Consider the following 115,343-nt stretch of genomic DNA (forward strand, 5'->3'; position numbering starts at 1 on the left):
CCAGCGTCAACACCAGCGGCAGCTACACGTCGCTGTCGAACCAGGCGAGCATCACCGCTACCGGCGCGCTGGGCATTTCGGCCGGGCGCGACGTCACCGACACCGGCGGCACCATCGTCGCCGCCAGCGCGGCGATCCAGGCCGGACGCGACATCGCCTTCAACACGCTGCAGACCGGCAGCGCCTATGTCGCCGACGTCAACGGCAACCGGCAGAACGACAGCAGCGTCACCTACAAGGTCGGCCAGATCTCCACCACCGGCGACCTGTCGCTCAAGGCGGGCCAGGACATCAAGCTGAGCGGTACGCAAGTGAACCTGGGCGCGACCGGCAACGGCAGCATGCTGGCCGGACGCGACGTTGCGATCGCCGCCGTCGTCGACGAGGTCAAGACGCACCAGGAAAACGACCCGGCCAGCAAGAGCTACAACAAGATCATCCACGAAGACCAGACGGTCGTGGGCGCCACGGTCGCCGTCGGCGGCAACCTGGCGATCAAGGCGGGCGACGCGGGCGCGGGCGGATTGGCGATAGCCGGCAGCAACATCGCCGCCGGCGGCGCCGTCTCGCTGGCCGCCAGTGGCGACGTCAGCATCACGCAGGTGCAGGAAAACCACCTGTCCGACGTGGCGGAACACCGCGAATCGAAGAGCACGTTCAAGAAGAGCAGCGACACGACCGCCGACTACAGCAGCGTGAGCAACGTGGTCGGCAGCAATGTGAGCGGCGGCGCGGTCACGGTCAAGTCCGGCAACGACATCGTCGTCACCGGCAGCCAGCTGACGGCGCAGGACGCGCTGACCTTGAACGCCGGTCGCGACCTGCTGGTATCGAGCGCCGCGCAGACGGGCAGCGAAAACCATACCGCCGAGCACAAGAAGAGCGGCTTCTCGCTCGACATCACCGAGGGCGTTGGCTACAGCAAGAGCCAGGACAACAAGAGCGGCCGCAGCGACACGGTCACGCAGGTGGGCAGCGTGCTCAGCGGCGGCAGCGTCAACGCCACGAGCGGGCGCGACACGATCATCACCGGCAGCACGGTGGTGGCCGACAAGGATATCGTCATCGACGCCAAGCGCGACCTGAGCATCGTCAGCGCCGAGGACAGCGTCGACAGCGAATCGACCAGCAGCAGCAAGAAGTCCGGCTCGATCGGCACGCGCTTCCAGGCGGCGGTCGGCACCGTCAAGACCACCAACGACGGCACCGCCGACAGCGTGACGCAGGTGGGCAGCCAGATCGCCAGCCTGGGCGGTGATGTGACGTTGAAGGCGGGCGGCAAGTACACGCAGACGTCGAGCGAAGTGAAAACGCCGGAAGGCGACATCGCCATCGTCGCCAAGGATGTGCTGATCAACGCGGCCAATAACATCAACAACAGCACCGATCACACGACCTACAGCAAGACGGCGATCGGCGGCACCATCACCTCGCCTGTGCTGGAGGCGGCCAAGAGCGTGGGCAGCATGGTCAAGGCGGCGCAGGGCACAAGCAATAGCCGCATGCAGGCGCTGGCGGCGCTGAACGCGGCGGCCGGCTTGAAGGATACGGCCAGTTCACTGATGAATGCGACGAACGCCGGTCTGCGCGTGAGCATCAGCCTTGGCAACTCCAAGAGCGAGAACAACGTCGTCTCGACCAGCAGCACCGTGGCCGGTTCGACCATCGCGGCCGGCGGCAACGTCAGCATCACGGCAACCGGCGCCGGCAAGGACAGCAACCTGACGGCGATCGGCAGCGACATCACGGCCGGAGGCAACGTATTGCTGTCGGCGGACAACGACGTCAGCTTGTTGGCGGCGGAAAACACCGTCAGTCAGCACAGCACCAACAAGTCGAGCGGCGCGAGCATCGGCATCGGGTTCGGCATCGGCGGCACCTCCAACGGCTTCACCATCGACCTGGCCGTCAGCCAGGCGCGTGGCAAGGCGGATGGAGACGACATCGGCTACACCAATACACACGTGAAGGCGGGCAACAACGTGACGGTGATTAGCGGTGGCGACACGACGTTGAAAGGCGGCGTGATCGCGGCCAACAGCGTGGTCGCCGACATCGGCGGCGATCTGAACATCGAAAGCCTGCAGGACAGCAGCAAGTTCGACAGCAAGCAAAGCAGTTCGGGCCTGAATGCCAGCCTGTGCATACCGCCGTTCTGCTACGGCGCCAGCACGGTGGGCGGCAGCGTCAGCAAATCGAAGGTGACCGGCGACTTCCTGTCGGTGCTGGAGCAAAGCGGCATCAAGGCGGGCGATGGCGGGTTCCAGGTGACGGTAGCGGGGAACACGGACCTGAAGGGCGGGTTAATGAGCAGCAGCCAAGTGGCCGTCGACCAGGGCAATAACGTGCTGATGACCGGCAGCCTGACGGCCAGCGATTTGCAGAACAAGGATGAGTATAGCGCCAGCGGATATTCGTTATCCGGTTCGGTCAGCGGACAGTTGGGAAATCAGACCGATTACAACAAGAGCTTGAGGGATAAGGGGTACACAGAAGAGCAGATGAAAGCTGTGCAGGGGCAGCCGACAGCTAGCGGGGGCTTCGGCTCGGCTAGCGGCAGCCAGAACAGCATCACACATAGCGGCATCAGCGGGGGCTTGGTTGTGATCACTGACCAGGTTAAACAGCTCTCGACCGGCAAGGATGGCGCTGGTGTGTTGGCAACTATCGACCAGACTGTAACGACGGAGAGCGCCGCGGCGAACGCAAGTTCACTCACCAAAGGCTGGGACGCCCAGCAATTGCAGAAAGAGGTGGACGCCCAAGTTGCGATTACAAAGGAGTTCAGCAAGCAGGCACCGAAGGCAATTGCTGATTTTGCGCAATCGCAAATAAAAGCGCTTGAGAAGGCGGGCGCAAGCGATGAAGAAATTGCCAAATGGCGCGAAGGTGGGGTGTATCGGATAGCGCTCCATACCGTGAGCGGTGGCCTGACTGGTGGACTTGGCGGGGCACTTGGATCAGCAACGGTAGCTGGCTCGGCTGACTATTTAGAAAAATTGCAGTCGATGACGATGAGCGCGCTGGTCGAACAGGGGCTGAGTTCCGGCACGGCGCAAATGTTTGCTCAGGGATTGGCTGAGGCGACGTCGCTTGCGATCGGGACGGGGGTTGGCGGCATCGGCGGCGGTGCGTCTGCTTTGGGAACAGATACCAACAATCGTCAATTACATTTGCAGGAAATCGCAAAGATTGAAACTCTCGCAAAGGAGCAAGCGAAAAAGACGTGCCGCGGCGACGCCGATTGTGAGGCAAAGGCTTATATTATGTGGGCAGATGCGCTGGAACGTACGGCGAAAGGGTTGGTCGATGAGAAAGAGAGCGCAAAAAACCTGGCATACATCCAGACATTAGCAGCAGCCTCGAACGATCCCAATAGCGAAGGGGCACGGGGTAGATTTGCCGAATATATGGATGTGCTGCGCATCGCGCAATCCCTCTTGACCTCAGATATGGGGAAAGTGATTGTGGTCAATGGGCAGACAGCGTCCGCGAATGGCAGCGTTCAAACCTACTTCAGCGCTACGCAAGCACAGTTTTTAGACAAATATGTCAATACACTCTTCAGCAGGGCGCCGGATTCTATTGTTGTGGGGGAGCAGGCGCGGGATAATACTCGTATCGAAGTCTTCGGAGCACAAAATGGGTCGGCCACACCTATGTATGTGGCTGAAGAGTTGCTGTTGGGAGGTGCTGTCGCCAATAAAGCCGTCGCCTCGTTAGGACGTTATTTTGCGTCCCTTGACGTTGGATTAGCTGGGACGGTCGGCACCTCTGCCGGCGGTAATATTAGCGCGCTAAAGATGACAGAAGAAAGCATGTCGTTAGGCGTTTCCGCAGGCCAGAGATCGGTTCTCGCCCAACTGGAAGGCCTGGCCAATAATAATGTTAGCGGAGATTTACGCGAGTTTGTGGCTAATAACTATTTTTCGAGTAACGGGTTTAAATCTTTGCAAGGGAAGTGTGGTAGCAACTGTTTTGATGGCGTGTATATAAAAGGCGATAGCGTTTATATTAACGAAGTAAAGCCATTGACTGCCGAAGGGTCAATTCAATTAAGTGGGCCTTCTGCTACTGGGCTTCCTGCTCAAATGAGCGATGATTGGATAAAGAACGTGTTGGGTCGATTGAAATTGTCGACAGATCCAGCCACCTTGGAAACTGCAAAAATAGTTCAAAAAGCTATTGATGATGGAAAGTTGATAAAAATGGTTACCGGAGTCAATAGTAAAGAAATGCGGGTTATCAAGATAAAATAAAAGGTGCGAAGAAATGGATTCAATGAGTCGCGAACAAAAACTTGTAGCACTAATAAAATTTGACGAACAATTCTTGCCTAGGTGGACTGATTCATTTAATAATAGGCGCGATAAGGTTCATCTCGGTTCTATCTTGCTTTCCATGAGTAATTATTGGCGGGCAAAAGCGATGTATGCATGGTTTGTTCAAGGCGATACGAACGCTTTCAGACAGCATTGTTACCTTGCTAGCAAGCTGACCTTGGCTAGTGTAGGGGAAAGTGGCGGGGCCACTTTCGAGCTAAGCGGAGATATCATGTTTGCTTTATTGTCGGATAACTCAGAGGTAGTCAAGTCAATGTCTGAAGTAGAGACGCCTCAACTTAAGGAAGAACGTAATAACCCGGAAAGTATACGGTCGCTTTTTTATATGCTCCAACTGGCAATTCGTGGAAGCGATGAAAAACTTGAAGAAATGATTGATAGTATCGCGAAAAAAGGAAAACGACATGCTCGCGAGGAAGCGTCAGCGGGAAAGGACTTCTTCTCGCTTTTACTTAAACGAGACCAAAGTGGGTTGGAGGATCTAATTCAAAAACATGCCCGTATGAAAAATCATGATGTCATTACCGACGGCTTTATGGCCTATCTTGGTACAGTAGAGGCAAAACTATGTTGGTATAAAAAAATTCCAGTGAAAATCGAAAGTCCCATGATTCCAGCGGAATTGATGCCTGTTGTGCCTCTTGATAATTATGACGATGTCTATGAATTTCTGAAGCCGGGTTGGATACCGCCGCAGCAAGGTCTAATCGGGAAAATTTCTCGTTGGTTTACATAAGAATGAATGCGTCGGAGTAGGTTGTCGAAACTTTTTTGCGGTCACGATTATGCTTGGAAGGGAGCAATCTCTATTTTTGGAGGTGGTTTAAAATGAAGAGGATTCTTTCCTGTCGTGACGTTTTCACTGGCGTTTTATCCGGCTTTCAGTCAGGAGACTATTGCACCGAGCGAGCTTCCTGGTGAAACGGAGCCGGACGCCAGAAGCTGGCTCTTCGATAATTTGGGGCGTTTCATTCTTAAAAAATCTACTGAGTGAGGCCGGTTGCGCTATCTATACCCATGTCCTTATACACAAGTCCAGCCTGCGCATCGCCGAGCCTGAAATCAACTTAGCTTGCCAATTTTCGCTTCTGCCCTTGTAAACTGCCGATTTTTCGCGCTTACTCTCGTCTTTTGGGTGACGCGTTGACAATGGAATCGGCAGACTGGGCTGCAACGGAATTTGCACAGCTGGACTTGGCGACGCGCGCCTCAACAGGCGAGTGAGGATATTGATGGAGCGGTTTGCAGCGGATCCGGCGGCGAGAATTCCCGAGGCGTGCGACGGTTGGGGTGAAACCATTGCGGCGTATCGCTTCCTTGGCAACGAGTCGGTCGACTGGCGCGACATCATGGGGCCACACTGGCAGCGGACGCAGTTGCGGATGCAACACGAGGCTGTGGTGCTGTGCTTGCAGGATACGACTGAACTCAATTTCAACGGTCAGCAGATCGAGGGGCTCGGCCCGTTGAGCTATGAAAGCCAACGGGGCATGTATTTGCATCCGACCTACGCAGTGACGCCTGCGCGCGTACCGCTGGGCGTGGTTGACGCTTGGATGTGGGCGCGTGAAAAGAGAAATGAAGATGGCCAGCGAAATGGGCCGAAGGAAAGCGCGCGCTGGGTGGAGGGCTACGACCGTATCGCCGAGATGGCGCTGGAGATGCCGGGAACGCGCCTGGTGTATGTGGCTGGCCGCGAGGCCGATTTGATGCCCTTATGCAGCGTGCAAAACACCTGGGCCATCCCGCCGATTGGTTGGTTCGTGCCGCGCACAATCGCTGCGTGCCCGATCACGGCAAGCTGTTCGATGTGACGACCCGTGAAGCGCCAATGGGCGAGATCAGCTTTACGATGGCCTCACGCCATGGCGTCAAAGAGCGGGTGGTACGACAGCAGTTATGGGCCCGGCGCGTGGAACTGGGCGCCGGCAAAGGCGGTGCCGTCACCGTTACCTGCATCGTGGCGCGGGAGGTGGGCGCGCCGGCAAGAACCAAGGCAGTTGAATGGCGCTTGCTGACCAATCGCCATGCCGGCTCGCTCGATGAGGTCAATGAATTGATCGATTGGTACAGGGCGCGCTGGGAAATCGAGATGCTGTTCGACATTCTGAAAAATGCCTGCCGAGTCGAAGCCTTGCAACTGTCCGGCGTTGACCGTTTGGAGCGTGCCCTGGCCATGTTCATGGTCGTGGGATGGCGGGTTGCATATCTGATGCGCCTGGGACGAACCAGTCAGGATTTGGACGCCGGGCGCTACTTCGATTGGGCCGAAATTAAGGCCGCCTACGTGCTGGCCAAGAAGCCCCAACCGGCCAGGCCAGACTTGAACGAAGTGATCAGGCTATTGCACAGCGAGCCGGCTTCCTGGCAAGGAAAGGCGATGGTGAACCAGGTGTGAAAGCGATCTGGAAGGGACTGACCAAGATACGACTCGTCGCTGAAGCGCTACGAGAAATGAACTCGGCGTACGACTAACGCCGAGTTGTGTATAAAGGCATGGGTAAGACCGAATTGGCGCGGTGTGCGGCGCGCAGTGGTATCGCGCTGACGGCCGACCAGATCAGCCACCTGACCAGCGACATCGTCTGGATGGAGACCGAAACCGTCATGCTGCCGGACGGCACCGTCGAGAAGGTGCTCGTGCCCAAGGTTTATCTGGCGCACGCCGGCAGCGACGCCGTCAAGGCCGGCGGCGCGCTCGTCACCGGCGCCGGGGTCACCATCGACACCAGCGAGGGCATCGTCAACCGTGGCGGCGTCATCGACGGCGGCAATGGCCGCACCGTGCTCATCGCCGGGCAGGACATCGTCAACCAGGGCGGCGCCATCAAGGGTGGCGATGTCGGCCTGAAGGCGGGGCGCGACGTCATCAATCAATCGCTCAGCGTCAAGCAGGAATACGCCAGCGTCAACACCAGCGGCAGCTACACGTCGCTGTCGAACCAGGCGAGCATCACCGCTACCGGCGCGCTGGGCATTTCGGCCGGGCGCGACGTCGCCGACACCGGCGGCACCATCGTCGCCGCCAGCGCGGCGATCCAGGCCGGGCGCGACATCGCCTTCAGCGCCCTGCAGACCGGCAGCGCCTATGTCGCCGACGTCAACGGCAACCGGCAGAACGACAGCAGCGTCACCAACAAGGTCGGCCAGATCTCCACCACCGGCGACCTGTCGCTCAAGGCGGGCCAGGATATCAAGCTCAGCGGCACGCAAGTGAACCTGGGCGCGACCGGCAACGGCAGCATGCTGGCGGGACGCGACATTGCGATCGCCGCCGTCGTCGACGAGGTCAAGACGCATCAGGAAAACGATCCGGCGAGCAAGAGCTACAACAAGATCATCCACGAAAACCAGACGGTCGTGGGCGCCACGGTCGCCGCCGGCGGCAACCTGGCGATCAAGGCGGGCGACGCGGGCGCGGGCGGATTGGCTATAGCCGGCAGCAACATCGCCGCCGGCGGCGCCGTCTCGCTGGCCGCCAGTGGCGACGTTAGCATCACGCAGGTGCAGGAAAACCACCTGTCCGACGTGGCGGAGCACCGCGAATCGAAGAGCGCGTTCAAGAAGAGCAGCGACACGACGGCCGACTACAGCAGCGTGAGCAACGTGATCGGCAGCAATGTGAGCGGCGGCGCGGTCACGGTCAAGTCGGGCAACGACATCGTCGTCACTGGCAGCCAGCTGGCGGCGCAGGACGCGCTGACCTTGAACGCCGGTCGCGACCTGCTGGTGTCGAGCGCGGCCCAGAGCGGCAGCGAAAACCACAGCGCCGAGCACAAGAAGAGCGGCTTCTCGCTCGACATCACCGAGGGCGTTGGCTACAGCAAGAGCCAGGACAACAAGAGCGGCCGCAGCGACACGGTCACGCAGGTGGGCAGCGTGCTCAGCGGCGGCAGCGTGAGCGCCACGAGCGGGCGCGACACGGTTATCACCGGCAGCACGGTGGTGGCCGACAAGGACATCAGCATCGACGCCAAGCGCGACCTGAGCATCGTCAGCGCCGAGAACAGCGTCGACAGCGAATCGGCCAGCAGCAGCAAGAAGTCCGGCTCGATCGGCACGCGTTTCCAGGCGGCGGTGGGCACCGTCAAGACCACCAACGACGGCACCGCCGACAGCGTGACGCAGGTGGGCAGCCAGATCGCCAGCCTGGGCGGTGATGTGACGTTGAAGGCGGGCGGCAAGTACACGCAGACGTCGAGCGAAGTGAAAACGCCGGAAGGCGACATCGCCATCGTCGCCAAGGATGTGCTGATCAACGCGGCCAACAATATCAACAACAGCACCGATCACACGACCTACAGCAAGACGGCGATCGGCGGCACCATCACCTCGCCTGTGCTGGAGGCGGCCAAGAGCGTGGGCGGCATGGTCAAGGCCGCGCAAGGTACCAGCGACAGCCGCATGCAGGCGCTTGCGGCGCTGAACGCGGCGGCCAGCCTGAAGGATACGGCCAGTTCACTGATGAATGCGACGAACGCCGGCCTGCGCGTCAGCATCAGCCTGGGCAATTCCAAAAGCGAGAGCAACGTCGTCTCGACCAGCAGCACCGTGGCCGGCTCGACCATCGCGGCCGGCGGCAACGTGAGCATCACGGCAACCGGCGCCGGCAAGGACAGCAACCTGACGGCGATCGGCAGCGACATCACGGCCGGCGGCAACGTATTGCTGTCGGCGGACAACGACGTCAGCCTGTTGGCGGCGGAAAACACTGTCAGCCAGCACAGCACCAACAAGTCCAGCGGCGCGAGCATCGGCATTGGGTTCGGCATCGGCGGCACCTCCAACGGCTTCACGATCGATCTGGCCGTCAGCCAGGCGCGCGGCAAGGCGGACGGGGACGACATCGGCTACACCAACACGCATGTCAACGCCGGCAACAACGTGACGGTGATTAGCGGTGGCGACACGACGCTGAAAGGCGGCGTGATCGCGGCCGACAGCGTGGTCGCCGACATCGGCGGCGATCTGAACATCGAAAGCCTGCAGGACAGCAGCAAGTTCGACAGCAAGCAAAGCAGTTCGGGCCTGAATGCCAGCCTGTGCATACCGCCGTTCTGCTACGGCGCCAGCACGGTGGGCGGCAGCGTCAGCAAATCGAAGGTGACCGGCGACTTCCTGTCGGTGCTGGAGCAAAGCGGCATCAAGGCGGGCGATGGCGGGTTCCAGGTGACGGTAGCGGGGAACACGGACCTGAAGGGCGGGTTAATGAGCAGCAGCCAAGTGGCCGTCGACCAGGGCAATAACGTGCTGATGACCGGCAGCCTGACGGCCAGCGATTTGCAGAACAAGGACGAGTTCAGCGCTAGTGGATTCTCGCTGTCGGGATCGGTAAGTGGATCGCTTGGTGACCAGAAGCCGCCGCCGGGGAAATTATCGGAAGATCAGCAAAAGGCTGCGGCGGCGGGCGGCAAGCCCACGGCCAGCGCCGGCGTTGGTTCGGCCAGTGGCAGCCAGAGCAGCACCACGTTTAGTGGTATTAGCGGCGGTTTGGTTGTTATTACAGATCAAACCAAACAACTTGCGACCGGGAAGAATGCAGAGGCTGCGGCTGCGAGTGTCAGCCGCGAAGTAACGACCGAGACTGCCGATGCAAGTACCCTGGCGAAAGGCTGGGATGCATCTCGGCTTCAGAAAGATATCGATTCGCAGGTCGCCATCACACAGGAATTCAGCAAACAGGCACCAAAGGCTATTGCTGATTTCGCCGATAAGCAAATAGAGGCACTGGTCAAGCGAGGTGCGACTTCGGAAGAAATTGAGAAGTGGAAAGATGGAGGGATATACCGCGTTGCATTGCACACGATCAGTGGCGCGTTATCGGGGGGGATTGGTGGGGCTGCAGGTGCTGCGACGGTTGCTGAGTCTGCGAAATTACTGAACGAACTGCAAACTAGTGCGATATCGCAACTTGCTGGGGCGGGCATGGGGGATGAAGCAGCGAAAGCAGTGGTGCAAGGATTAGGCGAGTTGATGTCTGCGGGCGTTGGAATGCTGGTCGGCGGCACAACTGGTGCAGCGAGTGCTCTCGGCACCGATACGAACAACCGGCAGATGCATTGGCAAAATTATTTGAAGGCGTCAGAAAATTGCCGTAGCAACACTGCGGCAGCAGGTTGTGGGACTATATTAAAGATGTCCGGTGTGGGCTCTCAAGTCTTAGGATTCATGGCGACTCCTAGTGCAAACGTAGCTGTCAACACGGATGCGCAAGGCACTGTCGTTAGTTATACGTTGTTGGATAAAATATCCAATCAACCTCTGGCGATCATGGAATCTCTGGATTTTGAAGCTTTCAGGAATGCTCCAGCCGGATTTCAAGCACTCATGTTGAGAGTGTCGCCCCAGTACTCGTTAGATATGGCATCAGCGATGCTGGAGGCTGCCTCGGGAAATACGGATAAGGCTGTTGTCGCGGGCATGGCCGTCATTACCTCTCCTGAGTATTGGCGTGATGTCGCCCTTGGCGTAGGCGGCGAAATTGTCGTCGGTGGGTCCCTAGGCAAATCAGTGGGTGCCAATGGAACAGCGAATGCCGCGACATCGTTGGCATTGAAGGAACAGCTAGCAGCAGAAAATCTCGCGAATATTGCCGCACAAGATAGTCGGCTAGCTAATGCGATAAACGGTAGTGGGACTAAAAATCCCAATTTCTCAATTGGAAATGGTACTGTAGCAGAGGCTGAGCAGTTGGGGAAAACTTGGGTCGGGGACGGTGCGAAACCCACAAGTGATGGCAGCGGTTGGATAAGTGCTGATGGGACTAGAGTCTATCGAACTCCCGTGGCAAAGTCTTCGGAATTTGCGACAACCGGAATTCAAGCTAATTTTGAGGTTTATCGTATAAACCCTGTTACTGGGGTGAAAGAGAAGATCTCGAATGGGCATTTAAATGTAAAAAAGGAGTAGCCATGAAGGCGGCGTTAAAAGGTTTGGCATGTGATGAAGTGAATGTTGAGAACTATATGCCTGATGAATCCGATTGCTTCAATATTAGGTTGGTAGCCCGAATTGGCCCTAGTGGGCAAGAGAGTAGTGATTATTTTGAGTTTTATGTTTGCACCCCTGAATGGATTAAGCGGAATAATTATTGTCCTTTTTGGGGAAGAAATCATCTTGTGGTCAACGAGTTTGATATTGTGACGATCCGCAATATGATTGAACTACTTATAAGTAATGCCGAGGCTGAAAATTGGGGCGATTTGGCTAAACAATTGGCTGCATATATGTCATGGGAATATGATGGGTATAAATCGTGATTTTTCGTAGTGGCGAAGCTGATTTTTGAAGGAGATTGCGGACAGCTTAAATTTTCACGGCGTCTATGCATACGAAGTCAAATCATTGTCCACGGAATTTTAATTTAATTAAGCGAGTCTTCTCCTGCCGGGCTTCCTACTCAAAAAGTTTGTGACCGGTGTGAATGAACCACCCAGATTGTCGAGGGGCCGTCAGCCGCAGCACCCTGATATCCGCCCTGATTCTGGCCGGTGCTGGAGGCAGACGGTTATGGACCTCCGAAAATATGCTGAAATGAACAAATGTACGTCTATGTATCCCTGTTGGTTTGGGTTTGTTCCAACGAATTTGGAACCCGTTAAAGCTAATTTGGAATATTGGGAAAAGATAGGCATGACGAGTGCAAAACGTTTGGCGGATAGTGCGCAATGCGGCGGCTATACCCGCCATACCGGCTTTCGCCCCGAAACTATCAAGGCAGCGCAAGGTGCAGATTCCGGGCGTTGAACTGTTCTCATCAGTTCGTCTGCGGGGCCGATTGCTCGTCCTCCGGCATTTAAGAAAGGGCATGAGTCCAGATACACTATGGTTTTCCACGCATGCCGCAGGAGGCCACAAATGAAAACGGTGAATTTTCCACCCGACCGTGCTCTGCCCGCACTCGGACAAGGCACTTGGGCCATGGGCGAGGACCCAACCCGCAAGCAACATGAGGTCCGCGCGCTGCAGATGGGCCTCGATTTGGGCATGTCCCTGATCGACACCGCCGAAATGTATGGTGAGGGTGGCGCGGAGCTGGTTGTCGGCGAGGCGATCGCCGGCCGCCGGTCCGAAGTCTACCTGGTCACCAAAGTCTATCCGCACAACGCCAACCTGGAAGGCACGCAAGCGGCCTGCGAGCGCAGCCTCAAGCGTCTGAAGGTCGATTGCATCGATCTCTATTTGCTCCATTGGCCCGGTTGCTTCGCCCTCGACGAGACCTTCGACGCCTTCGAGGCGCTGAAGAAGGCCGGTAAGATCAAGGAGTACGGCGTCAGTAACTTCGATCTGGAGGGCATGCAGGACGCCGCCGATTGCGGCGCCGTGGCGACCGACCAGGTGCTGTATAACCTGATGAAGCGAGGGATCGAGTTCGACCTGCTGCCGTGGTGCCGCCAACAGGGCATGCCGGTGATGGCCTACTCGCCGCTCGAATCGACCGGTCGCGAACAGGCTGCGCTGCTCGGCAATCCCGGCTTGCGTGCCGTCGCCGAGGCGCATGGCGTCACCCCTGCGCAGATCGCGTTGGCGTGGGTGCTGCATCAGGAGGGCGTGATCGCCATCCCCAAGGCCGTCGATCCTGTACACTTGCGCGCTAATCGCGCCGCCGCCGATATCCGCCTCTCCGCGGAAGACCTGGCGGCGCTGGACCGAGCGTTTCCACCGCCGCGCCGCCGCCGCGCGCTGGATATGCGTTAAACGACGAATCATTTATGCTAAACCGACTGAAACAACTGTTCTCGCCAAAAGACCTCAGTAAACACATCCTGCTCAACGCCTATTGCACGGTGGCCGACGCTCCCATGTCCGGCTTCCCGCACGTGTTGAATGTACGTCGCGACCTGTCCGATCCGGAATTGCAGCCGCATCTCAATGGCTTCATGAACCATCTGGCCGACGCCGGCCAAGGCAGCATGACGCGTGTGCGATACCACGTGATCCGCCATCTCCAACGCGTGCGCCAGCATGTCAGCCTGGCCGTGGAGGAGGGCGCGATGGACGGCTTCTCCGAATGGGCGCGGACGGCCAACGCGGTCGTGTTCATGGTCGATGGCAGCGTGCGCGATCCTCAGGGACGCATACTCTTGCCCGCCGCCGGGGACGATGGCGATCCGCAGGCCGTGATTCCGTACCCGCCTCAGGCCTGGCAGCGCAAGGCGCGCACCGACGAACTGCTCGCCGCCCGCAAGGTCGCGGTGCCGGCGGATCTGCCACCCTTAGTCTCCGAGCCGGAACTGCGTTTGCGCGCGCCGGAGGATGTTCTCAGAAGGATGCTGGCCTTGTTCGTGGTGGCGATACGCGCGGAGTCGCTGACGGGCGATACGCCTATCACCGCCGCCGATCTTCAACAACGGTTTCCACCCGCGTTTGCCGGCTTGTCCGATGCGGAACGTGCGTTTCTGGCGCAGGAAGCTCCCACGCAGCAGGAAATCACGCAATTCCTGTGGCGTTACGAGGCTATCTTGGTGCTGCAGTGGGCGTTGGGCCTGCAGGATGCCTTGCCGTTCCCGGATGCGATCTGTGACGTGTCGACGATCTCGCGTACCGCCATCGAGCGGGGAACCGAAGGTTTGCGCAAGCAGCCCGCGATGCGTTCCGCCGGTGAGCTGCTGGACGCGCTGGACCTGCACTATCGGCTGCATTGGGCCACGCGCCAGGCGTTGCTGAAGAAGTATCCGGCGCCTGCGGGCTTGAACGACGGCGTGCTGCAGGAGCGCCACCATGCCCTGAACTGGCTGGTGCGCTTCGAGGACCGCGACTGGGATGATGTCGATACACCGACATGATGGTTTAAAAAGTGCCCACGTCTGCTAGCATGAACGTTTTTCAAACGGATGAGGCCCGGGATGATCAACAAACGCTGGCTTGCACTGCTGGCCACCACCGCCGTGGCGGTTCCCAGCGTGCCCGCGCGGGCCGCCGTCGAACGTATCGAGGTAATCGAACGCACGCCTTTCGCCGCGGGCATGAGTTTTGGCGACGCCGGCACGTATGAAAAGATACGTGGCGTCGCCTACTACGCGCTCGATCCCCGGCTCAGGGCCAACGCCGTCATCGCCGATTTGAAGCACGCGCCACGCGACGCGCGCGGCCGGGTGGTCTTTTCCAGCGAGTTCATACTGTTGCGCCCAACCGGCGCGCAGCCCTCCAGTTTGATCTATGACGTCAACAACCGTGGCGGCATCGCGATCATGGGGCAGGTCAATGGCAGGAGTCCCGTCAACAACGATCCCACCACCGCAGCCGATGCGGGCGATGGCTTCCTCATGCGCCATGGTTTTTCGCTGCTGTTCTCCGCCTGGACGTGGGACGTGGCGCCCCAGGCGCCCGGTGCGCGGCCGCTGGTGTTCGCGCCGCCGGTGGCCCGGGGTATCAAGGGCAAGGTACAGAATGAATTCACGGTCAACGCGCCGGTGGATGTCGCTGTCTACGCCGGCCAGCGCGGCCTGACTTATGAGCCGGCCAAGCCGGACGACCCTCACGCGCAGTTGACCGGGCGCGCCCGGCCGGCCGACCAGCGTAAGGTTATCCCGCGCAGCAGTTGGCATTTCGTCGCGCCGGAGCGGAAGGGCGGCCCTGGCCGCGTGCAGCTGGATGGCGGCTTCCAGCCCGATACGATCTATGAGCTGACCTATGTGGCGAAGGATCCCTACGTCACCGGCGCCGGGTTGGCGGGCATACGCGATCTGCTGGCCTACTTCCGCGATACGCCGTTTGCGGGCGCGCCGGTGCCGAAGGCGGTGCTGATGTTTGGCATCAGCCAGTCCGGCCGCGTGATCGGCCGCATGCTGCACGACGGCTTGAATGTGGACGAATCCGGGCGCCTGGCGTTTGGCGGCGCCTACCTGCAAGTGCCTGGGGCGGGTGGGTCGGCGGGCTTCAATAGCCGCTTCGTACAGCCGACGCGTCATCCATCGATGATGGAAGAGCATGAGTATCCGGCGGACGCGTTCCCGTTCACCACCGCGCCGTCCCGTGATCCGGTGAGCGGCAAAACGGCATCCACGCTCGATTTGGCGCGTGACAGGCAGGGTAATTTGCCCAAGCTGATCTACGCGAATACGTCGACCGAGTATTGGAACCGCGGCGCGTCGCTGATCACCACCACGCCCGATGGCGCGCGTGACGTGGCGCCGGCGGACAACGCCCGGGTGTATGGATTCATGGGCGCGCAGCACTATGTCGGCCGCTCGCGCGTGCGCGCTCCGTTCACCGCTTGTGTATCCACCAGCAATCACTATTTGCCGATGCGGGCGTTGATCGTGGGGTTGGAGCAGTGGGTGGTCGACGGCAAGCAGCCGCCGGCCAGCGCCTATCCGCAGCTGGCCGATGGTTCGTTGACGACGGTGGCGGATTATCGCGCGATCTTCCCGAAAGGATTGGGGCTGACGCCGCCGGCGCAGAATCTGCGCGAGCCGAGGTTGATCGGCAATGGTGTTCCCGTCAAGCGTGGCGATGATTTTGAGACCCGCGTGCCGACGCCGGACGCCGACGGTAATGACAGGGGTGGTGTACGCTTGGTCGAGTTGCAGGCGCCGCTGGGTACGCATACGGGCTGGAATCTGCGCGCGCCGGAGACGGGGTTCGCATGGGCGACGTCGCGTTTCGATGGCAGCTTCGTGCCGTTTGCGCGGACGGAGGTGGAGCGCCTCGCGGCGGGCGATCCGCGGCCTAGTCTTGAGGTGCGCTATCCGACGCGCGATGATTTTGTCGCCGCTGTCCGGACCGCGGCGGAGCGGCAGGTGGCGGCGGGATTGCTGCTGCCTGAGGACGTGGCGCGCACGCTGGCCGATAACGTTGGCCTGTATGACCGGATCTTGGCGCGTGATCCTGCTGATCAGGACTGCTCTTACTTGTATCCACGTAGGGCGGATTAGGCGGAACGCCGTAATCCGCCAATGCATGCGCCCTCGAGACGCATGCATTGGCGGATTACGCTTCGCTAATCCGCCCTACGTGTTTCCGTGGTTTTTGGTCGCAGTGGAACCACTGCATCTTGCAGCACTTGCCGCATGTGCTGGTCATGTTTTGCCTGGTCTTCGTCGACGCGCGCCGTGCCGTCGCGGCGCTGATCCAATTCTTCCAGCGCTTGCGTGAGATAGGCTTCCTCGGTACCGAACCATTCCTGCGAGACCTTCTCGCCCAGCATGCGGTCGCGCAGTTGCTGCCGTTGCCGCTGCCAGCCGATCAGGCGATGGAGGTCCGGCATGGCACCGAAGTTTTGTGCCGCCAGCAGCTCGTCATGGGCGCTCAAATATGCGTGGTAGCTGGTCGCCAGCCTTCCGGCCTCGCGCGCCGCGTTGGCGGGCAGGTGCCGATTCAGATAGTCCAGCAGCGCCTGGAGACCGCCCCTGTCGCCAGCTCCAAGCAAATACGAATCCATCACCTTGCGTAGTGCGCTGTCGGCGATCAGTTCCTGGTTGTCGGTCAGCGCTATCTCCGACGACTGATCGACGCCGTTGGCGCGGCCATCCGCCATTGACGTGCGCCGTGGCGGCGCGGAGTCCGCCGCCACGGGCGCCGCCATCGCCTGCGGCGGCGGGGAGACGGCCGTCGGCTCGTCGCCCGATGACCGTCCCCAGAACAGCGCTGTCGCGCCGAGGATGCCGCCGGCCGCAGCCGACAGCATCACCGGCCAGCGCTTGTTGTCCGCCGCGTATGCCATCAGAACGTCGGCCAGCCGTTGGTAAAGAACAGGTCGCTGATGAACAGCACGCCGTTGTAGTTGGCTTGGCTGTCGAGGCGGTGGCGAACCATCGCGCCATTGCTGATCGATTCGCCGCCGGGGGCGATGAAGCGCGAGCCGCCCGAATCGAGCACGGTGCCGCCGCCGTTGCGCATGTCGACGCCATTCTTGTCCAGGTAAGGCCCGGTGATGCTGGTGGAGCGGCCGTAGGAGATGTGATAAGTGCTGTTTGCGCCGGCGCAGCACGAGCCTTTCGAGACGAACAGGTAGTAGTAAGAGCCGTTGGCGATGATGAACGGGTTTTCGATGCCGGTGCTGTCGTCGGCCAGGCGGTATTTCGTGCCGATGGGCTTGAGCGTGTTGGCGTCGACACGGGTGAGGAAGATGCCGTCCCAGAAGGAGCCATAGCTAAGCCACGGCTGGCCGGCTTTGTCGACGACGAAGTTGGGATCGATCGCATTGAAATTATCGCCGGGCGCCGACGTGATGACCGTGCCCTTGTCGGCCCAGTCGCCCTTGGCGATGCTGGTGGCGGTGGCCAGGCCGATCGCCGATTTCTGGTTGCCGAAGCTCGACACGGCGTAATACATGATCGCCTTGCCGTTCCAGACGTGGATATCCGGTGCCCAGACGGTTTTGGTGTTGCCGTTGTACTGGCCCCACCACGACAGGCCACCACCGAAGATGCTGACGCCTTGCGTCCACGCGCGGCCGTCCGGCGAGAATTTGACGCCGATGCCGGTGTCGCTGGTCTCGGTGATCCACCAGGTATTGCCCTCCTTGTAGATGCTCGGATCGTGCGTGACGACCGAGCCGGTGAGCGTCCAGGTGGCGGCGCCGGCGTTGAAGGACGAGGCCAGCGCCAGGCAGCCGAGCGCCGCCCACTTTTTCAGGTGGGTGAATTTATTCATGTTGTCTCCGGTTTTTATAGGTGTGTACTGCCGTCCCATGCTGTGCCAGCGGCGGCCCGCCGTCTAATGACTTTTTTCACATGGTTGATATTCCAATCTGTATCCCGACTACATATATATTTGTAGTCGTCTTACAGTATCAAGCCGCGTAAGAATAAAAAAGTTCAAATTCCAGTTGATGTTTACTGTAGTTCTGCTACATTTTGCATGGGAGACAGCATTTCCCTAAACATAACGATAAGGACACATGATGATCAATTCGACACAACGCAGTCTGATGAAATCCCTTTGCGCGGCAGGTTTGTTGAGCGCCCTGATGGCCGTGCCCGCGCATGCCGCGCTGAACGCGCCCGATACCTCGGTACAGATGTTCCGCTGGAAGTGGAACGACATCGCCAAGGAATGCACCAACTGGCTAGGTCCGCAGGGGTATGGCGCGGTGCAGGTGTCGCCGCCGACGGCGGCCGCCAGCCTTGGCACCTGGTGGGATGTCTACCAGCCGGTCAACTTCAATTCGCTCAAGAGTAATATGGGTACCGAGGCGGAGTTCCAGGCCATGGTCAACACCTGCCACGCGGCCAAGGTGCGCATCTACGCGGACGTGGTGGTGAACCATCTGGCGGCGGGCGCCGGCACCGCCACCGACGGTTCGACATGGAATTCGACCTCGCTGACGTATCCCTTCTTCAGCGGCAGCGATTTTCATCCGGCGTGCGACATCGCCAGCGGCGACTACGGCTCGCCGGGTAACCGCAACAATGTGATGTTCTGCCGCCTGAGCGGCCTGCCGGACCTGAAGACCGAGGGCGCGTACGTGCAAGGCCAGGTGAAGACCTATCTGAACAAGTTGGTGGCGATGGGCGTGGACGGTCTGCGCTTCGACGCGGCCAAGCATATGCAGCCGTCCGATATCCAGGCCATCATGAGCGGCGTGACGCAGACCACCACGTCCGGCGAGCCGCTGTGGGTCACGCAGGAGGTCATCCCGGACAGCAATGTGGTCCGATCGAGCTACTTCCCGAGCGGTACGCTGAACGAGTTCCAGTACACGTACGCGATCAAGGCCGTCTTCCGCAACGAGAATGGCGCCAGCCTGTCGCAGATCCGCACCATCATGGGCACGCCGGGCAACTGGGGCGGCACCTGGGGCTTTGTGCCGAGCGAGAAGGCGACGGTCTTCGTCAACAACTGGGATACGGAGCGCAATGGCAGCTCGCTGGTGGCCAGTAATTACGTCTCCGGCGGCACCAACGACACGCAAGGCACCAAGCGCTACGACCTGGCCAATATCTTCATGCTGGCGTGGCCATACGGGGCGGCGCAGCTGCATTCGGGCTTCCGCTTCACCAGCTACGATCAGGGGCCGCCGAGCGCCAGCCCGTTCGACGCCAACGGCGCGCCGCTGATCAACCAGCAGTGGGACTTCATCCACCGCTGGAGCGACATCTCGAACATGGTCGCCTTCCGCTCGGTGACGTCGGGCCAGGGCGTCGACAACTTCACCAACGGCAGCGGCAACCAGATCGCCTTTGGCCGTGGCGCCAAAGGCTATGTCGCCATCAATAACGACAGCGCGGCGTGGAACGCGTCGCTGCAGACGCAGCTGCCCGCCGGGACTTACTGCAACGTCGTGCACGGGCTGCTGAACGCCGCCGGTACCGCCTGCACCAGCGACAGCGTGACCGTCGGCACCAATGGCGTGATCAGCGTGAGCATTCCCGGCAATGGCGGTTCGGTCGTGCCGGCGGTGGCGCTGCACATCAATCAAAAGGTGGGCGGTGGCGGTGGCGGCGGCACGTGCACCACGGTGCCGGTGACCTTCCGCGTGGCGAATGCGAACACGGTGGTCGGGCAGAACGTCTACGTGGTCGGCAACCGCGCGGAGTTGGGCAATTGGGTGCAGGGCGCCAGCAACCAGCTGACCATCGAAGGCAGCGGCGCCAACGTGCCGTGGTCGCGCACCTTCCAGCTGCCGCCGGCCACGGCGATCCAGTACAAGTTCATGAAGTACGGCGTGAGCACCGTGTGGGAGAGTAACCAGTCCACCGCCAGCGGCAACCGCGAGGCGACCACGCCGGCGTGCGGCGGTTCGCTGACCCTGGACGCGGGCAGCTTCAAGTTCTAAGCGCTTAGTGCACGCTGGCTGGAACCGCTTTTTCCTGCTGTACCAGGACGAACGGGCTGACGACGACCGCCCACAGGTCGGCGTTGGCTTCCAGCCAGGCCTGCGCCTGCTCGTCGCTGACCCGGGCGAGCAGGCCGGCGTTCATCCACTGGCTGATGTTGGCCTTGTCGTCGTGCGAGATGCGCACGGCGACATCGACCAGATCGAGCGAGTTGGCGATCCACACCACGTTGCCGGCGGCGAAATGCTTGAGCAGTTCGGTCCACGGCAGGCGCGCGGTTTCGCGGTTGACTTTGAGGCGCAGTTCGGTGTCGTTCTCAGGTTTGGTTTGCATAATCTAGATAATCTCGATGGTCGGTTCGGGGCTGCCTTGCCACGTCAGCCGATAGGCCGCGCCTTTGCGCACGTTGCCCACCAGCGCGGGACGGAAGCAGGCCAGGTTGGTGCCGCCCGGGCGCCGCACGCTCGGGTAGATGATGCCCAGCGAGCCGCCGTCGAGCAGGCGTTCGGCCAGTATCTGCGAGTCGATATAGCTGTCCGGCGACAGGCAGCTGTCGTAGCGCGGCTGGCCGCGCAGATCGTGGAAGGTGGCGGTGAAGTCGGCCAGCATGCATTGATACTGCACGCTGTCGTCGAAGCGGTTGATCTCGGCGTATTCCACCGCCTTGTGGAAGCTCACTTCGGCCAGCGCGGTCTCGGCGTCGAAGGCGCAGTACCACGCGCCACGGCGGCTGTCGTTAAAGCGGCTGCCTTGCGGATGGGCGTAGGTGAAGGCGGCGTTGACGATGCGGAAGTTCGGCACGCCGAACACCAGTTCGTCGACGTTGATGCCGGCCGAGCCGCCGTTCTGCGTGCGCAGGCGCGCGTTGGTGGCGTTGTCAAGGTCGAACAGGTCGCGCAGCATGTCGTCGCTGTCGGCCAGCGGCGACAGCACGGAATCCTCCACGTCGGCGAACCGGGAAGGCAGCAAACGGCAAGTGTCGAACTGGCGCAGCGTGGTAAGGGGTGGAATCAGGCTGACCGGCACTTACAGTCCTCCGCGGCGCGCATCTAATAACTGACGCACGGTTTGCATCGCCAGCAGGCCGCCGCCCAGCATGTACGCCAGCGGCGTGCGGCCTTCAAAAATCTGGTTGTTGTTGGGCAGGTTGACCCATTCGTCGGCGAGTTTGTCGCCGTAGATGATGTGCAGCGCCTTGTAGATGCCCAGCAGGTAGGAGATGCGGGTGATGCAGTCCACCTCCAGCGTGCGTTCCGGGTTCTTTTTCCATTCGTATAAGGCGCTGCTCGATAGCCCGCCCAATAGCTGGCGGGCGTCCTCGTCGCGCACGTGCCACGTGCCGACGAGCTTGAAAAAGCCTTTGAGGGCCGACTTGGACAACCGCTCGCGCTCGGCCTTGGCATTCAGGTCCACCAAGACGGTCGGCTCGAAGCGGCTGCGAGGGTAAGCATAGGTCAGATTCATAGATCCTCCGGTAATGGAGTACTTATACTCCTTTTTCGGATGAATAGCAATCGGGGAGTGAATCGCGGGCCGCTCCCATCCGAGCGCGTTCGACCCGGACATCCTTACCAATCCGTAATGTATGCACGAAAGAAAACTATATTTTCAATACTAGACACGTAGCGATATAAGATATGAAATTAACGGAATAAGCGGAATTATATTTGATGGTGTTGCAGCAATTTACAAGCGATACACTATGATGCAAAAAACAAGAGGGGGTGTGAGAATTTGAGAGAATTGCGATAAGTTCAGCTCGATAGTATGCCCTTCGGCGGGTCAGCGGACGCGCCGCGACGCCGACAGGGAGGAAAAATTGCGAGATTTGAATCTGGAAGAATTGGAGTTGATTGTGGGTACCGGTGATACCACGGGGATTGTTTCCATCCCCGTCACCGGCCATGCGCCGACCCCGCCATCCCCTCCACCGATCACGATTCCACCGTGGGGGCCGCCGCCAGCGGTCCCTGAACCGCCGCCGCCACCACCACCGGAGCAGTGCGAAACCGCCCAGGCGGCACAGGATCGTGTCGACCAGAACAAGATCAAGACCGACGAAGGCTATACCAATCACGGTGTGCAGCCCACCAGCAAATCGGGCCTGACGATTGGCAATGGAATCGACCTGCAATCGAAGGACGCCACATGGCTGGCCAACGCCAATATTTCAGATGCCTCGCAAAAGGTGCTGGCGCCGTTTGCCGGCGCCGCTCCGGCGGATGTGCCCGGCTTGCTAAGCAAGTACGGCTCGCCCGTGGTGCCGGACGCCGATCTGGCGCTGATGTACAACAAGGCGTACTCCGAGATCTATCAGCATGTCACCGCCTCCTATAACGCGGCCTCCACCGCCTCCGGATTCGGCATTCCATTCACCCAGCTGCCCGCGGCGGCGCAGACGGCCATCATGGACCTGGGGTATCAGACGCCCAACCTGGCCAAGTATCCGAACTTCTGGAGCGATATCACCAGCGGCCAGTGGGATGCGGCGATCAACGAGTTGCGGAACTGGAGCGGTCCCGGCAACACCTCGCCCCGTAAATCGGAATTGGCGGATCTGCTGCAACAGGCCGTGAACGGGGGCTTGCTGCCCGGCGCGGCTTCCGGCAAATGCAACTAAAGGAAAATCCAAATGAAAAAAGTTAGTTTTGCCAGCCTGGCCACGGCCGCACTGATCGTGGCGTCCGCTCCCGCGACCGCCCAGACGGCCCCGGCGACGGAACCGGTAACCCAGGCCACCTACGTGCGTGACTGGACGGTCGACGGCACACGGGACCACCTGCTGTCGGCCGCCCAGCAGTTCTTCGGCCACGATAGCGCTTTTTATATTTCGCTGCCCCGCGAGGAAGCCAACAGCGAGCTGGTCGGCACACAGTTCGCCTATGCCTTCCACGGCATCCCGGAACCGGAAATCGATCTGGAAAGCGGGCATAAGCTGTTTGTCGGCGCCGATCCGGAATCGATCCGGGAAAAGGCGCTGGTGCTGACCGACGCCGATCGCTCAACCGTGCGCGCGCTGGCCATTTTGCATCGCAGTTGCGGCGGCAAGAAGCGCATGGATCCGCAAACCAGGAAAGCGACCACCTGCCCACGCGCGACCACGCTGACCTTTTTCGTGCACGACGGCGAGCGGCTGGAAGCGGCCGAACGCAAGGAGGTGACGAAATGGGTGCGTGCCGATGCGCGCCGCCACAACGAGAAGGTGAAAAAGCAGGCGCAGATCACCGACAGCAACCTGGTCCAGGCGATCCACGTCGAAATCAGAAAAGTTCACAATCAATAAATACCTCAAAAGGTTGATGCATGCACATAGTTAATTCGCTGTTCTCGAAAGAATACGATTTCGCAGCATCGACCGCTCCGCGCCTGGAGCTGATGATCGCCACGCTGCCGCGCGCCGGAAGCACCTACTTCTGTATCGAATTGTGGAAGACGGGGCTGCTGGGCGCGCCGCTGGAATACGCGAATTTCGGACTGGCCAAGGTCATGCGCGAGCGGTTGCCGGGCATCGAAGACCCGGTGGAATACTGGCGGCAGGTGCAGCGCTTGCGCACCGGCGGCAACGGCGTCTTCAGCTACAAGATGTTCATGAATATGTACCTGGACCATGGACGCCAATCGCCCGCCATGCTCAAGCGCTTCGCGCCGGACAAGGTGGTCTATCTGACGCGGCGCGACAAGGTGGCGCAGGCCATTTCCTATTCCAGGGCGATCAAGAGCAAGTCCTGGTTCGCCGGCACGGCGACCAAGGTCGCGCCCGAGTACGATCCGGCGCATGTGCGCATGAGCGAGCGCAGCATCCATCGCCAGGAGCGCTTCTGGGAGAAGGTGTTTCAATTAACGGAGACCACGGTGCTGCCCGTCGTCTATGAAGATTTCCTGGAGAACCCGGACGCGGTCAAGGCCAGGATCTGCGAATGGACCGGGCAGGCCATCGATCCGGGAAAATACCTGGATATTCCCAATCTGAGCCGGCAGGCCGACGAAACCAGCGCCGCCTGGACCCGCCGCTATCTGCAGGACCGCCAGCCATGACGCAGGCGGCGGCGCTGACGGTCAAGCAATTAAAGCCGATGACCTTGCCGGACGTGGCGCAGCTCTGCGCCACCAGCCGGGCGGCCACGCGGGCGATGGAGTCGGCCTACGCCGGCGCGTCGCCATCGCAGGACGCAGCCATCCTGCAATGGCTGGAAACGGACCCGGCCAACACGGGTAATTACGGTTGCCTCGACAGTCAAAGCCTGGTGCACGAACTGTCGGCCCATGCCATGCTGCGGCGCTGGCCCAGAAGCTACGACCGCCGCGGCATCGTCGAGCGGGAACTGTTTGCGCGGGCGCCGGCCGGGACGGCGCAGGCCTTGTTGGTCGACGGCTTGGACGGCTTCAAGGCCCTGCTATGCCGGCTCAGCGCCGACGCCGGCGGCGCCGCCGCCTTCCGCCGGCACCCGGTCAACAATGGCGTCGATGTGGCCGGCGCCATGGTGGTCTACCCGGATTACCGCGTGATCGATGAACAGCTGTCCCGCATCCTCGCCTTCCTGCGCACGCATGCGGACCGCCATCCCGCCTTCGCCGCCATCGTCGCCTATGCCAGCCTGTGCAATCTGCATCCGCTGCCGGATGGAAACGGGCGGCTGGCGCGCATGCTGTACAACCTGGTCATCCGCCGCGCGTTCCCGAACGCGTTCTACCTGCCGATCTACGAGCTCTCGGCGCTGTCGCAGATGGGGCTGATCATCCGCCTGCGGCAGGCCGACTACCACGGTAAATGGCTGCCGCTGATCGCGATGCTGTCGGGCGCGGTGTGCCGATTCGCCGCGCAACAGCCCCGCCCGCGCTGAATCATGGACAAAATAGACACCACGCTGAACACCGCTCGCGACGAACTGTTCCGCATCCAGGCGGCGCAGGCCGCGCAGCGTTTCCAGCAGCAATTCCTGGCAAGGCAGACGTTTCGCCGCGTGGACCTGCTCATCATCGCCGCGCTGGCGCTGATCGGCGTCCTGGTGGCGATGGCCTGCCTGGTCCGCGTGCCGCGGCACCATGCCCTCCACGGCGTGATCCGTCCCGCCGCCGAGCCTTTGCTGGTCAGCCTGAGCGCGGCCGGCACGGCCAATTCGCGCCTGGTCCTGCGCGTGGTGGAGGGGCAGCAGGTGGCGCAGGGCGCCTTGCTGGGCGCCGTGGTCACGGATCGCGACGGCGAGGTGGCGACCGCCCGCGCGCCGGTGGCGGGCACCGTCGCCCGCATCGACTGGGCCGAGGGCCACGCCAGCGCGGCGGCCGCGCGCATCACGCTCGAGCCGCTGTCGCCCGATTACGTGGCGCGCTACGAGCTGCCGCCCGAGCTCGGCCGTTTCGTCAGCCTCCATCAGAAGCTGCCGTTGGCGGCCGAGGCCGACGCGCGCGCGCTGTCCGGTGAAGTCGTCCGTGAATGGACGGCGCCGGGACACGGCGGCCAGCCGGAGGTGCTCAACATCGCCGTCAAGATCCTGCCGGACGGCCAGCCCCTGCATCTGAGAAACGGCGCCGGGATCACCGCCGTCGTCGATGAAACCAGGCTGCCGCTGATACGCATGCTGATGCCGGGCGCGGCCAGATAACGGGACAAGCCGATGAATTATTCGTTTTGGAAGCGCGCCGGACCGCCGGTGATCCGCCAGCATGACCAGTCGGAGTGCGCGTTGGCGTGCGTCGCCATGGTGGGGCAGCATCTGGGCCTGTCGTTGTCGCTCGACAGCCTGCGCCTGCGCTTTCCCGCCTCGGTGTTCGGTACCAAGCTGTCGGCGGTGGTCAACCTGTGCGCGGAAAGCGGCATGATGGCGCGCGCCGTCAAGCTGGAGGTCGACGAGTTGCCGCAACTGCGCACGCCGTGCATCCTGCATTGGAAGATGGGGCATTATGTGGTGCTGGTCGGGACTTCGGCGGACGGGGCGTGGGTGCACGATCCGGCGCTCGGGCGCAGCTTCGTCCCGTTGGCCGGGCTGCAAACGTTGTTTACCGGAATCGCGCTGGAATTGAGCGTGCGATCCAACTTCACGGTGCACAAGGAGGCCGACGGCGGCGCCAGGATCAACTGGATCAAGTTCGCCACCGCGGTGCAAGGTTTCCATGGCACGCTGGGACGCTCGTTGGCGCTGGCGGTGCTGCTGGAGTTGCTGTCGCTGGCGCAACCCATCGCCAGCCAGTTCATCATCGACCAGTCGGTCACCGGATCGGACCTGTCGCTCATCGCGGCGCTGGCCGGCGCGCTGGCGCTGCTCAGCGTCAGCGCCCTGGTGCTGGGGGCCGTGCGCACCTGGATCATCAGCGTGATCCAGGGACGGCTGTTCCTGTCGTCGACGTCAAACGTGTTCGCCCACCTGCTGCAGCTGCCCTCGACGTTTTTCGAGCGGCGCCGCCTGGGCGATGTGATATCGCGCTTCAACACCATCGGCAGCATCCAGAAAATACTGTCCACGCGCCTGGTCGAAGTGGTCCTGGACGGCACGGTCAGCATCCTCACGCTGGCGATATTGTTTGCCTACAGCGGCGTGTTGGGCGGGATCGTGCTGGTCAGCCTGCTGCTGCGGATCGGGGTCAAGCTGGCGTCCTATCCGGGCCTGGCGGAACTGAGCGCCAAAACGCTGATGATCAACGCCAAACAGCAGAACCGGGTGGTGGAAAGCATCCGCCTGGTGCACACCATCCGCACCGCCAACGCCCAGTCGCGGATGCTGTCGCGCTACCTCGACCTCGGCGTCAGCGGCCTGCGCGCCGACATGGCCGTGCAGCGGTACGAGATATGGGTCAATTTCGCCTCGTCGATGATTTCCTCGCTGGAAAAAATCACCGTCGTCGCGGTCGGCGCGCTGCTCGTCGGCCGCCACGTGTTCACCGTCGGCGCGCTGGTGTCCACCAGTTATCTGGCGCTGCAGTTTTCCGGCCGCTCCCACAATCTGATGGAATACCTGTTTCAGTTGCGCATGCTCAAATTGCAGCAGGGACGGCTGGCCGACATCGTGCAGGCCAAGCCCGAGGCGCATTTCACCAGCGGCTACGTCGGCCATCCCGGCCATCACGACCTGCGGTTGAAGAATGTTCATTTCCGCTATAACCCCAACGACCGCTGGATCCTCAAAAACATCTCGATGGAGATCCGCGACGGCGAATTCGTGGCCATTGTCGGGCCGTCGGGCGCGGGCAAGTCGACCCTGATCAATCTGCTCACCGGGGTGCTGTCGCCCACCAGCGGCGACATCGCGCTGGGCGGCGTCGACCTCGACAAACTGGGCAAGTCGCGTTTTCGCGAGTTGCTGGGCGTGGCGTTGCAGGATGCCGGTGTGTTTTCCGGTACCATCGCGGACAATATCTCCATGTTCGACGAGACCGCGGCCTACGAGGACATCGAAGCGGCCGCCAAACTGGCCTGCGTGCATGCCGATATCCTGGCGACGCCGATGGGATACAACACCCAGCTGGGCAGCATCGAATCCCACCTGTCCGCCGGCCAGCGCCAGAAAATCATCCTGGCGCGGGCGCTGTACCGCCGTCCGAGAATTCTGATATTGGACGAGGCCACCTGCCATCTGGACGTGCAGGCCGAGAGCGAGGTTCTGAGCAACATCGCCGCGTTGAAGATGATCCGCATCATGGTGACGCATCGTCACGGCGCCGCGCTGTTCGCCGACAGGATTTACGACGTGGCTCGCGGCGCCTTCGTTGCGGGCGCGCCATCGCCGCGCAGCGCCGCCGAATTAATGACCGTCAAATGAAAGGATGAGACGATGAAAGCACGGAACATGGGAACGGTGGTCTGGCTGACCGGCCTCTCGGGCGCGGGTAAGTCGACGGTGGCGGCGTCGCTGGAGCGGTATTTGACCGGTCTGGGTCTGCGCGCGTACGTGTTGGACGGCGACAAGTTGCGCGCCGGCCTGTGTTCGGATCTGGGCTTTTCGGATAGCGATCGCCAGGAGAACATACGTCGGGCCGGCGAGGCGGCGCGGATGTTGGTCGACGCCGGCGTGATCGTGATCGCCGCGCTGATTTCGCCGTTTTCCAGCGACCGCGCCGGCGTCCGCCAACGCTTCGGCGCGGGCGAGTTCCATGAAGTGTATTGCGCCTGTCCGCTCGCGGTGTGCGAGCGGCGTGACGTCAAAGGACTGTACCGGGCGGCGCGCGCCGGCCGCATTCCGCTGTTTACCGGCATCACGTCGCCTTACGAGGCGCCGACCGACGCGGATCTGGTGCTGCACACCGCCGTGGAGACGGCGGAGGAATCGACCGCCCGCCTGATCGCGTTCCTGCGGGCGCGCGGCGCGCTGCCGATGGCCATCGACGCTGCCGCGCTTGCGGGCTGACGGCGGCACCTCACTCTTTCATACGGGGCCATTCTGATGGAATACCAACAGCGACTGAACGGCAAGGTGCGCGCGCTGCACGCGTCCGGCAAAAACTATACGCAGATCGTGATCGCGATCGCGGTCACCTACGGCTACTCGCTGCCGATTGCGCATCGGATCGTCGACGCGGCGCTATGCCGACCCGAAAATGACGGGCTGTTGCGCCACCGCGCCGCCGAAGAGGGCGCCGATTTTCCGGATATCGCGGTCGGCGCCGACAATGCGCTCGATCTTGGCGATACCCGCGCCACGGTCGTCTTCGAGCAACTGGCGCCGCGCATCGTCCTGGTGGACGGCTTCATGAGCCCCGAAGAATGCGAGTTGATGTGTGAAATCGCCGAGCCGCGCATGCGGACTGCGCGGGTGATGTCCAAAACGACCTTGTCGGGCAACCTGCTGACGTCGGTGCGGGACGCGAACACCGCCTTTGTCCACGAGGAATCTCATCCGCTGGTCGGCACGATCGAGCGGCGCATCGCGACCATGACCGGCTGGGCCGGCGCGCGCGGCGAGACCTTACAAGTCCAGCGCTACCGCCAGGACGGGAAATACGTTCCGCATTACGACTTCTTCAGCAATAAATCCGTGAGCGAGACCCATGCCTTGTCGGTTGCCGGCCAGCGGCTGGCGACCTTGATCGTGTATTTACGCTCGCCGCGTTCGGGCGGGGCCACGTATATGGCCAATCTCGGCATCAAGATCGCGCCCCGGCGCGGCGCGGCGCTGTTCTTCAGCTACCCCGACGCGAGCGAGCGTAGTGGCACTTTGCACGGAGGCGATCCGGTGCGCGAAGGCGAGAAATGGATACTCACCAAATGGTTCCGCCAACGCCACCGGGCGTTGACGACGTCCGACGCGCACCCGGTCGCGGAGGAGGCTTAAACCGCCTCGGCATGCTCCACCAGCAATTGCACTTTTGTGACGCCGTTGTATTCGTTGGCGTCGAGGCGGAAGGCGACCTTGGCGCGCTCGCCCAGCGCGTCGACGTGGCCGAACCAGATGGCGTCGTAGCGCGAACCGTTCTTTTCCAGCAGCAGTTTGAGGTGGCGCTCTTTTAATATGCGCTGGCTGACGACGCGGAATTCGTCGCAGAACACCGGCGGGGCGAAGCCCTGTCCCCACACCTGGCCGGCCATCAGGTCGATGAAGGCGGTGGTGTAGTAGGCATCCTCCAGCGGGCCGTCGGTTTCGACGATGCGCTCGAGCTGCTGCTTGCTCAGCCACGCCTGGCCGACTTCCTCGAAGGCGGCGGCGAAGGCATCGAAGGCGTCGGCGCGCAAGGTCAGCCCGGCCGCCATCGCGTGGCCGCCGAATTTGTCGATCAGGCTGGGGGCCTTCTTGTAGACCAGGTCGAGCGCGTCGCGCAGGTGGAAGCCCGGGATGGAGCGACCCGACCCCTTGATCCAGCCGTCGGCGCCGGGCGCGAAGGTGATCGTCGGCCGGAAGAACTTTTCCTTGAGGCGCGAGGCGACGATGCCGATCACGCCCTGGTGCCACGATTCGTCGAACACGCAGATGGTGCTACTGTTGGCCGGCTCGTAGGCGTCCAGGTGCAGCAGTGCGGTGTCCTGCATCTCGGCCTCGATCTCGCGCCGTTTCAGGTTGATCTCGTTGAGCCGCTGCGCCAGTTCCCAGGCGCGGCCCTCGTCGTCGGTGATCAGGCATTCGATCCCGAGCGACATGTCCTCCAGCCGCCCGGCGGCGTTCAGGCGCGGTCCGAGCGCGAAACCGAGGTCGAACGGGCTGGCGGTGCGCGGCTCGCGCCCGGCGACGCGGAACAGCGCGGCCACGCCGGCGTGCATGCGGCCGGCGCGCATGCGCTTGAGCCCCTGCGCCACCAGGATGCGGTTGTTGGGGTCGAGCCGCACCACGTCGGCGACGGTGCCCAGCGCCACCAGGTCGAGCAGGTTGTCCAGCTTCGGCTGCGGTTTGTCCTCGTACGCGCCGCGCTTGCGCAGTTCGGCGCGCAACGCCAGCAGCACATAGAACACCACGCCCACGCCGGCGATATGCTTGCTCGGGAAGCCGCATTCGGGCTGGTTCGGGTTGACGATCACGCGCGCGGCCGGCAGCGTGTCGGCCGGCAGGTGGTGGTCGGTGACCACCACCTCGATGCCGCGCCGGTTGGCTTCGGCCACGCCGTCGATGCTGGCGATGCCGTTGTCGACGGTGATGATGATGTCCGGCCGCTTTTCGCGCGCCGTCAGTTCGACGATCTCCGGCGTCAGGCCGTAGCCGTATTCGAAGCGGTTGGGGACGATGAAGTCGATATTGGCGCCCATCGCGCGCAGGCCGCGCAGCGCCACGGCGCAGGCGGTGGCGCCGTCGCAGTCGTAGTCGGCGACGATCACCATGCGCTTGCCGGCGGCGATGGCGTCGGCCAGGAAGACGGCGGCGGCGTCGATGTGCAGCAGGCCCGATGGCGGGATCATCGCCGCCAGCTCGCTCGATAAATCCTTGATGTCGGTCAGGCCGCGCGCCGCGTACAGGCGCGCCAGCACCGGGTGGATGCCTCCCTGGCGCAGCATTTCGGATTCGCGGTAGGGGTAGGGGCGGGTGGCGATACGGGTCATGTGCGGACGGTGCTTAATAAAATGTTCAGGTTTTGCTTGCGCCAGAATTTGCGCTGCGCCAGTTTGGAGCCCGATACCGTCATCCACTCGTGGCGGTGGCTCATCACCAAGGTCACGCGGCCGACGCGGCCCTCCTTGAGCGCGGCCAGCAGCGGCGCGAACCACTCCAGTTCCAGGCGCTGCAGGCGTGCCAGCCAGTCGGCCCAGTCGCCGGTTTGCGCCGGCGGAATCAGTTCCGCCAGCACGACGGTGGCGTTGTTGGCCGGAGCGGCGAGCAAGCGCGCGACATCGGGCGCGCGCCGCTCGGGCGCGGCCAGCGCCTGCATCCAGGACGGCGCGCCATCGGCGGCGACCCACAGCGGCACCGCCGCCGGCGGGGTGGCCAGCGCGGAGCCGCCCCACAGCCAGAACGAATTGACCTGTTGCAGACCACGCGCGTGGCGCGCCTCGTTGACCGGGTGTTCGTGCCACAGCATCTGGATTTCGTTTTGCAGCTTGCGGTAGTCGCGCGCGCGCTCGCCCTCCGGCACCCAGTCGCTGATGTATTGGGTGGTGGCGGCGTCCGGCGACGCGGTGCGCAGGCCGGACCAGTCGTCGGCGCGGACGAACCACAGTCCCGGCGCCGCGTACAGCAGCGGCTTGCCCAGCTCCTCGAAGTAGGGGCGGGCGATGTCGTACAGGCTGCGCGATTCGGCCTCGGTCAATTGCAGCGCGCGCGGGTCCGACAGCAGCGAATGCGTACGCGAGATCTGGATGTTCGCCGGCTGGACGATGAACCAGTGGCCGGCGGCCGCCGCGGCGGCCAGTTCGGGGCCGCAACCGCGCATGGCGGCGGTGGCGACCGGCGCGCCGGTGTCGGGATGGTCGGGCGCCGGCGCCAGGCCCAGCGCGTGGCTCAGCCACGCCTCATGGGGCAGCACGCGGCTGTTGTTGTCGAATTTGGTGGTGCGCGCATCGCTGTGGCGCGATAGCAGCGCCGCCAGGGCGGGTGTTTGCAGGGCGCGGATCAGATCGCGCGCCATTTCCGGCGGGGGAAGCGCGTACGGCAGAACAAGGGTGATTTCAGTCATGCCGAGATTGTAGGGCATTGCGGCGGAGGCCGAAAAAATCTTTCGATTTCAGGTGGACCGAAAGTTGTCAAGAAAAAAATACAACATTCCTAATGGATATTGTAAATAAAATTAGACTCATGGATAAAAATCAATTGTCTAAAATAAAATTGATATGTATTATCTGCAACTTCGATGATATGCGGGCATCACTTCACACCGTGATGGCCTCCCCCGAGTCGGCGCCACCAACCACCCAACCCGCGTGGATGGCCGCCCTCCAGACCCATAACACCAAAAAGATTCTGAAGGCTTAACGACATGAGTTCGATCAACCTTGCTACCTCTATTCACATTTGCGAAGATACCGAAGGTACTTTCGATGTGCGCGACATCCTGGCCGGGGCCGGCTACACGGCAGGCGCCACGCTCAACGTGAGCGCGATGTATGTGGTGCTGCCGGACGGCACCACCTCGACCAAGAACACGCCACTGTTCGGCAAGGTTGACGCCGACACCATCTATGTCCGTCCCGGCCAGTGGGCCGCCGACTACAACGGCAAGTTCACCACCGTCGAGTTCGTTGTGGACCAGGGCGCCGGCAACACCGTGACCATGACCTTGCAAGTGATCGTCGACCCGGTCAATGACGCCCCCACCGGCGCCAACAAGACTTTCAACCTGGACAACGGCAACGCCGTGGCGCTGTCGCAGAGCGACTTCGGCTTCGTCGACAAGGTCGAGCACGACGCCTTCCAGTCCGTCATCATCACCTCGCTGCCGACCGCCGGCAAGTTGCTGCTCAACGGCGTGGCCGTGGCCGTCGACGCGGAGGTGTCGGCCGCCGACATCGCCGCCGGCAAGCTGGCCTTCGAGCCGAGCCAGAGCACCTCGGGCAGCTTCGACATCGGGTTCAAGGTCCGCGACGCGGGTGGCCTGGTCGGTTGCGGCGCGGCCGACACCAGCGCCACGCCGAACTACCTGACGTTCAAGGTGCCGCCGGCCCACCTGGGCGACTTCGTTTGGGAGGACGGCAACGGCAACGGCGTGCAGGACGCCGGCGAGGCGGGCATCGGCAACGTCGTGGTGCAACTGGTGGACGGCGCCGGCAAGGTCGTCGCCAGCACCACCACCGACGCCACCGGCAAATACCACTTCGATGTTGCCGCCGGCACCTACTCGGTGTCGGTGCAGGCGCCGGCCGGCTTCAAGCCCGTCGGCCAGCATCAGGGCGGCGACGACGCCACCGACAGCGACATCGACGCCGCCGGCAACACCGGGCCGATCGTGCTGACCCCGGGCGAGACCAACAACAAGGCCGACGCCGGCCTGTATCGTCCGGCCTCGCTGGGCGACACCGTCTGGTACGACACCAACCGCAACGGCACGCAGGACGCCGGCGAGGCGGGCGTGGCCGGCGTGAAGGTCACCTTGCTCGACGCCGCCGGCAACCCTGCCGGCGCCGCCGTCAGCACCGATGCCAACGGCCACTATCAGTTCAGCGACCTCAAGCCGGGCAGCTACAGCGTGCAGTTCGACAAGACCAGCCTGCCCGCGCACCACCTGTTCACCGCGCAGGGCCAGGGCGGCGACGCCACCATCGACTCGGACGCCGACGCCGCCACCGGCCAGACCGCGCAGGTGACCCTGGCCTCGGGCGACAACAACGCCGACCTCGACGCCGGCGTGGTGGCGGTCCAGGCCAAGCTGGGCGATACCGTGTGGGAAGACAAGAACGCCAACGGCGTGCAGGACAGCGGCGAGGCGGGCATCGGCAACGTGACCGTGGAGCTCAAGGACGGCGCCGGCCAGGTGGTGCAGACCACCGTCACCGACGCGGCCGGCCACTACAACTTCACCGCCGATCCGGGCAGCTACACGGTGTCGGTCAAGGCGCCGGCGGGCTATCTGTTCAGCGGCAAGGACGCCGGCACCGACGACGCGCAGGACAGCGATGTCGGCGCCACCGGCCAGAGCGACGCCATCGTCTTGAACGCGGGCGACGTCAACAACACCGTCGACGCCGGCTTGTACCGGAACGCCGCCGTGGGCGACCGCGTCTGGCTCGACGCCAACAAAAACGGCGTGCAGGACAGCGGCGAGGCCGGCGTGTGCAACGTCAAGGTCAGCCTGTTCGACGCCGATGGCAAGCAGGTCGGCGCCAGCGTCGCCACCGACGCCAACGGCAACTACCAGTTCACCAACCTCAAGCCGGGCAGCTACAGCGTGGTGTTCGACAAGGCGACCTTGCCGGAAGGCATGGCTTTCACGGCCGCCAACCAAGGCGCCAACGATGGCGTCGATTCCGACGTCGACGCCGCCGGCCAGTCGCACACCTTCACCCTGACCTCCGGCCAGGTCGACAAGAGCGTCGACGCCGGCGTGCTGGCGGCCGCCACCATCGGCGACCGCGTCTGGCTCGACAACAACGGCAACGGCCTGCAGGATAGCGGTGAAACCGGAAAATCCGGCGTGACCGTCGAATTGCGCGACAGCGCCGGCAAGGTGCTCAAGACCACCACCACCGACAACAGCGGCAACTACAAGTTCAGTGTCGAGGCCGGCACCTATGTGGTCGCCATCAAGACGCCGGACGGCTACACCGTCACCACGCAGAAGGTCGGCCTCAACAACGCCATCGACAGCGACGCCGACGCCGGCGGCAATCTCGGCAGCGTGACCGTCGCGGCCGGCCAGAACGTCACCACCATGGACGCCGGCCTCTACCAGAAGGGCAGCATCGGCGACAAGGTGTGGTTCGATACCAACGGCGACGGCGTCCAGCAAAGCGGCGAGGGCGCGGCCAAGGGCGTGGGCGTGACCTTGCTCAACGAAAAAGGCGTGGCCATCGCCAGCACCACCACCGACGCCGCCGGCCTGTATGCGTTCCGCGACCTCGGTCCGGGCAAGTATTCGGTCAAGTTCGCCGCCGTGGACGGCTATTTGTTCACCAAACAGGACCAGGGCGGCAACGACGCGCTGGACTCGGACGTCGACGCCAGCGGCAAGACCGCGCAATTCTCGCTCGCCTCGGGCGTCAACGACACCAGCCGGGACGCCGGCCTGGTCAAGGTCTCGAGCATCGGCGACACCGTGTGGGAGGATGTCAACTACAACGGCGTCAAGGACAGCGGCGAGGGCGGCGTCGATGGCGTGACCGTCAAGCTGTACGACGCCAACAACGTGCTCAAGGGCACCACCGTCACCCACGACGGCGGCCAATATGTGTTCGGCGGCCTGGCGGCGGGCAACTACAAGGTGGAAGTGGTCAACAGCACCGGCTGGTTCTTCACGAAGGCCAATGTCGGCAGCAACGCCACCGACTCGGACATCACCACCGTCTCCGGCAGCACCGGCCGCACCGACACGATCACGCTGGGCGCCGGCCAGAACCTCACCACCGAGGACGCCGGCATCTACCGCAAGGCCAGCATCGGCGACAAGGTCTGGCGCGACAGCAACCACAACGGCGTGCAGGACAGCGGCGAGGAGGGCATCGGCGGCATCAGCGTGTCGCTGTACGACAGCGCCACCGGCAAGCAGCTGGGCAGCACGATCAAGACCGACAGCAGCGGCCACTACAAGTTTGCCGATCTGACCCCGGGCAATTACTACCTGGTGTTCGACAAGACCAACGTGGCGTTCAAGACGTACAACATGAACGACTGGAAGTGGGGCGTCAAGAACACCGGCGGCAACGACGCCATCGATTCGGACGTCAACGGCGACATGGTTTCCAAGGTCAACGTCACCAAGACCGACAACATCAACCTGAGCTCGGGCGAGAACGACATGCGCTGGGACGCGGCCATCACGCCCATCGCGATCGACCTGAACGGCGACGGTATCCACACCATCGCCCGCGCCGACATGCACGGCAGCTTCGACCTGCTGGGCACCGGCAAGGCGATCCAGTCGGGCTGGCTGTCCAAGGGCGACGGCTTCCTGGCGATCGACAGCAACGGCAACGGCAGCATCGACAGCATTGGCGAACTGTTCGGCGGCACCGGCAAAGGCAGCGGCTTCGCCAAGCTGGCCAGCTACGACAGCAACGGCGACGGCGTGGTCAACGCGTCGGACGCGCACTTCGGCAGCCTGCTGATCTGGCAAGACGCCAACAGCGACGGCAAGACCGACGCCGGCGAGCTGGTCTCGTTGAAGGCCGCCGGCGTGACCGGCCTGACCGTCGGCTACACGGAGCTGCCGTTCCTCGACGCCAACAACAACCTGCATCTGGAGCGCAGCAGCGTCACGATGAGCAACGGCCACACGGCCGACATGACCGACGTCTACTTCAACGTCGCGGCCGCCGACGCGGCGGTGGCCGGCGTGACCCTGCCGACCATGGCCGACCTGGTGGGCGACGGCGCGCCGCCGGTCCAGCTGGTCGGACAGTGCCAGGACCACGCGGCGTACGCATAAGTTTCCCTAAGAGTTAGCAAACACCATTACTTTTTATAGAAAAATTATCATGAAAATCAAATTCAACGCCATCCACGCCGCCGTTTTCGCCGTCACCGTCGCCTTGTCGGGGGCCTCCTTCGCCGCCGGCACCTACAACTCCACGCCGCTCGACAACGCCGGCGGCCTGGTGGTCAACTTCGACGGCCAGAACTTCAACGGCACGCCTTTCGTCGGCATCCCGGTGCTGGAACTGACCAACACCGTCAATCCGCAGGACAGCTTCCTGGCGTTCTGCGTGCAGCCCAACGTCGATCTGCAGCAATACACCGTCTACACCGCCGGCCAGGCCAGCGTGAAAAGCGAAGTCAAGGCGCTGTACGAAACCTCGTACGCCAGCGCGATGAAGGACGCCGGCACGCAGAAGGCATTCCAGCTGGCGCTGTGGGAATTGGTGGCCGACGACGGCGACATCTACGCCCAAACCGGTTCGCAGTACTTCACCACCGGCGGCGATGAAAGCGCCGACGCCGCCTTCCACATGCTGGAAATGGCGGCCGAGCACACCGTGCTGAACAATATGTACAGCTACACCAGCTTCACCGGCATCGGCGCCAACGGCAAGGCCTCTCAGGAATTGCTGGGCGTGTCGATGGCCGCCGCCGTGCCGGAAGCGAGCACCTGGGCGATGCTGGGCCTCGGCCTGGGCCTGATCGGCTTCATGGGCCGCCGCAAGCCGGGCCAGGACCAGAAGTTCGCTTAACACGTTCGCTTAACATCGGCTTAAGCCGCGCCGCCATGGGTCGGCTGCGCGGCGATTTCTGGGGACAAGGTGAGGTGTTTCACCCATGAAATCGTATTTGTATGGCAAACTTCGGGCTCACACATCGTTGAGCCTTGTTGGAACCCATGAGTATAGTCAAGAATCTACCGTTTGAATGGCTGGTCGGCCTGCGCTACACGCGCGCCGGCAAGCGCAGCGGACGCAACAGTTTTATCTCCTTTATCTCCCTGATCTCCATGGCCGGCATCGGCCTGGGCGTGGCCGCGCTGATCGTCGTGCTGTCGGTGATGAACGGCTTCCAGAAGGAAGTGACCGACCGCATGCTGTCGGTACTGGCCCACGTGGAAGTGTTCGACATGCGCGGCTCGATGCCGAACTGGCAGGCCGAAGCCGCCGAGGCGCGCAAGAATCCCGAAGTGATCGGCGCCGCGCCGTTCGCCGAGACGCAGGGCATGCTGGTGCGCGACGACGTGCTGCGGCCCGCCATCATCCGCGGCGTGCTGCCGGAGCAGGAGCCCAACGTCTCGGACGTCGCCAAGCAGACCCGCCGCGGTAATTTCAACGCGCTGCAACCGGGCAGCTACAACATCGTGCTCGGCATCGAGCTGGCGCGCGCGCTGCACGTCAACCTGGGCGAGAAGGTGACGCTGGCGCTGGCCCAGGGCCAGCCGACGCCCGCCGGCGTGCTGCCGCGCCTGCGCTCCTTCAACGTGGTCGGCATCTTCGAGGCGGGCCACAACGAGTTCGATTCGGCGCTCGCCTTCGTCCACTTGGCCGACGCCGAAAAGCTGCTGCGCATGGACGCGCCGGCCGGCCTGCGACTGCGCCTGTCGGACATGCACCGCGCGCCGCAGGTGGCGCAGGACCTCAAGCGCACCATGTCCGGTGACCTGATCATGCGCGACTGGTCGAAGCTGAACGCCAACTGGTTCGCCGCCGTGCAGACCGAAAAGCGCATGATGTTCATCATCCTGACCCTGATCATCGCGGTCGCCGCGTTCAACCTCGTCTCCACCTTGGTGATGACGGTGACCGACAAGCAGGCCGACATCGCCATCCTGCGCACCTTGGGCGCCTCGCCGCGCTCGATCATGAAGATCTTCATGATCCAGGGCGCGCTGGTGGGCATCCTCGGCACCATCCTCGGCGTGACCGGGGGCGTGCTGGTGGCGCTCAACGTCGACGTCATCGTGCCGTTTATTGAACATTTATTGGGAGTGCAGTTCTTGTCGAAGGATATCTACTACATCAGCGCCGTGCCGTCGGACCTGCGCTGGCCGGACGTTTTCAAGATCGGCGGCGTGGCCGTGGTCCTGGCGTTCGTCGCGACGATCTACCCTAGCTGGTGGGCCGCCCGCGTCAAACCAGCGGAGGCGCTGCGCTATGAGTGATCCGATGACCAATCAACAACCGGTGGTGCTGTCCTGCCGCAACCTGGGCAAGACCTTCAGGCAGGGAAGCTACGCGGTCCAGGTGCTGGCCGGGATCGACATCGACGTGCGGCGCGGCGAACGGGTCGCCATCGTCGGCGCCTCCGGTTCCGGCAAATCGACGCTGCTGCATCTGCTGGGCGGCCTCGATACGCCGAGCACGGGCAGCGTGACGCTGCTGGGCAAGGACTTCGCGAGCCTGAGCGAATCGGCGCGGGGTGATCTGCGCAACGCCTCGCTCGGCTTCGTCTACCAGTTCCACCACCTGCTGCCGGAATTCTCGGCGCTGGACAACGTCGGCATGCCGCTGATGATACGGCGCGTCAAACGCAGCGAAGCGACCAGCGCGGCGCAGCAAATCCTCGCCCGCGTCAACCTGGCCAAGCGTGTCACCCACGTGCCGGGCGAGTTGTCCGGCGGCGAACGTCAGCGCGTGGCGCTGGCGCGCGCGCTGGTCACGCAGCCCGCCTGCGTGCTGGCCGACGAACCGACCGGCAACCTCGATCACGCCACCGCGCAGCAGATCTTCGAATTGATGCTGGAGCTGTCGCGCAACCTGGGCACGGCCTTCGTCATCGTCACCCACGACATCGAACTGGCGCGCCGCTGCGACCGCGTGCTGCGCCTGACCGACGAAGGCTTGAAACCCTACCAGGACTGACATCATGTGGATCGACACCCACTGCCACCTCGACGCCCACGAATTCGGCGGCGAGTCCGTCGAACAGGCGGAGAAGGCGAGGGCGCAGGGTGTCGGCATGATCGTCATCCCGGCGGTGGAGACGGCCAATTTCTCCATCGTCGCCCAGCTGGCGGCGAGCGTGGACAACGGCTGCTACGCGCTCGGCATCCATCCCATTTATGTGCCCAACGCGCGCGAGGACGACTTGCGCCTGCTGCGCGAGCAGGTCGAGGCGGCGCTGGCCGATCCGCGCTTCGTCGCCCTCGGCGAGATCGGCCTGGACTTCTTCCTCCCCATGTTGACCGAGCCGGCGATGCGCGAGAAGCAGATCTTCTTCTTCCGCGAACAGCTCAAGATCGCCCGCGACTTCGGGCTGCCGGTGCTGATGCATGTGCGCCGCTCGCAGGACGTGGTGCTCAAGCACGCGCGCCAGATCCGTCCCAATGGCGGCATCGCCCACGCCTTCAATGGCAGCTTCCAGCAGGCGCAGGCCTATATCGACCTGGGATTCAAGCTCGGTTTCGGCGGCGCCATGACCTTTACGCGCGCGCTGCAGATACGCCGCATGGCCGCCGAGCTGCCGTTGGAGGCGATCGTGCTGGAAACCGACGCGCCGGATATTTCGCCCAGCTGGATACACCCGGGGCGCAATAGTCCCGACCAAATTCCCCGCATCGGCGCGGTGCTGGCCGAGCTGCGCGGCATTTCCGCGCAGGAGGTGGCCGAGGCGACCAGCGCCAACGCGCGGGCGGTGTTGTTGCGGATGAAAGTTTCTTAGGTGATAAGTGATTTTGTGACATTTGGATAGAATTCAGAATGGGTTGGCAGTGCATAATCGCCAATATTTGCCTGTACCAACCCACGGAAATCCATATGAAACCAGACGTTCGCCTTGCCGCCGCCCTCCTGTTTGTCCCCGCCCTGTGTTTTGCCGATTCGAGCGAGGTCTCGGAACGCCAGATCGACGTGCCCAAGTGCAAAACGCCTGCGGCCAAGGTCGTCTTCACGGAGTTCAAATGCAAATCCGCCGATTGCTCGTCGGGCGCCGGCCAGCAGGACCCGCGGCAGTACCGCTGGTGGGAGCGTTCGGGCACGGTGGCGCAGCCGACCTACACCGGCGTCGGCACCGGCATGACCGAGATGCTGGCCACCGCGCTGACGCAGACCGGCTGCTTCGACGTGCAGGAACGCGCCGAAATGGAAGAAATCAACAAGGAGCTGGCGCTGATCGGCAAGAAGGTCGAAGCGGAAGCCGCCGACTACATGATCACCGGCTCGATCACCTCGCTGGGCTTCGAGCAGAGCTCGACCGGCCTGGGCGGCCTGAGCTTCCTCAAAGGCCCGCTGAGCATGCTGGCCGGCGCGGTCGATTACAAGAAATCCAAGGTCCACATGAACATGGACATCCGCGTGGTGGACGTCAAGCGCGCCAAGATCATCGCCTCCAAAACCTTCCAGGCCAATAACGAGAAGACCGGCTTCGGCGTCTCGGCGATGGGCTGGGGCGGCGGCACCGGCCTGGGCGGCAATCACGCCAGCATCAGCGGCTCGCCGCTGGAAGAGGTGGCGCGCGACCTGCTGGTCAAGTCGACCTCGTTCCTGACCGAGACCATCGCCGCCAAGAACATCAACGAGCGCGTGGCGGTCAAGGCGACTGACGTTTCCGTGAAATAAGCGTCCGCTTTTATCGGCTGTCACATTGAACGGCGGCGGGGCATCCCTGCCGCCGTTTGTCTTTGCTCGGGTTATTTTACTATTGTGCAAGTAATTGCTAAATGAAACTATAATGCTGGCCTCGATTTCTTTCGGCGCCACACAATGAATAAATTCCGCAAGGCTCTCATCTCCATGGCAGAAACTTGGGCGGCGAAGTCCGCTGGCGGGTCCGGGGCGTGAGCGTGTTGAACCGAGCGCTGGCGGCGCTGGACGTCTGGTTTGTCCGCCGCACGGGGTGGCTCGCCCATCCGCGCGCCGGCATGGTGGCGGCCGTGCTCATTCCCGTGCTGTTTGGCTTGATGTCGATGGTGATCGGTCAGGACGCCAATTGGGATTTGCGCAACTATCATCTATACAACGTCCACGCGTTGCTGAACGACCGCCTGGGCTTCGATCTGGCGCCGGCCCGTTTCCAGACGTATTTCAATCCCACGCTGGACTTGCTCTACTACGGCTTGAACCGTTTGTCGCCGCCGCTGGTGGTTGGCTTTGTCATGGGCGCCTTGCATGGACTGAATTTCGTGTTGGTGCTTGGGATCGCGCGCCAGCTGACCGGGGCGGGCGCCGACCTGCGCCTGCCGCTGCTGCTGGCCGCCGCCGCCGTGCTTGGCCCGGGCTTCCGTGGAGAGCTGGGCAACACCATGGGGGACAACACCACCGCGCTGTTCTTGTTGGGCGGCCTTTATTTGGCTTTGTCACGCTGGCAGGCGATGCTCGATCAAAACGTCAAGGGGACGATGGCCGTCCTGGGCGCCGGCTTGCTGATGGGACTGGGAACCGGATTGAAACTGACCAATCTCCCGTATGCGGTCGCGATGTGCCTGGCATTTCTTTGCGTTCCCTTGCCGTATCGCCGGCGATTCGCGATGGCCTTCCTGTTCGGCATCGGCGTGTCGGCCGGCGTGGCGCTGACAAGCGGCTGGTGGTTCCTCAAGATGTGGCAAATGTTCGGCAATCCGCTGTTCCCGCAATTTAATAACATATTCCACAGCCCTTGGGCGGCCGAGACTGGCGTTATCGATACGTCGTTTTTACCGAAGACGCTGCTTGAATATTTGCGCTGGCCGTTTATTTTTGCCAGCGATTTCCATCGCGTGACGGAGGTGGCGCACAGCCTGGTCATGTGGCCGGTAACCTATACGCTGTTGGCCATGTTTGGCGTGCTGGCGTTGCTGCGGCGTGTGCGTGGCGTGACATTGCCGAGCGTTGGTCCGCGCGGGCGATTTTTCCTGGTGTTTTGTGGCCTGGCCTATCTGGTCTGGATGCGTATGTTCAGCATTTACCGCTACCTGATCCCGTTGGAACTCCTGGTGCCGTTGATCATCTGGCTGCTGTGGCGCGGCATCGCCACATCGGCGCAGGCTGCGCACCGCCTGGCCGGCATGACGCTGGTGGTCCTGCTGCTGTGTGCCACCGCGACGCCGCAATGGGGCAATGCGCAGTGGGGAGCGCAGGCCTACAGCGCCGAGGTGCCGGCCTTTGAAGCGCCGGCGCAAAGCGTGATTTTCTTCGCCCAGCCGGAGCCCCCGATGGGTTGGATGGCGACGATGTTCCCGCCGCAGGTGAAATTCATCGGTGTCGACACCGGCTTCCCGGAATCGCCGGCGTGGCGCCAACGCATGCGCCAGGCCGTGGCCGAACGCAGCGGTCCGCATTACGTCATGCTTGGGGCGGTGAAGAACGAAAAGCTCGATACGTTGCGTAACAAGCTCGCCGCGGCTCAATGGCTGGGCTTGACCGACGATGCGGCCGGTTGCGCCAAGCTGGACTGGCTGGGGCGGGTGGTGCGCTTGCAGGTGGAACTGCGTCGGCTGCCCTCCGGCGGCTGCACCTTCGAACTGCCGCCACGGTATCGTGATATCGACCTGGCGACGCCAAATCGCGCCATCGTCGACGCGGCCGCGCAGCATTTGCAGCGCTTTGGCATCGCCGTCGATGTCGCCAGTTGCAACGTTTATCCGGCCGCGCTGGCCCGGAAGACGTATATGTACCAGCTGTGCAGGGCGATCCCCGCCATGACTGCGAATTGACGATGCTTTAGGATGGCACTGCGGAAACACATACTTTGATTGCGATCAAGGGCCGTCTCGTCGGCCTGAAATCCCCGTACAAGCTTGCTTAGTATCGTCGAACGAACGGCGCACTGGCGGGGTGGCGATGCGGATGGCGATTATCGGCTTTGCCGGCGGGGCGGCGTTCTTGCAGACGCGAGCGATGTTGCCCGCCATCTCGGTCATGGCGTGGGCTGTCGGATTTCTGTCGGCATGGCTGGCGCTTTGGCAGCTAGCAAGCAAGCGGCGGTTAATTGACGATGGCGCGCTTCGACATCGGGTTTGGGGAGCGACGCACGCTGTGCTGGTCGGCGCCATCGTTGGATTTTACTGGGCGGCCTGGCTGGCGCACGGGGTGTTGTCATCGCAACTGGCGAGCGCGGACGAGGGCCGCGATTTCACGGTGATCGGCACCGTCGACAATTTGCCTTATCGTTTCGCGCAGGGCGCACGCTTCAACTTTGCGGTGGAGCGGGTGCTGGATGGAGGTGGCGCCGCTGGGACGCCGCCGCCCGTGCCAGCAAGGGTCCCGCCGCGCATCGCGCTGTCCTGGTATGCCGGTTTCCGCGATCAGGTGACCGAGGTGGGGGACGTGCAACCGGGCGAGCGCTGGCAGTTGACGGTTCGCCTCCAGCGCCCCCATGGCAACGCCAACGAATACGGTTTCGATTACGAGGCTTGGCTGCTGGAGCAGGGCGTGCGGGCGACCGGCTATGTTCGGCCGCATCCCGCAAACCGCCGGCTGGATAGTTTCGTCTTCAGCGCCTCCAACCTTATCGAGCATGGTCGTGCCGCGCTGCGGGCGCGCATTCTGGCGGCGCTGCCGGACAAACCCTATGCCGGCGTGATCGTCGCGCTGGTGGTCGGCGACCAGCGCGGCATCGACCAATCGGACTGGAAGGTCTTCACCAATACCGGCATTGGTCATCTTGTCAGCATCAGCGGATTGCACATCACGATGGTGGCTGGTTTGTTCGCGCTCGCCGCGTTCACGTTGTGGCGGCACTCGTTTTTCACGCGGGCGCAATTGCCGCTGCTGCTGCCCGCGCAAAAGGTCGCGGCACTGGTCGGCGCGGCGGTCGCCTTGTTTTACGTGCTGTTGGCCGGATTTGGCGTGCCGGCGCAGCGCACCCTGTACATGCTGATCGTGGTCGCCGTCGCGTTGTGGCTGAATCGCATCGCCAGCGTGTCGCATGTGCTGTGCACAGCGCTCGGCGTGGTGGTGCTTCTGGACCCGTGGGCGGTTTTGTGGCCGGGCTTTTGGCTGTCGTTCGGCGCGGTGGCCGTGATCTTGTATTCGACTGTCGGCCGGACCACGCTGCGCCAGGCCCGCGGCGCGCCCGGCGCGGCCGACGCCTCGCAGCCGGGCGCGCCGACGTGGGGCGCTCGATGCTGGCAGGCCTTGCGCGTCGGCGCGCACACGCAGTACGCCGTCACGCTCGGGCTGGTGCCGCTGACGATGCTGTTGTTCGGGCAGGTCTCCGTCGTCAGCCCGCTGGCAAACGCGGTGGCGATTCCGTTGATCAGTCTTGTCGTCACTCCGCTGGCGCTGGTCGGCAGCATGCTGCCGCTGCCGATGGCCGGCTTCGTCCTCGGCTTGGCGCATCTGTTGGTGGAGTGGCTGACCATCTGCCTGCAGTGGTTCAGCGGCTTGCGGTTTGCCGTCTGGCGGGCGCCGACGCCGCCATTGTGGCTGTTTTGCTGGACGATGTTCGGCACCCTGTGGCTGCTGGCGCCGCGGGGTTGGCCGGCGCGCTGGCTCGGTCTGGCGACATGGATACCGTTGCTGGCTGCGGAGCCGTCGCACCCCGACCCTGGCCGCATGACCGTTACCGCCTTCGACGTCGGACAGGGCATGGCACTGCTGATCGAAACCAGCCATCATCGGCTGCTTTACGATACCGGCCCAAGCTACGGCCCCGAGATCAACGCCGGCGGTCGCGTCATCCTGCCGTATCTGCGGGCGCGCGGCATCGCCTCGCTCGACGGCATGATCGTCAGCCACAGCGACGCCGACCACTCGGGCGGCGCGCTGTCCGTGCTCGATGGCTTGCGCGTCGATTGGGTGCTGGCGTCGCTCATGACGAATCACCCGATCATGGAGGCGGCGCGCCGGCACGTGCGGTGTGCCGCCGGGCAGGCGTGGACCTGGGACGGCGTGCGCTTCGAGATACTGCATCCGCTGGGCGCCAGCTACGCGGACGCGTCGCTCAAGCCCAATGCGCGCGGCTGTACACTGAAGATCACGGCCGGCGGCAAATCGATGCTGCTGGCGGGCGATATCGAGGCGTTGCAGGAGTCGCAGCTAGTGCTGCGTGACCGCGAACGGCTGCGCGCCGATGTCCTGCTGGTGCCGCACCACGGCAGCGGCACCAGTTCGACGCCGGATTTTTTACAGGCCGTCAATCCGGCGGTGGCGGTTTTTCAGGTTGGCTACCGCAACCGCTACCAACACCCTAAAAAAGAAGTGTACGAGCGCTATGGCGAGCTGCAAATCCAACGCCTGCGCACCGATCAAACCGGCGCCCTGACGCTCGACTTCGGCCAGACGATCCGCATCGCCAGTTACCGCGAGACGCACGCCCGCTACTGGTACGGCCGCTAAGTTAGCCCGGTTCTCGTAGGGCGGATTAGGCGGAACGCCGTAATCGGCCATCTATGCGCCGCCGGTAACGCATGCATGGCCGATTACGCTGCGCTCCTAAGGCCTACCGGCAGGTAGGCCGCTTCATCGATGGGCCCCGGGGCGGTTAGCGGGCCTCGCCCGCTAACCGCCCTACGTGATTCCGGTGGACGCTCAGCCTCGGAGTGAATTAGAGCATCTCCACCAAGTTGCTTACCCGAAGTGCCGTTACAATTGGTCGATAATAACCAGACGGAGACCGCTTGTGAGCAAGCCCAAGCTGCATTTCGCCCATGCCAACAGCTATCCGGCCGGCGTGTACCGGCAGTTTTTCGATCGACTGAACGATCGATTCGACATCCAGGCGCTCGATATGCACGCCCATAATCCGCGCTATCCGGTCTCCGACTGCTGGCCGCTGCTGGTCGACGAGTACATCGCCGAACTGACCGCGCGTTACACCGAGCCGGTGATCCTGGTCGGGCATTCGCTTGGCGGCATGCTGAGTTTATTGGTCGCCCACGCGCGGCCGGACCTGGTGCGCTCATGGGAGACCAGTCAATCGGGCCACGCGCACACGCAGGCGCTGGTGGGCGGCCATTTCCGCCTGACTCCCGGTGGCCATCGGCGAGAAAGTCGAAGCGGAAGCGGCCGACTACATGATCACCGGCTCGGCGCGTGGCGGTCAAGGCGACTGACGTTTCCGTGAAATAAGCATCGCGCTTTATTGGCGGTATCGAACGGAGGCGGGACGAATCCTGCCGCCGTTTTTTTTCGTTGCGCTCCGAAAAGAGTAGCTTGGATCCTGATCAAAGGTCGTAGCGACGGGGTGAATGCGCCGCCCAGGGTTGCTTAGTATCGCTGTGGCGGTCAAAACAGATTTGACCGAATGCGAGAACGACGCGCGGGGGAAGCGATGCGGATGGCGACAATCGGCTTTGCGGCGGGGGCGGCGTTGTTGCAGACGCAGGCCGCGCGCTGCCCGTGGCCTCGCCTCCACGATTGCCGTTGCGTTAGGAGTCGTGTCGGCGTGGCTGATCGCTTGGCAGTTTGCGATCAAGCGCGGCTTGCCGGTCGGTGGCGCGCTCTGGCAGATTGGCTCACATCTGTCGGCTGGCGTGATCATCGGTCTTTGCTGGGCCGCCCGGGTGGCCCAAGGCGAATGCCGGTCCCGCCGCGCATCGCGCTGCCCTGGTATGCCGGTTTCCGCGATCAGGTGACCGAGGTGGGGGACGTGCAACCAGGCGAGCGCTCGCCGGCGCCGACAGCGGCGGCGAAGGGCTGCCGCGATCTACTCGCTGATCGGCACAGCCAAGCTGAACGCTGTCGACCCCGAAGCCTGGTTGCGCCACGTGCTGACGTATATTGCCGATCATCCCGTCAACCGGGTTGATGATTTCTTGCCCTGGAACTGCAATTTACCAGCAGCCCTCTGAGATCACGCCGCTTCCCAGCGGTGTGACGTTATCATCGATCAAATCGCCACGGCACTCAAGACGGCGCTGAGCGGACGCATACTGTCCAACAGACTCGTGGCGATTCAATGTACCAAAAGAGACTGAATCTTCATGGTCGCTGCCTTCGGCAGCGGCCCAGGTTTTTCGCCAACTATGCCGATTGTGTATGCCGTTATGAGAGCATTGGTACCTGGTTTATCGCCGCCGCCATCAGAGAATCCGTAGTATTGTACGTGCGCCTTTCCGTCTCCCGGGATGTCAAAACCCTGATTTTCGACTAGAGGACTTAAGATCCACGGCCTCGAGCCTGCTTTCTTGTATCCCTGCGACACGGTTTTGTGGAACGCGACAATGGAGTAAGCGAGGCTCCTGGTGTTATCGATCGGCGAGATCCAGTCATCACGACTCCGGGTTCCGTTTCCTCGTACGAGGATTTGTTGTCCAGTGAGGGCGTCACATACGAAAATCATGTTCTCCCACAGCGCCCTTACGGTGAACGTCAAGCGCACTGCCTGCCCTTGAGGAACAGTGAACTGTACACGTTGTGCGGGATCAACCCGTACTGGGCCATTAGAACAATCCTCCCCAGCAATAGCAGTACCATACAAAACGAAGCTAGCTGCAGCCACGACAAACATTGAAGCGAAGGTTTTTATGCTTAACATAAGTGAACTCCTAAAGGTAAGTATGGGCAGCTTCTAGGCTTGTTGGCGACCAAACTGCTGCGGAGGTGATTTGCCAGCCATAATAGTTGGTTACATAATCGACCTCCTTTTTGACGTGCGGTGGGGATGTGCAGCGAACCGGATAAATTTTAGGGTCCCGGTCCATGGGGCGGAATCCCGCGTTCACGGTACAGAACGCCTGCTCCTGGTCGTCGGCCGCAGCCAGCCGCACTAAGATGCGAGTTTGGCGCTGCGAGTTGCACGCGAAAAATTGACTAATTCTCCGTTCACATCCTTGATCACCTCCACGTCGGCCGGCGGTCTCATAAAGTAGAGCGCAGCACCCTCCATTTTCTCAAATGTTGGAGCCTCCTTCAAACCCGGGGCGATTCAGTTAGCCCGGTTTTCGTAGGGCGGATTAGGCGGAACGCCGTAATCCGCCATGAGCCGTCGACGGCGCTTGGCGGATTACGCTGCGCTAATCCGCCCTACGTGATTCCGTTGGACGCGTAATCCCGGAGTGAATTAGAGCATCTCCACCAAGTTGCTTACCCGAAGTGCCGTTACAATTGGTCGATAATAACCATACGGAGACCGCTTGTGAGCAAGCCCAAGCTGCATTTCGCCCATGCCAACAGCTATCCGGCCGGCGTGTACCGACAGTTTTTCGAGCGTCTGAACGATCGATTCGACATCCAGGCGCTCGATATGCACGCCCACAATCCACGCTATCCCGTCTCCGACTGCTGGCCGCTGCTGGTCGACGAGTACATCGCCGACCTGACCGCGCGTTACACCGAGCCGGTGATCTTGGTCGGGCACTCGCTTGGCGGCATGCTCAGTCTATTGGTCGCCCACGCGCGGCCGGACCTGGTGCGCTGCGTCGTCATGCTCGATGCGCCGGTGGTCGGCGGTTGGCGCGCGCTGGTCTGGCGCACCATTAAACTGCTCGGCAAGGCGTATGACGTGCCGCCGGCTAAATTCTCCAAGCGCCGCCGCAATACGTGGCCCAGCGCGGCGGCCGCGTACGAGCACTTCGCCGCCAAGGATATCTTCGCGGCTTGGGCGCCCGGCGTGCTGGCCGATTACATCGACAATGGCCTGAAACCGCATCCGGACGGCGTGCAGCTGCGCTTTACGCGCGAGATCGAGACGGCGGTCTACGCCACCTTGCCGCATCATTTGCCGAAGGTGGTGCGGGGACGCTTCCCGGTGCCGATCGGTTTCATCGGCGGCACCGATTCGTGGGAGACCAGTCAATCGGGCCACGCGCACACGCAGGCGCTGGTGGGCAGCCATTTCCGGCTGATCCCCGGCGGCCATCTGTTCCCGATGGAGACGCCGGCGGCGGCGGCCGACGCCACCGCCGACATGATAGCCGGTCTGCTGGACGAACAATCGACCGCCAATGGCGCTAAAAAAGTTCTTAAATACGGGTCTTTCGCGTAAAATCTCGTCCATTCGGCGCGGTAGCGCCCCCGGTAATTTTAGGAATACCTTGCGATGACGATTAAAAGCGATAAATGGATACGCCGGATGGCGGAGCAGCATGGGATGATCGAGCCGTTCTTCCCGGACCAAGTGCGCGAGCAGGACGGCCGCAAGGTCATCTCCTACGGCACCTCGTCGTATGGCTACGATATCCGCTGCGCCGACGAATTCAAGATCTTCACCAACATTAACAGCACCATCGTCGATCCGAAGAACTTCGATTCGAATTCCTTCGTCGACGTCAAAAGCGACGTTTGCATCATTCCGCCGAATTCCTTCGCGCTAGCCCGCACCATGGAGTATTTCCGTATTCCGCGCAGCGTGCTGACCGTCTGCCTGGGTAAATCGACGTACGCGCGCTGCGGCATCATCGTCAACGTGACGCCGTTCGAGCCGGAATGGGAAGGCTACGTGACGCTGGAGTTCTCCAACACCACGCCGCTGCCGGCCAAAATCTACGCCGGCGAGGGCTGCGCGCAGGTGCTGTTCTTCGAGAGCGATGAAGTGTGCGAGGTGTCGTACAAGGACCGTAACGGTAAATACCAGGGCCAGCGCGGCGTGACCTTGCCGAAAGCTTAATAGTTCTTTTTACTGTAGCTTCACCGGCAGGATCATCTCCACACACAAGCCACCACCCGCTCGGTTGGTGGCTTTTATACTTCCGCCGTGCGCTTCGATCACGTGCTGGGCGATCGCCAGTCCCAGGCCGTGGCCTTCGGCGCCGGCGTTACTGGATCGGAAGAAGGGCTGGAAGATGGTTTCCAGGTCGGCCGGCGCTACGCCCGGCCCGCGATCGAGCACGCGGATGCATAGCTGGCGGGCGTCGGGCAGGGCACGCGCTTGCAGCTGCACTTCGCCACCTTCGGCGCTGTGCTTGATGGCGTTGCGGACCACGTTTTCTATCGCGCGCCCCAGCAGGTCGGCCTGGCCGACCACCAGCACGTCGGCCTCGCCCTCGCGCACCACCGTGCGCTGCTGGCTGGCCGCCTCGTAGCTGGCGTCGTCGGCGATCTGCTCCAGTAGATCGGCCATGCTGATTTCCTCCTGGCTGGCCTTGATCGCGCCGGCCTCCAGGCGCGCCAGGGTCAATAACTCTCCCACCAGTTTGTCCATGCGGACGCTTTCGCGTTCGATGCGTTCCATCGACGCGGCGATCTTGTCCGGCTGCTGGTGCGCCAGGCCGATCGCCGCCTGCAGGCGCGCCAGCGGCGAACGCAGTTCGTGCGAGACGTCGTGCAGCAGGCGTGTCTGGCCGTCGATCAGATTGCGCAGGCGCGCCGTCATGCGGTCGAAGTCGCGACCGAGGTCGTTCAGCTCCGTGTGGCTTTTGCCGGACGCGCTGACGAAGCGCGGCGCCAGATCGCCACCGGCGGCGGCGTCGAACGCCTGCCGCAAGGCGCGGATCGGCCGCGAAAAATACCAAGCCAGCAGCACCGAGAACAGCAGGCTGGCGAAGACCGCCGCGACGATCGGTATCCAGGGCGTGAGCGGTTGAAGCCGGGGACCCATCGGGCCGCGCCAGTCGCCGCGCGGGCCTTGCATGCCTGCCGGCGCGCCGTTGGCGGCGTTGGCTGCCTGCGCCGGCGGCGGGTTGCCGGGACCGGGGCCGTCAGGCGGCGGTTCGCCAGGTCCGCCGGGCCGGCCGTCGACATTGCCGCCCATCGGCCTGTCCGGCGGCGCCATTTGCTGTTTGTTCAAGCCGGCGAGCAGCTGCCGCGATTCGCTGTCGAAGCCCCGCTGGCGTTCGGCCCACGGCAGGAAGAGCAGGTAGCGATTGCCTTCCGGGTCGTACACCTGGCGCACCACGCGGCGTTTGCCGTCGTCCTTGAGCAGGGCGCGCGACTCGCGCAGCATGGCCGGGCTGACGATTCGGCCCAGCATTTCGTGGCCATGATCGTCGACCGCGTAGACGCGCCGGCGGTCCATATTGTCCAGCATGCGCCGCAAGGCGTTGGTGCCGCCGTATTCCAGCGTCGCGGCGGCGGCGTTGATGGCGATTTCCGCCGGCGGGCTGGTGTCGATGTCCGCCGGGGTGGCCTTTTGCTGGCTGCGGTCCTTGAGCCAGATGCCGCCGACGACGCCCACGGTCGCCGTCATCTGTGCCAGCAGTATGCACACGAAGAACTTCCAGAACAGACGGCCCACGGGCTACTCCTTGATCAACTGGTAGCCAAGGCGGTAGACGGTTTGCAGGCACGAGCGGCCGTCGGCGATGGTGCCGAGCTTGTGGCGCAGGCTGCTCAGGTGGACGTCGATATTGCGGTCGAAGCGCGCCAGCGGGCGCCCCAGGCCTTGCTCGGACAGGGTGTTCTTGCTGACCGGGCGGCCGGCGTTGCGCGCCAGGACCTCCAGCAGATTGAATTCGGTGCTGGTCAGTTCCAGCTTGGCGCCGCCCCAGGCCGCGCGACGCTGCTCCGGCCACATCGTCAGTTGGCCGACATTGAGCGCGGCCGGCCTGCCGTTGTCGGTCGGCGCGCTTTGCGCCCGGCGCAGGATGGCGCGGATGCGCGCCGTCAGTTCACGCGGGGTGCACGGTTTGGCGACGTAATCGTCCGCGCCCAATTCCAGGCCGACGATGCGGTCGGTGTCGTCGCCGCGGCCGGTGAGCATCAGGATCGGCAGCTGGCTGTTGGTGCGAATCCGGCGCAGCGTCTCCAGGCCGTTCATGCGCGGCATCATCACGTCGAGGATGGCGATCGCGTACTTGCCGGTGGCCGCTTCGGCCGTGCCGGCCTCGCCATCGTGCACGGCTTGGACCTCGAAGCCTTCCTGCTCCAGATACTCCTGGAACATGCCCACCAGCTCGATATCGTCGTCTATCAACAGGACTTTGCTCTTCATTTGCCGCGCATTTCTTTCTAAAAGGACTGCCAATCATAACAGCCCGGCCGCAGCCGCCAGCGGCCTTTTACCCCGTTTTACAACGTATTTCCCAAGAGTAAATCAACGCGGAATGGGTGCTTTACATCGATTTACGTTGTCTTTACGGTACTTAACGTGGGGCAACTAGAGAATGACGTCTCCGAATTCAAACAAGGATGGTTAGCATGAAAACGAAGAAAACCGGAGTACACAAGCGGCTGCTGGCCATGGCGATGGCGCTGCCATTGCTGGTCATTGGCGGCGCTGGCGCCAACGAGATGGGCGGCGAGCATCCGCCGATGATGCATGGCGGGCCGGATCGGGACGGTCCGGGGGGCGGCCCGCGCATGGATGGCGGCATGCCGCCGTTTATCGGCCCGGGCATGGTCGGACGGCCGTCCTTCATGCGCGGCGTCGAGTTGAGCGAAGCGCAGGAAGACAAGGTCTTCGCGATCCTGCACGAAGAAAAGCCTTATCTGCACGAGCAGGGCAAGGCCGCCGCCAAGGCGAACGAGGCGCTTCACGAGATGGCCGGCGCCGACAAGTATGACGATGCCAAAGCGGCGGCGCTGGCGCAGGCCGCCGCCACCGCCATGGCCAATATCGCCTTGCAGCGCGTGCGCACCGAGCAAAAACTGCTGGCGGTGCTCACGCCCGAACAGCGCAAGAAGCAGGCCGGTGAGCGGGATGGTAAAGACAAGCCGCGCCTGCCTCGCCCGTAAGGTTTTATGTAGCGTTCCCCTAAATCAAATAAGCGGAGAAAACTTATGTCGATTAATGCCCTCAGTTCCACCAGCGCGGCCAGCCAGCTCAGTTTCCTGAGCCGTGCGGGCGGCGGCAACGCCACCAACGCCACCGAAGGCGCGCGCCGACCGCCACCACCTGACGGCGGCGGCTTCGCCGACGCCATCGCCGAAGCGCTGAAGTCGATCGGCGTCACCGATACATCCGCCAGCGGCACCAGTAGCGCCACCAGCACCGACGCTGCCGAGTCGACCGACGGCACCGACACCGTGGCCGACGCGCTCGGCAGCTTCCTGCAAAGTTTGATGGGCGCGCTGCACGCGCAAAGCAGCGGCCAGCCCGAGGCGCCGCCGCCGTACAGCGAGGCGGCGGGCCAGGGGGGCGGCGGTCCCGGCAAGCTGGAATCGGATTTGCAAAGTCTGATCGCCAAGCTGGGCTCCGGCGGCACCGCCACCAGCGCCGATAGCGCCGATGGCACGGACGCGGTCAGCGACCTGGAGACGACTTTCCAGAATCTGTTGGACAGGCTTGGCGGCGGCAGCGCCACGGCCAGCGCCGACGGTACGGACGCCGGCACCAAACTGGCCGCCTTCCTGGAGGCGTTGTCTTCCAAGGTTGGCGGCAGTGGCGCCAGCGGCAACCTGGTCAACACCACGGTTTAACCGACACAGCAACGACCACCCCCGTCATCGCGGGGTGGCGATTCAACCATTCAAGCAGGGAGCAAGCATGGAACATCATGACGATCATCACGAGCACAGCTTGGCGGCCGATCTGGCGGCGATGCTTAATCTGAACAGCGACCGTCGCCAGACGTTGCGCTGGTTGTTGGCGGGCGCCTCGGCGCTGCCGATCATGGGTTGCGGCGGCGGTGACAGCACCACCGATTCCACCAGCACGGCAGCCACCACCACCACGCCGACGACGACCACGACCACGACCACGACGCCAACGTCCGGCTCGTGCTCGGTGATACCGGAGGAGACCGGCGGCCCGTATCCGGGCGACGGCACCAACAGCAATTCGAGCGGCGTGGTCAATGTGCTGACGCAATCGGGCGTCGTGCGCAGCGATATCCGCAGCAGCTTCAACGGAGCGACCGGCGTGGCGGCCGGCGTGCCGCTGACCATCAAGCTACAGATCGTCAATACCAATGGCAGTTGTGCTTCGCTGGATGGGTTCGCGGTGTACCTGTGGCACTGCGACCGCGATGGCAATTATTCGCTGTATTCCAGCGGCGTGACGACGCAAAATTATTTGCGCGGGGTGCAGGCGACGGACAGCGGTGGCGTCGTGACGTTCACGTCGATCTTCCCGGGTTGCTATTCGGGGCGGGTGCCGCATGTGCACTTCGAGGTTTACCGGTCGTTGTCGGCGGCGACCAGCGCGGCGAACCGGATCAAGACATCGCAGTTCAGCTTCCCGGTGGCGACCTGTAATGAGGTGTACGCCACGAGCGGCTACAGCGCCAGCGTGCGCAATATGGCCGCGATCAGTCTCGCAACCGACAATGTGTTCAGCGATGGATATTCATTGCAGATGACCACGGTCACGGGCAACGCCACCGATGGCTATGTCGCGACGTTGACGGTGGGCGTGGCCGCTTGATCGGATACACCTCGGAATCACGTAGGGCGGATTAGGCGGAACGCCGTAATCCGCCAATGCATGCGCCGCCGGCGGCGCACGCATTGGCCGATTACGCTGCGCTAATCCGCCCTACGTGTATCACGTTGTATCACGCGTCTCCGTAATGACTTCGCCGTTAGCGCCCGCGCATGGCCTCGGCGATCTTCTGGTCGGTCTTGTACTGACTTAGCGAATACACCGCCCAGATCGCCGCTGGCAGCCAGCCGATCACAGTCAGTTGCAGGATCAGGCAGATGATGCCGGCGAACGGACGGCCGATCGTGAAAAAGGTCAGCCACGGAAGGATCAGGGCAATAAGAAGGCGCATGCGTGTCTTTTCTCTCTAAAATTTACCAATACCGATTGGCCGGGCTACCCCGGCCCCCACGTCAGGCGTCCTGCTTGACGCAATCGACGAAGTAACCGCGCTTGCCGTCCACCTCGCGCTTGACCAAACCGTGCACGTCCGTCTCGAAGCCCGGGAAGCGCTCGTTGAAGTCGCGCGCGAAGCGCAGATAGTCGACGATGGTCTTGTTGAAACGCTCGCCCGGAATCAGCAGCGGAATGCCCGGCGGATAAGGCGTCAGCAGGATCGACGTGATGCGGCCTTCCAGCTCCTCGATCGCCACGCGCTCGATCTCGCGGTGCGCCATCTTGGCGAAGGCGTCCGACGGTTTCATCGCCGGGATCATGTCCGACAAATACATCTCGGTGGTCAAACGCGCGACGTCGTAGGCCTTGTAGAAGTCGTGGATCTGCTGGCACAAATCGCGCAGGCCCATTTTTTCGTAGGTCGGGTTGGCGGCCGCGAATTCCGGCAGGATGCGCCACATCGGCTGGTTCTTGTCGTAGTCGTCCTTGAACTGCTGCAACGCGGTCAGCAAGGTGTTCCAGCGGCCCTTGGTGATGCCGATGGTGAACATGATGAAGAACGAGTACAGTCCGCACTTCTCGATGATCACGCCGTGCTCGGCCAGATACTTGGTGACGATCGACGCCGGAATGCCGCTGTCGGCGAACTGGCCGTCGAGCGACAGGCCCGGGTTGACGATGGTCGCCTTGATCGGGTCGAGCATGTTGAAGTTCGGCGCCAGGTTGCCGAAGCCGTGCCAGTCGTCCTCGGCACGGATGACCCAGTCCTCGCGCGAGCCGATGCCTTCCTCGGCGAAGTTCTGCGGCCCCCACACCTGGAACCACCAGTCCTTGCCCCATTCCTGGTCGATCTTCTGCATGGCGCGGCGGAAGTCCAGCGCCTCCAGGATCGATTCCTCCACCAGCGCGGTGCCGCCCGGCGCCTCCATCATGGCGGCGGCGACGTCGCACGAGGCGATGATCGAGTACTGCGGCGAGGTCGAGGTGTGCATCAGGTAGGCCTCGTTGAAGGCGTCGCGGTCGAGCTTGACCGTTTCCGATTCGCGCACCAGCACCTGCGAGGCCTGCGACAGGCCGGCGAGCAGCTTGTGGGTCGACTGGGTCGAGAAGATCATCGACTCCTTGGCGCGCGGACGGTCCTTGCCGATCGCGTGCATGTCCTTGTAGAAGTCGTGGAAGGTGGCGTGCGGCAGCCACGCTTCGTCGAAGTGCAGGGTGTCGATCTTGCCGTCCAGCAGCTCGCGCAAGGTTTCGACGTTGTAAACCACGCCGTCGTAGGTCGACTGCGTGATGGTCAGGATGCGTGGCTTCTTGTTCTTGGCTTCACGGGCGAACGGGTTCGCCTCGATCTTGCGCATGATGCTTTCCATCGAGAACTCTTCCAGCGGAATGGGGCCGATAATGCCCAAATGGTTGCGCGTCGGCATCAGGAACACGGGAATCGCGCCGCACATGATGATCGAGTGCAGGATCGACTTGTGGCAGTTGCGGTCGACGACGACGATGTCGCCCGGCGCCACGGTCGAGTGCCAGACCATCTTGTTCGACGTCGAGGTGCCGTTGGTGACGAAGTAGCAGTGGTCGGCGTTGAAGATGCGCGCGGCGTTGCGCTCGGACGCGGCCACCGGGCCGGTGTGGTCGAGCAGCTGGCCGAGTTCCTCGACGGCGTTGCAGACGTCGGCGCGCAGCATATTCTCGCCGAAGAACTGGTGGAACATCTGGCCGATCGGCGACTTCAGGAAGGCCACGCCGCCCGAGTGGCCGGGGCAGTGCCACGAGTACGAACCGTCGTTGGCGTAGTGCACCAGCGCGCGGAAGAACGGCGGCGACAGGCCGTCCAGGTAGGACTTGGCCTCGCGGATGATGTGGCGGGCGACGAATTCGGGGGTGTCCTCGAACATGTGGATGAAGCCGTGCAGCTCGCGCAGGATATCGTTGGGGATGTGGCGCGAGGTGCGGGTTTCGCCGTACAGGTAGATCGGGATGTCGGCGTTCTTGTAGCGGATTTCCTCGACGAAGGCGCGCAGCGACTTGAGCGCGGTGTCGGTCTCCTCGACCGAGCCGGCCCCGAATTCCTCGTCGTCGATCGACAGCACGAAGGCCGACGCGCGCGACTGCTGCTGGGCGAACTGGGACAGGTCGCCGTAGCTGGTCACGCCCACCACTTCCATGCCTTCTTTTTCCATCGCATCGGCGAGGGCGCGGATGCCCAGGCCGGACGTGTTCTCAGAACGGAAATCCTCGTCGATGATGACGATGGGGAAACGAAATTTCATGCATGTCTCCAAAAAAGCAAGCCGCCCCTGACAAATGTGAAGGGGCGGACTAGGGCGCGACACTATTGGCTAGCGATCGCAGAAAAAAAATAAGAACGGGATTCTCGCAGAAATGCGCCCGCTGCGGGAAAAAAATATCATATAGAAAAAATGATCAAACCGCGCAGTAGAGTGCCTCACCGGTGTGACCGGCGTATTACAGGGGCGTGCGGGCTGGAGCGCTGAGCCAACCCCAGGGCAAAAGGGGGCGGACCCCCAGGGGTCCGACCCCGGCCGGCGGGATGCGGGTTGTTAATGCAACCAGGCGATAACGCCCAGCGCGATGCCGACGCCGGCCACCCCATACGCCAAGCCCATCATCCACTTTTTGCGCGTCAACAGGGTAATGGCCGCCAGCGAAATGGCGATCTGCTCGGCCGTGGTCGCCAGCGCCCACTGATGGTGCTGGTGCATGGCTTCGTCCGACTTATGGTTCCATTCCTTGGACGATTCCTCCCATTTCTCGGCCTCCTTGCGGATATCGTCCTTCTCGGCCTTGTAGCGGGCGACCTCGGCCTCATATTTCTTTGGGTCCACGCCCGGCAGGGTCATCGCCAGCTCGGCCAGGTTTTGCTTGCTGGACTTGGCCTGGTAGTAATTCCAGCTGTTGGCCGCCTGCGTCTTGTCGATCGCGGCGTTGTTCTTGAACAGCGCGGCGTCGTTCTGCGTCGCCCCGCCCAGATAGCCGAACGCGGCGCCGACGGTCGCCAGGATGGCGGTCATGACGGCAATGTTGTTTGAAAAACCATCGCTGCCGTGGGCGGCGTGTTCCACCGCGTGATCGTGCGGTCCGTGTACGTGAAAACCGTGGCCTGACATATGTTTGAATCCTTGATGAAGTTAGATTTTTCGACGATAGGTGACAAAAGCGTAGCGCAAACCGGCGGTGTCGGAGGTGTGCGGCTCGCGGGCGGTTTCTTCCCAGGTGGCCGGGTCGATTGCAGGGAAGAAGGCGTCGCAGTCGAAGGTTTCGCCGACCTCGGTGACGATCAACCGGTCGGTCAGGTCCATCGACTGCTTGTAAATCTCGGCGCCGCCGATGACGTAGCCCTCGGCGCCGCCCAGCAGCGCGACGGCTGCCGCGACCGACCCGACCGCCTCGACGCCGTCATGGCGCCAGGCGGCGTTGCGGGTGATGACGATGTTGCGCCGGTTCGGCAGCGGACGGCCGATCGAATCGAAGGTTTTACGGCCCATGATGATCGGATGGCCGGTGGTCAGGCGCTTGAAATGCGCCAGATCCTCCGGCAGCTTCCACGGCAGCGTGTTGTTGATGCCGATGCCGCCTTGCTGGTCGGTAGCGACGATGATGGTCAGTGTGCTCATGGATACTCGGTAAGGTTGGGTGAGAATGCCCGGTGGCTGGTATTATCGTTGAAATTGCGGTCCGCTTCCATGACCGTTGCGTAATTTGCCAGAGCGAGTAGCAAGCGTAAGCGCTGGCGCGAACACCTTATGAAACCGGCCTCACGGCCATACCGAGTACCTATGACGAATTTCGAAAAAACCGGCAGCCGTTCCATCCCGTCCCTGCAAGCGACCGTTGAAGACTATATCGAGCCGCGCAGCGGCGCGCGCCACATCCATCTGGCCAGCGACCAGCAGGAGCTGGTGTTCCTGGTCGCCTTCCCGACGGTGCCGGACGTCAGCGACGGCCGCGCCCACATCCTCGAGCACCTGTCGCTGTGCGGCTCGGAGCGATATCCGGTGCGCGACCCGTTTTTCTCGATGCTGCGCCGCTCCACGGCCACTTTCATGAACGCGTTCACGTACGCCGACCGCACCGTCTACCCGTTCGCCAGCACCGACCGCAAGGACTTCTTCAACCTGCTGGACGTGTATCTGGACGCGACGTTCTTCCCCAACCTGGACTACCTGAACTTCCTGCAGGAGGGCTGGCGCCACGTGCTCAAGGACGGCAAGCTGGCCTACCAGGGCGTGGTGTTCAACGAGATGAAGGGCGCCTTCAACGACCCGATGCGGGCGTTGTACAGCGGCATCGAAGGCACGCTGCTCGAAGGGACGACCTATGAAGTGGAATCCGGCGGCGATCCGCTGGTGATCCCCGAACTGACCCACGAAATGCTCAAGGAATTCCACGCCAGCCATTACCATCCGTCGCAAGCGGTGTTCATGACCGCCGGCGACATCAGCGCCGAGGAAATCCAGGAGCAGATCAAGCTGCGCGTGCTGTCCAAGTTGCCGGCCGCCGCGCAGGAGCGCATGCTGCCGCAACTGGCGCAGAGCTGGACCGCGCCGCGCGTTAACGAGGTGCGCATTCCGTCGCAACAGGCCAAGGCCGACGAATACGGCCTGCAGTTTTCGTGGCTGCTGGGCGAATCGACCGATCCGATGGCCTATTACAACGCCTACCTGCTCGACGCCGGCCTGCTGGGCGACGCCTCGTCGCCGCTGATGAAGGCCATGGAATCGGCCGGTTACGGCCGCCCATCGCGCCTGAACGGCCATGACGACGGCCCGCGCCAGCTGATTTTCCACGTCGGCATGGAAGGACTGACCGAGCCGCAGATCGAGAAGGCGCGCGCGCGCATCTGGTCCGCGCTCGAACGCGCGGCCAAGCAGGGCGTGCCGACCGACTCGCTGCAGGCGGCGCTGCGCGACATCCGCTACAGCCAGCGCGACACCGCCAACTCGCACATGCCGAACGCCTTGAGCCGCCTGCTGCACGCGCTGCCGGTGGCGATGCGCGGCGGCGACGTGTTCGACGCGCTCGACGGCGAAGTCCACCTGGCCAAATTGGAAGAGGCGATCCAGGACCCGAACTATTTCAAGTCGCTGGTGCGTTCGCTGCTCGACAGCCCGACGCGCTTGACCACCAGCGTGATCCCGGACGCCAGCTATTTCTCGGAGCGCGACGCGCTCGAGGCGGCGCAACTGGCCGCGCGCGAAGCGGCGCTGAGCGACGCCGAGCGCGCCCGCATCGAGGCCGAAACGGCGGCCCTGGACAAGCACCAGCAACTGCCTTCCAATTCCGAGGTGCTGCCGCGCATCCGTCCGTCCGATGTCAGCGCCCACCCGGCGCCGGCGCTGCCTTTGCCCGCGCCGCTGGCCGCGCAGGGCGCCCGCGTACTGCCTTTCGTCATTGCCTCGAACGGCCTGTCGTATGTGCGTGCCAACTACGACGTCTCGCATTTCGACGCCGCCGACTGGCCTTGGCTGCGTCTTTACGCCGACGTGGTCACCGAACTTGGCGTCGGCGACATGGATTACGAGGACGCCGATGCCTGGCGCCAGTTGATGGCGCCGTCGTTCGACGTCGGCCTGGACGCCAACCAGCAGCCCGGCGGCGCCTTGAACCTGGAGTTGTGGTTCGGCGCCAGCGGCCTACGCGAGGATCACGAAGGCATCGCCGAACTGATTTCGCGCACGCTGTCGGAAACGCGTTTCGACGAACACGAGCGCTTGGCCTTCCTGATCGACAGCGAGGCGCAGGATCGCCTGACCGGCCTGGCGCAGGCGGGCAACCGTTACGCCATGCTGGCCGCGACCGCGCCGCTGTCGCCGGTGCGCCGCTTCGACGACGTGGTCGGCGGCGCCGCGTCGCTGCCGTTCTACGGCAAGCTGCTCGAACAGAGCAAGACGCCGGAAGGCATCGCCGCCATCGCCGAGCGTCTGGGCGCGCTGCACCGCCGCGTGACCGGCGTGACGCCCATCGTGCTGTCGGCCGGCGCCGGCGACGACAGCGTCGACCTGGCGCACATGGTCAAGCTGCCTGCCTCGCAGGCGGAGGCGCCGGGTAGTTCGCCGGCGCCGGAGAGTTTGCCGCTGGCGGATGCGGCGCTGCACGCGGTCAGCCAGATCAATCACTGCGTGGTGGCCTGGCGCGCGCCGATGGTGCACGAAGCCGGCGCCGCGGCGCTGGCGGTGGCGGCGGAGCTGATGACGAATCAGCTGCTGCATGCCGCGTTGCGCGAAAAGGGTGGTGCTTATGGCGGCAGCGCGGGCTACGGCGGCGGCAGCGGCACCTTCGTCATGGCGTCCTACCGCGATCCGCGGCTGGCCGAGACCTATGCCGACTTCGACGTGGCCGTCGACCAGTTGCTGGGGAACGACTTCTCGCAGGAGGAACTGGAGGAAGCGATCATCTGCGTGATCAAGGGCCTGGACAAGCCCAATTCGCCGCACGAGCAGGTGACGCACGCGTGGAGTCTGCACCGCCGAGGCGTCAGCGAGGAATTGCGTCAGCGCTTCCGCAGCGGGGTATTGAATTGCACCTTGGACGATATCCGCGCGGCGGTGCGCACGTGGATCAAGGATGGCCAGGCCAGCCGCGCCGCGTTTGTCGGCGACCTGTCGCAGGACCTGGCGGGATTGAAGACGGTGGATCTGGTGGCGTTGGCCAACGCCGCTTAGACACCTTCGAAAACATCTGAAACACGTATGGGGAACGCCGCTTGCATGATCGATTACGCTAACAGCGATCCCATCTAAAACGCGTAGGGCGGATTAGGCGGAACGCCGTAATCCGCCATCGATGAGCCGCCGACAACGCATACATGGCGGATTACGCTACGCTAATCCGCCCTACGTGGTTTAGATGATTTCAGCTTTGGTGGAACTCGCGTATGTGTTCCGCCAGCGCCTGCGGAGCCTCGAGCGGAATCATATGCCCGGTATCCCCCGCCAGCATCCGCAAGCTGGCGTTAGGGAAGCGCGCGGCCATCTGCCGCAGATCCTCCGGCGGCACCAGATTATCCTCTTCCGCGCCGACGATCAGCACCGGGAATTTCAACTCAGCCAACCGCTCCATCAAATCCGGCCGGTCGATGGTCGTGGCAAATTGCGTCAGCAGCACTTCCTTGCCCAGATCGAGCGCCATCTGCTGGATCGGACCGACAATGGCCTCGTCATTCAAATGCGACGGATGCAGCAACTCGCGCAGCCGCTGGCGCGACATGCCGGTGTAGGCGTTCCGCTCCAACACGGCGACAATGCGCTCGCGCGCCTGCACCTCCTCCGGTTTGAGTCCCCTGGCCGAATTGGCGATCAACACCAACGATTTCACCCGCTCGGGATGTGCCACCGCGTGCTCGATCGCCAGGTAGGCACCCAGCGAAAACGCCACTAGATTGGCCGCCGGCGCGCTGTGCGTGGCGATCAGCTCCCGCATCTGCTGCCGCGTGCGGGCCTGATGCAACGGCACATAATTAAAATCGAACGCATCACCCAGCAGCGGCGTCAGTCTGGACCACGTGCGCTCGTCGCACAACGTGCCCGGAATGAAGTCCAGCCGCGTCATACCGCCATCGGCGCCGTGATCGGCGCGTGGTGCTGATAGCCTTCCAGCGAAAAGTCGGAAGGCTCGATCTTCTCCAGCCATTCCGGTTCGTACTTGCCGGTCTTGGCGAAGTCCGGCACGCGGTCGGAGATGCGCAGTTGCGGCGCCGCGAACGGCGTGCGGGTCAACTGTTCCTTGACCATGTCCATGTGGTTTTCGTAGATGTGCGCATCGCCGATGAAATAGCTGAACCAGCGTGGCGTGTAGCCGGTCAAACGGCCCACCAGATGCATCAGCGCCGCGCCTTCGGCCAGGTTGAAAGGCGTGCCCAGACCCAGGTCGTTCGAACGCACGTAGAGGCACATCGACAGCTCGCGCGTGGTCGGATTCGGGATGAACTGATACAGCAGATGGCAGGCCGGCAGCGCGACGGCGTCCAGCACCGCCGGATTCCAGCCGTGGAACAGGATGCGCCGGCTGCCCGGATTGTTGACGATGGTGTCGAGGCACTCGCGCAGCTGGTCGATCGATTTGTGCAGCAGGACCTTGGCCACGCCGGCGTCGTCGAACTGGGAGATCAGGCGGAAGCCGTTTTTCTGGGCGTCGGCGATTTGCGCCGGCTGGTCGAGCGCGATCAGCTTGAAGCCGGGCCACTGGCGCCATTGCACGCCGTAGACCGGGCCCAGGTCGTCCTCGCCGAGGCGATACGGATTGTCCAGCCATTGCTTGTTTTCGTTGGCGTTCTGGTCCCACACCTTGCAGCCCAGCGCGCGGAAATCGGCGGCGCTGCGGGAGGCACGCAGGAAGGCGCACAGCTCTCCGACCACGGATTTGAAGGCCAGGCGTTTGGTCGTCACCGCCGGGAACCCGTCGTTGAGCAGGTCGAAACGCATCATCGCGCCCGGCACGCTCAAGGTGCGGATGCCGGTGCGGTTGTCTTGCCAGCTGCCGGTGTCGAGCACGGTCTGGATCAGTTCCTGGTATTGCTGCATAAATTCTCCAACGTGAAGCGTGAGGCGGGGGCGCTGTCGCCCCTGAAGCTGGCTATTTTAGCAGGAGAGGGCAGGCGCCAGTGATCGCGTCGTTCAGGCCTCCATTGACTTGGAGGCAATCTAAGTTACCGCTGAGACTGTTTTCATTTTGCAACAATTTGACCTGGATCAAATTCAACGCGCAAAGAGGAATAGTAGAATTCTTTCGAAATATCCCCAAAAAATGGATAGACGTAATGCTGTATTTGCCTTTTCGCGAATGGCTATGTTTTCTCCACTTTTTTAAAAATTATTATTTTAACGACTGCATCGGGGGCTATTTTGAAAAACTTCGGACTATCCAAAAAACTTTATACATTTTCCGCCGCCTTGATATTCTTCCTGACATTGCTGGCGATCGTTTCGTGGTCGCAGCTGGGCGTGGTGGGGGAATTGGCGCGCGATGCGGGATTGATCAAGGCGCGCCAGCTGGAGCTGATCTCCAGCACTGAGCTCAGCGTCACCAAGGTGCTGCTGCAGATTCGGCAGGCGTTATTATTCCAGGATCCCGCCAAGATTAGCGCCGCACTGAAGGAAATCGCGGCGGAGCGGGAGAATATCACCAAGAACGATAATGAATTCCTGGTCGCGCTGCCGACCGAAAAAGCCAAGGTCGAGTTTCAAATCTGGCTCGATATGCAAAAGGTGACGTGGCCTGTCGTCATCGAGAATATGGATTTGGTCGCCAAAAACCAGACCCAGGAAGGATTAGTCTTTCTTTCGGCGCGGACCATTCCGGCGCTGGCCAAAATGCAGGATTGGCTGAACACCGAAAGAAGCCGGCAGGCCAAATATCTGACCGCGGAAGTGGCGGAGATCGAAAGCTCGGCCAACAAGACCGCGCTGCAACTGGTCGTATTGACTTTTTGCATCGGTGCCGGCTTGCTAGGGTTCTCCTGGTATATCTCGAAATTGCTGAATCGGCGTATCGCGACGTCGCAATCGGTCGCGGAACTGGTGCGTGACGGCGATCTGCACACGCGCCACGCGGATGGGGCCAATGACGAATTCACTCCGCTGCTGGGCGCTCTGGCGGCCATGCAGGATTCGCTCGCCACGGTCGTTGGCACGGTCAGGGAAAACGCCGAGTTCGTCGCGACGGCGTCGGCCGAAATCGCCCAGGGCAACGTCGACCTGTCGCGCAGAACCGAATCGCAGGCCAGCGCGCTGGAGCAAGTCACGGCGTCGATGGCCGCGCTGGGAACGACGGCGCAACAGAACGTGCAGAACGCGTCCGAGGCAAACCGCTTGGCGGTCAACGCCAGCGGCATCGCCACCGAAGGGGGCGAGGTGGTGGCGAAAGTCGTGTCGACGATGAAGGATATCAACGAGAGTTCGAAGGAGATCGCGGTTATCGTCAGCGTGATCGACGGGATCGCTTTTCAAACCAACATCCTGGCGTTGAACGCCGCGGTGGAAGCCGCGCGCGCCGGCGAACAGGGACGCGGGTTCGCCGTGGTGGCGACCGAGGTGCGCAATCTCGCGCATCGAAGCGCCGAGGCGGCAAAGCAGATCAAGGCGCTGATCGAAACCAGCGTACAACGTGTCGAACAAGGCGTGGTGCTGGCCGACGACGCGGGGCAGACCATGAGCAGGGTGGTGACGTCCATCCAGGATGTGGTCACGATCATGCAGGAGATCAGTGCCTCCGGCGCCGAGCAGGGTGAGTCGGTGGAGCAGGTGGGCAGGGCGATACTGGAAATGGACGCCAGCACCCAGCAGAACGCCGCGCTGGTGGAGGAAAGCACGGCGGCCGCTGAAAACCTGAAGATCCAGTCGCAGCAACTGGTCAGCGGCGTTTCGGTATTCAGGCTTGGCGCGGGGGACACGGCAAGAACGTCCTCCGCCAACGACGAGTATGCGCAACCGGGGCAAAGCAAGAAGGTGCTGCGTCTTCGTTGATCGCCGTGCCGCTCCGGTGGAGCGGTCGGCGCGGCAGGCGGATTTTCAGGCCTGAATCAGGTGTCAGCCGGGTTTGGATTTGCGTCCGCCCGGCTTTGCGGTTACTTTACCGGCCGCGCGGGCCAGTGATTTGGCGCCACGGCCGCCGGTGACGACGACCGCGCCTTTCGGCGCCGCAGGCTTGGCGCCGGTGCCGTAGATCCTGCCCGCGCCGGCCTTGCCACCACCGGAGCGTGCACCGCCGGCACCTTTGCCGGCCGCCGGCACCGGCGGGGTCCAGGTGCCGAGGGAAGCGTCGCCCCCGGCCGGCCGCGCGACGGCTTTGCCGGCCGCCGCACCACCGGCAGGGCCGGTGAACGGTCGCTTTTTCTTGGCCGGCGCCTCGGCCGCCGCCTTCTTCGCCAGCGCCGCCGCCACGCCTTTCGGGCCGGTTTCCGGCACGCGGTGGTCGGCTTCGAAGCCCGGCTCCTCTTCGCGCCGGATCACTTGCCCGGTCAGCGTTTCGATCGCCTTCAGGATCTCGACCTCGTCGGCGCACACCAGCGACACCGCTTCGCCTTCCATGCCCGCGCGGCCGGTGCGGCCGATGCGGTGGATGTAGTCCTCCGCCACGGTGGGCAGATCGAAGTTGACCACCTGCGGCAGCGCTTCGATATCGAGGCCGCGCGCGGCGACGTCGGTCGCCACCAGCAGTTGGACTTCCGCCTTTTTGAATCGCGCCAGTGCCTTCAGGCGCGCGGGCTGGGTCTTGTCGCCGTGGATGGAATCGGCCGAGATGCCATGCTCCTGCAGCATCTTGACCAGCGTTTCGACGCCTTTGCGCGTTTTGACGAACACCAGCACCTGGCCCCATTGCAGTTTTTTCAGCAGATGCAGCAGCAGCTCCGGCTTGCGGCGTTTGTCGGTCGGGATCAGCCATTGCTTGACCGTTTTGGTGGCGGTGTTGCTGGCACTGACCTGGATCGATACCGGGTCCTTCAACATGCCCTTGGCCAGCTTGCGGATCTCGTCGGAGAACGTGGCCGAGAACAGCAAGGTCTGGCGCTTCCTGGGCAGGGCCGCCAGCAAGATGTCCAGATCGCGCTCGAAGCCCAGATCCAGCATGCGGTCCGCCTCGTCCAGCACCAGCGTTTGCAGCAGCGTGAAGCTGATCGCGCCCTGGTCGTGCAGGTCCTTCAGGCGTCCCGGCGTCGCCACCAGCACGTCGAGGCCCTTGCGCAGCTTGGTGATTTGCGGCTCGATCGGCACGCCGCCATATGCGACGGCGGAGCGCAGCGGCAGGTTGCCGCCGTAGGTGCGGAAGCTTTCGTAGACCTGCTCGGCCAGCTCGCGCGTCGGCACCAGCACCAGGCAGCGGATCGCTTTGGGCTCGGTCACGCCGTCCATCGTCAGGCGCTGCAGGATGGGCAGCGCGAAGCCGGCCGTTTTGCCGGTGCCGGTTTGGGCGGCCGCCATCAGGTCGTGGCCGGCCAGTACGACGGGAATGGCCTGTTTCTGGACGGGCGTCGGCTGTTTGTAGCCCAGTGTGTCCAGCGTACGCTGGATTGGATCGATCAGGCCGAGTGCTTGGAAGGTCATGGTGTATGCAGTAAAACGAAAAGAGGGCGCAGTGTAGCCGGTTGTAACGGCGCGTGCGGAATTAGTTGGCCAGGGCCTTGGACCATAGCGACAGGATCTCGCGCACGCGGTCGTCGGCCATGTTCAGCAGGTTGTCGCCGACGTACAGCTCCACCGAGCTGCGGTCTTGCAGCGCTCCGTGGCTGGCGCCATTGAACAGCCACACGCCATGCTGCTCGGCGATGCGGTTGCGGATGTCGAGCGCGCGGTCGCGGCCCACCGGCAGATGCAGGTGCAGCATGCTGGCATGCGGGCGCGCCGGATTGGGCGTCAGCAGCGGATAGTCGCGCAGCGTTTCATAGAGCCACAGCGTGCGGCGGAAGTAATCGGGCATGGCCGCCAGCCGCGCGTCGAACTGCATCGCGGCCGCCACCACATATGGCGTGCGCTGATAGACATTGCCGCCCTGGCGGCGGTACCACTCCTGCGCCTTGGCGACGAACGGCGCGGGGCCAAGCAGCATGGCGCCGCCCATGCCGCCTATGCCTTTGTACAGCGACACGTAGACGGTGTCGAAGCCGGCGGCGATTTCGCCGGCGGGCCGGCCGTACGCGGCGGCGGTTTCCCACAGGCGGGCGCCGTCCAGGTGCAAATGGATCGCCTGCTGGCGGCAGTGGGTCTTGATGGCCGCCAGATCGTCCCAGGCCGGGCATTGGCCGCCGATCTCGCGCATCGGCAGTTCCAGCGTGGCCGCGCCCAGTTTGTCCGGGATGCCCTGCAGTTCTTCGAGCGTCCATGGACGGTTTTGGTCGCCGATTTGCAGCGCGTGGAAGTGGTCGAACAGTTGATGGTTGCCGCGCTCGTGGCGCAGGATGTGCGATGTCGGGTGCAGCGCCACCAGCTTGCTGCCGCGTTCTTCGCAGGCGATGCGCAGCGCGGTCGCCTGCGTCATGGTGCCGGTGATGCAGAACAGCGCCGCCTCGAAACCCAGCAGGTTGGCGATTTTTTGTTCGAATTGCTGGATCAGGGTGCCGCTGCCGTAGGTGTCGTGCGCCACGTCGTTGGCTTCGCACCACGCCGCCATGGCCGCGAACAGCTGGGCGGGCGAGGGCTGGCGATGGCCGGGAAGGTGGGTTTGGCAGCTGAGGCGCAGTTCGGCGTCGGTCAAAGTCGTTCTCCTGAAAGGTGAATGATAACCCGATCAGAGACCAACATCGTCAAATACACCTGATAGACACGTAGGGCGGATTAGGCGGAACGCCGTAATCCGCCAATGCATGAGCTGCCGTGACGCATGCATGGCCGATTACGCTGCGCTAATCCGCCCTACGTGTTGAATGTTCAACGGTCCGCCGAGTGCACGTGGTGGAACTGCAGCGCCGCCAGATTGGCGTAGATCCCGCCCAGCGCCACCAGCGACGTGTGGGTGCCGGTTTCGACGATTTTGCCGTCTTCCATGACGATAATGCGGTCCGCGCGCTGCACCGTCGCCAGGCGGTGGGCGATGATGACGGTGGTGCGGCCGACCATCGCCGCCTCCAGCGCCTTTTGCACCAGGCGCTCCGATTCGGCGTCGAGCGCGCTGGTGGCTTCGTCGAGCAGCAGCAGCGGCGGGTTTTTCAGCAGCGCGCGCGCGATCGCGATGCGCTGACGCTGGCCACCCGACAGGCGCACCCCGCGCTCGCCGAGGAAGGATTTGTACCCCTGCGGCAGGCGTTCGATGAATTCATGGGCGGCGGCCAGCTTGGCGGCCTGGATCACTTCGTCGTCGGTGGCGCCGGCGCGGCCGTAGCGGATGTTTTCCATCGCGTCGGCCGAGAAGATCACCGTATCCTGCGGCACGATGCCGATGGCGTCGCGCAGCGCGTGCAGCTCGAGCTGCGTGATATCGACGCCATCGAGCTTGATGCTGCCGCTTTGCGGATCGTAAAAACGCAGGAACAGCTGGAACAGCGTGGTCTTGCCGGCGCCGGAAGGGCCAACCACGGCCACCGTTTCACCCGGCTTGATATCGAGCGACAGGTGGCCCAGCGCCGCCGTCTCCGGACGCGAAGGGTACGAGAACGTGACGTCGTGCAGGCTCAATGCGGCGCCGTTGGCGGCGCGCGGCGGCAGCGCCAGCGGCTTGGCCGGCGACTGGATGTTCGATTTGACGGCCATCAGCTCCAGCAGGCGCTCGGTGGCGCCGGCGGCGCGCTGCGCCTCGCCCATCACTTCGGACAGCGCGCCGATGGCGCCGGCGACGATGGACGCGTACAGGATGAACTGACCGAGGTCGCCGCCGGTCATGTCGCCCGACAGCACCGCGTGCGCGCCCAGCCACAGCACGAAGACGATGGTGCCGAACACCAGCACGATGGCGATCATGGTCAGCAGCGCCCGGGCGCGGATGCGGCGCATCGCCGTCTTGAACGCGCCTTCGACCGAGGCGCCGAAACGGTTCGCTTCAATGGTCTCGTGGGTGAAGGCCTGCACGGTCGGCATGGCGTTGAGGATCTCGCCGGCCATGGCGGAGGCGTCGGCGACGCGGTCCTGCGAGTCGCGCGACAGCTCGCGCACGCGGCGGCCGAACATCACGATCGGCAGCACCGTCAGCACCAGCAGGCCGATGATGATGGAGGAGAGTTTGACGCTGGTCACGAACAGCATCACCAGGCCGCCGACGAACAGCAGCACATTGCGCAGCGCCATCGAGATGCTGGTGCCGACGACGGCCTGTATCAGCGTGGTGTCGGTGGTGATGCGGGACAGGACCTCGCCGGTCTGCGTGGTCTCGAAAAACTCGGGGCTCTGCGTGACGACGTGCTGGTACACGGCGCTGCGGATATCGGCGGTGACCCGTTCGCCCAGCCAGGAGACGGTGTAGAAGCGCGCGGCGGTGGCCAGCGCCAGCACGGTGGCGACGCCGAACAGCGCCAAAAACACCAGGTCGACATGCTTGATGCTCTTGTCGCCGGTGCCGCCGAAACCGAGGTCGATCATCTGCTTGAAGGCGGCGGGAATGGCCAGCGTGGCGCAGGCGGCCACCACCAGCGCGATACCGGCCATGAGGAATTGACGTTTGTACGGGGCCAGGAACGGCAGCAGGCCGCGCAGCGTGGACAGGCTGCCTTTCTTTTGTTCCCGGGTGACGTTGGGCGCGACTGCGGACGGTGTGCTGGCGGTGGTGCTGTTGGTCATCGTGTGGCTGCGGTTTCGGTAAGTATGCTGCGGGTTGTACTCATATAGACACTACATTTTCATCGGGCCGGCATAACCGGTCAGTTCCAGATAGGCGCGGCCGGCCGGTTTGCCATCGCGGCTCAACGTCACCGCGCCTTCCCAGTACACCGCGCCGGTCGAGCGGCGCGAGTCGAGCTCCTGATCGTCCTGCAAGGGCACGATCCGCCACACGAATTTTCCGGTGGTGAGCATGCTTTCGACCGGATACTCGGCATGGGTGCGGGGCGAGCGCCAACGCCGTTGCGCGGCAAAATCGACCTGCTCCGGCGAGAACTGCGTGATCTTACCGGATGCGTCGCGCCATGTCGCGTGCGACCATAGTTTAGCACCTGTCTTGTCACGCAGCTGGAAAGCCATCAGCGCGCCGCCGTCGTCGAGGTTGGCGCCTATCCAATCCCAGCCCACGGCGGACGAATCGCCGCCGAGGATCTGGCTGGACCACTCGTGATCGAGCCAGCTGGCGCCGGTGACGGCGACCGCCTTGCCGCCGCGCGTGACGGTGCCGGTGGTGGTCAGTTGCGGCTCGCTGTAATAATAGCTGGCCTGCTCCGGGCGCGGCCCCTTGCGCGAGTAGCCACGCTCGCCCTGCGCCAGCACGGGCTGCGATGGCGCCAGTTTGAGGTTCAGCGCGAAGCTGGCGCCGTCCACGCGGATGGCGTAGCCGCCGTCGGCGTTGCGCGTCATGCGCCAGTCGTCCAGCTTCACATCGGCGTCGCCGACTTTGGCGTAGGCGATGTCGAAGCCTTCGCGCGCGCTGCGCTGGTCGTGCAGTAGTTTGCCGTGGGCCGGGTCGGAGACGGCGGCGTGGCCGATGATCAGCTGCTTGGGCGCGAACTTGCTGGGGTTGGCGCGATCGTGTTCGGTGGCGCTGCGGAAGAAGGTGACCTGGAAGCCCAGCGGCTTGCCGTCGGTCGTTTTGAGCCAGCCGGTGACGTACCACCACTCGGTTTTATAGTCCGGATGGGCGCCGTAGTCGGCGGGGAAGCGCAGCGCGGCGCCGGCCGGCAGCGGCGTCACCGGCGCGAATTCCGGCGCCGCCGCCTGCGAGGACAGGCCGCACAGCAGCATCACAAACAGCAAAAATGAACGCATCACCAATCCTCCCTGACCGCGCGTATCGGCCCGCCGGACAGCGACTGGCGGCCGGCCAGCAGTGCCGTCAACGCGGCGGCGGCCAGCAACAGCCCGGCGACGACCGCCAACAGCCCCCACGGCAAGTGCAGCCGCATGGTCCAGTGGAAGGACTGCGGGTTGACCACGAAAACCAGTATCAGGCTGATGACCCAGCCCAGAGCGAAGCCGGTGGCGATGCCCAGGCCAGTCAGCGCGCCGCCCTCGATGGCCAGGATAGACAGGATTTGCCGGCGCGTGACGCCGACGTGGCGCAGCATGCCGAACTCCTTGGAGCGCGCCAGCGTCTGCGCCGAGAAGGTGGCGGCCACGCCGAACAGGCCAATGACGATGGCGATCGCCTCCAGCAGATAAGTGATGGCGAAGCTGCGGTCGAACACCTGCATGCTTCGTTCGCGGATCTCCGATGGCGCGGTGGTCTCGAGCGCGGCGGCGAACGGCAGCCGTTTCAGGGCCTGCTCGGTGTCGGCGGCCTTGGCGCCCGGTGCGAGCCACAGCGCGGCGTTGCTGGCCTGCAGGTCGCCGGTGATGGCGCGGTAGTCGCTCAGTCGCATCTGAATCGAACCGGTGGGACGGGCGTAATCGCGCCATACGCCGGCCACCTGGAAGGCATGCGGCTTGCCGTTGAGGGGAATTTCCACCCGTTTGCCGACCCTCATATCGTATAAATCGACCATCGCCTCCGAGACCCAGACCGGCGGCGGTGCGCCCGGCGCCGGCGCTTGCGTGGGGCCGACGATGGCCAGGTATTTGGCGGGGTCGCGGGCGTCGACGTTGCTGGCCAATAGCGCCACCGGTGGACGGCCCGGCGCCAGCGAAATGCCCCGCACGCGCAGGAAATCGGCGCGTTGCACGCCGGGCAGGGCGGCGATGGCATCCTGTTCCGGCGGCCGCAGGCCGGCCGTGGTGCCGCCGCCGACGGTGTTGACGTAGATGTCGGCCGGCAGCACCTGGCGCAGCCAATCGTCCAGCGACACGCGGAAGCTGGCCACCATGATGGCCATGGCGACCATCAGGCTAAAGCTCGACAGCACGCCACCGAGCGCGATGCCGGCCTGGCTGGAGGCGTTCGACAGGCGCGCCAGCGTCAGCGTCAGCACGGGGGAGGCGCCGGGCCGGCTGGCGCTGGCGGCGCTCCAGCGCTGGTGCGCGAGGCGGAACACGATCGCCGCCAGGCGCGGCATCAGCGCGATGACGCCGATCAGCAGCAGCGCGATCGACAGATAGCCGAACAGCGGCAGCTCGAACACCGGCGGCGCTTGCGACAGCAGCGCGGCCAGCGCGATGCAGGCCAGCGCCGGCCAGGCCGTGGCCAGGCGCGACATGGCCGCTTCCTCGGTGCCGGATTTGAGCGCCACCGCCGGTTTGGCGCGGGCGGCGTCGATGGCCGGCGCGGCGCAGCCCAGCAGCGACACGCCGACGCCGAGCGCGAAGTAGATCGCCGCCGCCACCGGCGTGAAGTGCACCGTCGGCTGCACGCCGGAGAAGAAGCCCGCGCCCAGGTCGGCGCCCATGAAGTGCAGCGCGGCCGCCGCCAGGCCGTAGCCGGCGCCGATGCCGATGGCCGATCCGGCCACGCCCAGGCTCAGGCCTTCGAGCAGGATCTGGCGCAGCAGGTGGCGGCGGTCCATGCCCAGCACGCGCAGCAGCGCGAACTGGCTGCGGCGGCGGATCACCGACAGCGCCTGCGTGGAGAACACCAGGAACGCGCCGGTGAACAGGGCGACCAGCGCCAATACCGTCAGGTTGACGCGGTAGGCGCGGCTCATGCCTTCGTTGCGGCTGTTCTGTTCCTGGTCGTTGGGCTGGTTGACGCGGAAGCGCCCCGGGTAGTCGCGCTGCAGATCCTGTTCCAGCCGCGCCTTGAAGGCGTCGCGGTTGACGCCGTCGCGCAGTTTCAGGTCCACGCGCGACAACTGCCCCAGTTTGTCGAAGCGCCACTGCGCCGCGCCCAGGTCCATCACGCCGATGCGCTGGCCGGGGCGCGCGCTTTGCAGCGAACCGGCCACGCGCAGGCGCAGCTGGTCGACGCCGACCTGCAGCGTGATGCCGCCGGCGGCCGGGTTAAGCCACTGCTGCGCGGCGGGCGACAGGAAAATCGTATCGTCGGCGAGCGTGTCGAGCGCGTCGCCGTTGGCCGGCACGCCCATCAGGTCCGGCGCGACGAAGCCGGCGCGGAAGACGTCGATGCCGATGATTTTGAGCGCGGTGCGCTGGCCGGGAACGGAGGCGTCGAATTCCAGCACCGGCGAGGCCACCGTGACGCCGTCGCGCCGCGCCAGCAGCGGATAGATCGCCTCGTCGAACACCGGCTCGGTGCCGCGCACCTGCACGTCGGCCACGCCGGACAGGCCCTTGATCGCCGACGAGAACTCGTTGAATGCGGCGGCGTTGATCAGGTGGATGGCGAAGCCGAGTGAGATGCCGACGGCGATGGCGGCGATCGCCACCAGCGCCCGCACCGGGTGCGCGCGCCACTCGCCCAGCAGCAGCCAGCGCGACAGGCGGCGCATCGACGCCGCCTCGCTCGCGGACGCGGCGCCGGCGCTGTTTTCGGTTGTGCGAACCTGGTCGGACATCGAATCGGACATCAGTGGCCGCACTCCACCGCCAGCGATTCACCGGCGCGTTTGGCGCGCAGCCTGGCCTTGGCCAGATTTGCGGGGGAGGCGCCGCGCGCGTCCTCGTCGGCCCATTGTTTGGCCAGCGCGAGTTTGGCGCAGCGCTTGCGTTGGGCGGCGGCGCGGCGCGCGGCGCGTTCGGCTTCGAGGGCTTCGCGTTCCTCGGTTTTCTGGCGCGCCTTGCGCAGCGCGGCCGATTCCGTTTGCATCCGCAGCAGGTCGGCCGAAGCGGCGGCGCCGGCCGGCGTGGCGGGCACGGCCGGCATGGGCGACGCCGCCGCGCCGGCCGGGCAGGGCATGTCGCTGTAGCTGACCTTGCCGTCCAGCGTGCATTTATAGACGCTTTGCGCCTGCGCCGCGAAGGCGGCCGCGCACAGCACGGCGGCGCAAGGGGCGCGAAGATGAGGGTTCATGGCGGTCCCGTTCATAAAATTTTCCCGGGATTCATGATACCGAGCGGGTCGAGCGCCGCTTTGATGGCCCGCATCATGTTCAGTTCCACCGCCGATTTGTAGTGCGCCAGCTCGTCGCGTTTCAGCGCGCCGATACCGTGCTCGGCGGAAATCGAACCGCCAAAGGCCACCACGCTGTCGTGCACCACGCGGTTGACCTTGTCTTGATTGGCCAGAAAATCCTCGTTGGAAACACCTTCCGGCGGCGCCACGTTGAAGTGCAGGTTGCCGTCGCCCAAGTGCCCGAAGCACACCAGCTGGCAGCCGGGGAAGGCCGCCTGCAGTTGCGGCGCGGTCACGGCGATGAAGTCGGCGATGCGCGACACCGGCAGCGAGATATCGTGTTTGATGTTTTTGCCGGCCTTGGCCTGCGCCAGCGGAATATGCTCGCGCAGCTGCCACAGGCCGGCCGATTGCGCCTCCGACGTCGCCACCACGGCGTCGGTGACGACCTCGCGTTCGAGCGCGGCGCCGATCGCGCGCTCCAGCAGCTCCACCGCGTGTTGTTCCGACTCGCTGCTCGACAGCTCCAGCAGCACGTACTGCGGGTGGGCGTCGGCGAAGGGCTTGGGCAGTTGCGGGAACTGCCGCGCCACCAGCTCCAGGCAGTAGCGCGACATCAGTTCGAAGCCGGTCAGGCTCGCGCCGCAGTGGTCCTGCATCAGCACCAGCAATCGCAGCGCGTCGGCCGGCGAGGGCAGCGCCGCCAATGCGGTGATGCTGGCCTTGGGGCGCGGGTACAGCTTGAGCACCGCGCCGGTGATGACGCCCAGCGTTCCCTCGGCGCCGATGAACAGGTCGCGCAGATCGTAGCCGGTGTTGTCCTTGCGCAGACCGCGCAAGCCGCTCCAGATCTCGCCCTGCGGTGTGACGACCTCCAGGCCCAGACACAGCTCGCGCGTGTTGCCGTAGCGGAGAACGGCCGTGCCGCCGGCGTTGGTGGACAGGTTGCCGCCGATGGTGCAGCTGCCCTCGGCCGCCAGCGACAGCGGGAATAAACAGCCCTCGGCGGCGGCGGCCTCCTGCACCTGCTGCAGGATACAGCCGGCATCGACGGTCATGGTGCGGTTGACGGCGTCGATCTGGCGGATGGCGTTGAGCCGCGCCAGCGACAGCACGACGGCGGTGCCGCTGGCGTCCGGAACGCTGCCCAGTACCAGGCCGGTGTTGCCGCCCTGCGGCACCAGCGGCACGCGCCAGCGCGCGCAGGCCTTCACCAGCGCCGCCACCTGTTCCACCGAGCCGGGACGCAGCACGGCGGCGGCCTTGCCGGTGAAGCGCCCGCGCCAATCGGTGAGGAAGGGCGCGATGTCGGCTTCCGTGTCGAGCACGTGGGCGTCGCCCAGCAGCGATCTGCAGTGAAGGAGAAACGCCATCATTTGACGGTGGTGCCCTTTATCTTGTCGAGCAATTCCTTGGACAGCTTCTTGGCCGCCTTTTTATACGGCCGCAGATACATCACCGCGCACACGAAGTACACGCAGACGATGGCCGCCTCGCCCCAGGCCAGCCAGGCGGACATGCCGTCCTTGTCGCTCCAGCCGCGCACCACGCCCTCGGTGAAGTACAGCAGTATCATCATCGAGGTCCACTGCAAGGTGTAGATGTCGCGCTTCCACACGCCGTACAGCGGCAGCAGCAGCGGCGCCGCCTTGAGCACCAGCCAGGAGCCGCCCGGCTTCAACGGCGCCAGCACCGTCTCCCACAACACGCACCAGACGATCAGTAAAACCAGGCTGCCGATGGCGCCCCAGTGAAAGTACTTATGCATCGCGTTTTGCATTTTGCATCCCCGTTTACAGCTTAGTTTGCGGCTTGGTTGGCGGCCCGATTACGCGGCGGCGCGTAGCTTGACGGCCGTTTCGGCCAGCCGCCGGCCCAGCGCCAGCGCCAGGCGTTTCTCGTCTTCGGTGATGGTCTTCTTGCCATCGAGCCCGGACCAGTGGCTGGCGCCGTAGGGCGTGCCGCCGCTGGCGGTGGTCATCAGTTCCGGATTGGTGTACGGCAGGCCGAGCACCATCAGGCCGTGGTGGAACAACGGTATCATCATCGACAGCAAGGTCGATTCCTGGCCGCCGTGCAGGCTGCCGGTGGAGGTGAACACGCAGGCCGGCTTGCCCGCCAACGTCCCGGCCAGCCACTCGGTGGCGGTGCTGTCCCAAAAATACTTCATGGCCGCGGCCATGTTGCCGAAGCGCGTGGGCGAACCCACCGCCAGGCCGGCGCAGTCGCGCAGATCGTCCAACTCGACGTAGGGCGCGCCCTCGGCCGGCACGTCGGCCTCGGTGGCCTCGGTCACTGTCGAGACCGCTGGAACGGTGCGCAGGCGCGCGTCGCAGCCCGGCACGCCCTCGACGCCCTGCGCGATCAACTCCGCCAATTTGCGCGTGGCGCCATGACGGGAGTAAAACAATACAAGAATAATCAGATTAGGTTGGTTCATCGGCGGTATTATAGGGCGCTTTCGCTGGGGCTAACACTGGCATCTGATTATCGCTCATGTACGCAAAATATATTCATCCGATTCTTCTCTACATATTCCGCAGCTGCCGCGGCGGCATCGAGACCATGCGCTCCTTGTCCTGGCCGGAGGTGCGCGACCTGGTGCTGTTCGCCCACCGCCGCCTGCGCGAGGAAAGCCTGCCGCAGGTAGCCGGCAGCCTCACTTTCACCACCGTGTTCGCGCTGGTGCCGCTGCTGACCATCGCGCTGGCGATCTTCACCACCTTCCCGCTGTTTAACACCTTCCGTACCTCGCTGGAGGCGTATTTCGTCCAGAGCGTGATGCCGAAGTCGATATCGAGCACCATCCTCAATTACCTGACGATGTTCGCCTCCAAGGCCACGCGGCTGTCGGCGGTGGGCGCGGTGGCGCTGATTTTCACGTCGATCGCGATGATGAACCTGATCGAGCGCGTGTTCAACCGCATCTGGCGCGTGCGCGGGGAGCGCAGCTGGACGCGCCGCATCCTGGTCTACTGGGCCATCATCACGCTGGGGCCATTGCTGATCGGCGTGTCGCTGACGCTGTCGTCGCAGGTGTTCATGGCCACCGTCGATTTGTTCGGCCGGGTGCCGGTGGTGGGCGCCATCATCTACACGACGGCGTCGCTGGCGCTGACCACGGCCGGCTTCACGTTGCTGTATCTGGCGGTGCCGAACCGCGACGTCGACTGGCAGGACGCGGCCTGGGGCGGCCTGGTGGCCGGCCTGGCGTTCGAACTGGCCAAGCGCGGCTTCGCCATTTTCATCACCCAGTTCCCGACCTATTCGAAGATCTATGGCGCGCTGGCGGCGCTGCCGCTGTTCCTGCTGTGGGTCTACGTGTCGTGGGTGATCACGCTGATCGGGGCGCTGCTGGTGGCCGCGCTGCCGGTGGTGAAGTACGAGCGCTGGTGGCACGAGGCGCAGCCGGGCGGAGAATTCGTCGACGCCATGGCGATCATCAAGGTGCTGTACGTGGCCTGCAAATGCGGCGACACCGCCCTGGTGGGCGCCGGCGCGATCCGCCTGCGCACGCGCCTGGGCTTCGACGAGATGGACAATCTGCTGGAAAAAATGATGGCCGAGGGCTGGGTGGGGCGGGTCAAGGTGGAGGCGCCGCCGCGGGTCCAATGGGGCAAGCGCGTCAGCGACGGTGCCGATCATTGGGTATTGCTGGCCAACGTGGAGAAGCTGACCCTGGCCGAAGTCTACCGCCTGTTCGTCTTCGGCGGCATGGCGGTCAACGCCGGCGTGGTGGCCGACGGCGACGACGAGCGCGATTTGCAGGCGGCGCGCGAGGCGGCGACGTTGGCGCGCGAGGTCGAAAACGCCGTCGAGGCGGGGCTGGGCAAGACGCTGGCCGAGCATTTCGGACCGCTCGACTGTCGATAGTGCTTGAGCTTTCATTTTTGGAATGCTATATAGATAATATTCCAAAAAACGGGAGGCGCGTCATGTTGAAAATGTCGGCGGCGGCGGTTTTGTTCGGATGCGCGGCGATGGCGTCGGCGCAGCATTTACATCCGCCCGGCCTGGGCGAGCGCGCCGGCGAGGCCAGCATCGCGGTCGACATCAACGGCGCCGGCCAGGTGGCCGGCATCATCGAGGAGGAGAGCGGCCGCCAGCGCGCGGTGCTGTGGGATAAGCGCCTGATCGAACTGGGCACGCTGGGCGGCAGCGACGCCTACACCCGGGGCATCAACGCCGGCGGCGACGTGGTCGGCACGGCGCAGAACAGCGACGGCCGCTGGCGCGCGTTCGTGCGCCGCGCCGGCCTGCCCATGCGCGACCTCGGCACCCTGGGCGGCGGCAGCAGCTACGGCATGGGCATCAACCGCGCCGGCCAGGCGGTGGGTTACGCCGACACCAGCGACGGCTACTTCCGCGCCTTCGCCACCGACGGCGACGGCCCGCTGGTCGATCTGGGCACGCTGGGCGGTAAGATCAGCTACGCGGCCGGCATCAACCGCCACGGCGACATCGTCGGCACGGCCGCGCTCAGCGACGGCTACCGGCGCGCCTTCCTGTACCGGCCCGGCGCCGGCATGACCAACCTGGGCACCCTGGGCGGGCGCTCCAGCAGCGCCACCGCGATCAGCGACAACGGCATCGTGGTGGGCGCGTCGGAGACGGCCGACCGCAGGTGGCACGCCTTCATGCATGACGGCCATAAGATGGTCGACCTGGGTGCGCTGATCGGCTACGGCAGCAGTTTCGCCACCGCCGTCAACGCCGCCGGCCACGTGGTGGGCAGCGTGCGCATCGGCGACGAACGGCGCGCCTTCGTCTACCGCGACGGCAAGATGACCGTGCACCCGGGCGGCTACGGCCTGTACCTGGTCAACAGCATCAACGCCGAGGAGCTGGTGATCGGCGCCAAGTACGTCGCCAAGCGCTTCGAGGCGGCGACGATGCGTTCCAGCCAGCCGGCGGTGACCACGCGCGGCGGCCAGGATCTGGTGACGCTGGGCGCGGTGGTGATCACGGCGGCCTTCGGCATTGTTCTGTACCGGCGCCGCTATCGCGGCATCGCGCTGCGGGTCGAATCGCCGCTGGGACACAAACCGGCAAGAATGTTGTGATTTGCTTATCCGCAGCGCTGGATTTTTTGCCGGGCATAGGCTACATTCGCTATAAGGCTAGAACAACTACAACCCCCATTCACACTGCCTATATCTCAGCGACAGGACGGCCAAAATGAAAGTCTCCGAAATTCTTCAGGTAAAAGGTAGCATTCTTTATACCATCTCGCCTGACCAGCCATTGGCGGACGCCGCCAACACGATGGCCGAGAAGGACATCGGCTCGCTGGTCGTCATGGAGTTCGGCGATCTGGTGGGCATGCTGACGTTCCGCGAAGTGCTGCGGGCGCTGCACGACAACGCCGGCACGGTCGGCGCCGGCACGGTGCGCAAGCACATGGACGACCACCCGATCACCGTCACGCCGGACACCGAGGTCAACGAGGTGCGCCGCATCATGCTGGAAAAGCACGCGCGCTATCTGCCGGTGATGAACGCCAAGACCATCCTCGGCGTGATCTCGTTCTACGACGTCGCGCGCGCGGTGCTGGAGGCGCAAAGCTTCGAGAACCGCATGCTCAAGGCGTATATCCGCGACTGGCCGGCCGAGACGGCGGACCAGCATCCGGACTAAGCGCCGCGCAAGCGGCAACAAAAAAAACGCCATGGGCCTGCGTCCATGGCGTTTTTTCATTCGTCAATCCGGGGTCAGGTCCACCATTTCTACACGAACCCGGCGCTACGCCCCTCATGCGCCGTTAGACGGATGAGCACGTGTAGAATTGGTGGACCTGACCCTGGAGTTTTGAGCCCGGAGTTTCAGGCGGCACCTTCGAGGGCGTCGTTGCTGAGCCAGTCGTCGAGGGCGGCGGCCGTCATCGGCCGCGCGAACAGGAAGCCCTGCGCCAGCGGGCAGCCCAGCGCCTGCAGGATCTGCGCCTGGCGCTCGTCCTCGACCCCTTCGGCGATCACCGACAGGCCCAGGTTGCGCCCCAGCTGGATCACCATCTCGGCGATGCTGCTGCCGCGCGCCGAGCCGGTGATCTCGGTGACGAAGGCGCGGTCGATCTTCAAGCGGTCGATCTGCAGCCGCTGCAGGTACGACAGCGACGAGAAGCCGGTGCCGAAATCGTCGATGGCGATGCTCACCCCCGTCTGCTTGATCTGCCCCAGCATCTTGATCAGCATGTCCGGCTCCTCCATCGCCATCGATTCGGTGATCTCGAGCTCGATGTATTGCGGCGGCGCCTGCGTGTCCTCGAGCGCCCGGCGCAGCATGTCGAGGAAGTGCGGGTGGCGGAACTGCACCTGCGAGACGTTGATCGACATCATGAAGTCGTGGTGCCCGGCCTTGCGCAGGTCGACCAGCTCGCGGCAGGCGGTGCGCATGACCCATTCGCCCAGGTCGATGATCAGGCCCGAATACTCGGCGATCGGGATGAAGCGGTCCGGCGAGATGAACTTGCCGTCCGGCGTCTGCCAGCGCAGCAGCGCCTCGGCGCCCACCGGCCGCCGCGTGGCCAGGTCGATCTGCGGCTGGTAGACCACGAACAGCTGGTTCTGGCCGAAGGCGGTGCGCAGCGCGTGCATCATGCGCACCCGCTCGCGGATCTCGACGCCCATGCTGCGCGAGAAGTAGAAGTGGCCGGCGCGCTGCTGCGATTTGGCGCGCTTGAGGGCGATGTCGGCGTCCTTGAGGGCGTCGGCGCCGCTGCCTTCGTGCTCGGCCAGGCGCACCAGCCCCAGGGTCGCCGACAGTTGCACGTCCTGGCCGTCGATGCTGAAGGCGCGCTGGAACAGCGCCAGGATCTTGCCCGGGTTGACCTGCGACGAGTCGCCCACCAGGCAGAAGATGTCGCCGCCGATGCGCGCCACCGTCAACTGGCCGCCCAGCTCCGATTGCAGCCGGCCGGCCACGGCGATCAGCAGCATGTCGCCGAACTGGTGGCCCAGCGCGTCGTTGGTCTCGGCGAAGTGATCCAGGTCGACCAGCGACAGCGTCGATTGCTCGCGCGCCGGGCCGGCGATGGTGGCGTCGAGGATCTCGACCAGGCGGGTGCGGTTGGGCAGCTTGGACAGCTGGTCGTAGAAGGCGGCGTTGTGCAGGTGCGAGACCAGCTCGACATTGTCGAGGCCGACGGCGACGTTGCCGCAGAAGACGTCCAGCAGCCGCTCGTTGATTTCGGTCGGCTCGCGGCAGACCTCGATGAAGGCGACCGAGTCGCGGCTGGCCTTGCCGGCGAAATACAGGGTCAGCGAGTCCGGACGGTAGATGTTGCGCCGCTCGCGCAGCGCCAGCTCCATCGCCTCGTGCACGCGCGGCTCGCGCGCGGCGGTCAGGACGGTGTGCTCGAGGTCGGCGTAGCGGCCCGACGTGGCCACGACCACCAGCTCGTGGACGCTTTCGTCGCGGCATTCCTGCACGCACAGCACGCCGCTGGTCTCCTGGCACAGCAGCGCGCCGATCTGCGCCAGCACGCCGTCGGCGAAGTTCTTCACGCCGTGCAGGGTCATCAGCTCGGTGCTGGCCTGGACGATCTGGTTGAGGCCGCGCCGGCTGTCGTTGATCTTGCGGATCTGGTCGTACGAGCGCACGGCCGACGTCACCGTCGTGAACAGCTTGATGCGGGTCAGCTCGGACTTGGTCTTGTAGTCGTTGATGTCGAAGTCGCGGATGGCGTCGATCTCGGGCGCGTAGCCGGGCTGGCCGGTGCGCAGGATGATGCGCACGTCGGTCAGTTTGAGCGTTTCGCGGATGTAGCGCACCAGGTGCAGGCCGGCGTCGTCCTGTTCCATGACCACGTCGAGCAGGATGACGGCGATCTCCGGCTCGCTGGCGAGCAGCTCGCGCGCCTGGCTGGCCGAATACGCGTGCACGAATTCGAGCGGCCGCTGCTGCATGTCGAGGTTGCCGAGCGCGAAGGTGGTGGTCGAATGGACGTCCTCGTCGTCGTCGACGATCATGACGCGCCATACATTGCGCGCGCCGGGGGTCTCGGGGGTCGCCGGATGCTCTTCTAAGAATACCAGATCGTCTTGATCATCCTTGGCCGCTGCGGGCTCAAGTGGCGTGATCGGTGGGGGCATGTGTAGCTTCTCCAGGATTGCTCGGTGTTCTTGTAATCAAGTATATAGCGGATTGTCAAAAAGAACGCGGATTTCCCCGGGCTTTGGACGTAACGTTGCGTACCCGTGTGCAACTAGCGTGTTGCCTGTGACTTACATGCCACGCATCGGCCGCTCATCCCATGCTTATTTGCCACATACTTGTCATGGTTGATGCCATTTTACCCAGCAATACTTGCGCTGTGGAAATTATTATCGCCGCCGGCCGCTGGGGGCGGCTGGCTGGTAGAATGAGGAACTTTCCACCTTTTTCCGAAGATTCTCTTCCTATGTCCGGCAATACATTTGGCAAATTGTTTTCTGTAACTACTTTTGGTGAGTCGCACGGTCCGGCGATTGGCTGCGTGATCGATGGTTGCCCACCGGGTTTGCCCCTGTCGGAAGCGGATATCCAGCCGGAACTGGACCGTCGCAAGCCGGGCACGTCGCGCCACGTCACCCAGCGCAAGGAGCCCGACACGGTCGAGATCCTGTCCGGCGTCTACCAGGGCGTGACGACCGGCACCCCGATCGCGCTGCTGATCCGCAACGAGGACCAGCGCAGCAAGGATTACGGCAACATCGTCGACAGCTTCCGTCCCGGCCACGCCGACTACACCTACTGGCATAAATACGGCGTGCGCGATCCGCGCGGCGGCGGCCGCTCGTCGGCGCGCCTGACGGCGCCGGTGGTGGGCGCGGCGGCGGTGGCTAAAAAATGGTTGAAACAGCAATACGGCACCGAGTTCCTCGGCTGCATGAGCCAGCTGGGCGACATTCCGGTGCCGTTCCAGGACTGGTCGCACGTGCACGACAACCCGTTCTTCGCCGCCAGCGGCGACGCCGACCTGATCGCCCGCATGGAGACGGCGATGGACGAGCTGCGCAAGGCCGGCGACTCGATCGGCGCGCGCATCGACGTCATCGCGCGCAACGTGCCGGTGGGCCTGGGCCAGCCGATCTACGACAAGCTCGACGCCGACATCGCCTACGCGATGATGGGCATCAACGCCGTCAAGGGCGTGGAGATCGGCGCCGGCTTCCAGTCGGTGGTGCAAAAGGGCACCGAGCACGGCGACTCGCTGACGCCGCAAGGCTTCATCGGCAACAACGCCGGCGGCGTGCTGGGCGGCATTTCGACGGGGCAGGACATCACGGTGTCGATCGCCATCAAGCCGACCTCGTCCATTCGCTCGCCGCGCGACTCGATCGACAAGGACGGCAAGCCGGTGGTGGTCGAGACGTTCGGCCGCCACGACCCGTGCGTCGGTATCCGCGCCACGCCGATCGCCGAGGCCATGCTGGCCCTGGTGCTGATCGACCACGCGCTGATGCACCGCGCCCAGTGCGGCGACGTCAAGGTGTCCACCCCCGACATCACGCTGTAAGCGGTGCCGGCGCTGTATCCGGCGCAGGCACTGGGCTTCGCCTTATTCCTGTTCTGCTATTACGCGCACGCGGGCACCTGGAGCACCTACGCGACGTTGTTTTTCGCCAACAAAGGCATGAGCGTGGCCCAGATCGGCGTGCTCATGTCGATGATCCAGGTGCTGCGCATCGTCGGCCCCAACGTCTGGGGCTACGTCGCCGACCATTACGACCGGCGCGTGCTGGTGCTGCGGCTGGCCGGCTTCGCCGCGCTGGCGGCGTTCTCCGGCTTCCTGTTCGGCGCCGGCTTCGCCCACTTCATGCTGGCGATGATCCTGTTGAATCTGTTCACCAGCGGCCAGGCGCCGATCTGCGAGGCGCTGATGCTGTCGGAGATGCGCGGCGACCTGACCTTCTATGGCCGCATCCGGATGTGGGGCTCGATCGGCTTCATCGTCGCCGTGACGTTGGCGTCGTACGCGCTGGAGCACTACGGCATCGCCACCTTGCCGTGGGTGGCCGCCGCGCTGCTGGTGCTGACCATCGCCGCCGCCTTCCGCCTGCGCGACGTGCCGCGGCGGGAGCACAAGGAGGCGCCGCTGCCGCTGATGACGTTGTTGCGCCGGCGCGAGGTGCTGGCGTTTTTCACGTCGACGGCGCTGATGGTGGCGGCGCATACGTCGCTGTACACGTTTTATTCGCTGTATCTCGAGCGGCATGGCTACAGCAAGACGGTGATCGGCGCCATGTGGTCGCTGGGCGTGACGGCCGAGGTGCTGTTGTTTTATTTCCAGTCGTCGTTGCTGAAGCGCTGGGGCGCGATGCGCATGATGTATCTGGCGCTGGGCGTGGCGGTGGCGCGCTTTGTGATGATCGGAGCGGGGTCGGATCTGCTTTGGCTGCTGATCGTGGCGCAGCTGCTGCATGCGGCCACGTTCGCGCTGCATCATTCGTCGTCGGTGATGACGCTGCAGCGCTGGTTTTCGGGGCCGTTGCAGGCGCGCGGGCAGGCGCTGTATATGAGCATCTCGTATGGCATCGGCGGCTCGCTGGGCGGGCTGTTTCTGGCGCAGTGGTGGCAGAGGGCGGGGCCGGCGTCGGTGTATTACGTGGCGGCGGTGATGTCGCTGGCGTCGGCGCTGGCGGCGGTGCTGTCGTTCAGGTGGCAGCGAACGCGCGATACGGCTTGGTCTTGCGCGGAGACACGTAGGGCGGATTAGGCGAAGCCGTAATCGGCCATCTTCGAGCCGTCGGCGGCGCATGCATGGCCGATTACGCTTCGCTAATCCGCCCTACGTGTCTCCCCGACGTGTCTCCCCGACGTGTGTCCCCGGTTTGTCTCCCCGGTTTCTCCGCCGGCGCGGATCACACCCGGCCGCCGACCACTTCCTGCGCGTGGCGCCGTTCCACCGCGCGCACCACCAGCGTGCGCAGGTCGTTGAGCAGCGAGAACTCGGTCTGGCTCAGTTGTATCGGCGGGAACGACTCGTCCCAGTCGCCGTACAGGAAGCCGGCCGGCTGGCCATTGGCCGACAGCGGCAGGATGACGAAGCTGCGCGCCTCGGCCAGCGAGCTTTTCCACCACAGCGGCAGCTTGGCGGCGAACTTGGCGTCGCGCGCGTTTTCGATGAAGATCACGCGGTCGCTATTGAGCGCGGCGTGGAACACATTGGGTTCGTAGGCGTCGTCGAAGGTCATCGCCGCCAGCAAATTCCTGGTCCCTTCGCCGAAGGAGATCTTGGCCGCGTAGTGGCCTTCCTTGCGGTTGCGCACAAACGCCACCGCGCGCGAGAAATCCAACCCCTTGTACACCGTCTCGAGCGCGATCTGCACCATCTGGCCCGGGCTGGCCGTGTCGAGCATGTCGCGCATGTCGGCCAGGCCGCTGAGCAGGATCTTGTTGCCGGCCGCGCGCTGGCGCGTCTTGGCCAGCGCCTTGGCGCGCCGTTCGGCGGGACGCGACAGCGGGGCGATGGTCAAATCGTTGGCCGCCACCACCTTGGCCTGCTCGATGGCGTGCATCAGATTGGCCGGCGCCACGCCCAGCATGGCCGCATAGCTTTCGGTCAGCCGCGCGACGGCGTCGTCGCCGGCCGGGTCGTCGTGCCACAGCGATTCGGCGCACATGGCCGACATCGTCGACAGGCCGGCGATCCAGTCCGACGCGCTGACCTCCGCGCCTTCCGCGGTCGGCGCCAGCTTGCGCATGCCCTTGATCAAACTGGCCGGCAGGCCCCAGTGCAGGGCGGCGGCGTGGCCGATCTCCTCCATGCTCAGCCCCAGCACCTCGGGGGCGACGTCGTCGACGCCGCGGCCGTCCTGCTCGGCCAGGCGCTGCAAGTCGGTCCAGCGCTCCGGCATATAGAACGTCATCATCATGCGGCCCAGCGTGTGCAGCATCGAACACACCACGGCCGCCTCGCCATGCGGGCTTTCGGCGGTGTAGGCGATCTGCTGGGCGACGATCCCCGCCAGCACCGCCTTTTCCATTTCGATGTGGGCGATGGTGGCGTCGCTGGAGGTCGTGGCCAGCTCCTCGATCAGTTTGAGGCCGAGCGCGAGATGGCCGATGGTCTCGGTGCCCAGCACCAGCACCGCCTTCGAGACGGTGGAAACGTGCTGGCCGAAGGCCGAGTACATGCCGCTGTTGGCCAGCCGCAGCACCTTTTGCGTGAGCACCGGGTCCGACAGCACGGTGCGGGTCATGTTGAATTCCTGGTCGTCCTCGCCGCGCATGGCGCTCAGGATGGCGGTGATGGCCTTGGCGAAGCCGGGCATGTCGCCCTGGCGGCGCGTGCAGTCCCACAACTGGGCCAGCGTTTGGTCGCCCAGCGGCGTGCCGGCTTTGAAGCCGCCGGTCATTGCGACACCTGCCGCAGGTCGGCCGGCACCACCTTGACGTGGATGCTTTCCTTGAGCGCGGCCAGCGCGACGTTGGCCGGCATCGGCTTGCCGGTCAGGTAGCCCTGGATGTACTGGCAGCCGCGCTGTTCAAGGAAGTGCAGCTGCTCCTCGGTTTCGACGCCCTCGGCCACCACCGACAAGTCCAGGTGCTTGGCCAGGTCGAGCACGGCGTTGCAGATGGCGCCGTCCTTTTGCGAGTCGGGCAGGTCGCGGATGAAGGCGCGGTCGATCTTGAGCACCGAGATGGGAAAGCGCTTGAGGTAGGCCAGCGACGAATAGCCGGTGCCGAAATCGTCAATCGCGATGCGGGCGTTGCGCTCCGCCATTTTGGACAGGATCGATTCGGCGTGGACCGGATCGATCATCAATGTGCCTTCTGTAATTTCCAACACCAATTGCCCACCCAGTAGGCCCGAGAACGCGATGGCGTCGTCGAGCACGTCAAGAAACTTATCATTACGGAATTGCCGTGGGCTAATATTAACAGAGATGTAGAGCGGGCGTTTCGCCACCTCCTCGAACTGCTTGAGCTGCACGCAAGCGGCCTTGAGGGCCCAGGCGCCGAGCAGGTTGATCAAGCCGTTGGTCTCGGCGATCGGGATGAAGCGGGCCGGCGGCACCATGCCCAGGGTCGGGTGCTTCCAGCGCATCAGCGTCTCGAAGCCCTGGATCTCGCGCGTTTTGGTGTCGACGATCGGCTGGTAGTAGAGCAGGAACTCGCCTTCGCGCACCGCCTGGAACATCGCCGCCTCGAGCGAGATGTCGTGCGCCGGCGGGCCGGCCTCGGACGGGCTGTAGACCACGCAGCGCGCCTTGCCGGTCTCCTTGGCGCGCGACATGGCGGCGTCGGCCAGCGCCACCAGCCGCACCTCGTCCTCGGCGTGGGTCGGATAGACGGCCACGCCGACCGAGGCGCCGATGTAGATGGTGTGGTGGTCGATTTCGAACGGCGACTGCAGCGTGGCGATCAGGCGGCCGGTGACCAGTTTGATCTGCGCTTCGGTGGCGGTGCCCGGCAGCACGGCGACGAATTCGTCGCCGCCGACGCGGGCCAGGGTGTCGCTGTCGCGCAGCGTCTTGCGCAGGCGGGCGGCGGCCACGCGCAACAGCGCGTCGCCGGTCGGGTGGCCCAGGCCGTCGTTGACCTTCTTGAAGCCATCGAGGCCGATGGTGGCCACCGCGAAGCCCTGGCCCGAGCGGCGCGCGTTGGCGATCACCATGCGCATGCGGTCCGACAGCAGCAGGCGGTTGGGCAGTTCGGTGAGCGCGTCGTGGGTGGCCATGTGGCGCAGCCGTTCCTCGGTGGCGTGCTGGATCGTCATGTCGCGCCCGACCACCAGCAGCCCGGCGACGTCTTGCGGGTCGACGTAGCGGGAGATGCGCAGTTCGTGCCAGACCTCGGCGTCGGGCGTCTTGACGCGCACCTCGATCAGGCGCGCGGTGCCCGACTCGGCGGCGTCCGCCAGCGCGGCCGCCAGCGGCGCCTGGTCGGCTTCGCATACCAGCGTGGCCAGCGTGCCGCCGGCCAGCGCGGTCGGGCGCGCCAGCAACGCGGTCGCGCGCCGGCTGGCGAAGATGATGTCACCGTGCCGGTCGAGGCGGAAAACGACATCGCCAGCCTCCTCCATGAGGTGGTCCGCGAGGTGATCCGCGAGGTGATCCGACTCGTGGCGCGCATCGCGCGCAGGCTGTGATGGATGGGTGGGGTGCATCGCGGTTCTACGCTTTCAAGTTATTCATGTAACAATTGGGATGCATTTGTCTAGCAAAACCAGAACGAAATGTATCATTGATGAGTTCGGATTTACATGAAAAACGGCAACATTCCTTCGAGTTTTACTCATTTCTATTGAGAAACCTCTAAAGATGTGCTGTCAGAGCGAAGAAAGGCCTGCCGGCGGGCCGGATAATGCCTTCCTGGAGGCCGGGCGAGCGCTTGCCCGGCAGCGTGGTTTGCGCTAGTCTGAATTGTCAAATCGACCCCAATATCGCACGCGAGGAGATCTTGCCGTGAACACCGCCATCGATCCTTTTCTGGACAACCCTTTCGATACCCATCAGGTGCGCAACACCGTGGCGCCGCTGGAGAATTTCAATTTATTCACGGCCGATCCGGCGTTGGTCGAGGCCGTGCGGCGCGAGGGCGGCGGCGCGCAGGCCGAGGCGCTGCGGGCGCTGGGCGAGCAACTGGGCCGCGCCGGGACGCTGGAGCTGGCGCGCCTGGCCAACCAGTATCCGCCGACGCTGCACAACTTTGACCGCGCCGGCAACCGCATCGACGAGGTGGAGTTCCACCCCGCCTGGCATAGCCTGATGAAGCTGCTGATCGAGAACGGCGCCCACGCCTCCCCATGGCTGGGCGGCGAGGGCGCGCAGGTGGCGCGGGCCGCCAAATACCTGATGTTCGGCCAGGTGGAGAACGGTTCGCAATGCCCGGTGACGATGACCTACGCGTCGGTGCCGGCGCTGCGCCAGGCGCCGGCCATCGCCGCCAAATGGCTGCCCAGGATACTGTCGATGGAATACGATCCGCGCTCGCTGCCGGTGGAGCAAAAGCGCGGCGCCATCATCGGCATGGGCATGACGGAAAAGCAGGGCGGCTCCGACGTGCGCGCCAACACCACCCGCGCCGAGCCGGTGCCGCCGGAGCAAGCGCGGGCGATGTTCGGCGACGAGGGCGTGGATGTGTATCGCATCGTCGGCCACAAATGGTTCTTCTCGGCGCCGCAAAGCGACGCCCACCTGATCCTGGCGCAGACCGGCGACGGCTTGTCCTGTTTTTTCCTGCCGCGCTATTTACCGGACGGCGGCCGCAATCGGATCCGCGTGCAGCGCTTGAAGGACAAAGTGGGCAACCGCTCCAACGCCTCGTCCGAGGTCGAGTTCACCGGCGCCTACGGTTGGCTGGTCGGCAAGGCGGGACGCGGCATTCCGACGATCCTGGAGATGGGCAGCCACACGCGGCTCGATTGCGTGCTCGGTAGCGCCGGCGCGATGCGGGCCGCGCTGACGCACGCGCTGCACCACGCGCGCGGGCGCTCGGCGTTCGGCAAGCCGCTGTCCGAGCAGCCGCTGATGCAAAACGTGCTGGCCGACCTGGCGCTCGAATCGGAGGCGGCCACCGCGTTTTCCATGCGGCTGGCGCGTTGCTTCGACCAGGGCGGCGACCCGGCGCAGCAGCTGTTGGCGCGCATCCTGACGCCGGCCGGCAAATACTGGATCTGCAAGCGCGGCCCGGCCTTCGGCGCCGAGGCGATGGAGGTCGTCGGCGGCAGCGGCTATGTGGAGGACGGCCCGCTGGCGCGCCTGTACCGCGAGCTGCCGGTCAATTCGATCTGGGAGGGTTCCGGCAACGTGATGTGCCTCGATCTGCTGCGGGCGTTCGGCAAAACCCCGGCCGCGCGCGAGGCGCTGGCGGCGGAACTGGAGCTGGCCGGGGACGGGGAGGGCGCAGGCCACGGCGACTACGTGCGCTACACGCAGGCGCTGCTGGCCGATGTGAGCCAGCCGGTGGCCGACGAATTCGGCGCGCGCCTGCTGGCCGAACGCGTCGTGCTGGCGGTGCAGGCCGGCCTGCTGCTGCGCCACGCGCCGTTGTACGTGTCGTCGGCGTTCGTCGCCTCGCGGCTGGCGCGCGAGCCCGGCGGGGCGTTCGGACGCCTGCCGGCGGGCGTGGATTGCGCCGCGATTCTTGGACGGGCTCTGGTGCTGCCCTAGTATAATGACGGCATAACCGTCTAAAAAGAGCAAACAATGAAACAAGACCCGCGCTTTCCCAATCTGTTCATCACCGACCACCCGCTGATCCAACACAAACTGAGTCACATGCGCGAGAAGGATACGTCGACCCGTACCTTCCGCGAACTGCTCAAGGAAATCACGCTGCTGATGGGTTACGAGATCACCCGCGACCTGCCGCTGACCACGCGCACCATCGAAACGCCGTTGATGACGATCGACGCGCCCGTCATCGCCGGTAAAAAACTGGCGATCGTGCCGATCCTGCGCGCCGGCATCGGCATGAGCGATGGCTTATTGAATCTGGTGCCGTCGGCGCGCGTGGGCCACATCGGCGTGTTCCGCGACCCGGACACCCACCAGCCGGTCGAGTATCTGGTGCGCCTGCCGGATCTGGTCGAGCGTACCTTCATCCTGTGCGATCCGATGGTCGCCACCGGCAATTCGGCGGTGCACGCGGTCGACGTGCTGAAGTCGCGCGGCGTGACCGATGAGCAGATCATCTTCCTGGCGCTGGTGGCGGCGCCGGAAGGCATCGCGGTGTTCCAGAAGTCCCATCCGGGCGTGAAGATCTATTGCGCCTCGCTCGACTCGCACCTGAACGAACACGCCTACATCATCCCGGGCCTGGGCGACGCGGGCGACCGCATCTTCGGCACCAAATAAGCGGCCATGGCGACCCCTGTCGATCCCGATTTCCGCGCGCGCCTGGCGGCGCTGAACGAAAAGTTCGCCGTGACCGTGCCGGTGACGATGGAAAAGATCGCCGCTGCGCTGGCCGCCTGCCAGACGGAGGCCGAGGCGGGTGCGCCGCCGGCGGAGGCGACGCTGCGCCAGCTCCACGAGCTGCTGCATGGCGTGGCCGGATCGGCCGCGACCTTCGGCTTCGCCACCCTGGGCCGCGAGGCGCGGCGCATCGAGCACACGCTGCGCGAGGTGATGGCCACCGGCACCGGCTGGGACGCCGTGGTGCCCGAGGTGGAGAAATACCTGCGCTGGGCCGCGTGTGACCCTCACGCAACGATTTACGATTGAGACGTGCGCTTGATGTAAATCAAACCAGTTATCATTTAGTTGTCTATAGTGACAGTTACACACCACGCACAAGAGAGCGAAGTGCCGGTGGAAGGCCCGAAGTTTTCGGTTTTTCTACCAAAAAAAGCGACGGTTTGCATTTATTTTCGTGAACACGTGCTTTTCTCTTGTAAATGGGTATAATGCGGGATCGTTTAGATTCAAGAGTAGTGCAGTTAGTCTGTCATTTCTTTCTTGCCTCAAACGATATCACGGGCGCAAGCCCAACTTAACTGAAATAGGAATTGTAATGGCAACTGGTATCGTAAAATGGTTCAATGATTCGAAGGGCTTCGGCTTTATCACCCCTGACGAAGGCGGCGAAGATCTGTTCGCTCACTTCTCGGCGATTCAGTCCGCAGGCTTCAAGTCGCTGCAAGAGAACCAACGTGTTTCTTTTGAAGTGACTGCTGGTCCTAAGGGCAAGCAAGCTTCGAACATTCAGCCTCTGTAATACGCTGAATCAAACGAAATAAAGAAATCCTCGGTATCCGAGGATTTTTTTTCGTCCGCGTTTTTGTGAATCGAACCGCTAGACTATCTCGTGCGGCGCGTGAGGAGAGTGGCCACGTAGGGCGGATTAGGCGGAACGCCGTAATCGGCCAGGAGCCGCCGACGACGTCACTGTTTGCCCGACCGCCTCCAATAGTCCGCCTGCGCATAGGTATGCCGCAGAAAATCGACAAACGCCCGTATCCGCAGCGGCAAATGCCGGCGCTGCGCGAACACCGCATAGATATCATTGCCCGGCGCCGCATGCTGATCGAGCACCGTCTGCAGCTTGCCCGCCTCGATCTCGCTGCCCACTTCCCACATCGACCGCCACGCCAGCCCCTTGCCGGCCAGCGCCCAATCGTGCAGCACCTGGCCATCGTTGCTGCCCATGTTGCCGTTCACCTTCAACACCACGTTCTTGCCGTTGTCGCGGAAGGTCCAGCCGCGCTGGCTGCCTTCGCTGCTGATGGCCAGGCAATTGTGCTTGGCCAGGTCGGCCAGCGTCTTCGGCTCGCCGTGGCGCTTGAGATAGGAGGGCGCGCCCACCACCACGCGCTCATTGTCGGCCAGCTTGACGCTGACCAGGTTGGAATCGGCCAGGCTGGCGATGCGGATCGCCACGTCGATGCCTTCGCCGACGATGTCGACCACGCGGTCGCTCATGTTCAAGGTCGCCGTCACGTCGCGGTGCTCGCTGAGGAAGGAGGGCAGCAGCGGCGCCACATGCTGGCGGCCGAAGCCGGCCGGCGCCGAGATCATCAAATGCCCGGTGGCGTGCGCGCTGCGTTCGGCCACCGCCGTTTCGGCCTCCTCCAGCTCCGCCAGGATGCGCTGGCAATCCTCCAGGAAGGCCGCGCCCTCGTCGGTCAGCGCCAGCTTGCGCGTGGTCCGCTGCAATAGCTTGACGCCCAGCCGGCTCTCCAGCGCGTCCAGGCGGCGCCCGATCATGGCCGGCGCGATGCCCTCGGCCCGTGCGGCGGCCGATAGGCTGCCCCTGGCGACCACTTCAACGAAGGTGGAAATTTGTCTGAACTGGCCCATGACGTGGCGTGCCCCTCACTTGTGATAAAAACGCATAGATGAAGTGATTTTTAGTCTCGTTTGCATAACTTATCAGTGAATATACTGTAAAACAGAACGCCGCGTAACCGAGCAGCCACACTAAAAGATTCAGGCGCGCGCAGGCATCGACAGTGCTTATAATTTGGTATGGAAGTTAATATTTTCTTACGGAGACTTATCCCATGACGCAGTCCACCATCACCTTGCCGGCAGGCATGCAAATCACCGGCGAGATCAAGCCCGGCTACGAAAACATCCTGACCGCCGACGCGCTGTCGCTGGTGGTCAAGCTGACGCGCGAGTTCGAAGCGCGCCGTCAGCAGCTGCTGGCCGTGCGCGTGGAGCGCGCCAAGCGCCTCGACGCCGGCGAGCGTCCGGACTTCCTGCCGGAGACCGCGCACATCCGCGCCGGCGACTGGAAGATCGCGCCGATTCCGAAGGCGCTGGAATGCCGCCGCGTGGAAATCACCGGTCCGGTCGAGCGCAAGATGGTCATCAACGCCTTCAACTCGGGCGCCGACAGCTACATGACCGACTTCGAGGATTCCAACACGCCCAATTGGGACAACCAGATCACCGGCCAGATCAACATGTTCGACGCCGTGCGCCGCACCATCTCGCTCGAGCAGAACGGCAAGTCGTACAAGCTCAACGACAAGATCGCCACCTTGGTCGTGCGTCCGCGCGGCTGGCACCTGGATGAAAAGCACGTGCTGGTCGACGGCAAGCGCATTTCCGGCGGCATCTTCGACTTCGCGCTGTTCATGTTCCACAACGCCAAAGAGCAGCTGGCGCGCGGCGCCGGCCCGTATTTCTATCTGCCGAAGATGGAATCGCACCTGGAGGCGCGCCTGTGGAACGACATCTTCGTCATGACGCAGAACGAGCTGGGCCTGCCGCAGGGCACGATCAAGGCGACCGTACTGATCGAAACCATCCTGGCCGCGTTCGAGATGGACGAGATCCTGTACGAACTGCGCGAGCACAGCTCCGGCCTGAACGCGGGCCGCTGGGATTACATCTTCTCGTGCATCAAAAAGTTCAAGCTGGACAAGGATTTCTGCCTGGCCGACCGCGCCAAGGTGACGATGACGGCACCGTTCATGCGTGCCTACGCACTGCTGCTGCTCAAGACCTGCCACAAGCGCAACGCGCCGGCCATCGGCGGCATGGCCGCGCTGATCCCGATCAAGAACGATCCGGAAAAGAACGAGGTCGCGATGGGCGGCGTGCGCAACGACAAGGCGCGCGACGCCACCGACGGCTACGACGGCGGCTGGGTGGCCCACCCGGGCCTGGTCGAGCTGGCGATGACCGAGTTCACCAAGGTGCTCGGCGACAAGCCGAACCAGATCGACAAGCAGCGTCCGGACATCGACGTGACGGCCGCGCAGCTGCTGGACTTCAAGCCGGAGGCGCCGATCACCGAGGCCGGCCTGCGTTACAACATCAACGTCGGCATCCACTACCTGGGCAGCTGGCTGGCCGGCAACGGCTGCGTGCCGATCCACAATCTGATGGAAGACGCGGCCACCGCCGAAATCAGCCGCTCGCAGGTGTGGCAGTGGATCCGCTCGGACAAGGGGGTGCTGGAAGACGGCCGCAAAGTCAGCGCCGACATGGTGCGCGCGATGATACCGGAGGAGTTGGCCAAGGTGCAGCGCGACGCGCCGGGCGGCGATGGTCCGACGTATGTGCGCGCCGGCCAGATTTTCGAGCAGATGTCGACCTCGACCGAGTTCGCCGAGTTCCTGACCCTGCCGCTGTACGAAGAGATTTAACCGCGGCGTAACCCGCAAGGCCAGGCGGGGTCGTACCCATTCGGGTACGACCCCTTTATCCGGTGTGCGGGTTAAAAATCATTTTTCCACAAGCGCAGCGCGGTGAAGGTGGCCAGCGCGGTGTCGATGCGATCGAGCCGTCCGGCCTTGACCAGTTGTTCCGCGATGGCCGGCTCCCGGTAGCGCAGGAACGGGTTGGTCGCCTTCTCCACGCCGATCGTGCTCGGCACCGTCGGCAGATTGTGCTCGCGCTTGTCGGTCTCCACTTTCACACGCTCCTGCAGCGCCACATTGTCCGGCTCCACCACGCGCGCGAAGCGCAGGTTGGACAGCGTATATTCGTGGGCGCAGTACACCTTGGTATTATCCGGTAGCGCGGCCAGTTTGCCGAGCGAGCTGATCATCTGCGCCGGCGTGCCCTCGAACAGGCGGCCGCAGCCGCCGGCGAACAGCGTGTCGCCGCAGAACAGCCAGGTCGGCTCGTCGGCGGACGGTTCGCGCACGTAGGCGATGTGGCCCATGGTGTGGCCCGGCACGTCGAGCACGGACAGGCGCAGCGCCAGGCCCGGCACGTCGAACTGCTTGCCTTCGCCGACCGGCAAGGTGACGGCGGCGATGGTCTCGTTGCGCGGGCCGAAAACGGGAACCTGATAATGCTGTAATAATTCGGGAACGCCGCCGATGTGGTCAGCGTGGTGATGGGTGAGTAGAATGGCGGTGAGCTTGAGTCCGTTTGCCTTCAGCGCCGCCAGAATCGGCTTGGCGTCGCCGGGGTCGACTACGGCGGCATGCACACCATCATGTATCAGCCACAGATAATTGTCGTGGAATGCTGGAACCGTCAGAACACTGAGAGCTTGGTTAGAAGATATGGTCATTGGATCGCAAAAGGCTAGACATGGATAAAGCGGGATCGGAGCAATCCATTATAGCGCTGGAAGGCTGGCTGCAAACGCCCGCGGGTGTGTACTTGCGTGCGTGGGAACAAACATGTCTCGATAATTTAACAGCCGATATCTTCGGATTCAACGCGGTGCAGATCGGCATGCCTCAAATCGATGCACTCGCGGCCAACCGCATGCCGTACAAATGGCTGGCCGACCGCAAAGTGCGGCCGCCGGCCGCGCCCGCCGCGCCGCCGGTATCGACCCAAGGCGCGCCGGTGGTCGAGCCGGCGCCGCCGCCGCGTCCGGTCGCGCTCACACTCGATTACACCGAGCTGCCGTTCGCCTCGCAAAGCATGGACCTGGTGGTGCTGCCCCACGTGCTGGAATTTTCCACCGACCCGCACCAGGTGCTGCGCGAGGTCGAGCGCGTGCTGATCCCGGAAGGCCAGGTCATCATCTGCGGCTTCAACCCGGCCAGCCTGTGGGGCGCGCGGCATGTGATGCGGCGCGTCGGCGGCACCTCCTTCCTGCCGCGCACCGAGGAGCTGATCACTATGCCGCGCATGAAAGACTGGTTAAAATTATTGAACATGAGCGCCAGCCAAAGCCATTTCGGCTGCTACGCGCCGGCCTGTCGCACAGAAAAATGGCTGAACCGCTACGCATTCATGGATAATGCCGGGCCACGTTGGTGGCCGTTCTTCGGCGGCGTCTATATCGTGCAAGCGATCAAGCGCGTCAAGGGCATGCATCTGATCGGTCCGGCTTGGACCAAGAAATCGGCGACGGCCCAGGTGGTCGTCCCTGCAACAAATAAAAGGCGGGAATAGCAGTATGGATAAGGTGGAAATTTTTACCGACGGCGCGTGCAAGGGCAATCCTGGCCTGGGCGGCTGGGGCGCATTGCTGGTGGCGGACGGCGCCGAGAAGGAAATCTGCGGTGGCGCGCGCGACACCACCAACAACCGCATGGAATTGCAGGCGGTGATCGAAGCGTTGAGCGCGCTCAAGCGCCCGTGCACGGTGGTGCTGCACACCGACAGCCAGTATGTTCAAAAAGGCATCAGCGAATGGATCCACGGCTGGAAGGCGCGCGGCTGGAAGACCGCCGCCAGGGAGCCGGTCAAGAACGAGGACTTGTGGAAGGCGCTGGACGCCGCGCAAACGATGCACACGGTCGAATGGCGCTGGGTGCGCGGCCACAACGGCCACCCGGGCAACGAGCGCGCCGACATGCTGGCCAACCGCGGCGTCGAACTGGCGCGCGGCCGCTAGGCTGATGAGCCGCCTGTTATACTTCTCCGCTTGACCGTAGCAACCACAGAGTACTTATGCGCCAAATCGTTCTCGATACCGAAACCACCGGTATCAACCCCAAGCTGGGCAACCGCATCATCGAGATCGGCTGCGTCGAGCTGTACAACCGCATGCTGACCGGGAATAACTTCCACGTCTACATCAATCCGGAACGCGAATCGGAAGAGGGCGCGCTCAACGTCCACGGCCTGACCACCGAGTTCTTGCGCGACAAGCCGAAGTTCCACGAGATCGTCGAGCAGCTGCGCGAATACATCCAGGGCGCCGAAGTCATCATCCACAACGCGCCGTTCGACCTGGGGTTCTTGAACCACGAATTCCGCCTGCTCAAGCTGCCGGACTTCTCGACCCACATCGGCGGCGTCATCGACACGCTGGTGCACGCCAAGGAACTCCACCCGGGCAAACGCAACTCGCTCGACGCGCTGTGCGACCGCTACGGCGTATCGAACTCGCACCGCAAGCTGCACGGCGCGCTGCTCGACGCCGAACTGCTGGCCGACGTCTACCTGTCGATGACGCGCGGGCAGAACAGCCTGGGCATGGATGTGGAGGAGGAGGTCGTCGTCGGCGGCGCGCTGCTCGAACCGGTGCCGCTGGCCGACATCATCTTCCTGCCGGCCTCGGCGGACGAACTGGCCGCGCACGAGGCCACCTTGGCGGGACTGGACAAGGCCGTCAAAGGGCAGTGCATCTGGAACGCCACGCTGGCGCCGGCCGCTTGATCGGGAACATGGCCCCCAAGCTATGTTTGTCCGATAGACAATAAAAGCTGGAAAATTTATAATGAATTTGCTGCAACTTTGACATGCCGCATGCTGCGCTGTCCGGGTTGCCCTCCCAACCCTATCGGAGCAAATTCTTATGAAGAAATTTATCTCGGCCATCGCCTTGTCGGCACTTGCGTTCAGCTCGGCCTACGCGGCCGCCATCCCCGGTCTGTACAACACGGGCGCCGGCGCGCCGGGTTCGGTCGACCAGAATTACGCGCTGGTGGTGGCGGCGGGCGACACCAACAGCGATCGCGCCTATATCAGCCAGGATAGTCAAGTGCGCGGCGAATGGCTGGCCAACGATGCCACGTCGAAATGGATCACGCCGACCAACTTTGCCAGCGCCTCGCTCGACCCGACCACGGCGGGCGAGTACATCTACTCGCTGGCCTTCAACCTCACCGCCGAGCAAGCGGCCGGCGCCAGCTTCCAGGCACGTTACGCCGGCGATAACGAAGTTTCGGTCTACCTGAACGGCCGGCTTATCTCCGGCGCCTCCAGCTTCGGCTCGTGGACCGATTTTGGCGCCAACAGCGGTTTCCTGGCGGGCGGCAACGGCCTGCAATTCATCGTGACCAATTTCGCCCAGGCTGCCGGCAATCCGACGGGGTTGCGCGTCGAATTCCTCAACTCGTTCGTCCCGGGCGCGGTGCCCGAGCCGGAAACCTACGCCATGATGTTGGGCGGCCTGGCGCTGCTCGGCGTCGTCGCGCGCCGCAAGCAACGGGCTTGATTGCATAATTTTCGCATAGCCCCTTCCATTTTCGGGAGGATGTATGCGATAATTCGCCCCGCTTCGGGAGGTTAGCTCAGGGGTAGAGCACTGCATTCACACTGCAGGGGTCGCAAGTTCGAAACTTGCACTTCCCACCAAGAATACGTTTTAGATGAAGGGCTTACGAGAGATCGTAAGCCCTTTTTTGTTGTGCTCGAGAAAAGTGCGGAAAATAGTGGCGGCAGCTGGCGAATGGACGAGATCAAGCCCCTGACTTTTAGCGGTTTTTTTATTGACGAGCAGCTTGTTTTGACAGTAATCATCCTGCCAAGATCGCGCGCGCGCGGCGTCGTCCGTTTGTTCGAGAAGCGCCAGTAGTTCGGCGACGATGATTGAGACAGATTAAACGAGACGCGGGGGGCGGGGGCCTAGGATGATCGGACGCGCTTCCCCGGTGTCGTGCGCATGGGCCGGTTCCGGCTCCGGCGGCGCCATCGGCGGCGCATCCGATTCATTCAATAGGGAGAATGCGATGTTAACCGATAGTGAAATCAGGAAGGACGTCGAGAACGAGCTGGCGTGGGACGCCGACATCGCCGCGCGCGACATCGGCGTGGCGGTCAGGGACAAGATCGTCACGCTCAGCGGCTTTGTCCGCAGCTATGCGCAGAAGGTGGCCGCCGAGCGCGCGGCGCAGCGGGTCGTCGGCGTGGCCGGCGTCGCCGACGAGATCGAGGTGCGCCTGCCCGGCGAGGGCCGGCTCGACGCCGACATCGCGCGCGAGGCCGTCTCCGCGCTCAAAGTCCAGCTGCCGCATTCGGCCGACGCGATCCAGGTGGTGGTCGACGGCGGCGTGCTCAAGCTCGAAGGCGAGGTCGAATGGAATTACCAGCGCGAGCGCGCCGAGCAGGCGGTGCGGCGCGTCCGCGGGGTGCGCCAGGTGTCCAACCAGATCAGGCTGCGCCCGAGCGTGGCCACGGCCGACGTCCAGCGCAAGATCGTGGCCGCCTTCCACCGCAACGCGGCGGTGGATGCCGAACGCCTGCGGGTCGAGGCCAGCGGCGCCACGGTGACGTTGCACGGCAGCGTGCGCTCCTGGGGTGAGCGCCAGGCGGCGGAACGGGCGGCCTGGCTGGCGCCCGGTGTCGCCCATGTCAACAACCTCATCAGCATCGACCCGGCGCTGCCGCGGTGACGGCGTCGCGCCCGGCCCCGGCGCTCGTTCAGGCGCCGGCCGCCGGCGCGCCGCCGGCCGTGGCCTCGGCCCAGTCCAGTATGGCCCGCAACCGGGGCGGCAGCAGCGCGCGCGCGCCGGCGTAGGGCAGCCAGCGGAACGCATGGTGCTCGGCGCGGCCGAGTTGCGGATTGGCGCGCAGGCGCACGGTGTCGCTGGCCGCTGCCGCCAGGTAAAAGCGCGCCACCTTGCCGCGGCCGTAAGGCGGCGTTTCACGGAACGCGCGCCCCCACGGGTAGCTCAGCGCGGCCAGCGAGGTTTCCTCGCGCACCTCGCGGCGGGCGGCGTGCCAGGCGCTTTCCCCCGGTTCGACCTCGCCTTTGGGGAAATCCCAGTAACGGTAACTGCGCAGCAGCAGATACCTGGGGCCGGCCGGCCCGAGGTGGCGGATGACCATGCCGGCGGACAGTATGGGGTGTTTCATCGGTGGCTGGGGCCTCCTGTATCCCGGTTTGAGCCGGCCGCGGCGCCATGGTTCCGCCGGGGAACAGCCCGGCGGCGATGCGTGGCGCGCTTTGATCTGGATCAAGGCCGGCGCCGGGCGCAAGGCGCTAGCATGGTTCGCACGGCGCGTATGGCCGACAGCGGGCGAACCTGGAGGGAATATGGGGAATATGGCGGGCACGGCAGGCGATAGGGCGGCGGCGCGCGGGCGCATGCGGGCCATGGTGCTCGAGCCCGGCGCCGGCGCGCGGTTGTGCGCGCGCGAGCGCCTGGTGCCGCGCCCGCATGGCCACGACGTGCTGCTGCGGGTGAGCGCCTGCGGCGTCTGCCGCACCGACCTGCACCTGCTGGACGGCGAGCTGGCGCCGCGGCGGGCGGCGTTGGTCCCCGGCCACGAGATCGTCGGCGTCGTGTGCGCGCTCGGCAGCCGGGCGGCGCAATGGCGGGTCGGCCAGCGGGTCGGCGTGCCGTGGCTGGCGCACAGTTGCGGCGCGTGCGCGTTTTGCCGGAGCGGCCGCGAAAACCTGTGCGACCGCGCCCGCTTCACCGGCCTGGACCGCGACGGCGGCTACGCCGACTACGTGGTGGCCGACGCCCGCTATTGCCTGCCGTTGCCGGCGCGCTACGACGACGTCCACGCCGCGCCGCTGCTGTGCGCCGGCCTGATCGGGTACCGCGCCTACGCGATGACCGGCGCGGCGCGCCGGCTCGGCTTGTACGGTTTCGGCGCCGCCGCCCATATCGTCGCGCAACTGGCCGTGGCCCAGGGGCGCGAGGTGTACGCCTTCACGCGGCCCGGCGACGCGCGCTCGCAGCGGTTCGCGCGCGCGCTCGGCGCCGTCTGGGCCGGAGCGTCGGACGGGCCGGCGCCGGTGCCGCTGGACGCGGCCATCCTGTTCGCCGCCGACGGCGCCCTGGTACCGTCGGCGCTGGCCGCCTGCGCCAAGGGCGCGACGGTGGTGTGCGCCGGCATCCACATGAGCGAGCTGCCGGCCATGCCGTACGCGCTGCTGTGGGGCGAACGCTGCCTGCGCTCGGTGGCCAACCTGACGCGCGCCGACGGCGCCGCCTTCATGCGGCTGGCCGAACGGATCGATCTGCGCACCGCGCCGGTGGTCTACCCGCTGGCGCGCGCCAACGACGCGCTGGCCGATCTGCGGGCCGGCGCCTTCGACGGCGCGGCGGTGCTGGTGCCGCCGCCATGCTGAGCGGCGGGGCGCCGGTGGCGCGCCAGCGGCGCATGGTCGCCGCGCTGGCGGAGCGGCTGCGCGGCGAGCTGGTCGAAACCCATATCTCGTGGGTGTTGCTGGCGGGCGAACACGCCTATAAATTCAAGAAGGCGCTGCGCAACAGCTGGCTGGACTACGGCGACGCCGCCGCGCGGCGCCGCTGTTGCGAGGAGGAGTTGCGCCTCAACGGGCGGCTGGCGCCGGGCCTGTATCTGGGGCTGGCGACGGTGACCGGCGACGCGCGCCGGCCGCGGCTCGACGGCGCCGGCGTCGCGCTCGACTACGCGGTGCACATGCGGCGCTTCGACCAGCGGGCGCTGTGGACGTCGCGCCTGGCCGACGGCGTGCTCGGCGCGGACGAGGCGCGGCGCTTCGGCGCGGCGCTGGCCGACTTCCACGCCGGCGCGGCGCGCGCGCCCGCCGGCGCGCCGTGGGGCGGGGCGGCGGCCATCGGCGCGCGCAGCGGCGCCGATCTGGCCGAGCTCGGCGCGCTGTTGGCGCCGGCGTCGCCGGCGCGCGCCACGCTGGCGGCGTTGGCCGCCTGGCTCGACGCCGCGCGGCGCCGGCTGGCCGGACGCTTCGCGCGCCGCCGCGCCGGCGGCTGGGTGCGCGAATGCCACGGCGACCTCCACTGCGGCAACATCGTGACCCTGGCGGACCGGGTGCTGGCGTTCGACGGCATCGAATTCAACCCCGCCCTGCGCTGGACCGACGTGCAGCAGGACCTGGCCTTCGTCTGCATGGATCTGCAGTGCCATGGCCGCGACGACCTGGCGGCGCGGCTGCTGGACGCCTATTTGCAGCGCGGCGGCGATTACGACGGTGCCGTGCTGCTGCCCTATTACCGCTGCCAGCGGGCGCTGGTGCGCGCCAAGGTGGCGCTGCTGCGCGGCGGGCAGGCCGAGGCGCAGCGCTATCTGGCGTGGGCGCTGCGCGCCACCGTGCCGGCGCCGCCGCTGCTGGTGGCCACCCGCGGCCTGGCCGGCAGCGGCAAGTCGACCTTGTGCGACAGCCTGGTCGAGCCGCTGGCGGCCGTCCGGGTGCGCTCCGACGTCGAGCGCAAGCGCCGGCACGGACTGGCCCCCGGCGAGCGCGCCGGCGCCGCGCCCGGCGCCGGCCTCTACACCGAGCGGGCCGACCGGTTGACCTACGGCTGGCTGCTGCGGCTGGCGTGCCGGGTCGCGGCGGCGGGCGCGCCGGTGCTGCTGGACGCCGGCTTCCCGCGGCGCTGGCAGCGCCGGCGGCTGTGGCGGTTGGCGCGGCTGCTGCGGGCCCGCTGGCTGCTGCTCGACGTGCGCGCCGCGCCGGCGACCTTGGCGGCGCGCCTGGCCGCGCGCGCCGGCGATCCGGCCGAGCCGTCCGACGCCGGCGTCGAACTGCTGGCGTATCAGCGCCGCATGCGCCAGCCGCTGCTGCCCGGCGAGCGGGCCCACGCGCTCGCCGGCGACGCCGGCGCCGGCTGGAACGTGGCGCGGGCCGTGGCGCTGGCGGCGGCGATCCGCGCCAGGACGGCGGGGCCGGCGTGACGGCCGCGATGGGCGCGCCGGCGCCCGATCAGCCCGGACTGAGCGCGGCCGAGGCGGCCGCGCGCCTGGCCGCCGACGGACCCAACGAGCTGCCGGCCTCGCGCCCGCTGGGCATGTGGCGCTTGCTGGTCGAGGTGGTGTCCGAGCCGATGTTTTTGCTGCTGGGCGCGTGCGGCGCGATCTACCTGCTGCTCGGCGACCGCGGCGAGGCGTTGTTGCTGCTCGCCTTCGTGGTGGTGGTCGTCGTCATGACGTTCGTCCAGAAGCGGCGCGCCGAGCACTCGCTCAGCGCCTTGCGGGTCTTGTCCTCGCCGCGCGCGCTGGTGGTACGCGGCGGCCGCCAGCAGCGCATCGCCGGCCGCGAATTGGCGCGCGGCGACATCGTGCTGCTGGCCGAGGGCGACCGCGTGCCGGCCGATATCGAGCTGCTCACGGCGTCCAACCTGACGGTCGACGAATCGATGCTGACCGGCGAGTCCGCGCCGGTCGCCAAGCAGCCGGCGGGCGAGGGCGGCGGCGCCGGCGCGGGCCGGGTGTATGCGGGCACGCTGGTCACCAACGGCACGGCCTCGGGCCGGGTGGCGGCGACCGGCCCGCGCAGCGCGCTGGGCCGGATCGGCGCGTCGCTGTCGGCGCTGGGCGGCGGGCCGACGCCGATCCAGCGCGAGACGGGCCGGGTGGTGCGGCAAGTGGCCGTCGGCGGCCTGGGCCTGGCGGCGGGCCTGGGACTGGTCCATTGGTGGCTGCGCGGCGACTGGCTGCGCGCCCTGCTGGCCGGGCTGACCCTGGCGATGGCGGTGTTGCCCGAGGAATTGCCGGTGGTGCTGACCTTGTTCCTCGGCCTGGGCGCGTGGCGGCTGGCGCGGCGCCAGGTGCTCGCGCGCAGCATCCCGGCCGTCGAGTTGCTGGGCGCGACCAGCGTGCTGTGCGTGGACAAGACCGGCACGCTGACGGCGAACCGGATGGAGGTGGCCCGGCTGTGGTCCGAGCGCGCGCGCCATGACGGCGCCGACCTGCCGTTGCCGCCGGCGCTGCACGCGTTGCTGGAGTACGCGGTGCTGGCCAGCCACCGGCTGGCGTTCGATCCGATGGAGGCGGCCATCGGCCGGGCCGGCGCCGGTTGGCTGGCCGGCAGCGGGCGGCTGCACGCCGACTGGCGCCTGGTCGACGACTACCCGTTGTCGCGCCGGCTGCTGGCGATGTCGCGCGTCTGGCAGGCGCCGCGTGGCGACGGCTATCTGATCGCGGCCAAGGGCGCGCCGGAGGCCATCGTCGACCTGTGCCACCTGGACGCCGCGCGCGCGGACGCCATCGCGGCGCAGGTCGCGGCCATGGCGCGGGACGGCCTGCGCGTGATCGGCGTGGCCAGCGCCGCCTTCGCCAGCGCGCTGCTGCCGGCCGACCAGCACGCGTTCGATTTCGTCTTCCTCGGCTTGCTCGCGTTGGCCGATCCGCTGCGGCCCGAGGTGCCGGCCGCCGTGGCCGAGGCGCACGCGGCCGGCATCCGGGTGGTGATGATCACCGGCGACCATCCGGCCACGGCGCTGGCGATCGCGCGCCAGGCCGGCATCGCCGCCGACGGCTGCCTGACCGGCGAGGCGCTGCGCGGCCTGGACGATGGCGCGCTGGCGGCGCGCCTGGCCGGCACCAGCGTGTATTGCCGCATCGCGCCCGAACAGAAGCTGCGCCTGGTGCGGGCGTTCCGCGCACGCGGCGAGATCGTCGCCATGACCGGCGACGGCGTCAACGACGCGCCCGCGCTCAAGGCGGCCGACATCGGCGTGGCGATGGGCGCGCGCGGCACCGACGTCGCGCGCGAGGCGGCCGCGCTGGTGCTGCTGGCCGACGATTTTTCGTCGCTGCTGGACGCGGTCAGGCACGGACGGCGCCTGTACGCCAATCTGCGCAAGGCGCTGGTGTTCATCGTCGCCGTGCATGTGCCGATCGTCGGCCTGTCGGTGCTGCCGGTGCTGGCCGGCTGGCCCATGCTGCTCATGCCGGTGCACATCCTGTTCCTGCAGCTGATCATCGATCCGGCGTGCTCGATCGTGTTCGAGGCCGAGCCGCTCGAGGCCGACGCCATGCGCCGCCGCCCGCGCGACGCCGCCAGCCGCCTGTTCGACCGGGAAATCCTGCTGCGCGGGCTGGCGCAGGGCGGCGGCTTGCTGGTGCTGCTGACGATGCTGTACCTGCAGGTCCGTTGGCGCGGCGGCGCGCACGAACTGGCGCGCACGGCCGTCTTCGTGGCGTTGGTGGGCGCCAATGTGTGCCTGATCCACGCCAATCGCAGCTGGCGGGGCGCCTGGGAACGTCCCGTGTTCGCCAACCGCTACTTTGTATGGGGCGGCCTGGGCGTGTTGCTGTTGTTGCTGCTGGCGTTGGGCGTGGCGCCGCTGCGGGCGGTGTTCGGCCTGGTGCCGCCCGACCCCGGCGCGGCGCTCGGCGGCCTGGTGGTCGCGATGCTGAGCCTGGCGTGGTTCGAGACCGTCAAGCGGATCGCCGCCCGCCGCGCGGCGCGCGCGTGACGGCGGCGCCGGTGTCTTGGGCTAGTGGGAGATCAGCACCGGCAGCGTCATGTCGCGCAGCACCGTGCGGGTGGTGCCGCCCAGCAGCGTCTCGCGCAGGCGGCGGTGGCCGTAGCCGCCCATCACCAGCAGGTCGCAGCCGCGCGCGGCGGCCGCGCGCAGCAGCGCCGAGCCGGCGTCGGCGCGCGTCGATTCGGCCACCACGTCGACCCGCACGCCATGGCGCGACAGATACAGCGCCATGTCGTCGCCGGCCCGCGCGTCGTGCGGCGCCGGCCCGGCGTCGTCGTCGAGCGTCAGCAGCGTCACGCGTCCCGCCGGGCGCAGCAGCGGCAAGGCGTCGGTGAAGGCGCGCGCCGCGCGCGGACTGCCGTCCCAGGCCAGCAGCGGGTGGCGGCCCACCGGGCCGGAGCGGGTGCCCTGCGCCGGCACCAGCAGCAGCGGCCGGCCCGCGTGCAGCAGCAGCTCCGGCGGCAGCGGGCGGATGGCGCCGGGCGGCACGGCGCGGGCGTCGGCCTGGCCCAGCACCAGCAGGTCGGCATGGCGCGCGCTCAGCAGCAATGCGCTCTCGGGGTCGTCGTCGACCAGGTACAGCGAGCGGCGCTCGACGCCGGCCGCGGCGGCCCTGCGCTCGAACGACGCCAGCGCCGCCTGCGCCTGGCGGTGCCATTGTTCCCGTGCCGTCGCCAGCGGCGCCGGGGCGGCCGGGTCGCGCGGCCATTCGGCGTAGCGCGACACGCCGGTGGCGGCGACGCCGGTCAGGTGGGCGCCGGTGGCGCGCGCCACCTGCGCCGCCAGCGCGTAGCGCGCCGCGGCGCGGGGCGAGCGGTCGCAGTGGACGGCGATGGTGGCGTAGCCCATCTCGCGCTCCTCAGTGCGACAGCAGCACCGGCAGCGTCATCGCGGCGAGCACGGTGCGCGTGACGCCGCCGAGCACCATCTCGCGCCAGCGCAGGTGGCCGTAGGCGCCCATCACGAGCAAGTCGGCGCCGAGCTCCGCCGCAAGCGACAGCAGCGCCTCGCCGACGCCCTGGCCCGCCGGCGTGGCGCGCTCCAGCACCTCGGCGTTGACGTCGTGGCGCGCCAGAAACAGCGCGATGTCGGCGCCGGGCTGGGCGCCGTGCACGACGGATTGGCGGCCGGGATCGAACACGGCGACGGTGACGCGGGCGCTGCGCCGCAGCAGCGGCAGCGCGTCGGTGACGGCGCGCGTGGCCGGGCCGCTGCCGTCCCAGGCGACCAGCGCGTGGCGTTCCAGCCGCCGCTGGCTGCCGGCATGGGGAACGACCAGCACCGGCCGGCGGCCGAACAGCGCCAGGTGCACCGGCAGGCCCGGGCCCGCCAGCAGACCGTCTTGTCCGGGGGCGCTCTGGCTCAGCACCACCAGATCCGCATACCGGGCTTGCAGCACCAGCCCGGTCTGGGGTTCGTCGTCGGTCAGGCGGCTTTCATGGCGCAGCGCGGCGGCGCGCGCTTGCCGCTCGAAGTCCTCCAGCGCCACCGTGGCGTCCTGCCTGGTCCGATCGATTTCTTCCTGCAGCAGGGCGGCGGCAAGCATGATATCGCCGCCGCGGCAGTACTTCGTGATCAGCCCGGTCGTCGCGGCGCCGACCAGGTGGGCATCGTGCTGCGATGCGATTTGGGTGGCCACGGCGACGCGTTCGGGCGCCGTCGGCGCGCCGTCGACATGGACCAGTATGGTTTTGTAGGACATGGCCAACTCCGATGAGGGGCGACAACCCGCCGCGCCCAGTCTTCGATGGTAGAAAAACCGATCGATGCGGGCCTTGCGCCAGATCAAAGCGACGTTGGGATTGCCGGCGAAGGCGCGGCGTTCAACAGCCTTCGGACGGGCTCGACGCATCCAATGCGGCGCCGCCGTGCCGCGGCGCGTCCGGCGCGGCCAGCCAGGCGTGGAACTGCGCGGCCGGCAGTGGCCGCCCATACCAGTATCCCTGGCCCAGGTCGCATCCCATGTGGCGCAGCAGCGCGTGCTGGCCGGCGCCCTCGACGCCCTCGGCGACCACCGCCAGCTGCAGGCTGTGGGCCATCGCGACGGCGGCGCGGACGATGGCCGCGTGTTCGGGATTGTCGCACACGCCCAGCACCAGCGAGCGGTCGATCTTCATCTCGTGCGGCCTGAAGTGGCTAAGATAGCTGAGCGATGAGTAACCGGTGCCGAAGTCGTCGATCGAGATGCGCACGCCCAGCGCCTTGAGCTCGCGCAGGATGTCGCGGTTGTGTTGATTGTCGCCGAGCAGCATTTGTTCGGTGATTTCCAGGCATAGCCGGTGCGGCGGCAGTGCCGAGGACGCCAGCGCCCGGGCGATGAGCGGCATCAGGTGGTTGTGCCGGAACTGCGCCGGCGACACGTTGATGGCCAGTTGCGGGCCGCCGCCCGGCCAGCCCGCCGCCGCCGCGCAGGCGGTGTCGACGACCCAGGCGCCCAGCGGTGCGCCGAGGCCGATGTCCTCGGCCAGCGGCAGGAATTCGTCCGGTCCCAGCAGGCCCAGTTCCGGATGGTTCCAGCGCAGCAGCGCCTCGGCCGCGTGCGGCGCCAGCGAGTCGAGCGCGACGATCGGCTGGAAATACAGCTCGAATTCCTGGCGCTCGAGGGCGCGGCGCAGGTCGGCGCCCAGGCGCAGCCGCCGCTCCATGCCGCGCGTCATGTCGTGGTGGTAGAACTGGATGTTGCCGCGGCCCTCGGCCTTGGCCTGGTACATCGCGCTGTCGGCGTAGCGCAGCAGGCTGCGGGCGTCGTCGGCGTGGTCGGGGTAGAGGCTGGCGCCCAGGCTGATGCCCACCCGCAGCTCGTGGCCGCCCATGTGCACCGGCTTCAGGCATTCCTGCTGCATCTTGGCGGCCACGTGGACGACGTCGTTCAGGGCCTGGATTTCCGGCAGCAGCACGACGAATTCGTCACCGCCGAGCCGGCCGACCATGTCCGAGCCGCGCATCGCGCCGCGCAGGCGCTGGGCGACCACCCGCAGCAGGTCGTCGCCGGCCTCGTGGCCGAGGCTGTCGTTGACATGCTTGAAATAGTCGATATCGAGGAACACCACGGCCAGCCGCTGGCGGTGGCGGCGCGCCAGCGCGATCTGGCGTTCCAGTTCCTCGCTGATGGCGGCGCGGTTGGGCAGGCCGGTCAGCGGGTCGTGGTGGGCCAGCCGCGCCAACCGTTGTTCGGCCCGCTTGCGCTCAGTGATGTCGTGCAACTGGAACAGCAGCGTGCCGGCGTCGGACGGCTGCCGCATCAGCGACACGCTCACCAGCGCCCACACCTCGGCGTCGCCGACCGCCAGGCGCTGCTCGAACTGGACGCTGGCGGTGCGCCCGTCGCGCAGCGTGCGCAGCAGCGGCGCCGCCGTGGCTTCGCCGGCGCTGAAGTCGTCGAGCCGGCGCCCGGCCAGTTGCGCCGGCTCGGCGCGCAGCAGGCGGCACAGCGCGTTGTTGACCTGCAGGAAGCTGCCGTCCGGCGCCGCCAGCGCCATGCCGCCGGGCGCCAGGTCGAAGGCGTTGCGGAAGCGCTCCTCGCTTTGGCGCAGCTGCTGGGCCGCCGCCTCGCGCGGGCGCGTGTCGCGCAGCACCATGACCGCGCCCAGCAGCTTGCCCTGGGCGTTGTGGATCGGGGCGGCGGAGTCTTCGACGGGCTGCGGCGCGCCGTCGCGCAGCAGCAACAGCGGCGTCGGCAATGGCGACGGCGGCTGGCCCGCCAGCAGGCGCCGCAGCGGCGAGGGCAGCGCCGCGCCGGCGGCGTCCTGCAGCCGCACGACAGTGTCGATGTCGTGGCCGCGCACCGCCGCCAGCGTCTGCCCCAGCAGCCGTTCGGCGGCCGGATTGAGAAAGCGCAGGCGCGCGGCGGCGTCGGTGACGATCACGCCGTCGGCCACCCCGCGCAGGGTGGCGTCGTACCATTGCAGGGCGTCGCGCGCCTGGCTGTCGTCGCGGGCCTTGGCCAGCACCACCTCGATTTGCGCATACAGCTCGCGGATATCGACCGGCGTGGCCAGGTAGGCGTAGGGATGGGCCCGCAAAGCGCTGCCGACGGCGCCGGGCGCGGTGTCGGCGCTGAGGAACAGCACCGGGATTCCCAGCCGCCGGTCGATCGCCTCGGCCGCGTCGATGGCGCCGGTCTCGCCTGGCAAGGCGGTGTTGAGCAAGATCAGGTCCGGGCGCGATGCCTCGGCGGCGGCGATGGCGGCGGCGCCCGTGTCGACGCGGCCGCAGACCCTGTAGCCCAGCGAAGCGAGCTGGCCGCACAGGTGCGCGGCGACCTGCCGGTCGTGCTCCGCCAGCAGGATGGTGCGCGGCCCGCCGCCCGCCGCCGATACGTTGTCTGCCGCCGCCATAGCTCCTCGCTGGTCTGGAATGGTCATCGCCCGCCCGCCGGGCGCCGGCGCCGCCGGTGCGGAGCCGTCCCCTTGAGGTTGGACCGCCGCCGTGCCGGGGGATTCCCTCGCGGGTGGCTTTTCGCGCCACGGCGTGGCCGCGCCTGGTTGCCGCCGGCCCGGCGGCGCGCGCCACTTTGATCTGGCGCAGGAAACCCGCGTGGGCGGACGCCTATAGTGGTCAGCTTACCCACGACTTTTGAGGAGAAACGCCATGATGACGAGCAATTTGTCCCGGTTCAACCCCGTTGCCGCCCTATCGCTGTTCGAGCCGCTGCGCGCGCTGGACGATCTGATGCGCGACAGCGGCATGGAGTGGTTCTGGCCGGCCACCGCGGGGTCCGGCGGCATCCGCCTGGATGTGCGCGAAACCGATCAGGCCTTTGACGTGGAGGCCGAGCTACCCGGGTTGAAGAAGGACGACATCAAGGTGGCCATCGATGGCCGCCAGGTGTCGCTCAGCGCGCAGGCCGCGGCGGAACAACAGCAGCAACGCGACGGCATGTTGTGGCGCGAACGCCACGCCGGCCAATGGTACCGCAGTTTCACGCTCCCGCACGAGGTCGACGAAAGCCAGGCCCAGGCGCGCTATGAGGACGGCGTGCTGCGCCTGACGCTGCCCAAAAAGGCCGGCGCCGGCGGCACCCGGCTGGCGATCCAATAGCGCCAGCGGAGCAGCCGCCATGCACACCCCACAACTACCGGGCACGCGGCGCCGCGCGTGGACCCGTCCCCATCCCTGGCGCGACCTGGCCGAGGCGTGGCGCGGGGCGCGCTTCCGGCATCTGGTGCGCCGGTTGAACGAACAGATACGGATCGACCTGAGCGAGACGCCGCAGGCCTACACCGTGCTGGCCGCGCTGCCCGGCGCCCACCAGGGCGATATCACGGTCGCGCTTGAAGGCAACGTGGTGCGCATCAGCAGCGCCGCGCGCGCCGAACACGCGCAGCACGACACGGCCAGCGTGCTGCGGCGCGAGCGCTATGTCGGCCGGCGCGAGCGCACCTTGACGCTGCCGCAGGCGATCGACGCGGGGCAGGCGAGCGCCGAATACCGTCATGGCATTTTGAAGTTGGTGTTGCCGAAGGCGGGCGCGCCGCGCGGCACGCTGGTGCCGGTGCGCTAGCCGTGGCCCGGTATCTCGACAGTCGCGTGATGGATCTGCCGCGCCACCGGCGCCGGCAGTCTGCGCCCGCCGGCCTGGTTTTGGCTGGCGCTGCCGGTCGTCATGCTGCTGTTGTACGCCATGCTTGGCGCACGCGGCGCCCAGCCGCTGCCGTACAGTGATTTCAAGCGCCTGCTGTACGCCGGCAACGTCAGCGAGGTGACCATCGCCGACGACGCGATCAGCGGGACGCTCAAAGCCAACGGACTTGAGCAGGTGCTGCGGCACGAGACGCTGGGCCGGCTCCAATGCACCAACGGCCAACCGTGTCGCTTCAGCACGATCCGTGTCGCCGACCCGGCCCTGGAGGCGGACCTGGAGGCGTCCGGCGCGCGCTTCGCGGGGCAGGCGACAAGCGACTGGCTGCCGACCTTGCTGTCATGGATCGTGCCGCTGGCCTTTCTGCTGTGGATGTCAGGCATGGTCGCCAAAAAATCGGGCATGCCGGCCGGATTGGTGTTCGATGTCGGCAAAAGCAAAGCGCGCGTCTACGTTGCCAGGATACCGGCGTGACATTCAACGACGTGGCCGGCATCGACGAGGCCAAGGACGAATTGGTGGAGGTGGTCGCTTTTCTCAAGGATCCGCAGCGCTACCGTCGATTGGGCGGCAAGATCCCGAAGGGCGTGTTGCTCGTCGGCCCGCCCGGCACCGGCAAGACGCTGCTGGCCAAGGCGCTCGCCGGCGAGGCGGGCGTGCCGTCTTTCTCGATCAGCGGGTCGGAATTCGTCGAGATGTTCGTCGGCGTGGGTGCGGCGCGGGTGCGCGATCTGTTCACCCAGGCGCAAGAAATGGCGCCGTGCATCATTTTCATCGACGAGCTCGATGCGCTGGGCAGGGCGCGCGGCGTCGCCGGGGTCGCCGGTGGCGGCTACACCGAGCAGGAGCAAACCCTCAACCAGTTGCTCGTCGAGATGGACGGATTCGATACGAACAAGGGCGTGCTGATCCTGGCCGCGACCAATCGCCCCGAAATTCTCGATCCCGCGTTACTCAGACCGGGGCGCTTCGACCGCCACATCGCGCTCGACCGGCCGGATTTGAAGGGACGCGAGAAGATCCTCGCGGTCCACGCCAGGCAGGTCAAGTTGTCGGCGGACGTCGATCTGGCCGTGGTTGCCGCGCGCACCGCGGGCTTCGCCGGCGCCGACCTCGCCAATCTCATCAACGACGCGGCGTTGTTGGCGGGACGGAGTGCGCCACCAAGATCTCGATCATCCCGCGCGGCATCGCCGCGCTCGGCTATACGCAGCAGCTCCCCACCGAGGACCGCTATCTTCTGAAGAAAGCGGAATTGCTGGACCGGTTGGACGTCCTCCTGGGCGGACGCGTGGCCGAGGAACTGGCGTTTGGCGACGTGTCGACGGGCGCGCAGAACGATCTGCAACTGGCGACCGACATGGCGCGGCACATGGTGACCCAGTGCGGCATGAGCGAGCGGCTCGGCCTGGCCACGTTCGAACAGGCGCCCGCCGTGTGGACGTCTCCCCCGTCCGCGCCGGATAAAAAAGGCTATAGTGAGCGCACGGCGCGGGCCATCGGCGCCGAGATCGCCGCGCTGCTGGGCGCCGCGCACGCGCGCGTGACCGCCACACTGACCGCGAAGCGGCAGTTGCTCGATGCCCTCGCACAAGTATTACTGGACAAGGAAACCGTTGACCGGGTGGCGCTCGATGCGTTGCTGGGTCAACGCGACACGGCGCCGGTGCGGCCGGCGGCGGACCAGCGATAGAAGCGTTGTTTGATCAGCTCGACCGTGATGAGATAGACCAGTACCGTCGCGCCCAGCATGAAATAAAAACGCGCGGGCGGCGGCACCAGGCCGAAATAGCCGCCCACCGGCGTGAATGGCATGAGCACGGCGATGGCCACGACCGCCAGCGAGGTCGCCGTCAGCAAGGGGTGCGGATGGCTGTTCAGCGGATTGCCGCGGGTGCGGATGACAAAGATGACCAGCACCTGCGTGCAGAGCGACTCGACGAACCAACCGGTTTGAAACAGCCTTTCGTCGGCGTGCAAGACCACCAGCATGATGTAGAAGGTGAGGAAATCGAACACGGAACTGACCGCGCCGATCACGAGCATGAAGTTGCGCACGAAATGCAGGTCGAGCGCGCGCGGCAGGCCGACTTCCCCGTGATCGACCTGGTCCAGCGGGATTGGCACTTCCGAGATGTCGTACAAGAGGTTGTTGAGCAGTATTTGCGCCGGCAACATCGGCAGGAAAGGCAGGAACAGCGACGCGCCGGCCATGCTGAACATGTTGCCGAAGTTGGAGCTGGTGCCCATCATGATGTATTTCATGATGTTGCCGAAGGTGCGGCGCCCCTCCAGCACGGCCGCGTGAAGCACGTTCAAGTCCGGTTCGAGCAAGATCATGTCGGCCGCCTCCTTGGCCAGGTCGGCCGCCGAATCGACCGACAAGCCGACGTCGGCCGAATGCAGCGACGGCGCGTCGTTGACGCCGTCGCCCAGGTAGCCCACCACATGGCCGCGCGCCTTGAGCGCCAGGATGACGCGGTTCTTTTCGGCGGGATTGATGCGGCAGAACAGGTTGGCGGTGGCCACCCGCACGCGCAGCGCGTGGTCTTCCATGCGCGCGATTTCCCCGCCGGTCAGCATGCCCCGCACCGGTATCCCCAATTGGGCGCACACGTGGCGCGTGACCAGTTCGCTGTCGCCCGTGACGACCTTGATCGCCACGCCGAGCCGCGCGAGCGCCTCCAGCGCCGGGGCGGCGCTGGCCTTGGGCGGATCGAGGAAGCAGGCAAAACCGGCCAGCACCAGTTCCGTTTCATCGCCGACCATGGCGTGCGCGCGCTCGGGCGCGACCTGGCGCCAGGCGATGCCGAGCACCCGCAGGCCGTCCGTTTCGAGCGCATGGTACTGTGCCCGGATGGCGGCCAAGGCGGCTTCGTCGATGGCGCGCTCGTCGCCGGCGCCGTTCGCTTCGTAACGGGCGCACAGGCCGACGATGTCGTCGGGCGCGCCTTTGACCACCAGCCAGCGGGTGGCGCCGTTGTCGATCAAAACGGAGACGCGCCGGCGCTCGAAATCGAATGGTACCTCGTCGATTTTTTTCCAGGAGCCCATGTCGATGTGCTGGTGGCCGAGGATGGCGTCATCGAGCGGGCTTTTCAGCCCGGTTTCAAAAAAACTGTTGAAGTACGCCAGTTCCAGCACGCGTTCGCTGGGCCGGCCCAGCGCGTCGATGTGCCGTTCCATCTCGATCTTCGCCTCGGTCAGCGTGCCGGTCTTGTCGGTGCACAGCACGTCCATCGAGCCCAGGTCCTGGACCGCCGTCAGCCGCTTGACGATCACGTGCTGTTTTGCCATGCGCAGCGCGCCGCGCGCCAGCGTGACCGAGACCACCATGGGCAACAATTCCGGCGTCAGGCCGACAGCGAGCGCCACCGCGAACAGGAACGATTCGAGCCAGGGCTTGTGGAACAACGTGTTGACCAGCAGGACGAACAGCACCATCAGGACCGTCAGTCGCATGATCAGCATGCCGAAGCGGCGGGTGCCGGTCTCGAACGACGTCGGCGGGGACTGCGCCGAGATGCTGTCGGCGATGCCGCCGATGGCGCTGTCGGGGCCGGTCTTGAGCGCCAGGATCCGCGCGCTGCCGCTGATGACCGAGGTGCCCATGAATACCGCGTTGGTCGCCTGCGCGATGTCGGTGGCGGTGGCGGGCGGCGTGTCCGGGCGCTTTTCGACGGGATACGATTCCCCGGTCAGCAGGGCCTGCTTGACGAAAAAATCGCGTGCCTCGAGTACGCGCCCGTCGGCCGGAACCATGTCTCCGGCCGCCAGCAGGACGACGTCGCCGGGGACGACGTGGGCCGCCGGGATCGTCGATGCCTTGCCATCGCGCATCACCAGGGCCCGCAGCGACACCGAAAGACGTAATTTCTCCGCGGCCGCGTTCGCTCGATACTCTTGAACGAAGTCCAAGCTGACACTCAACAGGACGATGACGCTAAGGATGGCGAAGTTGGTGTACTCCCTGGTCATGGCCGACACCGCACTGGCGCCGAGGAGGATGAGGACGAGGGGATTCTTGAAGCGGGCGAGATAGCGCACTATGAGCGGCCGGTGCTTCCGTTGTCGCACCAGGTTGGGGCCGTACCGGGCGAGCCGGGCCTTGGCCTCGCCTTCCGT

The 115,343-nt window shown here is 64.8% G+C and carries 87 protein-coding genes, 1 tRNA gene and 5 pseudogenes (1 of these 93 running past the window's edge); 57 read left to right on the forward strand and 36 right to left on the reverse strand.

All coding sequences use genetic code 11. The annotated features are described in order from the left end of the window. The 9 genes and pseudogenes from JOD97_RS00005 to JOD97_RS00040 all read left to right on the forward strand — a co-directional run. The coding region (locus JOD97_RS00005) for a hemagglutinin repeat-containing protein (RefSeq protein WP_209712606.1) at window positions 1-4,259 on the forward strand (4,259 nt) is incomplete at its 5' end. 22 nt (window positions 4,260-4,281) lie between these two features. Next, on the forward strand, window positions 4,282-5,079 hold the full coding sequence (locus JOD97_RS00010; protein ID WP_209712607.1) for an Imm49 family immunity protein: 798 nt from the start codon (window positions 4,282-4,284) through the stop codon (window positions 5,077-5,079). A gap of 496 nt (window positions 5,080-5,575) precedes the next feature. Beyond that, on the forward strand, window positions 5,576-6,157 hold the full coding sequence (locus tag JOD97_RS33180) for a transposase DNA-binding-containing protein (RefSeq protein WP_373999758.1): 582 nt from the start codon (window positions 5,576-5,578) through the stop codon (window positions 6,155-6,157). Then, a pseudogene (locus JOD97_RS33185) lies at window positions 6,061-6,818 on the forward strand (IS4 family transposase). The gene JOD97_RS33180 and the pseudogene JOD97_RS33185 overlap by 97 nt, the downstream one beginning before the upstream one ends. 21 nt (window positions 6,819-6,839) lie before the next feature. Further along, complete coding sequence (locus JOD97_RS00020; RefSeq protein ID WP_209712608.1) at window positions 6,840-11,252, forward strand: hemagglutinin repeat-containing protein; 4,413 nt, start codon at window positions 6,840-6,842, stop codon at window positions 11,250-11,252. A gap of 2 nt (window positions 11,253-11,254) precedes the next feature. Further along, window positions 11,255-11,602, forward strand: coding sequence for an Imm8 family immunity protein (locus JOD97_RS00025; protein ID WP_209712609.1), 348 nt, complete (start codon window positions 11,255-11,257; stop codon window positions 11,600-11,602). Window positions 11,603-12,200: 598 nt separating this feature from the next. Further along, window positions 12,201-13,040: an aldo/keto reductase gene (locus JOD97_RS00030; protein WP_209712610.1), complete on the forward strand. Its 840-nt coding sequence runs from the start codon at window positions 12,201-12,203 to the stop codon at window positions 13,038-13,040. 14 nt (window positions 13,041-13,054) lie between these two features. After that, window positions 13,055-14,128 carry a DUF4272 domain-containing protein gene (locus JOD97_RS00035; RefSeq protein WP_209712611.1) on the forward strand — a complete coding sequence of 358 codons (1,074 nt, stop codon included), beginning with the start codon at window positions 13,055-13,057 and terminating at the stop codon, window positions 14,126-14,128. A 60-nt stretch (window positions 14,129-14,188) separates the two neighbouring features. Continuing rightward, entirely contained in the window at window positions 14,189-16,219 is a 2,031-nt protein-coding gene (locus JOD97_RS00040) for an alpha/beta hydrolase domain-containing protein (protein ID WP_209712612.1), read from the forward strand. 65 nt (window positions 16,220-16,284) lie between these two features. Here JOD97_RS00040 and JOD97_RS00045 read toward each other — a convergent pair whose 3' ends face one another. Continuing rightward, window positions 16,285-17,007, reverse strand: coding sequence for a lipase secretion chaperone (locus JOD97_RS00045; protein WP_209712613.1), 723 nt, complete (start codon window positions 17,005-17,007; stop codon window positions 16,285-16,287). Further along, on the reverse strand, window positions 17,007-17,939 hold the full coding sequence (locus JOD97_RS00050) for a family 43 glycosylhydrolase (RefSeq protein WP_229264121.1): 933 nt from the start codon (window positions 17,937-17,939) through the stop codon (window positions 17,007-17,009). The genes JOD97_RS00045 and JOD97_RS00050 overlap by 1 nt, the downstream gene beginning before the upstream one ends. Before the next feature lie 277 nt (window positions 17,940-18,216). Here JOD97_RS00050 and JOD97_RS00055 point away from each other — a divergent pair, with 277 nt between their 5' ends. Then, entirely contained in the window at window positions 18,217-20,064 is a 1,848-nt protein-coding gene (locus tag JOD97_RS00055; RefSeq protein WP_229264122.1) for a carbohydrate-binding module family 20 domain-containing protein, read from the forward strand. Window positions 20,065-20,068: 4 nt separating this feature from the next. On the opposite strand, the gene JOD97_RS00060 is transcribed toward JOD97_RS00055, so the two are convergent. From JOD97_RS00060 to JOD97_RS00070, 3 genes are read right to left on the reverse strand one after another with little or no spacing between them, the layout of a single operon-like run. After that, complete coding sequence (locus JOD97_RS00060) at window positions 20,069-20,398, reverse strand: DUF2288 domain-containing protein (RefSeq protein ID WP_209712615.1); 330 nt, start codon at window positions 20,396-20,398, stop codon at window positions 20,069-20,071. Window positions 20,399-20,401: 3 nt separating this feature from the next. After that, a complete protein-coding gene (locus tag JOD97_RS00065) occupies window positions 20,402-21,091 on the reverse strand; it encodes an RES family NAD+ phosphorylase (protein WP_209712616.1) in 690 nt (229 codons plus the stop codon). Further along, window positions 21,092-21,529 carry an antitoxin Xre/MbcA/ParS toxin-binding domain-containing protein gene (locus JOD97_RS00070; RefSeq protein ID WP_209712617.1) on the reverse strand — a complete coding sequence of 146 codons (438 nt, stop codon included), beginning with the start codon at window positions 21,527-21,529 and terminating at the stop codon, window positions 21,092-21,094. Window positions 21,530-21,893: 364 nt separating this feature from the next. Between JOD97_RS00070 and JOD97_RS00075 the strand changes: the two genes are divergently transcribed. The 8 genes from JOD97_RS00075 to JOD97_RS00110 are packed head-to-tail and all read left to right on the forward strand — an operon-like array spanning window position 21,894 to window position 29,325. Next, window positions 21,894-22,685 (forward strand): pesticin C-terminus-like muramidase, encoded by a 792-nt coding sequence (locus tag JOD97_RS00075; protein WP_209712618.1) that lies wholly within the window; start codon window positions 21,894-21,896, stop codon window positions 22,683-22,685. Between the two features lie 12 nt (window positions 22,686-22,697). Further along, on the forward strand, window positions 22,698-23,348 hold the full coding sequence (locus JOD97_RS00080; RefSeq protein WP_209712619.1) for a hypothetical protein: 651 nt from the start codon (window positions 22,698-22,700) through the stop codon (window positions 23,346-23,348). A 20-nt stretch (window positions 23,349-23,368) separates the two neighbouring features. After that, on the forward strand, window positions 23,369-24,100 hold the full coding sequence (locus JOD97_RS00085) for a Stf0 family sulfotransferase (RefSeq protein ID WP_209712620.1): 732 nt from the start codon (window positions 23,369-23,371) through the stop codon (window positions 24,098-24,100). Continuing rightward, a complete protein-coding gene (locus tag JOD97_RS00090) occupies window positions 24,097-24,906 on the forward strand; it encodes a Fic family protein (RefSeq protein ID WP_209712621.1) in 810 nt (269 codons plus the stop codon). The genes JOD97_RS00085 and JOD97_RS00090 overlap by 4 nt, the downstream gene beginning before the upstream one ends. 3 nt (window positions 24,907-24,909) lie before the next feature. After that, window positions 24,910-25,665 (forward strand): DUF2118 domain-containing protein, encoded by a 756-nt coding sequence (locus JOD97_RS00095; protein ID WP_209712622.1) that lies wholly within the window; start codon window positions 24,910-24,912, stop codon window positions 25,663-25,665. A 12-nt stretch (window positions 25,666-25,677) separates the two neighbouring features. Beyond that, window positions 25,678-27,816, forward strand: a complete 2,139-nt coding sequence (locus tag JOD97_RS00100) for a peptidase domain-containing ABC transporter (protein ID WP_209712623.1) — start codon at window positions 25,678-25,680, stop codon at window positions 27,814-27,816. A gap of 12 nt (window positions 27,817-27,828) precedes the next feature. Next, entirely contained in the window at window positions 27,829-28,401 is a 573-nt protein-coding gene (gene cysC / locus JOD97_RS00105) for an adenylyl-sulfate kinase (protein ID WP_209712624.1), read from the forward strand. Window positions 28,402-28,437: 36 nt separating this feature from the next. Further along, complete coding sequence (locus JOD97_RS00110; RefSeq protein WP_209712625.1) at window positions 28,438-29,325, forward strand: 2OG-Fe(II) oxygenase; 888 nt, start codon at window positions 28,438-28,440, stop codon at window positions 29,323-29,325. Here the strand turns inward: JOD97_RS00110 and recJ are convergent. Continuing rightward, entirely contained in the window at window positions 29,322-31,016 is a 1,695-nt protein-coding gene (gene recJ / locus JOD97_RS00115) for a single-stranded-DNA-specific exonuclease RecJ (RefSeq protein ID WP_209712626.1), read from the reverse strand. The genes JOD97_RS00110 and recJ overlap by 4 nt on opposite strands. After that, window positions 31,013-32,086: a hypothetical protein gene (locus JOD97_RS00120; protein ID WP_209712627.1), complete on the reverse strand. Its 1,074-nt coding sequence runs from the start codon at window positions 32,084-32,086 to the stop codon at window positions 31,013-31,015. The genes recJ and JOD97_RS00120 overlap by 4 nt, the downstream gene beginning before the upstream one ends. Before the next feature lie 300 nt (window positions 32,087-32,386). Between JOD97_RS00120 and JOD97_RS00125 the strand changes: the two genes are divergently transcribed. The 10 genes and pseudogenes from JOD97_RS00125 to JOD97_RS00170 form a co-directional block, all read left to right on the forward strand. After that, on the forward strand, window positions 32,387-36,487 hold the full coding sequence (locus JOD97_RS00125; RefSeq protein ID WP_209712628.1) for an SdrD B-like domain-containing protein: 4,101 nt from the start codon (window positions 32,387-32,389) through the stop codon (window positions 36,485-36,487). Between the two features lie 49 nt (window positions 36,488-36,536). After that, a complete protein-coding gene (locus JOD97_RS00130; protein ID WP_209712629.1) occupies window positions 36,537-37,229 on the forward strand; it encodes a PEP-CTERM sorting domain-containing protein in 693 nt (230 codons plus the stop codon). A gap of 146 nt (window positions 37,230-37,375) precedes the next feature. Then, entirely contained in the window at window positions 37,376-38,641 is a 1,266-nt protein-coding gene (locus tag JOD97_RS00135) for a lipoprotein-releasing ABC transporter permease subunit (protein WP_209712630.1), read from the forward strand. 4 nt (window positions 38,642-38,645) lie between these two features. Next, window positions 38,646-39,341, forward strand: coding sequence for a lipoprotein-releasing ABC transporter ATP-binding protein LolD (gene lolD / locus JOD97_RS00140; protein WP_209712631.1), 696 nt, complete (start codon window positions 38,646-38,648; stop codon window positions 39,339-39,341). A 4-nt stretch (window positions 39,342-39,345) separates the two neighbouring features. Further along, a complete protein-coding gene (locus tag JOD97_RS00145) occupies window positions 39,346-40,140 on the forward strand; it encodes a TatD family hydrolase (RefSeq protein ID WP_209712632.1) in 795 nt (264 codons plus the stop codon). A 95-nt stretch (window positions 40,141-40,235) separates the two neighbouring features. Beyond that, window positions 40,236-41,036: a CsgG/HfaB family protein gene (locus JOD97_RS00150; RefSeq protein ID WP_209712633.1), complete on the forward strand. Its 801-nt coding sequence runs from the start codon at window positions 40,236-40,238 to the stop codon at window positions 41,034-41,036. Between the two features lie 224 nt (window positions 41,037-41,260). Next, entirely contained in the window at window positions 41,261-43,108 is a 1,848-nt protein-coding gene (locus tag JOD97_RS00155) for a hypothetical protein (protein WP_209712634.1), read from the forward strand. Window positions 43,109-43,235: 127 nt separating this feature from the next. Continuing rightward, window positions 43,236-45,734: a DNA internalization-related competence protein ComEC/Rec2 gene (locus tag JOD97_RS00160; protein WP_209712635.1), complete on the forward strand. Its 2,499-nt coding sequence runs from the start codon at window positions 43,236-43,238 to the stop codon at window positions 45,732-45,734. A gap of 283 nt (window positions 45,735-46,017) precedes the next feature. Continuing rightward, window positions 46,018-46,296, forward strand: a pseudogene (locus tag JOD97_RS33190) (alpha/beta fold hydrolase); the annotation flags it as partial. A 710-nt stretch (window positions 46,297-47,006) separates the two neighbouring features. Continuing rightward, window positions 47,007-47,188 (forward strand): annotated as a pseudogene (locus tag JOD97_RS00170) (transposase domain-containing protein); the annotation flags it as partial. Between the two features lie 104 nt (window positions 47,189-47,292). Here JOD97_RS00170 and JOD97_RS00175 read toward each other — a convergent pair. Both JOD97_RS00175 and JOD97_RS33195 read right to left on the reverse strand, forming a co-directional pair. After that, window positions 47,293-47,874, reverse strand: coding sequence for a hypothetical protein (locus JOD97_RS00175; protein WP_209712636.1), 582 nt, complete (start codon window positions 47,872-47,874; stop codon window positions 47,293-47,295). A gap of 252 nt (window positions 47,875-48,126) precedes the next feature. Then, a pseudogene (locus JOD97_RS33195) lies at window positions 48,127-48,219 on the reverse strand (DNA adenine methylase); the annotation flags it as partial. Window positions 48,220-48,474: 255 nt separating this feature from the next. Here JOD97_RS33195 and JOD97_RS00180 point away from each other — a divergent pair. Together JOD97_RS00180 and dcd are read left to right on the forward strand one after the other, a co-directional pair. Next, complete coding sequence (locus tag JOD97_RS00180; protein ID WP_209712637.1) at window positions 48,475-49,323, forward strand: alpha/beta fold hydrolase; 849 nt, start codon at window positions 48,475-48,477, stop codon at window positions 49,321-49,323. A 54-nt stretch (window positions 49,324-49,377) separates the two neighbouring features. Next, window positions 49,378-49,944: a dCTP deaminase gene (gene dcd, locus JOD97_RS00185; protein WP_090319479.1), complete on the forward strand. Its 567-nt coding sequence runs from the start codon at window positions 49,378-49,380 to the stop codon at window positions 49,942-49,944. Window positions 49,945-49,953: 9 nt separating this feature from the next. Here dcd and JOD97_RS00190 read toward each other — a convergent pair whose 3' ends face one another. Together JOD97_RS00190 and JOD97_RS00195 are read right to left on the reverse strand one after the other, a co-directional pair. Then, complete coding sequence (locus JOD97_RS00190; protein ID WP_209712638.1) at window positions 49,954-51,510, reverse strand: ATP-binding protein; 1,557 nt, start codon at window positions 51,508-51,510, stop codon at window positions 49,954-49,956. Between the two features lie 3 nt (window positions 51,511-51,513). Continuing rightward, window positions 51,514-52,206: a response regulator transcription factor gene (locus JOD97_RS00195; RefSeq protein WP_209712639.1), complete on the reverse strand. Its 693-nt coding sequence runs from the start codon at window positions 52,204-52,206 to the stop codon at window positions 51,514-51,516. A gap of 206 nt (window positions 52,207-52,412) precedes the next feature. Here JOD97_RS00195 and JOD97_RS00200 point away from each other — a divergent pair, with 206 nt between their 5' ends. The 3 genes from JOD97_RS00200 to JOD97_RS00210 all read left to right on the forward strand — a co-directional run bounded on the left by JOD97_RS00200 (window position 52,413) and on the right by JOD97_RS00210 (window position 54,579). Continuing rightward, window positions 52,413-52,949, forward strand: a complete 537-nt coding sequence (locus tag JOD97_RS00200) for a Spy/CpxP family protein refolding chaperone (protein WP_209712640.1) — start codon at window positions 52,413-52,415, stop codon at window positions 52,947-52,949. Between the two features lie 45 nt (window positions 52,950-52,994). Next, on the forward strand, window positions 52,995-53,633 hold the full coding sequence (locus tag JOD97_RS00205) for a hypothetical protein (protein ID WP_209712641.1): 639 nt from the start codon (window positions 52,995-52,997) through the stop codon (window positions 53,631-53,633). A gap of 67 nt (window positions 53,634-53,700) precedes the next feature. After that, entirely contained in the window at window positions 53,701-54,579 is an 879-nt protein-coding gene (locus JOD97_RS00210; protein ID WP_209712642.1) for an intradiol ring-cleavage dioxygenase, read from the forward strand. Between the two features lie 157 nt (window positions 54,580-54,736). On the opposite strand, the gene JOD97_RS00215 is transcribed toward JOD97_RS00210, so the two are convergent. From JOD97_RS00215 to JOD97_RS00230, 4 genes are all read right to left on the reverse strand, one after another. Beyond that, window positions 54,737-54,928, reverse strand: coding sequence for a YqaE/Pmp3 family membrane protein (locus JOD97_RS00215; RefSeq protein ID WP_209712643.1), 192 nt, complete (start codon window positions 54,926-54,928; stop codon window positions 54,737-54,739). A gap of 61 nt (window positions 54,929-54,989) precedes the next feature. Then, window positions 54,990-57,248 (reverse strand): arginine/lysine/ornithine decarboxylase, encoded by a 2,259-nt coding sequence (locus JOD97_RS00220; protein ID WP_209712644.1) that lies wholly within the window; start codon window positions 57,246-57,248, stop codon window positions 54,990-54,992. Between the two features lie 291 nt (window positions 57,249-57,539). Continuing rightward, entirely contained in the window at window positions 57,540-58,106 is a 567-nt protein-coding gene (locus tag JOD97_RS00225; RefSeq protein WP_209712645.1) for a DUF4337 domain-containing protein, read from the reverse strand. Between the two features lie 21 nt (window positions 58,107-58,127). Further along, complete coding sequence (locus tag JOD97_RS00230; protein WP_209712646.1) at window positions 58,128-58,613, reverse strand: dihydrofolate reductase; 486 nt, start codon at window positions 58,611-58,613, stop codon at window positions 58,128-58,130. A 162-nt stretch (window positions 58,614-58,775) separates the two neighbouring features. Here JOD97_RS00230 and JOD97_RS00235 point away from each other — a divergent pair, with 162 nt between their 5' ends. Next, window positions 58,776-61,661, forward strand: coding sequence for an insulinase family protein (locus JOD97_RS00235; RefSeq protein WP_209712647.1), 2,886 nt, complete (start codon window positions 58,776-58,778; stop codon window positions 61,659-61,661). A 190-nt stretch (window positions 61,662-61,851) separates the two neighbouring features. On the opposite strand, the gene JOD97_RS00240 is transcribed toward JOD97_RS00235, so the two are convergent. After that, entirely contained in the window at window positions 61,852-62,547 is a 696-nt protein-coding gene (locus JOD97_RS00240; protein ID WP_209712648.1) for an alpha/beta fold hydrolase, read from the reverse strand. Continuing rightward, the gene (locus JOD97_RS00245) at window positions 62,544-63,518 is read right to left on the reverse strand and encodes a thymidylate synthase (RefSeq protein ID WP_209712649.1); all 975 of its coding nucleotides are present in this window, start codon (window positions 63,516-63,518) and stop codon (window positions 62,544-62,546) included. Before JOD97_RS00245 ends, JOD97_RS00240 begins: the two co-directional genes overlap by 4 nt. 321 nt (window positions 63,519-63,839) lie before the next feature. On the opposite strand from JOD97_RS00245, the gene JOD97_RS00250 reads away from it, so the two are divergent. Beyond that, window positions 63,840-65,459: a methyl-accepting chemotaxis protein gene (locus JOD97_RS00250; protein ID WP_229264123.1), complete on the forward strand. Its 1,620-nt coding sequence runs from the start codon at window positions 63,840-63,842 to the stop codon at window positions 65,457-65,459. A gap of 63 nt (window positions 65,460-65,522) precedes the next feature. Here the strand turns inward: JOD97_RS00250 and JOD97_RS00255 are convergent, their stop codons facing one another. The 9 genes from JOD97_RS00255 to wrbA all read right to left on the reverse strand — a co-directional run bounded on the left by JOD97_RS00255 (window position 65,523) and on the right by wrbA (window position 76,885). Then, complete coding sequence (locus JOD97_RS00255; protein WP_209712650.1) at window positions 65,523-67,037, reverse strand: DEAD/DEAH box helicase; 1,515 nt, start codon at window positions 67,035-67,037, stop codon at window positions 65,523-65,525. A gap of 61 nt (window positions 67,038-67,098) precedes the next feature. Beyond that, complete coding sequence (locus tag JOD97_RS00260; protein WP_209712651.1) at window positions 67,099-68,184, reverse strand: low specificity L-threonine aldolase; 1,086 nt, start codon at window positions 68,182-68,184, stop codon at window positions 67,099-67,101. 173 nt (window positions 68,185-68,357) lie between these two features. Beyond that, window positions 68,358-70,196: an ABC transporter transmembrane domain-containing protein gene (locus JOD97_RS00265; protein WP_209712652.1), complete on the reverse strand. Its 1,839-nt coding sequence runs from the start codon at window positions 70,194-70,196 to the stop codon at window positions 68,358-68,360. A 51-nt stretch (window positions 70,197-70,247) separates the two neighbouring features. Continuing rightward, window positions 70,248-71,330 carry a carotenoid 1,2-hydratase gene (locus JOD97_RS00270; RefSeq protein ID WP_209712653.1) on the reverse strand — a complete coding sequence of 361 codons (1,083 nt, stop codon included), beginning with the start codon at window positions 71,328-71,330 and terminating at the stop codon, window positions 70,248-70,250. Continuing rightward, window positions 71,330-73,882, reverse strand: coding sequence for an FtsX-like permease family protein (locus JOD97_RS00275; protein ID WP_209716939.1), 2,553 nt, complete (start codon window positions 73,880-73,882; stop codon window positions 71,330-71,332). The genes JOD97_RS00270 and JOD97_RS00275 overlap by 1 nt, the downstream gene beginning before the upstream one ends. 77 nt (window positions 73,883-73,959) lie before the next feature. Continuing rightward, window positions 73,960-74,403, reverse strand: a complete 444-nt coding sequence (locus JOD97_RS00280) for a DUF4124 domain-containing protein (RefSeq protein ID WP_209712654.1) — start codon at window positions 74,401-74,403, stop codon at window positions 73,960-73,962. An 11-nt stretch (window positions 74,404-74,414) separates the two neighbouring features. Next, window positions 74,415-75,821, reverse strand: coding sequence for an FAD-binding oxidoreductase (locus tag JOD97_RS00285; RefSeq protein WP_209712655.1), 1,407 nt, complete (start codon window positions 75,819-75,821; stop codon window positions 74,415-74,417). Then, complete coding sequence (locus tag JOD97_RS00290; protein ID WP_209712656.1) at window positions 75,818-76,225, reverse strand: DUF2069 domain-containing protein; 408 nt, start codon at window positions 76,223-76,225, stop codon at window positions 75,818-75,820. Before JOD97_RS00290 ends, JOD97_RS00285 begins: the two co-directional genes overlap by 4 nt. Window positions 76,226-76,273: 48 nt before the next feature. After that, a complete protein-coding gene (gene wrbA, locus JOD97_RS00295) occupies window positions 76,274-76,885 on the reverse strand; it encodes an NAD(P)H:quinone oxidoreductase (protein ID WP_209712657.1) in 612 nt (203 codons plus the stop codon). A gap of 125 nt (window positions 76,886-77,010) precedes the next feature. On the opposite strand from wrbA, the gene JOD97_RS00300 reads away from it, so the two are divergent. The 3 genes from JOD97_RS00300 to JOD97_RS00310 all read left to right on the forward strand — a co-directional run bounded on the left by JOD97_RS00300 (window position 77,011) and on the right by JOD97_RS00310 (window position 80,082). Next, window positions 77,011-78,318, forward strand: a complete 1,308-nt coding sequence (locus JOD97_RS00300) for a YihY family inner membrane protein (protein ID WP_373999759.1) — start codon at window positions 77,011-77,013, stop codon at window positions 78,316-78,318. 62 nt (window positions 78,319-78,380) lie between these two features. Then, a complete protein-coding gene (locus tag JOD97_RS00305; protein WP_229264124.1) occupies window positions 78,381-79,508 on the forward strand; it encodes an HAF repeat-containing protein in 1,128 nt (375 codons plus the stop codon). 115 nt (window positions 79,509-79,623) lie between these two features. Continuing rightward, window positions 79,624-80,082 (forward strand): CBS domain-containing protein, encoded by a 459-nt coding sequence (locus tag JOD97_RS00310; protein WP_209712659.1) that lies wholly within the window; start codon window positions 79,624-79,626, stop codon window positions 80,080-80,082. A 185-nt stretch (window positions 80,083-80,267) separates the two neighbouring features. Here the strand turns inward: JOD97_RS00310 and JOD97_RS00315 are convergent, their stop codons facing one another. Beyond that, window positions 80,268-82,535 carry an EAL domain-containing protein gene (locus tag JOD97_RS00315; RefSeq protein ID WP_209712660.1) on the reverse strand — a complete coding sequence of 756 codons (2,268 nt, stop codon included), beginning with the start codon at window positions 82,533-82,535 and terminating at the stop codon, window positions 80,268-80,270. Between the two features lie 308 nt (window positions 82,536-82,843). Here JOD97_RS00315 and aroC point away from each other — a divergent pair, with 308 nt between their 5' ends. Together aroC and JOD97_RS00325 are read left to right on the forward strand one after the other, a co-directional pair. Further along, complete coding sequence (gene aroC, locus JOD97_RS00320) at window positions 82,844-83,941, forward strand: chorismate synthase (protein WP_209712661.1); 1,098 nt, start codon at window positions 82,844-82,846, stop codon at window positions 83,939-83,941. A 3-nt stretch (window positions 83,942-83,944) separates the two neighbouring features. After that, complete coding sequence (locus JOD97_RS00325; protein WP_373999760.1) at window positions 83,945-85,141, forward strand: MFS transporter; 1,197 nt, start codon at window positions 83,945-83,947, stop codon at window positions 85,139-85,141. A gap of 145 nt (window positions 85,142-85,286) precedes the next feature. Here JOD97_RS00325 and JOD97_RS00330 read toward each other — a convergent pair whose 3' ends face one another. Beyond that, window positions 85,287-86,783 carry an HDOD domain-containing protein gene (locus JOD97_RS00330; RefSeq protein ID WP_209712662.1) on the reverse strand — a complete coding sequence of 499 codons (1,497 nt, stop codon included), beginning with the start codon at window positions 86,781-86,783 and terminating at the stop codon, window positions 85,287-85,289. After that, complete coding sequence (locus tag JOD97_RS00335) at window positions 86,780-88,453, reverse strand: bifunctional diguanylate cyclase/phosphodiesterase (protein ID WP_209712663.1); 1,674 nt, start codon at window positions 88,451-88,453, stop codon at window positions 86,780-86,782. The genes JOD97_RS00330 and JOD97_RS00335 overlap by 4 nt, the downstream gene beginning before the upstream one ends. A gap of 382 nt (window positions 88,454-88,835) precedes the next feature. Between JOD97_RS00335 and JOD97_RS00340 the strand changes: the two genes are divergently transcribed. From JOD97_RS00340 to JOD97_RS00355, 4 genes are all read left to right on the forward strand, one after another. Continuing rightward, window positions 88,836-90,542, forward strand: a complete 1,707-nt coding sequence (locus JOD97_RS00340; protein WP_373999761.1) for an isovaleryl-CoA dehydrogenase — start codon at window positions 88,836-88,838, stop codon at window positions 90,540-90,542. A gap of 36 nt (window positions 90,543-90,578) precedes the next feature. After that, window positions 90,579-91,229: a uracil phosphoribosyltransferase gene (gene upp / locus JOD97_RS00345; RefSeq protein ID WP_209712664.1), complete on the forward strand. Its 651-nt coding sequence runs from the start codon at window positions 90,579-90,581 to the stop codon at window positions 91,227-91,229. 6 nt (window positions 91,230-91,235) lie between these two features. Continuing rightward, entirely contained in the window at window positions 91,236-91,598 is a 363-nt protein-coding gene (locus tag JOD97_RS00350; RefSeq protein WP_209712665.1) for an Hpt domain-containing protein, read from the forward strand. Window positions 91,599-91,887: 289 nt separating this feature from the next. Next, a complete protein-coding gene (locus tag JOD97_RS00355; protein ID WP_008448165.1) occupies window positions 91,888-92,091 on the forward strand; it encodes a cold-shock protein in 204 nt (67 codons plus the stop codon). 167 nt (window positions 92,092-92,258) lie between these two features. Here the strand turns inward: JOD97_RS00355 and JOD97_RS00360 are convergent, their stop codons facing one another. Further along, window positions 92,259-93,173, reverse strand: coding sequence for a LysR family transcriptional regulator (locus JOD97_RS00360; RefSeq protein ID WP_209712666.1), 915 nt, complete (start codon window positions 93,171-93,173; stop codon window positions 92,259-92,261). Window positions 93,174-93,376: 203 nt separating this feature from the next. Between JOD97_RS00360 and aceB the strand changes: the two genes are divergently transcribed. Continuing rightward, entirely contained in the window at window positions 93,377-94,975 is a 1,599-nt protein-coding gene (gene aceB / locus JOD97_RS00365) for a malate synthase A (protein ID WP_209712667.1), read from the forward strand. 71 nt (window positions 94,976-95,046) lie between these two features. Here the strand turns inward: aceB and gloB are convergent, their stop codons facing one another. Continuing rightward, a complete protein-coding gene (gloB, locus tag JOD97_RS00370) occupies window positions 95,047-95,853 on the reverse strand; it encodes a hydroxyacylglutathione hydrolase (RefSeq protein ID WP_209712668.1) in 807 nt (268 codons plus the stop codon). Window positions 95,854-95,873: 20 nt separating this feature from the next. Between gloB and JOD97_RS00375 the strand changes: the two genes are divergently transcribed. From JOD97_RS00375 to JOD97_RS00400, 6 genes are all read left to right on the forward strand, one after another. After that, a complete protein-coding gene (locus JOD97_RS00375; RefSeq protein ID WP_209712669.1) occupies window positions 95,874-96,692 on the forward strand; it encodes a class I SAM-dependent methyltransferase in 819 nt (272 codons plus the stop codon). 4 nt (window positions 96,693-96,696) lie between these two features. Further along, entirely contained in the window at window positions 96,697-97,137 is a 441-nt protein-coding gene (rnhA, locus tag JOD97_RS00380) for a ribonuclease HI (RefSeq protein WP_209712670.1), read from the forward strand. A gap of 56 nt (window positions 97,138-97,193) precedes the next feature. Beyond that, window positions 97,194-97,904 (forward strand): DNA polymerase III subunit epsilon, encoded by a 711-nt coding sequence (dnaQ, locus tag JOD97_RS00385; protein WP_209712671.1) that lies wholly within the window; start codon window positions 97,194-97,196, stop codon window positions 97,902-97,904. 139 nt (window positions 97,905-98,043) lie between these two features. Beyond that, entirely contained in the window at window positions 98,044-98,685 is a 642-nt protein-coding gene (locus tag JOD97_RS00390) for a PEP-CTERM sorting domain-containing protein (RefSeq protein WP_209712672.1), read from the forward strand. 65 nt (window positions 98,686-98,750) lie between these two features. Continuing rightward, window positions 98,751-98,825 (forward strand) — tRNA-Val (locus JOD97_RS00395). A 374-nt stretch (window positions 98,826-99,199) separates the two neighbouring features. Beyond that, window positions 99,200-99,862 carry a BON domain-containing protein gene (locus tag JOD97_RS00400; RefSeq protein ID WP_209712673.1) on the forward strand — a complete coding sequence of 221 codons (663 nt, stop codon included), beginning with the start codon at window positions 99,200-99,202 and terminating at the stop codon, window positions 99,860-99,862. A gap of 28 nt (window positions 99,863-99,890) precedes the next feature. Here JOD97_RS00400 and JOD97_RS00405 read toward each other — a convergent pair whose 3' ends face one another. After that, the gene (locus JOD97_RS00405) at window positions 99,891-100,325 is read right to left on the reverse strand and encodes an NUDIX domain-containing protein (RefSeq protein WP_229264125.1); all 435 of its coding nucleotides are present in this window, start codon (window positions 100,323-100,325) and stop codon (window positions 99,891-99,893) included. A 232-nt stretch (window positions 100,326-100,557) separates the two neighbouring features. On the opposite strand from JOD97_RS00405, the gene JOD97_RS00410 reads away from it, so the two are divergent. From JOD97_RS00410 to JOD97_RS00420, 3 genes are read left to right on the forward strand one after another with little or no spacing between them, the layout of a single operon-like run. Beyond that, window positions 100,558-101,553, forward strand: a complete 996-nt coding sequence (locus JOD97_RS00410; protein ID WP_209716955.1) for a zinc-dependent alcohol dehydrogenase family protein — start codon at window positions 100,558-100,560, stop codon at window positions 101,551-101,553. Continuing rightward, window positions 101,547-103,100: a bifunctional aminoglycoside phosphotransferase/ATP-binding protein gene (locus JOD97_RS00415; protein ID WP_209712674.1), complete on the forward strand. Its 1,554-nt coding sequence runs from the start codon at window positions 101,547-101,549 to the stop codon at window positions 103,098-103,100. The genes JOD97_RS00410 and JOD97_RS00415 overlap by 7 nt, the downstream gene beginning before the upstream one ends. An 8-nt stretch (window positions 103,101-103,108) precedes the next feature. Then, window positions 103,109-105,625 (forward strand): cation-translocating P-type ATPase, encoded by a 2,517-nt coding sequence (locus tag JOD97_RS00420; protein WP_209716959.1) that lies wholly within the window; start codon window positions 103,109-103,111, stop codon window positions 105,623-105,625. A gap of 21 nt (window positions 105,626-105,646) precedes the next feature. Here the strand turns inward: JOD97_RS00420 and JOD97_RS00425 are convergent, their stop codons facing one another. The 3 genes from JOD97_RS00425 to JOD97_RS00435 all read right to left on the reverse strand — a co-directional run bounded on the left by JOD97_RS00425 (window position 105,647) and on the right by JOD97_RS00435 (window position 109,974). Further along, the gene (locus JOD97_RS00425) at window positions 105,647-106,486 is read right to left on the reverse strand and encodes a universal stress protein (RefSeq protein WP_209712675.1); all 840 of its coding nucleotides are present in this window, start codon (window positions 106,484-106,486) and stop codon (window positions 105,647-105,649) included. A gap of 10 nt (window positions 106,487-106,496) precedes the next feature. After that, a complete protein-coding gene (locus JOD97_RS00430) occupies window positions 106,497-107,339 on the reverse strand; it encodes a universal stress protein (RefSeq protein WP_209712676.1) in 843 nt (280 codons plus the stop codon). 121 nt (window positions 107,340-107,460) lie between these two features. After that, entirely contained in the window at window positions 107,461-109,974 is a 2,514-nt protein-coding gene (locus tag JOD97_RS00435) for an EAL domain-containing protein (protein WP_209712677.1), read from the reverse strand. 253 nt (window positions 109,975-110,227) lie between these two features. On the opposite strand from JOD97_RS00435, the gene JOD97_RS00440 reads away from it, so the two are divergent. From JOD97_RS00440 to JOD97_RS00450, 3 genes and pseudogenes are all read left to right on the forward strand, one after another. Continuing rightward, window positions 110,228-110,677, forward strand: coding sequence for an Hsp20/alpha crystallin family protein (locus JOD97_RS00440; RefSeq protein WP_229264126.1), 450 nt, complete (start codon window positions 110,228-110,230; stop codon window positions 110,675-110,677). 19 nt (window positions 110,678-110,696) lie between these two features. Beyond that, a complete protein-coding gene (locus JOD97_RS00445; protein WP_209712678.1) occupies window positions 110,697-111,140 on the forward strand; it encodes an Hsp20/alpha crystallin family protein in 444 nt (147 codons plus the stop codon). 102 nt (window positions 111,141-111,242) lie between these two features. Then, window positions 111,243-112,911 (forward strand): annotated as a pseudogene (locus JOD97_RS00450) (ATP-dependent metallopeptidase FtsH/Yme1/Tma family protein). Here JOD97_RS00450 and mgtA read toward each other — a convergent pair. Beyond that, window positions 112,866-115,343 carry the 3' portion of a magnesium-translocating P-type ATPase gene (mgtA, locus tag JOD97_RS00455; protein ID WP_209712679.1) on the reverse strand. The gene runs 87 nt beyond the window's last position, so the window shows 2,478 of its 2,565 coding nt (coding positions 88-2,565); the start codon falls outside the window, past its right edge; it ends in the stop codon at window positions 112,866-112,868. The pseudogene JOD97_RS00450 and the gene mgtA overlap by 46 nt on opposite strands.

It is taken from the genome of Duganella sp. 1411, assembly GCF_017833525.1.
Classification (GTDB): Bacteria; Pseudomonadota; Gammaproteobacteria; order Burkholderiales; family Burkholderiaceae_D; genus Rugamonas.

Excerpts from the sequence above, each read along its gene's own strand:
- JOD97_RS00010 (WP_209712607.1), top strand. The coding sequence starts at position 4,282 with ATGAGTCGCGAACAAAAACTTGTAGCACTAATAAAATTTGACGAACAA.
- JOD97_RS33180 (WP_373999758.1), top strand. The coding sequence starts at position 5,576 with ATGGAGCGGTTTGCAGCGGATCCGGCGGCGAGAATTCCCGAGGCGTGC.
- JOD97_RS00020 (WP_209712608.1), top strand. The coding sequence starts at position 6,840 with ATGGGTAAGACCGAATTGGCGCGGTGTGCGGCGCGCAGTGGTATCGCG.
- JOD97_RS00025 (WP_209712609.1), top strand. The coding sequence starts at position 11,255 with ATGAAGGCGGCGTTAAAAGGTTTGGCATGTGATGAAGTGAATGTTGAG.
- JOD97_RS00030 (WP_209712610.1), top strand. The coding sequence starts at position 12,201 with ATGAAAACGGTGAATTTTCCACCCGACCGTGCTCTGCCCGCACTCGGA.
- JOD97_RS00035 (WP_209712611.1), top strand. The coding sequence starts at position 13,055 with ATGCTAAACCGACTGAAACAACTGTTCTCGCCAAAAGACCTCAGTAAA.
- JOD97_RS00040 (WP_209712612.1), top strand. The coding sequence starts at position 14,189 with ATGATCAACAAACGCTGGCTTGCACTGCTGGCCACCACCGCCGTGGCG.
- JOD97_RS00045 (WP_209712613.1), bottom strand. The coding sequence starts at position 17,007 with ATGGCATACGCGGCGGACAACAAGCGCTGGCCGGTGATGCTGTCGGCT.
- JOD97_RS00050 (WP_229264121.1), bottom strand. The coding sequence starts at position 17,939 with ATGAATAAATTCACCCACCTGAAAAAGTGGGCGGCGCTCGGCTGCCTG.
- JOD97_RS00055 (WP_229264122.1), top strand. The coding sequence starts at position 18,217 with ATGAAATCCCTTTGCGCGGCAGGTTTGTTGAGCGCCCTGATGGCCGTG.
- JOD97_RS00060 (WP_209712615.1), bottom strand. The coding sequence starts at position 20,398 with ATGCAAACCAAACCTGAGAACGACACCGAACTGCGCCTCAAAGTCAAC.
- JOD97_RS00070 (WP_209712617.1), bottom strand. The coding sequence starts at position 21,529 with ATGAATCTGACCTATGCTTACCCTCGCAGCCGCTTCGAGCCGACCGTC.
- JOD97_RS00080 (WP_209712619.1), top strand. The coding sequence starts at position 22,698 with ATGAAAAAAGTTAGTTTTGCCAGCCTGGCCACGGCCGCACTGATCGTG.
- JOD97_RS00085 (WP_209712620.1), top strand. The coding sequence starts at position 23,369 with ATGCACATAGTTAATTCGCTGTTCTCGAAAGAATACGATTTCGCAGCA.
- JOD97_RS00090 (WP_209712621.1), top strand. The coding sequence starts at position 24,097 with ATGACGCAGGCGGCGGCGCTGACGGTCAAGCAATTAAAGCCGATGACC.
- JOD97_RS00095 (WP_209712622.1), top strand. The coding sequence starts at position 24,910 with ATGGACAAAATAGACACCACGCTGAACACCGCTCGCGACGAACTGTTC.
- JOD97_RS00100 (WP_209712623.1), top strand. The coding sequence starts at position 25,678 with ATGAATTATTCGTTTTGGAAGCGCGCCGGACCGCCGGTGATCCGCCAG.
- cysC (WP_209712624.1), top strand. The coding sequence starts at position 27,829 with ATGAAAGCACGGAACATGGGAACGGTGGTCTGGCTGACCGGCCTCTCG.
- JOD97_RS00110 (WP_209712625.1), top strand. The coding sequence starts at position 28,438 with ATGGAATACCAACAGCGACTGAACGGCAAGGTGCGCGCGCTGCACGCG.
- recJ (WP_209712626.1), bottom strand. The coding sequence starts at position 31,016 with ATGACCCGTATCGCCACCCGCCCCTACCCCTACCGCGAATCCGAAATG.
- JOD97_RS00120 (WP_209712627.1), bottom strand. The coding sequence starts at position 32,086 with ATGACTGAAATCACCCTTGTTCTGCCGTACGCGCTTCCCCCGCCGGAA.
- JOD97_RS00125 (WP_209712628.1), top strand. The coding sequence starts at position 32,387 with ATGAGTTCGATCAACCTTGCTACCTCTATTCACATTTGCGAAGATACC.
- JOD97_RS00130 (WP_209712629.1), top strand. The coding sequence starts at position 36,537 with ATGAAAATCAAATTCAACGCCATCCACGCCGCCGTTTTCGCCGTCACC.
- JOD97_RS00135 (WP_209712630.1), top strand. The coding sequence starts at position 37,376 with ATGAGTATAGTCAAGAATCTACCGTTTGAATGGCTGGTCGGCCTGCGC.
- lolD (WP_209712631.1), top strand. The coding sequence starts at position 38,646 with ATGACCAATCAACAACCGGTGGTGCTGTCCTGCCGCAACCTGGGCAAG.
- JOD97_RS00145 (WP_209712632.1), top strand. The coding sequence starts at position 39,346 with ATGTGGATCGACACCCACTGCCACCTCGACGCCCACGAATTCGGCGGC.
- JOD97_RS00150 (WP_209712633.1), top strand. The coding sequence starts at position 40,236 with ATGAAACCAGACGTTCGCCTTGCCGCCGCCCTCCTGTTTGTCCCCGCC.
- JOD97_RS00160 (WP_209712635.1), top strand. The coding sequence starts at position 43,236 with ATGCGGATGGCGATTATCGGCTTTGCCGGCGGGGCGGCGTTCTTGCAG.
- JOD97_RS00175 (WP_209712636.1), bottom strand. The coding sequence starts at position 47,874 with ATGTTAAGCATAAAAACCTTCGCTTCAATGTTTGTCGTGGCTGCAGCT.
- dcd (WP_090319479.1), top strand. The coding sequence starts at position 49,378 with ATGACGATTAAAAGCGATAAATGGATACGCCGGATGGCGGAGCAGCAT.
- JOD97_RS00195 (WP_209712639.1), bottom strand. The coding sequence starts at position 52,206 with ATGAAGAGCAAAGTCCTGTTGATAGACGACGATATCGAGCTGGTGGGC.
- JOD97_RS00200 (WP_209712640.1), top strand. The coding sequence starts at position 52,413 with ATGAAAACGAAGAAAACCGGAGTACACAAGCGGCTGCTGGCCATGGCG.
- JOD97_RS00205 (WP_209712641.1), top strand. The coding sequence starts at position 52,995 with ATGTCGATTAATGCCCTCAGTTCCACCAGCGCGGCCAGCCAGCTCAGT.
- JOD97_RS00210 (WP_209712642.1), top strand. The coding sequence starts at position 53,701 with ATGGAACATCATGACGATCATCACGAGCACAGCTTGGCGGCCGATCTG.
- JOD97_RS00215 (WP_209712643.1), bottom strand. The coding sequence starts at position 54,928 with ATGCGCCTTCTTATTGCCCTGATCCTTCCGTGGCTGACCTTTTTCACG.
- JOD97_RS00220 (WP_209712644.1), bottom strand. The coding sequence starts at position 57,248 with ATGAAATTTCGTTTCCCCATCGTCATCATCGACGAGGATTTCCGTTCT.
- JOD97_RS00225 (WP_209712645.1), bottom strand. The coding sequence starts at position 58,106 with ATGTCAGGCCACGGTTTTCACGTACACGGACCGCACGATCACGCGGTG.
- JOD97_RS00230 (WP_209712646.1), bottom strand. The coding sequence starts at position 58,613 with ATGAGCACACTGACCATCATCGTCGCTACCGACCAGCAAGGCGGCATC.
- JOD97_RS00235 (WP_209712647.1), top strand. The coding sequence starts at position 58,776 with ATGACGAATTTCGAAAAAACCGGCAGCCGTTCCATCCCGTCCCTGCAA.
- JOD97_RS00240 (WP_209712648.1), bottom strand. The coding sequence starts at position 62,547 with ATGACGCGGCTGGACTTCATTCCGGGCACGTTGTGCGACGAGCGCACG.
- JOD97_RS00245 (WP_209712649.1), bottom strand. The coding sequence starts at position 63,518 with ATGCAGCAATACCAGGAACTGATCCAGACCGTGCTCGACACCGGCAGC.
- JOD97_RS00255 (WP_209712650.1), bottom strand. The coding sequence starts at position 67,037 with ATGACCTTCCAAGCACTCGGCCTGATCGATCCAATCCAGCGTACGCTG.
- JOD97_RS00265 (WP_209712652.1), bottom strand. The coding sequence starts at position 70,196 with ATGACCAACAGCACCACCGCCAGCACACCGTCCGCAGTCGCGCCCAAC.
- JOD97_RS00270 (WP_209712653.1), bottom strand. The coding sequence starts at position 71,330 with ATGCGTTCATTTTTGCTGTTTGTGATGCTGCTGTGCGGCCTGTCCTCG.
- JOD97_RS00275 (WP_209716939.1), bottom strand. The coding sequence starts at position 73,882 with ATGCGCCGCCTGTCGCGCTGGCTGCTGCTGGGCGAGTGGCGCGCGCAC.
- JOD97_RS00280 (WP_209712654.1), bottom strand. The coding sequence starts at position 74,403 with ATGAACCCTCATCTTCGCGCCCCTTGCGCCGCCGTGCTGTGCGCGGCC.
- JOD97_RS00285 (WP_209712655.1), bottom strand. The coding sequence starts at position 75,821 with ATGATGGCGTTTCTCCTTCACTGCAGATCGCTGCTGGGCGACGCCCAC.
- JOD97_RS00290 (WP_209712656.1), bottom strand. The coding sequence starts at position 76,225 with ATGCAAAACGCGATGCATAAGTACTTTCACTGGGGCGCCATCGGCAGC.
- wrbA (WP_209712657.1), bottom strand. The coding sequence starts at position 76,885 with ATGAACCAACCTAATCTGATTATTCTTGTATTGTTTTACTCCCGTCAT.
- JOD97_RS00300 (WP_373999759.1), top strand. The coding sequence starts at position 77,011 with ATGCGCTCCTTGTCCTGGCCGGAGGTGCGCGACCTGGTGCTGTTCGCC.
- JOD97_RS00305 (WP_229264124.1), top strand. The coding sequence starts at position 78,381 with ATGTTGAAAATGTCGGCGGCGGCGGTTTTGTTCGGATGCGCGGCGATG.
- JOD97_RS00310 (WP_209712659.1), top strand. The coding sequence starts at position 79,624 with ATGAAAGTCTCCGAAATTCTTCAGGTAAAAGGTAGCATTCTTTATACC.
- JOD97_RS00315 (WP_209712660.1), bottom strand. The coding sequence starts at position 82,535 with ATGCCCCCACCGATCACGCCACTTGAGCCCGCAGCGGCCAAGGATGAT.
- aroC (WP_209712661.1), top strand. The coding sequence starts at position 82,844 with ATGTCCGGCAATACATTTGGCAAATTGTTTTCTGTAACTACTTTTGGT.
- JOD97_RS00330 (WP_209712662.1), bottom strand. The coding sequence starts at position 86,783 with ATGACCGGCGGCTTCAAAGCCGGCACGCCGCTGGGCGACCAAACGCTG.
- JOD97_RS00335 (WP_209712663.1), bottom strand. The coding sequence starts at position 88,453 with ATGGAGGAGGCTGGCGATGTCGTTTTCCGCCTCGACCGGCACGGTGAC.
- upp (WP_209712664.1), top strand. The coding sequence starts at position 90,579 with ATGAAACAAGACCCGCGCTTTCCCAATCTGTTCATCACCGACCACCCG.
- JOD97_RS00350 (WP_209712665.1), top strand. The coding sequence starts at position 91,236 with ATGGCGACCCCTGTCGATCCCGATTTCCGCGCGCGCCTGGCGGCGCTG.
- JOD97_RS00355 (WP_008448165.1), top strand. The coding sequence starts at position 91,888 with ATGGCAACTGGTATCGTAAAATGGTTCAATGATTCGAAGGGCTTCGGC.
- JOD97_RS00360 (WP_209712666.1), bottom strand. The coding sequence starts at position 93,173 with ATGGGCCAGTTCAGACAAATTTCCACCTTCGTTGAAGTGGTCGCCAGG.
- aceB (WP_209712667.1), top strand. The coding sequence starts at position 93,377 with ATGACGCAGTCCACCATCACCTTGCCGGCAGGCATGCAAATCACCGGC.
- gloB (WP_209712668.1), bottom strand. The coding sequence starts at position 95,853 with ATGACCATATCTTCTAACCAAGCTCTCAGTGTTCTGACGGTTCCAGCA.
- JOD97_RS00375 (WP_209712669.1), top strand. The coding sequence starts at position 95,874 with ATGGATAAAGCGGGATCGGAGCAATCCATTATAGCGCTGGAAGGCTGG.
- rnhA (WP_209712670.1), top strand. The coding sequence starts at position 96,697 with ATGGATAAGGTGGAAATTTTTACCGACGGCGCGTGCAAGGGCAATCCT.
- dnaQ (WP_209712671.1), top strand. The coding sequence starts at position 97,194 with ATGCGCCAAATCGTTCTCGATACCGAAACCACCGGTATCAACCCCAAG.
- JOD97_RS00390 (WP_209712672.1), top strand. The coding sequence starts at position 98,044 with ATGAAGAAATTTATCTCGGCCATCGCCTTGTCGGCACTTGCGTTCAGC.
- JOD97_RS00400 (WP_209712673.1), top strand. The coding sequence starts at position 99,200 with ATGTTAACCGATAGTGAAATCAGGAAGGACGTCGAGAACGAGCTGGCG.
- JOD97_RS00405 (WP_229264125.1), bottom strand. The coding sequence starts at position 100,325 with ATGAAACACCCCATACTGTCCGCCGGCATGGTCATCCGCCACCTCGGG.
- JOD97_RS00410 (WP_209716955.1), top strand. The coding sequence starts at position 100,558 with ATGCGGGCCATGGTGCTCGAGCCCGGCGCCGGCGCGCGGTTGTGCGCG.
- JOD97_RS00415 (WP_209712674.1), top strand. The coding sequence starts at position 101,547 with ATGCTGAGCGGCGGGGCGCCGGTGGCGCGCCAGCGGCGCATGGTCGCC.
- JOD97_RS00420 (WP_209716959.1), top strand. The coding sequence starts at position 103,109 with ATGGGCGCGCCGGCGCCCGATCAGCCCGGACTGAGCGCGGCCGAGGCG.
- JOD97_RS00425 (WP_209712675.1), bottom strand. The coding sequence starts at position 106,486 with ATGGGCTACGCCACCATCGCCGTCCACTGCGACCGCTCGCCCCGCGCC.
- JOD97_RS00430 (WP_209712676.1), bottom strand. The coding sequence starts at position 107,339 with ATGTCCTACAAAACCATACTGGTCCATGTCGACGGCGCGCCGACGGCG.
- JOD97_RS00435 (WP_209712677.1), bottom strand. The coding sequence starts at position 109,974 with ATGGCGGCGGCAGACAACGTATCGGCGGCGGGCGGCGGGCCGCGCACC.
- JOD97_RS00440 (WP_229264126.1), top strand. The coding sequence starts at position 110,228 with ATGATGACGAGCAATTTGTCCCGGTTCAACCCCGTTGCCGCCCTATCG.
- JOD97_RS00445 (WP_209712678.1), top strand. The coding sequence starts at position 110,697 with ATGCACACCCCACAACTACCGGGCACGCGGCGCCGCGCGTGGACCCGT.